Source organism: Arthrobacter sp. MMS18-M83, from assembly GCF_026683955.1.
Lineage (GTDB): Bacteria > Actinomycetota > Actinomycetes > Actinomycetales > Micrococcaceae > Arthrobacter.
Genome location: NZ_CP113343.1, coordinates 3,214,970 through 3,327,953 on the forward strand (window position 1 = coordinate 3,214,970; position 112,984 = coordinate 3,327,953).

At 63.1% G+C, this 112,984-nt stretch carries 113 protein-coding genes and 2 pseudogenes (2 of these 115 cut by a window edge); 73 read left to right on the top strand and 42 right to left on the bottom strand.

Annotated features, from left to right (window positions below; translation table 11 throughout):
* The 3 genes from OW521_RS15225 to OW521_RS24190 form a co-directional block, all read left to right on the top strand.
* Positions 1–221, top strand: the 3' portion of a protein-coding gene (locus OW521_RS15225) for a DUF4244 domain-containing protein (protein ID WP_268020460.1). The gene continues 124 nt to the left of window position 1, outside the view; only the last 221 of its 345 coding nucleotides appear in the window; the start codon falls outside the window, past its left edge; its stop codon occupies positions 219–221.
* 209 nt (positions 222–430) lie between these two features.
* A complete protein-coding gene (locus tag OW521_RS15230) occupies positions 431–862 on the top strand; it encodes a TadE family type IV pilus minor pilin (protein ID WP_268020461.1) in 432 nt (143 codons plus the stop codon).
* On the top strand, positions 859–1,344 hold the full coding sequence (locus OW521_RS24190) for an Rv3654c family TadE-like protein (RefSeq protein ID WP_326493963.1): 486 nt from the start codon (positions 859–861) through the stop codon (positions 1,342–1,344). Before OW521_RS15230 ends, OW521_RS24190 begins: the two co-directional genes overlap by 4 nt.
* A gap of 86 nt (positions 1,345–1,430) precedes the next feature.
* On the opposite strand, the gene OW521_RS15240 is transcribed toward OW521_RS24190, so the two are convergent.
* Together OW521_RS15240 and OW521_RS15245 are read right to left on the bottom strand one after the other, a co-directional pair.
* A complete protein-coding gene (locus OW521_RS15240) occupies positions 1,431–3,773 on the bottom strand; it encodes a DEAD/DEAH box helicase (protein ID WP_268020462.1) in 2,343 nt (780 codons plus the stop codon).
* Positions 3,774–3,851: 78 nt separating this feature from the next.
* On the bottom strand, positions 3,852–4,547 hold the full coding sequence (locus tag OW521_RS15245) for a GNAT family N-acetyltransferase (protein ID WP_268020463.1): 696 nt from the start codon (positions 4,545–4,547) through the stop codon (positions 3,852–3,854).
* A 125-nt stretch (positions 4,548–4,672) separates the two neighbouring features.
* Between OW521_RS15245 and trhO the strand changes: the two genes are divergently transcribed.
* Positions 4,673–5,566: an oxygen-dependent tRNA uridine(34) hydroxylase TrhO gene (gene trhO, locus OW521_RS15250; protein WP_268020464.1), complete on the top strand. Its 894-nt coding sequence runs from the start codon at positions 4,673–4,675 to the stop codon at positions 5,564–5,566.
* A gap of 51 nt (positions 5,567–5,617) precedes the next feature.
* On the opposite strand, the gene OW521_RS15255 is transcribed toward trhO, so the two are convergent.
* Positions 5,618–6,154, bottom strand: a complete 537-nt coding sequence (locus OW521_RS15255; protein WP_268020465.1) for a hypothetical protein — start codon at positions 6,152–6,154, stop codon at positions 5,618–5,620.
* A gap of 58 nt (positions 6,155–6,212) precedes the next feature.
* On the bottom strand, positions 6,213–6,650 hold the full coding sequence (locus OW521_RS15260; protein WP_268020466.1) for a hypothetical protein: 438 nt from the start codon (positions 6,648–6,650) through the stop codon (positions 6,213–6,215).
* A 107-nt stretch (positions 6,651–6,757) separates the two neighbouring features.
* Between OW521_RS15260 and OW521_RS15265 the strand changes: the two are divergent.
* From OW521_RS15265 to proC, 8 genes and pseudogenes are all read left to right on the top strand, one after another.
* Positions 6,758–8,454, top strand: a pseudogene (locus OW521_RS15265) (DUF7059 domain-containing protein).
* Between the two features lie 9 nt (positions 8,455–8,463).
* Positions 8,464–9,105 (top strand): ArsR/SmtB family transcription factor, encoded by a 642-nt coding sequence (locus OW521_RS15270; RefSeq protein ID WP_268020467.1) that lies wholly within the window; start codon positions 8,464–8,466, stop codon positions 9,103–9,105.
* Between the two features lie 119 nt (positions 9,106–9,224).
* The gene (gene topA / locus OW521_RS15275; RefSeq protein WP_268020468.1) at positions 9,225–11,951 is read left to right on the top strand and encodes a type I DNA topoisomerase; all 2,727 of its coding nucleotides are present in this window, start codon (positions 9,225–9,227) and stop codon (positions 11,949–11,951) included.
* 323 nt (positions 11,952–12,274) lie between these two features.
* A complete protein-coding gene (locus tag OW521_RS15280) occupies positions 12,275–13,162 on the top strand; it encodes a hypothetical protein (RefSeq protein ID WP_268020469.1) in 888 nt (295 codons plus the stop codon).
* A 153-nt stretch (positions 13,163–13,315) separates the two neighbouring features.
* Positions 13,316–13,813 (top strand): SseB family protein, encoded by a 498-nt coding sequence (locus tag OW521_RS15285; protein ID WP_268020470.1) that lies wholly within the window; start codon positions 13,316–13,318, stop codon positions 13,811–13,813.
* Positions 13,814–13,884: 71 nt separating this feature from the next.
* Positions 13,885–14,949, top strand: coding sequence for a Ppx/GppA phosphatase family protein (locus OW521_RS15290; protein WP_268020471.1), 1,065 nt, complete (start codon positions 13,885–13,887; stop codon positions 14,947–14,949).
* A gap of 1 nt (position 14,950) precedes the next feature.
* Positions 14,951–15,787: a sugar phosphate isomerase/epimerase family protein gene (locus OW521_RS15295; RefSeq protein ID WP_265977989.1), complete on the top strand. Its 837-nt coding sequence runs from the start codon at positions 14,951–14,953 to the stop codon at positions 15,785–15,787.
* A 276-nt stretch (positions 15,788–16,063) separates the two neighbouring features.
* Complete coding sequence (gene proC, locus OW521_RS15300) at positions 16,064–16,894, top strand: pyrroline-5-carboxylate reductase (RefSeq protein ID WP_268020472.1); 831 nt, start codon at positions 16,064–16,066, stop codon at positions 16,892–16,894.
* A gap of 44 nt (positions 16,895–16,938) precedes the next feature.
* Here the strand turns inward: proC and OW521_RS15305 are convergent, their stop codons facing one another.
* From OW521_RS15305 to OW521_RS15315, 3 genes are read right to left on the bottom strand one after another with little or no spacing between them, the layout of a single operon-like run.
* Positions 16,939–17,910, bottom strand: coding sequence for a magnesium transporter CorA family protein (locus OW521_RS15305; RefSeq protein ID WP_268020473.1), 972 nt, complete (start codon positions 17,908–17,910; stop codon positions 16,939–16,941).
* Positions 17,911–17,955: 45 nt separating this feature from the next.
* On the bottom strand, positions 17,956–18,594 hold the full coding sequence (locus OW521_RS15310) for a potassium channel family protein (protein ID WP_442781277.1): 639 nt from the start codon (positions 18,592–18,594) through the stop codon (positions 17,956–17,958).
* 40 nt (positions 18,595–18,634) lie between these two features.
* Complete coding sequence (locus OW521_RS15315; RefSeq protein WP_268020475.1) at positions 18,635–20,068, bottom strand: TrkH family potassium uptake protein; 1,434 nt, start codon at positions 20,066–20,068, stop codon at positions 18,635–18,637.
* Positions 20,069–20,180: 112 nt separating this feature from the next.
* On the opposite strand from OW521_RS15315, the gene OW521_RS15320 reads away from it, so the two are divergent.
* The gene (locus tag OW521_RS15320; RefSeq protein ID WP_268020476.1) at positions 20,181–21,392 is read left to right on the top strand and encodes an acetoin utilization protein AcuC; all 1,212 of its coding nucleotides are present in this window, start codon (positions 20,181–20,183) and stop codon (positions 21,390–21,392) included.
* A 95-nt stretch (positions 21,393–21,487) separates the two neighbouring features.
* Positions 21,488–22,042 carry an ArsR/SmtB family transcription factor gene (locus tag OW521_RS15325; protein ID WP_268020477.1) on the top strand — a complete coding sequence of 185 codons (555 nt, stop codon included), beginning with the start codon at positions 21,488–21,490 and terminating at the stop codon, positions 22,040–22,042.
* Between the two features lie 17 nt (positions 22,043–22,059).
* Here the strand turns inward: OW521_RS15325 and OW521_RS15330 are convergent, their stop codons facing one another.
* Positions 22,060–23,364, bottom strand: a complete 1,305-nt coding sequence (locus tag OW521_RS15330) for an alpha-hydroxy acid oxidase (RefSeq protein ID WP_442781161.1) — start codon at positions 23,362–23,364, stop codon at positions 22,060–22,062.
* Between the two features lie 79 nt (positions 23,365–23,443).
* Here OW521_RS15330 and OW521_RS15335 point away from each other — a divergent pair, with 79 nt between their 5' ends.
* Positions 23,444–24,148 (top strand): FadR/GntR family transcriptional regulator, encoded by a 705-nt coding sequence (locus OW521_RS15335; protein WP_268020478.1) that lies wholly within the window; start codon positions 23,444–23,446, stop codon positions 24,146–24,148.
* Here OW521_RS15335 and OW521_RS15340 read toward each other — a convergent pair.
* Positions 24,138–25,151, bottom strand: a complete 1,014-nt coding sequence (locus OW521_RS15340; RefSeq protein ID WP_268020479.1) for a LacI family DNA-binding transcriptional regulator — start codon at positions 25,149–25,151, stop codon at positions 24,138–24,140. The two genes, OW521_RS15335 and OW521_RS15340, sit on opposite strands and share 11 nt — an antisense overlap.
* A gap of 315 nt (positions 25,152–25,466) precedes the next feature.
* Here OW521_RS15340 and OW521_RS15345 point away from each other — a divergent pair, with 315 nt between their 5' ends.
* The 3 genes from OW521_RS15345 (at position 25,467) to OW521_RS15355 (ending at position 27,252) form a co-directional block, all read left to right on the top strand.
* Positions 25,467–26,609 carry a 3-deoxy-7-phosphoheptulonate synthase gene (locus OW521_RS15345; RefSeq protein WP_268020480.1) on the top strand — a complete coding sequence of 381 codons (1,143 nt, stop codon included), beginning with the start codon at positions 25,467–25,469 and terminating at the stop codon, positions 26,607–26,609.
* Between the two features lie 158 nt (positions 26,610–26,767).
* On the top strand, positions 26,768–26,980 hold the full coding sequence (locus OW521_RS15350) for a helix-turn-helix domain-containing protein (RefSeq protein ID WP_265977972.1): 213 nt from the start codon (positions 26,768–26,770) through the stop codon (positions 26,978–26,980).
* A gap of 173 nt (positions 26,981–27,153) precedes the next feature.
* Positions 27,154–27,252, top strand: coding sequence for a 30S ribosomal protein bS22 (locus OW521_RS15355; protein WP_003792170.1), 99 nt, complete (start codon positions 27,154–27,156; stop codon positions 27,250–27,252).
* 288 nt (positions 27,253–27,540) lie between these two features.
* Here OW521_RS15355 and OW521_RS15360 read toward each other — a convergent pair whose 3' ends face one another.
* A complete protein-coding gene (locus tag OW521_RS15360) occupies positions 27,541–28,359 on the bottom strand; it encodes an HAD family hydrolase (RefSeq protein WP_268020481.1) in 819 nt (272 codons plus the stop codon).
* Between the two features lie 142 nt (positions 28,360–28,501).
* Here OW521_RS15360 and OW521_RS15365 point away from each other — a divergent pair, with 142 nt between their 5' ends.
* Positions 28,502–28,756, top strand: a complete 255-nt coding sequence (locus tag OW521_RS15365; RefSeq protein ID WP_268020482.1) for a glutaredoxin family protein — start codon at positions 28,502–28,504, stop codon at positions 28,754–28,756.
* A 51-nt stretch (positions 28,757–28,807) separates the two neighbouring features.
* Positions 28,808–29,530 carry a redox-sensing transcriptional repressor Rex gene (locus OW521_RS15370; protein WP_442781162.1) on the top strand — a complete coding sequence of 241 codons (723 nt, stop codon included), beginning with the start codon at positions 28,808–28,810 and terminating at the stop codon, positions 29,528–29,530.
* Positions 29,531–29,596: 66 nt separating this feature from the next.
* Here the strand turns inward: OW521_RS15370 and OW521_RS15375 are convergent, their stop codons facing one another.
* The 3 genes from OW521_RS15375 to OW521_RS15385 form a co-directional block, all read right to left on the bottom strand.
* Positions 29,597–30,451, bottom strand: coding sequence for a hypothetical protein (locus OW521_RS15375; RefSeq protein WP_268020484.1), 855 nt, complete (start codon positions 30,449–30,451; stop codon positions 29,597–29,599).
* A 245-nt stretch (positions 30,452–30,696) separates the two neighbouring features.
* Positions 30,697–31,167: a hypothetical protein gene (locus OW521_RS15380; protein ID WP_268020485.1), complete on the bottom strand. Its 471-nt coding sequence runs from the start codon at positions 31,165–31,167 to the stop codon at positions 30,697–30,699.
* Between the two features lie 430 nt (positions 31,168–31,597).
* Positions 31,598–32,146, bottom strand: coding sequence for a YceI family protein (locus tag OW521_RS15385; RefSeq protein WP_268020486.1), 549 nt, complete (start codon positions 32,144–32,146; stop codon positions 31,598–31,600).
* Positions 32,147–32,349: 203 nt separating this feature from the next.
* Between OW521_RS15385 and OW521_RS15390 the strand changes: the two genes are divergently transcribed.
* The 5 genes from OW521_RS15390 to ccsB are packed head-to-tail and all read left to right on the top strand — an operon-like array spanning position 32,350 to position 37,202.
* Complete coding sequence (locus tag OW521_RS15390; RefSeq protein ID WP_268020487.1) at positions 32,350–33,015, top strand: histidine phosphatase family protein; 666 nt, start codon at positions 32,350–32,352, stop codon at positions 33,013–33,015.
* 2 nt (positions 33,016–33,017) lie between these two features.
* On the top strand, positions 33,018–33,668 hold the full coding sequence (locus tag OW521_RS15395; protein WP_268020488.1) for a TlpA family protein disulfide reductase: 651 nt from the start codon (positions 33,018–33,020) through the stop codon (positions 33,666–33,668).
* A 14-nt stretch (positions 33,669–33,682) separates the two neighbouring features.
* Positions 33,683–34,438, top strand: coding sequence for a cytochrome c biogenesis CcdA family protein (locus OW521_RS15400; protein ID WP_268020489.1), 756 nt, complete (start codon positions 33,683–33,685; stop codon positions 34,436–34,438).
* On the top strand, positions 34,438–36,138 hold the full coding sequence (resB, locus tag OW521_RS15405; RefSeq protein ID WP_268020490.1) for a cytochrome c biogenesis protein ResB: 1,701 nt from the start codon (positions 34,438–34,440) through the stop codon (positions 36,136–36,138). The genes OW521_RS15400 and resB overlap by 1 nt, the downstream gene beginning before the upstream one ends.
* On the top strand, positions 36,138–37,202 hold the full coding sequence (gene ccsB / locus OW521_RS15410; RefSeq protein ID WP_268020491.1) for a c-type cytochrome biogenesis protein CcsB: 1,065 nt from the start codon (positions 36,138–36,140) through the stop codon (positions 37,200–37,202). The genes resB and ccsB overlap by 1 nt, the downstream gene beginning before the upstream one ends.
* A 123-nt stretch (positions 37,203–37,325) precedes the next feature.
* Here ccsB and OW521_RS15415 read toward each other — a convergent pair whose 3' ends face one another.
* The gene (locus tag OW521_RS15415) at positions 37,326–37,703 is read right to left on the bottom strand and encodes a PLD nuclease N-terminal domain-containing protein (protein ID WP_268020492.1); all 378 of its coding nucleotides are present in this window, start codon (positions 37,701–37,703) and stop codon (positions 37,326–37,328) included.
* An 81-nt stretch (positions 37,704–37,784) separates the two neighbouring features.
* Here OW521_RS15415 and OW521_RS15420 point away from each other — a divergent pair, with 81 nt between their 5' ends.
* Entirely contained in the window at positions 37,785–38,093 is a 309-nt protein-coding gene (locus OW521_RS15420; protein ID WP_268020493.1) for a DUF4229 domain-containing protein, read from the top strand.
* Between the two features lie 123 nt (positions 38,094–38,216).
* Here OW521_RS15420 and OW521_RS15425 read toward each other — a convergent pair whose 3' ends face one another.
* The 5 genes from OW521_RS15425 to OW521_RS15445 all read right to left on the bottom strand — a co-directional run bounded on the left by OW521_RS15425 (position 38,217) and on the right by OW521_RS15445 (position 42,578).
* Positions 38,217–39,098 carry a 1,4-dihydroxy-2-naphthoate polyprenyltransferase gene (locus OW521_RS15425; protein WP_268020494.1) on the bottom strand — a complete coding sequence of 294 codons (882 nt, stop codon included), beginning with the start codon at positions 39,096–39,098 and terminating at the stop codon, positions 38,217–38,219.
* A gap of 60 nt (positions 39,099–39,158) precedes the next feature.
* Entirely contained in the window at positions 39,159–40,292 is a 1,134-nt protein-coding gene (locus tag OW521_RS15430; RefSeq protein ID WP_268020495.1) for an AMP-binding protein, read from the bottom strand.
* 9 nt (positions 40,293–40,301) lie between these two features.
* Positions 40,302–41,255, bottom strand: a complete 954-nt coding sequence (locus OW521_RS15435; protein ID WP_268020496.1) for a 1,4-dihydroxy-2-naphthoyl-CoA synthase — start codon at positions 41,253–41,255, stop codon at positions 40,302–40,304.
* 21 nt (positions 41,256–41,276) lie between these two features.
* Positions 41,277–41,714 (bottom strand): VOC family protein, encoded by a 438-nt coding sequence (locus tag OW521_RS15440; RefSeq protein WP_268020497.1) that lies wholly within the window; start codon positions 41,712–41,714, stop codon positions 41,277–41,279.
* A 135-nt stretch (positions 41,715–41,849) separates the two neighbouring features.
* Positions 41,850–42,578 (bottom strand): CPBP family intramembrane glutamic endopeptidase, encoded by a 729-nt coding sequence (locus tag OW521_RS15445; protein WP_268020498.1) that lies wholly within the window; start codon positions 42,576–42,578, stop codon positions 41,850–41,852.
* A gap of 202 nt (positions 42,579–42,780) precedes the next feature.
* Between OW521_RS15445 and OW521_RS15450 the strand changes: the two genes are divergently transcribed.
* Entirely contained in the window at positions 42,781–44,256 is a 1,476-nt protein-coding gene (locus tag OW521_RS15450; RefSeq protein ID WP_268020499.1) for an amino acid permease, read from the top strand.
* A 69-nt stretch (positions 44,257–44,325) separates the two neighbouring features.
* Here OW521_RS15450 and OW521_RS15455 read toward each other — a convergent pair whose 3' ends face one another.
* Positions 44,326–45,051 (bottom strand): dienelactone hydrolase family protein, encoded by a 726-nt coding sequence (locus OW521_RS15455; RefSeq protein ID WP_268020500.1) that lies wholly within the window; start codon positions 45,049–45,051, stop codon positions 44,326–44,328.
* Positions 45,052–45,123: 72 nt separating this feature from the next.
* Between OW521_RS15455 and OW521_RS15460 the strand changes: the two genes are divergently transcribed.
* The 5 genes from OW521_RS15460 (at position 45,124) to OW521_RS15480 (ending at position 49,249) form a co-directional block, all read left to right on the top strand.
* Positions 45,124–45,582 carry an SRPBCC family protein gene (locus OW521_RS15460; RefSeq protein ID WP_268020501.1) on the top strand — a complete coding sequence of 153 codons (459 nt, stop codon included), beginning with the start codon at positions 45,124–45,126 and terminating at the stop codon, positions 45,580–45,582.
* Positions 45,582–46,241 carry a pentapeptide repeat-containing protein gene (locus tag OW521_RS15465; RefSeq protein WP_268020502.1) on the top strand — a complete coding sequence of 220 codons (660 nt, stop codon included), beginning with the start codon at positions 45,582–45,584 and terminating at the stop codon, positions 46,239–46,241. The genes OW521_RS15460 and OW521_RS15465 overlap by 1 nt, the downstream gene beginning before the upstream one ends.
* Positions 46,242–46,359: 118 nt before the next feature.
* Positions 46,360–47,583, top strand: a complete 1,224-nt coding sequence (locus OW521_RS15470; RefSeq protein ID WP_268020503.1) for a thiolase family protein — start codon at positions 46,360–46,362, stop codon at positions 47,581–47,583.
* Positions 47,583–48,389 (top strand): enoyl-CoA hydratase/isomerase family protein, encoded by an 807-nt coding sequence (locus tag OW521_RS15475; protein WP_268020504.1) that lies wholly within the window; start codon positions 47,583–47,585, stop codon positions 48,387–48,389. The genes OW521_RS15470 and OW521_RS15475 overlap by 1 nt, the downstream gene beginning before the upstream one ends.
* Positions 48,386–49,249: a 3-hydroxyacyl-CoA dehydrogenase family protein gene (locus tag OW521_RS15480; RefSeq protein ID WP_268020505.1), complete on the top strand. Its 864-nt coding sequence runs from the start codon at positions 48,386–48,388 to the stop codon at positions 49,247–49,249. The genes OW521_RS15475 and OW521_RS15480 overlap by 4 nt, the downstream gene beginning before the upstream one ends.
* Positions 49,250–49,316: 67 nt before the next feature.
* Here OW521_RS15480 and OW521_RS15485 read toward each other — a convergent pair whose 3' ends face one another.
* Positions 49,317–50,093, bottom strand: a complete 777-nt coding sequence (locus OW521_RS15485; RefSeq protein ID WP_268020506.1) for an endonuclease domain-containing protein — start codon at positions 50,091–50,093, stop codon at positions 49,317–49,319.
* Between the two features lie 323 nt (positions 50,094–50,416).
* Between OW521_RS15485 and OW521_RS15490 the strand changes: the two genes are divergently transcribed.
* Positions 50,417–51,016: a GNAT family N-acetyltransferase gene (locus OW521_RS15490; protein WP_268020507.1), complete on the top strand. Its 600-nt coding sequence runs from the start codon at positions 50,417–50,419 to the stop codon at positions 51,014–51,016.
* Positions 51,017–51,073: 57 nt separating this feature from the next.
* On the opposite strand, the gene OW521_RS15495 is transcribed toward OW521_RS15490, so the two are convergent.
* From OW521_RS15495 to OW521_RS15520, 6 genes are all read right to left on the bottom strand, one after another.
* Positions 51,074–52,201 carry a Gfo/Idh/MocA family protein gene (locus OW521_RS15495; protein WP_268020508.1) on the bottom strand — a complete coding sequence of 376 codons (1,128 nt, stop codon included), beginning with the start codon at positions 52,199–52,201 and terminating at the stop codon, positions 51,074–51,076.
* Positions 52,198–52,965: a ThuA domain-containing protein gene (locus OW521_RS15500; RefSeq protein ID WP_268020509.1), complete on the bottom strand. Its 768-nt coding sequence runs from the start codon at positions 52,963–52,965 to the stop codon at positions 52,198–52,200. Before OW521_RS15500 ends, OW521_RS15495 begins: the two co-directional genes overlap by 4 nt.
* Positions 52,966–53,099: 134 nt before the next feature.
* On the bottom strand, positions 53,100–53,984 hold the full coding sequence (locus tag OW521_RS15505) for a carbohydrate ABC transporter permease (RefSeq protein WP_442781163.1): 885 nt from the start codon (positions 53,982–53,984) through the stop codon (positions 53,100–53,102).
* A 7-nt stretch (positions 53,985–53,991) separates the two neighbouring features.
* Positions 53,992–55,002, bottom strand: coding sequence for a carbohydrate ABC transporter permease (locus OW521_RS15510; protein ID WP_268020510.1), 1,011 nt, complete (start codon positions 55,000–55,002; stop codon positions 53,992–53,994).
* 10 nt (positions 55,003–55,012) lie between these two features.
* Complete coding sequence (locus tag OW521_RS15515; RefSeq protein ID WP_268020511.1) at positions 55,013–56,248, bottom strand: sugar ABC transporter substrate-binding protein; 1,236 nt, start codon at positions 56,246–56,248, stop codon at positions 55,013–55,015.
* Between the two features lie 159 nt (positions 56,249–56,407).
* Positions 56,408–57,430, bottom strand: coding sequence for a LacI family DNA-binding transcriptional regulator (locus OW521_RS15520; RefSeq protein ID WP_268020512.1), 1,023 nt, complete (start codon positions 57,428–57,430; stop codon positions 56,408–56,410).
* Positions 57,431–57,767: 337 nt separating this feature from the next.
* Here OW521_RS15520 and OW521_RS15525 point away from each other — a divergent pair, with 337 nt between their 5' ends.
* From OW521_RS15525 to paaZ, 5 genes and pseudogenes are all read left to right on the top strand, one after another.
* Complete coding sequence (locus OW521_RS15525; protein ID WP_268020513.1) at positions 57,768–58,214, top strand: hypothetical protein; 447 nt, start codon at positions 57,768–57,770, stop codon at positions 58,212–58,214.
* Between the two features lie 410 nt (positions 58,215–58,624).
* Positions 58,625–58,819, top strand: a pseudogene (locus tag OW521_RS24415) (DDE-type integrase/transposase/recombinase); the annotation flags it as partial.
* A gap of 109 nt (positions 58,820–58,928) precedes the next feature.
* Complete coding sequence (locus OW521_RS15530) at positions 58,929–59,222, top strand: integrase core domain-containing protein (RefSeq protein WP_268020514.1); 294 nt, start codon at positions 58,929–58,931, stop codon at positions 59,220–59,222.
* Positions 59,223–59,311: 89 nt separating this feature from the next.
* Positions 59,312–60,073 (top strand): tyrosine-protein phosphatase, encoded by a 762-nt coding sequence (locus OW521_RS15535; protein WP_268020515.1) that lies wholly within the window; start codon positions 59,312–59,314, stop codon positions 60,071–60,073.
* A gap of 206 nt (positions 60,074–60,279) precedes the next feature.
* The gene (gene paaZ / locus OW521_RS15540; protein WP_268020516.1) at positions 60,280–62,382 is read left to right on the top strand and encodes a phenylacetic acid degradation bifunctional protein PaaZ; all 2,103 of its coding nucleotides are present in this window, start codon (positions 60,280–60,282) and stop codon (positions 62,380–62,382) included.
* Between the two features lie 182 nt (positions 62,383–62,564).
* Here paaZ and OW521_RS15545 read toward each other — a convergent pair whose 3' ends face one another.
* Complete coding sequence (locus tag OW521_RS15545; RefSeq protein WP_268020517.1) at positions 62,565–62,885, bottom strand: GYD domain-containing protein; 321 nt, start codon at positions 62,883–62,885, stop codon at positions 62,565–62,567.
* A 210-nt stretch (positions 62,886–63,095) separates the two neighbouring features.
* On the opposite strand from OW521_RS15545, the gene OW521_RS15550 reads away from it, so the two are divergent.
* Complete coding sequence (locus tag OW521_RS15550; RefSeq protein WP_268020519.1) at positions 63,096–63,503, top strand: VOC family protein; 408 nt, start codon at positions 63,096–63,098, stop codon at positions 63,501–63,503.
* Between the two features lie 175 nt (positions 63,504–63,678).
* Here the strand turns inward: OW521_RS15550 and OW521_RS15555 are convergent, their stop codons facing one another.
* The 3 genes from OW521_RS15555 to OW521_RS15565 are packed head-to-tail and all read right to left on the bottom strand — an operon-like array spanning position 63,679 to position 66,165.
* Positions 63,679–64,281 (bottom strand): TetR/AcrR family transcriptional regulator, encoded by a 603-nt coding sequence (locus OW521_RS15555; RefSeq protein WP_268020520.1) that lies wholly within the window; start codon positions 64,279–64,281, stop codon positions 63,679–63,681.
* Between the two features lie 53 nt (positions 64,282–64,334).
* Positions 64,335–65,675, bottom strand: a complete 1,341-nt coding sequence (paaK, locus tag OW521_RS15560; RefSeq protein ID WP_268020521.1) for a phenylacetate--CoA ligase PaaK — start codon at positions 65,673–65,675, stop codon at positions 64,335–64,337.
* Positions 65,676–65,682: 7 nt separating this feature from the next.
* On the bottom strand, positions 65,683–66,165 hold the full coding sequence (locus tag OW521_RS15565; RefSeq protein ID WP_268020522.1) for a hotdog fold thioesterase: 483 nt from the start codon (positions 66,163–66,165) through the stop codon (positions 65,683–65,685).
* A 128-nt stretch (positions 66,166–66,293) separates the two neighbouring features.
* Here OW521_RS15565 and OW521_RS15570 point away from each other — a divergent pair, with 128 nt between their 5' ends.
* On the top strand, positions 66,294–66,848 hold the full coding sequence (locus OW521_RS15570; protein ID WP_268020523.1) for a GNAT family N-acetyltransferase: 555 nt from the start codon (positions 66,294–66,296) through the stop codon (positions 66,846–66,848).
* A gap of 29 nt (positions 66,849–66,877) precedes the next feature.
* Here the strand turns inward: OW521_RS15570 and OW521_RS15575 are convergent, their stop codons facing one another.
* Both OW521_RS15575 and OW521_RS15580 read right to left on the bottom strand, forming a co-directional pair.
* Complete coding sequence (locus tag OW521_RS15575; protein WP_268020524.1) at positions 66,878–67,357, bottom strand: hypothetical protein; 480 nt, start codon at positions 67,355–67,357, stop codon at positions 66,878–66,880.
* Positions 67,354–68,214 carry a DMT family transporter gene (locus OW521_RS15580; protein WP_268020525.1) on the bottom strand — a complete coding sequence of 287 codons (861 nt, stop codon included), beginning with the start codon at positions 68,212–68,214 and terminating at the stop codon, positions 67,354–67,356. The genes OW521_RS15575 and OW521_RS15580 overlap by 4 nt, the downstream gene beginning before the upstream one ends.
* A 173-nt stretch (positions 68,215–68,387) precedes the next feature.
* On the opposite strand from OW521_RS15580, the gene OW521_RS15585 reads away from it, so the two are divergent.
* From OW521_RS15585 to OW521_RS15620, 8 genes are all read left to right on the top strand, one after another.
* Positions 68,388–69,965 carry an ABC transporter substrate-binding protein gene (locus tag OW521_RS15585; protein ID WP_268020526.1) on the top strand — a complete coding sequence of 526 codons (1,578 nt, stop codon included), beginning with the start codon at positions 68,388–68,390 and terminating at the stop codon, positions 69,963–69,965.
* Entirely contained in the window at positions 69,965–70,921 is a 957-nt protein-coding gene (locus OW521_RS15590; protein WP_268020527.1) for an ABC transporter permease, read from the top strand. Before OW521_RS15585 ends, OW521_RS15590 begins: the two co-directional genes overlap by 1 nt.
* A gap of 13 nt (positions 70,922–70,934) precedes the next feature.
* Positions 70,935–71,825 carry an ABC transporter permease gene (locus OW521_RS15595; protein ID WP_268020528.1) on the top strand — a complete coding sequence of 297 codons (891 nt, stop codon included), beginning with the start codon at positions 70,935–70,937 and terminating at the stop codon, positions 71,823–71,825.
* Positions 71,825–73,753, top strand: a complete 1,929-nt coding sequence (locus OW521_RS15600; RefSeq protein WP_268020529.1) for a dipeptide ABC transporter ATP-binding protein — start codon at positions 71,825–71,827, stop codon at positions 73,751–73,753. Before OW521_RS15595 ends, OW521_RS15600 begins: the two co-directional genes overlap by 1 nt.
* Before the next feature lie 49 nt (positions 73,754–73,802).
* A complete protein-coding gene (locus OW521_RS15605; RefSeq protein ID WP_268020530.1) occupies positions 73,803–75,836 on the top strand; it encodes a CocE/NonD family hydrolase in 2,034 nt (677 codons plus the stop codon).
* Between the two features lie 24 nt (positions 75,837–75,860).
* On the top strand, positions 75,861–76,511 hold the full coding sequence (locus OW521_RS15610) for a TetR/AcrR family transcriptional regulator (RefSeq protein ID WP_268020531.1): 651 nt from the start codon (positions 75,861–75,863) through the stop codon (positions 76,509–76,511).
* A 232-nt stretch (positions 76,512–76,743) separates the two neighbouring features.
* A complete protein-coding gene (locus OW521_RS15615; RefSeq protein ID WP_268020532.1) occupies positions 76,744–77,598 on the top strand; it encodes a response regulator transcription factor in 855 nt (284 codons plus the stop codon).
* Positions 77,599–77,680: 82 nt separating this feature from the next.
* Complete coding sequence (locus tag OW521_RS15620; protein WP_268020533.1) at positions 77,681–77,857, top strand: hypothetical protein; 177 nt, start codon at positions 77,681–77,683, stop codon at positions 77,855–77,857.
* A 69-nt stretch (positions 77,858–77,926) separates the two neighbouring features.
* On the opposite strand, the gene OW521_RS15625 is transcribed toward OW521_RS15620, so the two are convergent.
* The 3 genes from OW521_RS15625 to OW521_RS15635 all read right to left on the bottom strand — a co-directional run bounded on the left by OW521_RS15625 (position 77,927) and on the right by OW521_RS15635 (position 82,630).
* On the bottom strand, positions 77,927–79,585 hold the full coding sequence (locus OW521_RS15625; protein WP_268020534.1) for a GAF domain-containing sensor histidine kinase: 1,659 nt from the start codon (positions 79,583–79,585) through the stop codon (positions 77,927–77,929).
* A 54-nt stretch (positions 79,586–79,639) separates the two neighbouring features.
* A complete protein-coding gene (locus OW521_RS15630; protein ID WP_268020535.1) occupies positions 79,640–81,859 on the bottom strand; it encodes a S9 family peptidase in 2,220 nt (739 codons plus the stop codon).
* 63 nt (positions 81,860–81,922) lie between these two features.
* On the bottom strand, positions 81,923–82,630 hold the full coding sequence (locus OW521_RS15635; protein ID WP_268020536.1) for an LCP family protein: 708 nt from the start codon (positions 82,628–82,630) through the stop codon (positions 81,923–81,925).
* Positions 82,631–82,733: 103 nt separating this feature from the next.
* Here OW521_RS15635 and OW521_RS15640 point away from each other — a divergent pair, with 103 nt between their 5' ends.
* The 16 genes from OW521_RS15640 to OW521_RS15715 all read left to right on the top strand — a co-directional run bounded on the left by OW521_RS15640 (position 82,734) and on the right by OW521_RS15715 (position 96,141).
* Entirely contained in the window at positions 82,734–83,042 is a 309-nt protein-coding gene (locus tag OW521_RS15640; protein ID WP_268020537.1) for a hypothetical protein, read from the top strand.
* A gap of 375 nt (positions 83,043–83,417) precedes the next feature.
* Positions 83,418–84,380: a plastocyanin/azurin family copper-binding protein gene (locus tag OW521_RS15645; RefSeq protein ID WP_268020538.1), complete on the top strand. Its 963-nt coding sequence runs from the start codon at positions 83,418–83,420 to the stop codon at positions 84,378–84,380.
* A 219-nt stretch (positions 84,381–84,599) separates the two neighbouring features.
* Positions 84,600–85,931 (top strand): signal peptidase I, encoded by a 1,332-nt coding sequence (locus OW521_RS15650; protein WP_268020539.1) that lies wholly within the window; start codon positions 84,600–84,602, stop codon positions 85,929–85,931.
* Between the two features lie 6 nt (positions 85,932–85,937).
* Positions 85,938–86,537, top strand: a complete 600-nt coding sequence (locus tag OW521_RS15655; RefSeq protein WP_268020540.1) for a hypothetical protein — start codon at positions 85,938–85,940, stop codon at positions 86,535–86,537.
* Positions 86,538–86,608: 71 nt separating this feature from the next.
* Entirely contained in the window at positions 86,609–87,025 is a 417-nt protein-coding gene (locus tag OW521_RS15660; protein WP_268020541.1) for an Hpt domain-containing protein, read from the top strand.
* A gap of 31 nt (positions 87,026–87,056) precedes the next feature.
* Complete coding sequence (locus OW521_RS15665) at positions 87,057–87,698, top strand: PAS and ANTAR domain-containing protein (protein WP_268020542.1); 642 nt, start codon at positions 87,057–87,059, stop codon at positions 87,696–87,698.
* A 461-nt stretch (positions 87,699–88,159) separates the two neighbouring features.
* A complete protein-coding gene (locus tag OW521_RS15670; RefSeq protein ID WP_268020544.1) occupies positions 88,160–88,384 on the top strand; it encodes a Flp family type IVb pilin in 225 nt (74 codons plus the stop codon).
* Positions 88,385–88,464: 80 nt separating this feature from the next.
* Positions 88,465–88,689: a Flp family type IVb pilin gene (locus OW521_RS15675; RefSeq protein WP_268020545.1), complete on the top strand. Its 225-nt coding sequence runs from the start codon at positions 88,465–88,467 to the stop codon at positions 88,687–88,689.
* A 126-nt stretch (positions 88,690–88,815) separates the two neighbouring features.
* Positions 88,816–89,190 carry a TadE/TadG family type IV pilus assembly protein gene (locus OW521_RS15680; protein WP_268020546.1) on the top strand — a complete coding sequence of 125 codons (375 nt, stop codon included), beginning with the start codon at positions 88,816–88,818 and terminating at the stop codon, positions 89,188–89,190.
* Positions 89,178–90,212 (top strand): Tad domain-containing protein, encoded by a 1,035-nt coding sequence (locus tag OW521_RS15685; protein WP_268020547.1) that lies wholly within the window; start codon positions 89,178–89,180, stop codon positions 90,210–90,212. Before OW521_RS15680 ends, OW521_RS15685 begins: the two co-directional genes overlap by 13 nt.
* A 34-nt stretch (positions 90,213–90,246) precedes the next feature.
* Complete coding sequence (cpaB, locus tag OW521_RS15690) at positions 90,247–91,017, top strand: Flp pilus assembly protein CpaB (protein ID WP_268020548.1); 771 nt, start codon at positions 90,247–90,249, stop codon at positions 91,015–91,017.
* Complete coding sequence (locus OW521_RS15695) at positions 91,014–92,207, top strand: AAA family ATPase (protein WP_268020549.1); 1,194 nt, start codon at positions 91,014–91,016, stop codon at positions 92,205–92,207. The genes cpaB and OW521_RS15695 overlap by 4 nt, the downstream gene beginning before the upstream one ends.
* Positions 92,208–93,728: a CpaF family protein gene (locus OW521_RS15700; RefSeq protein WP_268020550.1), complete on the top strand. Its 1,521-nt coding sequence runs from the start codon at positions 92,208–92,210 to the stop codon at positions 93,726–93,728.
* A 7-nt stretch (positions 93,729–93,735) separates the two neighbouring features.
* Positions 93,736–94,668, top strand: coding sequence for a type II secretion system F family protein (locus tag OW521_RS15705; protein WP_268020551.1), 933 nt, complete (start codon positions 93,736–93,738; stop codon positions 94,666–94,668).
* A gap of 8 nt (positions 94,669–94,676) precedes the next feature.
* A complete protein-coding gene (locus OW521_RS15710) occupies positions 94,677–95,561 on the top strand; it encodes a type II secretion system F family protein (RefSeq protein WP_268020552.1) in 885 nt (294 codons plus the stop codon).
* Between the two features lie 124 nt (positions 95,562–95,685).
* Positions 95,686–96,141, top strand: a complete 456-nt coding sequence (locus OW521_RS15715; protein ID WP_268020553.1) for an Hpt domain-containing protein — start codon at positions 95,686–95,688, stop codon at positions 96,139–96,141.
* Positions 96,142–96,169: 28 nt separating this feature from the next.
* Here the strand turns inward: OW521_RS15715 and OW521_RS15720 are convergent, their stop codons facing one another.
* Complete coding sequence (locus tag OW521_RS15720; RefSeq protein ID WP_268020554.1) at positions 96,170–96,943, bottom strand: response regulator transcription factor; 774 nt, start codon at positions 96,941–96,943, stop codon at positions 96,170–96,172.
* 252 nt (positions 96,944–97,195) lie between these two features.
* Between OW521_RS15720 and OW521_RS15725 the strand changes: the two genes are divergently transcribed.
* The 9 genes from OW521_RS15725 (at position 97,196) to OW521_RS15765 (ending at position 105,546) form a co-directional block, all read left to right on the top strand.
* Positions 97,196–98,896: a sensor histidine kinase gene (locus OW521_RS15725; RefSeq protein WP_326493964.1), complete on the top strand. Its 1,701-nt coding sequence runs from the start codon at positions 97,196–97,198 to the stop codon at positions 98,894–98,896.
* Positions 98,897–99,134: 238 nt separating this feature from the next.
* Positions 99,135–99,521 carry a hypothetical protein gene (locus OW521_RS15730; protein ID WP_268025914.1) on the top strand — a complete coding sequence of 129 codons (387 nt, stop codon included), beginning with the start codon at positions 99,135–99,137 and terminating at the stop codon, positions 99,519–99,521.
* 514 nt (positions 99,522–100,035) lie between these two features.
* Complete coding sequence (gene paaA, locus OW521_RS15735) at positions 100,036–101,031, top strand: 1,2-phenylacetyl-CoA epoxidase subunit PaaA (protein WP_268020555.1); 996 nt, start codon at positions 100,036–100,038, stop codon at positions 101,029–101,031.
* Complete coding sequence (gene paaB, locus OW521_RS15740) at positions 101,028–101,351, top strand: 1,2-phenylacetyl-CoA epoxidase subunit PaaB (protein WP_268020556.1); 324 nt, start codon at positions 101,028–101,030, stop codon at positions 101,349–101,351. The genes paaA and paaB overlap by 4 nt, the downstream gene beginning before the upstream one ends.
* Positions 101,348–102,286: a 1,2-phenylacetyl-CoA epoxidase subunit PaaC gene (gene paaC / locus OW521_RS15745; RefSeq protein WP_268020557.1), complete on the top strand. Its 939-nt coding sequence runs from the start codon at positions 101,348–101,350 to the stop codon at positions 102,284–102,286. The genes paaB and paaC overlap by 4 nt, the downstream gene beginning before the upstream one ends.
* 5 nt (positions 102,287–102,291) lie before the next feature.
* Positions 102,292–102,840, top strand: coding sequence for a 1,2-phenylacetyl-CoA epoxidase subunit PaaD (gene paaD / locus OW521_RS15750; RefSeq protein ID WP_442781164.1), 549 nt, complete (start codon positions 102,292–102,294; stop codon positions 102,838–102,840).
* Positions 102,841–102,850: 10 nt separating this feature from the next.
* Positions 102,851–104,086, top strand: coding sequence for a 1,2-phenylacetyl-CoA epoxidase subunit PaaE (gene paaE / locus OW521_RS15755; RefSeq protein ID WP_268020558.1), 1,236 nt, complete (start codon positions 102,851–102,853; stop codon positions 104,084–104,086).
* Positions 104,087–104,097: 11 nt separating this feature from the next.
* On the top strand, positions 104,098–104,877 hold the full coding sequence (locus OW521_RS15760; RefSeq protein WP_268020559.1) for an enoyl-CoA hydratase/isomerase family protein: 780 nt from the start codon (positions 104,098–104,100) through the stop codon (positions 104,875–104,877).
* Between the two features lie 27 nt (positions 104,878–104,904).
* The gene (locus OW521_RS15765) at positions 104,905–105,546 is read left to right on the top strand and encodes a cation diffusion facilitator family transporter (protein ID WP_268020560.1); all 642 of its coding nucleotides are present in this window, start codon (positions 104,905–104,907) and stop codon (positions 105,544–105,546) included.
* Between the two features lie 51 nt (positions 105,547–105,597).
* On the opposite strand, the gene OW521_RS15770 is transcribed toward OW521_RS15765, so the two are convergent.
* The 5 genes from OW521_RS15770 to OW521_RS15790 all read right to left on the bottom strand — a co-directional run.
* Entirely contained in the window at positions 105,598–107,682 is a 2,085-nt protein-coding gene (locus OW521_RS15770) for a glycosyltransferase family 2 protein (RefSeq protein ID WP_268020561.1), read from the bottom strand.
* 182 nt (positions 107,683–107,864) lie between these two features.
* The gene (locus tag OW521_RS15775; protein ID WP_268020562.1) at positions 107,865–109,601 is read right to left on the bottom strand and encodes a putative bifunctional diguanylate cyclase/phosphodiesterase; all 1,737 of its coding nucleotides are present in this window, start codon (positions 109,599–109,601) and stop codon (positions 107,865–107,867) included.
* A 225-nt stretch (positions 109,602–109,826) separates the two neighbouring features.
* Positions 109,827–110,093 (bottom strand): three-helix bundle dimerization domain-containing protein, encoded by a 267-nt coding sequence (locus OW521_RS15780; RefSeq protein WP_268020563.1) that lies wholly within the window; start codon positions 110,091–110,093, stop codon positions 109,827–109,829.
* A gap of 280 nt (positions 110,094–110,373) precedes the next feature.
* The gene (locus OW521_RS15785) at positions 110,374–111,720 is read right to left on the bottom strand and encodes an LCP family protein (RefSeq protein WP_268020564.1); all 1,347 of its coding nucleotides are present in this window, start codon (positions 111,718–111,720) and stop codon (positions 110,374–110,376) included.
* Between the two features lie 94 nt (positions 111,721–111,814).
* On the bottom strand, positions 111,815–112,984 hold the 3' portion of the coding sequence (locus OW521_RS15790) for a magnesium transporter MgtE N-terminal domain-containing protein (protein ID WP_268020566.1). It continues 132 nt past the right edge of the window; 1,170 of the gene's 1,302 nt are visible here — the last part of the coding sequence; its start codon lies beyond the right edge, outside the window — the gene reads right to left on this strand; it ends in the stop codon at positions 111,815–111,817.

The window sequence follows — 112,984 nt, forward strand, 5'->3', positions numbered from 1 at the left end:
CCGGCGAAACAAGCCCCGCGCGGTCCGACGCGGAGCTTCCTGCAATCAGACAGTCCAAGAGGCGGCTTATGGGGTCCGAGCTTGGGATGGCCACAGCCGAGTATGCGATCGCCACGCTTGCCGCGGTGGGTTTCGCCGGACTCTTGGTGGTCATCCTTCGCAGCGAGGAAGTGCGCGGTTTCCTCCTCAACCTCATTCGCAGCGCACTCGCACTGCCATGACGAAGAGGCAGGGATCCAAGCGTTGTGCTGAGAATTCTGTACGACGGTGGGCACGGGCTGCCAGGCGCTCGGGCCACAACATCATCGCGCGGCGGCGTTCTTCTGCCAGACGGTCTTCTTCGGAGGAAAAGCTTCATGGCTCGGGGAAGGGCCGTCGGAGCCTCGCTCTCTCCGAGAGAGATCAAGGTGCCGTCACTGCGGAGTTCGCCGTGACACTGCCAGCTGTCTTGCTTCTTTTGGCCCTACTTCTCGCCGGAACTGCGGCCGGAATTACCCAGCTGCGTTTGGAAGAAGCAGCGAGGGCCTGTGCCCGGGCTCTGGCCCGCGGTGATGGAAATTCGGCCGTGGACGGGATCGTCCGGAGATTGGCAGGGGATGCCGCCGTGGCCGTTGTTTCGGAAGACGGCGAATGGATCAAGGTCACGGTCTCCGCCCCGGTGGCTGGCCCGCTCGGATCCCTCATCCCATGGACGCTTTCAGCCGCGGCTTCGGCCAAGGGAGAGACGCCCCGGACGTCAGCGGCCACTTCGCCCTTCCCCGATGTCGGGGACAGGGTTGTTGATTTCAAGGGTGCCGCGCCAGTCGCGGCGCCGGTGGCCAGGCTGGGACTCCAACGCCTTGTGGAAGGGGTAGCGGCGTGAGGGCAGACATCGCCCACGCCAATGCCGGCCGCGGTCAGAGGGAGTGCGGCGTGAGTGCTGGGGTTGCCTGGGCCAATGTGGGTCCTAGCAACGCGGAACGTGGCGTGAGGGCAGATACCGCCCGCGCCAATGCGATCTGTAGCAAAGGGGAACGCGGCTCCGGCACCGTCCTGGCTCTTGCCTTGGGACTTGTCGTCATGATCTGCATGTCAGGAGCACTCATGTTGGCCCAGGCCGCGGCGATGGCGCAACGCGCCGCCACGGCCGCCGACCTTGCCGCACTCGCGGGAGCGGACGCTGCCCGTGGACTGACAGCAGGAGATCCTTGCGTCGTCGCCGGCGAGGCCGCTGCGAGGCACGGAGCGTCGTTGTCGGCCTGCATTCTCAGGCATGGTGAGATCGTGGACGTCCGCACGGAGTTGGTTCGTGGCGCGGTTTTCGGGACGGCCACCGGCCGTTCAAGGGCTGGTCCGCCGCCCTAGGCGGCTGCTGCCCTGGCCACATGCCCTGGCCACATGCCCTTGGACAGCGTCCCGCAGGAGCAGGTCGATCAGGGTGGCGGCCGCCCCTAGACAGCGTCCCGCAGGAGTACGTCGATCAGGGTGACCGCGGCATCCTTGTCCAGGGGGTTGTTCTTGTTGCCGCACTTGGGGGACTGGACACAAGAAGGGCAGCCGTTCTCACACTCACATGCCTTGATGGCGTCCCTTGTGGCCGTCAACCACACTTTGGCTTTCTCGAAGCCACGCTCGGCAAATCCGGCACCGCCTGGATGACCGTCGTAGACAAAGATCGTGGGAACCCCTGTATCGGCGTGAAGCGCTGTTGAGACACCGCCGATGTCCCAGCGGTCACTTGAAGCCACCAAAGGGAGAAGCCCAATGGCGGCATGCTCAGCAGCGTGAAGCGCACCCGGGAACTGTGCCTCGATAAGGCCCGCGCCTGTCAGCGAGCGGTTGTGGACCACAAACCAAACTGCCTTGGTGAAGAGGTCCCTGGCCCCGAGTTCCAGCGGCTCTTCCCCTAAGACTTCATTGGAAATCAATGCCTTACGTTGGAAGGAAACTACCTGTGTTGTCACTTTCACTTCCCCGAAGTGAACTGCGATGTCGCCCCATTCCATGGTTCGGAGAGTCTGCAGGACTTCGATCTGTGTCACGTCCCGGGCTGTCGTGTAGTAGTCCGGGTTGGCCCGCCGAACCATCACGCAGTGGTCTTCTTCGTTCAGTTCCTCAACTAGGTAACTGTCGCCCTGATGCACATAGATGGCACCGGCGTGGGCCTGGTAGTGCGTCTGCGGCGAATCCATGGTGCCCAACAGAGAGCCAGTCTCGGAATCCACGATGCTCACGGGGCCGCCGCCGTCCGCGCGCAGGTTCACCATGGCCGCGGCGCTCTCCGGGTGGGTCCAGAACCAGCCGGCGGGCCGTTTCCTCAGGTACCCCTGCTCCACCAGCTGATTCAGCAGAGGTTCGCACGTTGGTCCAAACAGGCCAAGTTCAGCCACCCCGATTGGGAGCTCGGCGGCCGCCGCGCACAAGTGGGGGCCGAGTACGTAGGGGTTCCCGGGGTCGAAGACGGTGGCTTCGACCGACACATCAAAGATTGCCTCCGGATGGTTGACGAGGTAGGTGTCCAGTGGATCGTCGCTGGCCACGAATGCGGCGATGGCGTCTTGGCCCGCGCGGCCTGCTCGTCCGATTTGTTGGAACAGGGAGGCCCTTGTCCCGGGCCAACCGGCTACCAGTACCGCGTCCAGTCCGGAAATGTCGATTCCCAACTCCAACGCTGACGTGCTGGAGACCCCTAGCAGTTCGCCCGAGCGCAGGGCCTTCTCCAAGGCGCGTCTCTCCTCAGGGAGATAGCCAGAGCGGTACGCAGCAACCCGCTGGGGCAAGCTGGGGTCTACCTCGTCGAGGAGGCGCTTGGCGATGGATGAAATTGTCTCCGCCCCACGCCTGGATTTGATGAAGGCGATGGTCCGGACGCGGGAGGACACCAGGTTGGCCAGCATGTCCGCGGTCTCGGCCACAGCAGTCCTGCGGGCCTTTGCTCCGTTTTCGCCCTTCAGCTCGGTCAGGGCAGGTTCCCAAAAAGCCACTGTGGTGGAGCCGTGTGGCGAACAGTCCTCGGAAACTTCGCGCACGGGAGTCCCGATGAGCCGGGCAAAGGAAGTCCCGGGGTCCGAGGCCGTCGCGGACGCGGCAATGAACACAGGCTCAGGAAAGGAGTTGCCGGCACCGTAGTACGCGCAGATCCGCCGGAGCCTTCGCATGAGGTTGGCGACGTGTGACCCGAACACTCCGCGGTAGCTGTGGGCCTCATCCACGATGACGTACCGCAGCCGGCGGAAGAAGCGGGCCCACCAGGTGTGGTTGGGCAGGATCCCAAAGTGCAACATGTCGGGGTTGGCGAGGATGAAGTTGGCGTGGTCGCGGATCCAGCGGCGCTGCGACTGGTCGGTATCGCCGTCGTACGTTTCGGCACGGACCGTGGGGAGCTTGAGGGGGCGGATCGCTGCCAGTTGGTCGGCGGCGAGGGCCTTGGTTGGGGAAAGATAAAGGGTGACTGCACCGTCGTCGTGGATCTTGCCCGGTTCGGATAGCACCCGTAACTCGGAACGATGGATCGCGTCGAGGGCAGGCAACTGATAGGCAAGGGACTTCCCGGACGCGGTGCCCGTGGCAATGACCACGTGTTGGCCCGAGTGTGCGAGTTCGGCTGCTTCGATTTGGTGCCGGTACGGTTCGTGGATGCCCAAGGTTCCGTAGGCGGCAACGATATCTGGATGGGCCCAGCCCGGCCATGCCTCATGGATTGCTTGGCGGGCAGGAATGGTTCGGACATGTCGCAACTGCTCCGGGTCCGGGCTCCTGCCCAGCAGGGAGATCACAGATTCAGTTGCGCTCACTCAGCCATTCTGCCATCGCGCCGGAAACCGGGATCATTGTTGAGGCCGCCGCGGACCGCTCCGGCCGCCGAAGGGCCGCTACGCCACAGACAGATCAGTCTCGTCGACCCGCTTGGTAGACATCATGAGTACTTGGCTCACGTTCTTCCAACCCAAGTGCGAATAGAGGTGCTGTCCGTCCAGGGAAGCCAGGAGGAGTCCGCTTTCGACGTCGTGCTCAAATGCCTGTGCGGCGAGGGCTTTCATGATGAAGCTGCCTAGTCCTCGGCGTTGGTAGTTGGGTTCGGTGACGATCTTGTCGAACACGGCCGTCTGCTTGACCACGAATACCTGGCCGCTGGCTGCCACCTTCTCGCCGGCGTGGACCACGGCGTAGTGCACGCCCTTGCTTTCGGAGGTCGTGAGCTTGAGATTGTCATCGGAGAGCCACGGGTCTTCGGAATCCTGCGTTTCCATGTCCACGATCATCATGGTCTGGGAATCGGAAGTGACGTTCAGCCCGTGCTCCCGCGCCAGCTGGTCATAGCGGGCGACGTCGTTCGTGAGGATTGTCAGGATGCGGGTGTCCGCTTGGGCGGTCTTGGCAGCAAGTTCGGCAAACTCGGAATCCGAGGGGTCGTGCGCAAAGTACTCCCAGTCGCCGGTCTTGTCAGCACGCAGCGCCGCGGGGAACCGTCCTTCCTTGCGGGTCTCGTAACCCCGGGAACCTGACCATCCGGCAACCCAGACTTCCAGCAGATCCGCGATGTCTTCAACCAAGGCGTCGTGACTCATGTAGAGAGACTATGCCAGCAGTCTGGGAATCAACAGGGGCGGCCAGTAACAGCTCAGTTAACACTTTGGGAAGTCGGACAGCTGCTCGGCTCAGGAGTTTGGGGCCACCAAGTACCCTTAAATACGTGGCTTTAAACAGAATCGTGCTCTTCTATGGCTTTACCCCGATTGCAGACCCGGACGCGGTGCGGCTGTGGCAGCGTGCCCTGTGCGAGAAGCTCGGCCTCACCGGCCGCATCCTTATTTCCCGGGACGGCATCAACGCCACAGTCGGCGGGGAGCTGAACAGCGTCAAGCAGTATGTGAAGACCACCAAGGAGTACAAGGGCTTCCACGGTATCGACTTCAAGTGGTCCGAAGGCGGCGCTGCGGACTTTCCCCGGCTCAGCGTCAAGGTGCGCGATGAGATCGTGTCCTTCGGTGCCCCCGGAGAACTGAAAGTGGACGAGAACGGCGTCGTTGGCGGCGGCACTCACCTCCAGCCGGAAGAGCTCCACGCATTGCTGGAGCAAAAGAAGGCTGCCGGGCAGGAAGTGAAGTTCTTCGATGGACGCAATGCCTTTGAAGCCCAGATCGGCAAGTTCAAGGACGCAATCGTTCCTGATGTCGCCACCACCCACGACTTCATCAAGGAACTCGACTCCGGGAAGTACGATGAGCTCAAGGACCAACCAGTGGTCACTTACTGCACCGGCGGGATCCGCTGCGAAGTCCTTTCCAGCCTTATGGTGAACCGCGGGTTCAAAGAGGTCTACCAACTCGACGGCGGCATTGTCCGCTACGGCGAAACCTACAAGGACCAAGGCCTGTGGGAAGGCTCCCTTTACGTCTTCGACAAGCGCATGCACGTGGAATTCAGTGAGGAAGCCAAGACCATCGGCCAATGCGTCCGCTGCCAAGCGCCCACCAACAAGTTTGAGAATTGCTCCAACCTGAGCTGCCGAAACCTTACTCTGTATTGCGCTGAATGTGCCTCAAGCCCGGAAACGTTGCGCTGCCCGGAAGGCTGCGCGGCCTAGCTCCCGGTCGCCTAGCTCCTGGTCGCCCAGTTCCGGGTCGCCTGCGGTCGCCTAGATGCGGCTCACCCGGTATGCGAAGTTCGCCGGGGCATTGGCTGTCACCGTAATACCCAAGACGGCATCTTTCTCCAGTTGCAGGACGTTGACCCGCGTGGTGCCGCACTGCAGCATCAGCTCGATGAGGACGTCGCTCCCGTTTCGCACAGTGAATTCGGTGCTGCGGGCGCCGCGGCACGCGAGTGTCACGGCATAGGAACCGCCGGGAAGTTGCGTAGTTTCTTCAGCGCGGGATTCTCCACGTGACAATAGTCCGTAGCTGCTATAGAAGGACTGCCCGTTCACGTCCGGGAGTACGTCCCCCGCCCAGGCTTTCAGTGCATCGCCCGTGACGGTCTGGCCCAATGCCGGATCGCGGGGCAGCACGGGATCGGTGAAGACTGCCGACGGCGGACTGCTCACCGGCGCACGACCGTCGTCGTAGGTGTATTCACACGAGGCCAGAGGGCCGCACGCGAGCACACCACAAAGCACGACGGCGGGAATCGCCACCCGTGTCTCCGGTACCTTCAGGGCGTGGACCCACCCCATAGTCCGACTCTACGCCGGGCCGCCGCCGTTGGAACGCCGCTGCAGGAACAAGGTGGCGTCAGGAACCCGCGACCAGTTGGTACGCGTAGATCAAGGGCGCATCGACGCTGCTTGTGCTGATGCTCAATGGACCGGACGAGGGAACCTTGATGCGGGATGTTTCGCGGCTGCCATTGCACGCCGCTCCTGCCTCAGTGAGCTGCTTGCCGGACGCGGAAACGGCGAAGAATGCCTTGCCACCGCCGTCGCAGGCCACCGTCAAGGTGTACGTGCCTGCAGCCAGGTTGGCTACGCTCTTGACCAAGGGGTCGCGGTTCAGGATTCTTCCTGAATCCTCCAGGACGATCCCGGCCGCGGAGGGAATGGTCGTTGCCTTCCACGAAGGGATGTTGGCGTCAGTGATGGACCCTGCGGGGACGCACGCCGTCATTGCCAAAGTGCCGGCGCCGATAGCAAGGAGTGCTGCGTGTCGCCGGCTGGAGGGGTGAAATGCCATGATTCAACGCTACCCGCTCGGGCGCGTAGCCCGGGACGCGAACACCCGCTCCGAGACGGCCGTGCCCACTCCCCAGCCCCAGTAGACCAGCCCAATAGACTTGGACGGTGACTGATCCCGCAACGCCCACCATCCTGGGGACCGCCCCGAACACCCCCGATGCTCCCCGCAGCGACCTCGAGGAACTGCTCGCAGCGCTCGCCGGCGACCTGCGGAGCGTGGGCTACACAGTGGACGAAGTGGCAGAACTCCTCGGGGCGTCTGCCCACTCTGCCCTCGCCCGGGATCAGCTCATCCCCGCCCTGATCGTCACCGAACCGACCGACCGCACTGGAGACCAGGGGACTGGCGGCACAAAAGCCGCGCTCGCCGTCGTCGTGCGCTTGTGGCTCCTGGCTGTCCCGCAAACCGAAAGCGACGTCGACGCCGCCCTGCCGCGCATCCGTACCTCGGGCCTGATAGAGCTTGGCCTGGTGGAGAAGAACGACGCCGGTGCTGTCGCCGCCAAAGTGGATTTGCGGCCGTATGGTTGGGATTCCAATGAAGATGGCAGCGGTGGTGCCGAACTGTGGGTTGCCAGCGACCTCGCGGCCCATCAGCAACCCGGCGTGCTCAGGCATGACCACGTGCTCGGCATCGGTCAGGCATCCACAACCCTTGTGCAGACCACCATCCGTCGCCACTCGAAGCGCGCCCTGGACCTAGGGACCGGCTGCGGAATCCAGACCTTCCACCTCCTGCACCACAGCGAGCACGTCACGGCCACAGACATCTCCGAGCGGGCCCTCGCCTTCACGCGTTTCAACCTGATGCTCAACTCCGAGGCCCTGCACGTTGATCCGGCTGATCTTGAGCGGCGCGTGAGCTTGCGGCTGGGATCCCTTTTGGAGCCCGTGGCAGGTGAGACGTTCGATCTTGTGGTGTCCAACCCGCCTTTCGTCATTACGCCACGCAGTGCCGGCGAGCACGCCTCGGATCAGTTCACATACCGCGACGGCGGGCTGCCCGGCGACGACATCGTCGCCAACCTCGTCCGCACGTTGCCGGACGTCCTCGCACCCGGTGGCACGGCGCAGATGCTCGGCAACTGGGAGATCCCCGCTGGCACCGGATGGAGCGATCGCCCCGCCTCGTGGCTGGCCGGTTCCGGCACGGAAGCGTGGTTCATCCAGCGGGAACAGGTGAGCCCGGAGCTCTACGCGGAGACTTGGCTGCAGGACGCTTCCGAGGGCCGCGACCGCGAGCTCTACCGTGACGCCTACGCCGCCTACCTCGATGATTTCGACTCGCGGAATGTGGAGGCCATCGGTTTCGGGATGATCTGGCTGCGGCGGCCCGTGCGGACGGGTACCGCGGGTCCCGGAGCGGTGCCCGCCCGTTTCGAGGAGATCACGTATCCCATCGAGCAGCCGATCGGTCCGCATCTTGCCGCCACGATCGAACGCGCCGACTGGCTGGACTCCCACGAGCTCGCCGACGTCCACCTGATGGTGGCTGACGACGTGACCGAGGAACGCCACCAGCGGCCGGGCGCCGAACACCCCGGCGTTATCTTGTTGCGTCAGGGCGCGGGGCTGCGCCGGACGAACCTGCTGAGCACCGAGCTGGCCGGCTTTGTGTCGGCGTGCGACGGCGAATTGTCCGTCCGCCAGCTGATCGGCGCCTTGTCGGCGCTGCTGGGGGAGGGGACGACTTCGACGACGATGCTTTCCGCACCGGATTGCTCTCTGACGTCGCAAACCTGGTCCGCGACGGTTTTTTGCTGCCCGTGGCTTCGGACAATCAGGGCGACGCTGCCGGATAAACTGTTCCGGTGAATGAAGACAACGGGGTATCCAACGGGCTGGCATCCCCGAAACGCCGGAAGCGGCCCGGGAAAACGGTGGTGATCACCGACCCTAAAGCCATCCGGGCGCTCGCCCATGCCGCCCGGCTTGAGGTCATCTCTGAGCTCTACTCAACCCAGCTGAGCCGCACGGCAACGGAACTCGCGGCACAGACAGGGCTTACGCCCAGCGCCATGAGCTACCACCTGCGGGCCCTCCAAAAATGGGGCATCGTGACTCCTGCGGACAACGAAGGCGATGCACGCGAGCGCCGATGGAAGGCCGCCGGTTCGGACTTCACCATCAAATCGGGCGGCAACGCTCCGAGCCCGGAGATCGCCGTCGTCGAGCTCGAACTGGACGCGTTCCGGCGTCGGGCCACCGCCTTCACCCGGGCCCGCGGTGAGCGGCGCAAGCGCGGAGAGACCGCGAACGAAGCGGCCGCCATGCTCTTGTCCAGCGATCTGCTGTACCTGACTTCGGATCAGCGGACGGATCTCAAGGCGAAATTCCAGGACCTCATTAGGTCATATGAGCTCGAAGATCCCACGCAGATTCCCGAAGGCGCGGTACGAATCGCTACGATGTGGTCAATGATTCCGGACGACCGGACGCCGCCCGCAAACTAGTTCACTGCACTGTTTCTCCGCAGCAGTTATCCACGTGGAAACGCACGATTCTGCAAAATATGGTGAACTAGGCCAATATGGGCACCAGCCCAAGCAATTCATTTTTCTGTAGGAGAACCGTGCCCAGCAAGGCAAAAACCGGCAAGAAACTCGTGATCGTGGAGTCTCCGGCCAAGAGCAAGACCATCGCCAAGTACCTGGGCGAAGGCTTCATTGTCGAGGCTTCGATCGGCCACATCCGCGACCTCCCGCAGCCGTCGGACCTCCCTGCAGAACTGAAGAAGACTTCGGTGGGCAAGTTCGCCGTCGACATCGAAAACGACTTCAAGCCGTACTACGTGGTGTCTCCGGATAAGAAGAAAAAAGTCGCCGAACTCAAGGCCCAGCTGAAAGACGCTGACGCGCTCTACCTCGCAACCGATGGGGACCGCGAGGGCGAGGCCATCGCGTGGCACCTCCTGGAGGTCCTGAAACCCAAGGTTCCCGTCTACCGCATGACCTTCGGTGAAATCACCAAGGAAGCCATCCATCGCGCCATGGACAACTTGCGCGACGTCGACAGCGCTTTGGTGGACGCCCAGGAAACGCGCCGCATCCTGGACCGCTTATACGGCTACGAGATCTCCCCGGTGCTCTGGCGAAAAGTGGCCCGGGGCTTGTCGGCCGGCCGGGTGCAGTCCGTCGTGACCCGCATGGTGGTTGACCGCGAGCGCGAACGCATGGCCTTCAAATCCGCGTCCTACTGGGACTTGACCGGCCAGTTCGGGACCGGTTCCGCGTCCTTCAAGGCGAAGCTTGCTGCCGTGGACGGCGCGAAGGTGGCCAGCGGCCGCGACTTCAACGACGACGGCGCCCTCACCTCTTCGAACGCCGTGCACCTCAACGAGGAACTCGCGACGTCGTTGGCGGCCGGACTGGAGACCGCGGACTTCCGCGTCCGCTCGGTGGACACCAAGCCGTACACGCGCCGTCCCGCCGCACCGTTCACGACGTCGACCCTTCAGCAGGAAGCCGGCCGTAAGCTGCGCTTCACCTCCAAGAGCACCATGCAGATCGCCCAGCGCCTGTATGAAAACGGCTACATCACTTATATGCGTACGGACTCCTCCGCATTGAGCGACGAAGCGCTCACAGCCGCCCGCCGCCAGGCCGCTGAGCTGTACGGTCCCGAGTATGTGCCGCAGTCTCCGCGCGTCTACGCCAACAAGGCCGCCAACGCGCAGGAAGCCCACGAAGCCATCCGCCCCGCGGGTGACTCCTTCCGCACCCCTGCGCAGGTGGCAAGCCATTTGACCGGCGACGCCTTCCGCCTCTACGAACTCATCTGGAAGCGCACCATCGCCTCCCAGATGGGCGACGCCAAGGGCTCCACGGCCACCATCCGCCTCGGCGCGGTGGCTGCCGATGGGCGCGACGCCGAATTCTCGGCCTCCGGTACGGTCATCACCTTCCCGGGCTTCCTCGCAGCCTACGAAGAAGGCAAGGACGAGAGCCGCGGCGACGACGACTCCGATGAAGCCCGCCGCCTGCCCAACGTTGCCAAGGACGATTCCCTCACGGCTTCAGACATCGTCGCCGTGGGCCACGAGACCTCCCCGCCGCCGCGGTACACGGAAGCGTCCCTGACGGCGGAGCTGGAAAAGCGTGGCATCGGCCGTCCGTCCACCTACGCGTCCACCATCTCCACCATCCAGGACCGCGGCTACGTCCGGAAGCAGGGCTCCGCGCTGGTTCCCAGCTGGATCGCCTTCTCCGTAATCCGTTTGTTGGAGCAGCATTTCACCGACTACGTGGACTACGAGTTCACGGCGGACATGGAAGGCGACCTGGACAAGATCGCCAACGGCCAGGCCGTTGGTGCCGCTTGGCTCAAGCACTTCTACTACGGTGAAGACGCCGATCCTGGACTGCTGAGCATCGTCAACAACCTCGGCGAAATCGATGCCCGCGAGATCAACTCCGTGCCGATTGCCGAAGGCATCACCCTGCGCGTCGGCAAGTTCGGCCCGTACCTGGAGAGCTCGATCCCCACTATCGACCCCAAGACCGGTGAGGTCGTGGAGTCGGCGCGTGCCAACGTCCCCGAGGACCTCGCACCGGACGAGCTCACTGCGGCCAAGGCCGTGGAGCTCATGGAAACGGCAGCCCCTGAGGAACGCGTCCTCGGCGCGGACCCGCACACCGGGCACAGCGTGGTTGCCAAGAACGGCCGTTACGGCGCCTATGTCACCGAGATCATCCCGGAAATGACGGAAGAGCAGCTGGCAAACCAGCCGGTGGAGTATTACAAGAACGGCAAACCCAAGCCGCCGAAGAAGCCGGTCAAGGCCAAGCCGCGCACAGGTTCGCTGTTCAAGTCCATGTCCGTTGACTCGATCACGCTCGACGAAGCAATGCAGCTCATGAGCCTGCCCCGCGTCCTCGGCGCGGACGCCGAAGGCAACCCCATCACGGTGCAGAACGGCCGCTTTGGGCCGTATTTGAAGAAGGGCACGGACTCGCGGTCCATCGGCTCCGAGGAAGAGATCTTCACCATCACCCTGGAACAGGCACTGGAGATCTACTCCCAGCCGAAACAGCGTGGTGCACGTTCAGCCGTGCCACCGCTGGCCGAGTTCGGTCCGGACCCGGTCTCGGAGAAGAACATCGTGGTGAAGGAAGGTCGTTTCGGTCCGTACATCACCGACGGCGTCACCAACATCACGGTTCCCCGCGCCACGTCCTTGGAAGAGCTGACCCGGGAGCAGGCCATCGAGCTGCTCGCCGAGAAGCGCGCCAAGGGCCCGGTCAAGCGGACCACCACGGCCCGTAAAGCGCCAGCGAAGAAGGCTGCGGCGAAGAAGTAGTTCTGGGGTTGCCGAAATCGTGGATGTGGGCCGGGGGCTGCGTTCTGGAACGTAGTCCCCGGCCCACACCCACGTACGGGGTTTCCTGGGTTTCCACATAGCTCGATTGGCCGCTTCCGGGCACTCCGCTGTTCGCCGAAGCTGGTGCAGTGAACAGTTATGGAAACATTGACTCCGTTGTCCCGGTGGACCCGCTGGCGGAACTTTGGGATTACATGGAACCGGCGGAATCCTCGGCACCTTGCGCACCTCCGGGCCCTCAAGCCGCCGTGGTTCCAGCGCCCATACGCCTTGGCGCCCCCTCGTTTCCTGTGGATGGGGACATGTGGCGGACAGAGGAGCTTCTCTCCCAAGGACTCAGCAAACGGCAGATCAATGAGCACCTCCGCTCCGGCTCGCTGGTGAGGGTCCGGACGGGCGTCATGGTCCGTGGCACCTTCTGGCATGGGCTTTCGGACGATGGCCGGGAGCGCGCTCAGTTGGCGGCGTATTGCCGTCGGACCCTCCGCGTTACGGCGGACGGGCTGACGTTCAGCCATACCTCCGCAGCACGTCTGCACCGTTTGTATTTGTGGAGGGCGGATCACTTGATCCACGTCATCATTCCGTACCACGCAGCTAGCGGATCCCATGCGGCCGACGTCCGGGCTCATTCAGGCCTCCTCCTGCCCGGGCAACGGATAGAGATTGACGGACTTTCGGTGACATCACTTGACCGCACAGTTCTGGACTGCGCGCAGATACTGAATTATCGGCAAGGCCTGATTCTCTTGGACCACGGTTTGAGGCGCGGATGCAATCGTGAGTGGTTGGAGTCAGCCTGTGCCAACCTGGTCGGTGCCCGGGGAGTCGCCGCGTTCCGAAAAGCCCTGGCCTTTGCGAACCCATTGTCCGAATCCCCAGGGGAGACATTGACCCGGGACGCGATCGCCAAACTCGGCTTCCCGGAGCCCGTGCTCCAGTTGCGGGTCCAAACACCTCGCGGCGCTTACCGGTTCGACTTCGCGTGGCCGCACCTTCGGGCCGCGCTCGAGTTCGACGGCAAGGCAAAGTACTTCGACTACAAGCCAACTGCGGAAGTGATCTTCGAAGAACGGCAAAGGGAGAAGCTGCTGACTGAGCAGGGTTGGCGGATCCTGCGCATTGATTGGAAAGGCCTCTTCGACGAACGCGGCCTGAAAGTACGCCTGCTCAGGCTACTTCGGGCCTGAGATCGTGGGTCCGGGCCGAGGACTACGTTCCGGGACGCAGCGTACGGCCCACACCCACGATCTCGGCGGCGGACGATTGGGCGGTGGGCGGCGGGCGGGCCGGGAGCAGGCCGGGAATTGCGTCCTGCACGTCAACCGTGATCGAGTGGAACCATGACAGATCAGCCAGCTGCCCCGGAATCCCTGCCCTTGAACGATCTCGAGTCCAAGCTCGCGAAGGCAGGACAAGCCGACGCGAACCCCGTGGACGTCATCCTGTCCTTCTTGAACAACGAGGTCTACATCCTCAGCGCAGACTCCCTGGATAGGCCCGATGCCGCGGTGGAACCACTCGTGCTCTCGAACGCCGAGGGCCAACCAGTCCTTGCTGTCTTCAGCCACCCCAGCCGGGTGGAATCGCACTTCCTCGAGGCCGCACCCAACGTCCTTGGTACCCATGGCGCCGCGATCCTGGATAGCATCGGTGACGAGCTTGGCCTCGTGATCAACCCCGGCAGCGAGCACGGCTTCGAGATGGGCCCGGAGGGCATCGCCAACGTCCGCCGGGACTTCACCCGCGCCGACGAAGGTGACGACGCGGCGACACACGCGGCTCCGCACGCAGCCACTAGTCCCACCGACGGCGCCGCAAACGCCAGACCCCAGGAATAATTGACTAGCCGCCAGCACGAATCGGCGGTCGCACTTGCTTCACTCGCTTCGAATCGGGGAATAATGGCAGAATGCGTCTTGGCGTCCTAGACATCGGTTCCAACACCGTCCATTTGCTTTTGGTGGACGCGCACCCGGGCGCACGCCCGGTCGCGTTTGCCTCCCATAAGCGACCCCTTTCGCTGGTCCAGTTCCTGGACGCCGAAGGTAACATCAACGACGCCGGACAACACGAGTTGATCGAGTTCGTCCTTGAAGCGTGGGAGTTCGCAGCCCGCCACAAGGCCGAGGATCTACTGGCCTTTTGTACGTCGGCTATCCGGGAAGCCACCAACGGTCCCGAAGTCCTGGCCAGGGTGAAGCACGAGACTACCGTGACGCTGCAGGAACTGACCGGTAGCGAAGAGGCCTCCATGACCTTTTTCGCGGTTCGACGCTGGTATGGCTGGGGCGCCGGTCCCATCCTGGACCTGGACATCGGCGGCGGCTCTTTCGAAATGGCATTCGGCCAGGACGAGCTGCCCGAGCTCGCGGTGTCCGTCCCCCTGGGCGCCAGCCGCTTGACCCGGGACTGGCTCCACAATGACCCGCCGTCGGCCAAGAGCGTCAAGGAGCTGCGCAAGTACATCCGCCAAACACTCAAACCCGTGGTGCGTGAGTTCAAGCAACTCGGCCGGGCCAACCTGGTGGCCGGAACCTCCAAGACCTTCCGTTCACTTGCGCGCATCGCGGGTGCGGCCCCCAGCGGTGCCGGTCCGTACGTCAAACGCGAGCTCCATGCCACGGACTTGGGACTCTGGGCGCAGCGCATCTCGGCCATGACGGTCGAGGACCGGCTCTATCTCCCGGGGGTCTCGGATGCGCGGGCCGGGCAGATCCTTGCTGGAGCCCTCGTGGCCGAGGCGGCCTTGGAAATGTTCGAGTTTCCAAGCATGGAGATCTGCCCTTGGGCATTGCGCGAAGGATTGATCTTGCGCCGACTCGACCAGCTGATCTTCGACGGCCCGCTGGCCCCGGCCCCGCATGTCGGGCTCGGCGGCGCCGTACCGGTGCCCCGCATGGGCGCCAACACCCGAACGGCCGCGCCCGCGGCAGCGTCCATCCCCATCCCAACCGCCGGCAGGCAGGCCAACTGACATGAGCACCGACGTCGAGCACTCCGAAGAAGACACGCCGAGGATCCCGGTGGCGCTTTCCAGCGCTTCTGTCTATCCACTCAGCGTCCATGACGCGTTTGCGGTAGCCCAGGACCTGGGGTACGACGGCGTCGAGGTGATGGTGACCAACAACGCCACCAGCCAGAACCCGGATGCCTTGATCCAGCTCAGCCATCGTTACGACCAGCAGATCGTCTCCATCCACGCGCCCACCTTGCTGCTGACCCAACAGGTCTGGGGTCCGGCGTGGAACAAGATCGAGATGTCCTGCCAGATGGCGCGGGAGGTGGGCTGCAACACGGTGGTGGTCCACCCGCCGTTCCGCTGGCAGTCGAACTATGCCGAGAACTTCGCCGCCGGTGTGCGCGAGATCGCGGCGATGTACCAAGTGCACATTGCGGTAGAGAACATGTACCCGTGGCGCGTGCGCGGCCGGGAAGCGCTTGCTTACCTTCCGCACTGGGACCCGATGGGCCAAGATTACGACGACGTCACGTGGGACTTCTCGCACGCCGCCACTGCCGGGGCCAACAGTCTTGAGGCCGTGCGGGCGCTCGGGAGCAAGTTGCGCCACGTCCACCTCACCGACGGTTCCGGTTCGGGCAAGGACGAGCACCTGATCCCCGGGTACGGGACCCAACAGTGCGCCGAGGTGCTGCAGCATCTGGCATCCAACGGATTCGAGGGCACAGTGGTTGCCGAGATCTCCACCCGCAAGGCAAAAGCTGCCGGAGAGCGCGAGGAGTGGCTCGCTGAAACCCTGCGCTTTGCGCGCCAGCATTTGGGAGCGCCACTCGTGGGAGCCTTCGAGATCTAAGGGCTGTTGAGATTTAGCCCCACGCTCCTTAAAGCGAGAAAGCACCGGCGGTCGATACGGGAAAATGGGGGGAAACCCGTTCGACCACCGGTGCTTGTGGCGGACATCCCCATGCCCGCCTCATCACTCGCACCCTCAATGAGGTAACTACTAAGTTACGGAGCGATATTGGGTGCAGCCTGCAATAACCTTGGGAACTAGCTGGGAATCCTTGGCGCCTCTGGACAACCCTGCAATTGGTTCTGCTGTGCGCGGCTGAACTGGCATCATGGAGCCATGAGCAACCGAATCGCATTCCTTGGCTGTGGATCCATGAACGAGGCCATTCTGGGTGGCTTGCTGGCCGCCGGAACGGATCCGTCGGACGTCGTCGCCACCGTACGTCGCGCGGAACGCGCCGCCGAACTGGCCGAGCGCCACCATGTCATGACCATCGCCGGAGTAGAGGAACCAGACAACAACAAGCTGGCCACCAAAGGCGCGTCGGTTGTCATCTTGGGTGTCAAGCCCGTGGGCATTGCTGATCTTGCCCGCGAGATCTCGCCCGCGCTGGCCAAGAACACCATTGTGATCAGTGTTGCCGCTGCCGTGTCCATTGCCCAGCTGGAAGCAGCGTTGCCGGCGGGCCAGCCGGTCATCCGCACCATGCCTAACACGCCCGCCAAGCTCGGCCGCGGGGTGGTCTCCGTTTCTCCCGGAACCAACTGCACTCCCGAGCAGCTCCAGCAGGCCAAGGACATCCTCGCCGCGGCAGGAACCGTGGTGGAAATCCCCGAGGAACAGGTGGATGCCCTGTCTGCCATCAGCGGCTCCGGCCCCGCGTACGCGTTCTACCTTGCCGAAGCCATGGCCGCCGCCGGGGTCGAACTTGGCTTGGATCCCGAGCTTTCCCTCATGATTTCCCGGGAGACCGTGGCAGGTGCCGGCTTCATGCTTGCCGAGCCCGGCGCGGATCCGACCGCACTGCGCATCGCCGTGACCAGCCCCAACGGCACCACGGAGCGCGCCATCGCGGCCTTCAATGAAGGCGGCATACCCGCGATCATCGCCGCCGGAGCCCGTGCAGCGGCTGCCCGCGCCGCAGAAATCACGCAGCAACTCGCCTAGCCTTCTCCCTCAAAGAGGCCCGCTGCCTGAGCCGCGGGAGTCGGCTAGATCCAGTCCCGTTTCTTGAACGCCAGGTACAGGAATATTGATCCTCCGGCCATGAGTGCGCTGGAGAGCCAGAGACCGTAATCGTTCTGGAAGCCGAAGAAGGGCACGTTCTGCCCGAAGAAGCCGGTGACGGCGGTGGGGACGGCGATGATAGCGGCCCAGCTGGTGACTTTTTTCATGACCAGGTTCATCTGGTTCCCCTGGATGCTGATATGCGTTTCCAGGATGGTGGTGACCAGGTCACGGAGCGATTCCGTCCATTCAGTGGCACGCAGAACATGGTCGTAGACGTCCTGCAGGAAGGGCTGCATCGCGGGGCTGCAACCGACGAGGTCATCGCGGCGCAGGAGGGTGTTGAGGACTTCGCGCATGGGCAGGATCACGCGGCGGAGCCGGACCAGGTTCTTGCGCAGCTCGAAGGTCTTCCGCTGCAGGTCGTGGTCGGGGGAGTGATCGTCGAAAAGGGATTCTTCGAGAGTGTCGATGTAACCGTCGAGTTCCTGGACGGCGTCGAAATGCCCGTCGACGATCAAGTCCAGCAGGCCCCAGAAGAGGAAGGGCACCCCATGGGCGGTCAGGTCAGTTTCCGCATCCCAGTGCGCCATCAACTTGTCTGTGTCGAAATCAGGGCCGTGCACAGTCACGAGGGCGTTCCGGCTCACGAATGCCGAAATCTCGGCGATGGCGAGTTCGCCGGTGCCGGACTCCAGCCCCGCCTGATAGGCCGACAGGAACAAATGGTTCGGGTACCGGTCCAGCTTGGGCCGCTGGAAGTCATGGACGGCGTCCTCAACGGCCAGGCGGTGGAGCCCATACACCGTCTCGACGCCCAGGAGGTCATCCGCTGTCGGATTGGTGAAGTCGATCCACAGCACCACGTCATCCTGGTGGGCAAGGGCCTCGATCTCATGGGCGCCGACATCGTCGCGTTCGAGTTTTCCTTCGCGGTACAGCCGTATGAATACCATCCGCCCCATGCTACGGCAGCCGGCTCCAAACAAACTCGAGGGTAGTTACGGCCGGGCCGCGAAGCGCTCCAGCAGGTCCACGTGCCCGGACACAATCAGCATGTCCCGGCCCGAAACCTTCGTGTCCGGCCGGGCATAGGTGAAGTCCTCGCCCGGGGATTTCACGCCGACAATCGTCACGCCGTACTTGGAGCGGACCTTGGACTCATCCAGCGTGAAGCCCACGGTTTCCTTCGGCGGGTACATTTTCACGATCGCGAAGTCGTCGTCGAACTCGATGAAGTCCAGCATGCGCCCCGATACGAGGTGGGCCGCACGGACCCCGGCGTCGGCCTCGGGATAGATGACGTGGTTGGCGCCGATTCGCGTGAGGATCTTGCCGTGTGAGGCAGTGATCGCTTTAACCCAGAGGTGTTCGATGCCCAGATCCACGAGGTTCACCGTGATGAGCACCGAGGACTCGATCGACGTACCCACTCCGACCACTGCGGAACTGAATTCCTGCGCGCCGAGCTGGCGGAGGGCGTCGATGTTCGTGGCGTCGGCCTCCACCACATGGGTCAGGACGGACGCCCAGGTCTGGACGAGCGTGCGGTCCCGCTCGATGGCCAGGACTTCGCGTCCCTGCTTGACGAGCTGCTCGGCAGTGGCTGCACCGAAGCGGCCCAGGCCGATCACCAGCACGGGGGCGTTGTGCGCCGGCCGGTTGGGGGCGCCTGTTGAATTAGCCAATGATTGGCCTCTCTTCCGGGTAATGGAATAGCTGCCTGCGCTGGCGGAGGGCCAGGGCGGAGGCAAGGGTGATGGTGCCGATGCGGCCGGCGAACATGAGGGCGGCGAGAATGTAGACTCCCGACGGCGGCAACTCGGCACTGAGGTTCGTGCTCAGGCCCACCGTTGCGAAGGCTGAAATGGTTTCGAACAGTACCCGGTCCAGGCTGGCCCCGCTGATGGCCAGCAACAAGAATGCGGCTGCGCATACCAAGGTGGCACCAGCGACGATCACTGAGATGGCCACCCGCATGGTGCCCTCGGGGATCGTGCGGCCGTAGACCTTGACGTCGTCGTCGCCACGTGCCTCAGCGACGATGGCAAGGAACATGACCGCGATAGTGGTCACTTTGATGCCGCCCGCCGTCGACGCCGAACCGCCGCCGGCGAACATGAGCGCGTCCGACAGCAGCCTGGTGGTGGAATCCATATGGCTCTGGTCAACCAGGTTGAAGCCTCCGGAGCGCGTCATGACCGAGGCGAAAATGGAATGCGTGATCTTGTCCCCAAGGCTCATGTTGGCGATGGTGTTGGTGTTGTCCCACTCCATCAGGGCCCAGAGGGCTGCGCCGGCAACGAGGAGTATCAGGGAAACCTGGATGGTCAGCTTGGTGTGGAGGCTCCACTTCTTCCAACGGAGACCGTGCCTCCGGAGCACCAGCATCACGGGGAAGCCGAGGCTGCCGAGGAACACGCCAAGCATAAGCGGCACCAGAATCCACAGGTCCGCCTCGTACGGCACGATTCCGTCGGAATGGGGTGTGAAACCGGCATTGTTGAAAGAAGAGATCGAGTAGAAGGCCCCGTGCCAGACGGCCTGCCAGAAGTCCTCTCCGAGTGTGACGAACCGGGGAATCATCGCGACGGCCAGTACGGCCTCGATGGTCACAGACGTCGAGATGACGATCCGCAACAAGGTACCCACTTCGCCCAAGCGTCCTGCGTGGTTCAAGGCCTCCTGGGCGATGAGCTTGCCCCTCACTCCCAGCCGTTTGCTGACCATGAGCGCCAGGAGGGAAGCGAGCGTCAGGGTTCCCAATCCCCCTACGAAGATGCCCACGAGAATCACGAGCTGGCCGAAGAAGGTCCAGTGCGTCGCCGTCGACACAACGGTCAAACCGGTCACACAGACGCTGGAGACAGCGGTGAACAAGGCCTGGTGGATGGGGGTGGCCGCGCCGTCAGCCGATGCCGCCGGCAGGGAAAGCAGACCGGTGAACAAGAGAATCGCGAGGCCATAGGCCGTCAGGGCCAATCGGGCCGGTGAGGTGTTGGCGATGTTGTCGATGAAGTCGCGGATACCCGTGAAAATCCACAGGCCTCCCCGCTCCGGCTGGACGGTTTGCCAGCTGGCCGGGTCTCGGGACCTCGACTGGCTCTGAGTCATGGCGGTGCTGTTCGCTTCTGGTCGATTGATTCTGCTTTCTTGAGTAGTAAACCACTAATCGCCCGCTGTAACGGGGCAGGTGCGCTCCCGCGGCTCGGGTAGCCTGTCATTGATGACTTCCTGGGCCGGCCTCCGTCCGTCCGCGCTGCCAACGACGGTGGCGTGGGATCCCGCCATGACCGCATACAATTTCGGTCCCTCGCATCCGATGGCCCCCGCGCGGCTGGAACTGACGGCCAGGCTCGCCGCGGCGCTCGGACTCTTCGACCTGGAGCATGTGTCCGTCCAAGCGCCCGGGGTCGCGACCGACGTCGAACTCCTCGCCGTTCACAGCGCCGAATACGTCGCCGCCGTGCGGCGCGCCAGTGAGGACCCGACGACGCCGGACCCGGAACGCGGGCTCGGCACCGAAGATGATCCCGCGTTTGCGGGAATGCACGAAGCAAGCGCCCGTCTTGCGGGCGGATCGTTGCTCGCGGCCGAGGCCATCCTGTCCGGTACCGCGGTCCGGGCCGTCAACTTCGGCGGCGGCATGCATCATGCTTCCCGTGAGCGGGCCAGTGGGTTTTGTATCTATAACGACGCCGCCCTCGCCGTGCAGAGGCTACTCGACGGCGGAGTCCGGAGGGTTGCGTACATCGACATCGACGCCCACCACGGTGATGGCACCCAGAGCATCTTCTGGAACGATCCCAGGGTCCTGACGATCTCCCTGCACGAGAGCGGCCTTTCGTTGTTCCCAGGAACGGGATTCGCCGACGAGATCGGCGGCCCGGATGCGCTCGGCTCAGCCGTCAACGTGGCCTTGCCTGCGTGGACGGGCGACGCCGGGTGGCTGCGCGCGTTCCATGCAGTTGTGCCGCAACTCGTCCGGGCCTTTGAGCCGGAAGTCATCGTGAGCCAGCACGGCTGTGACTCCCACAAACTCGATCCCCTCACGCACCTCAACCTCAGCGTGGACGGCCAACGCGAGGCGGCCACCGCCGTCGCGGGCCTCGCCGCCAGGGTCTGCGAGAACCGCTGGATTGCCACCGGGGGAGGGGGCTACGACATCACGGGAGTGGTGCCGCGGACCTGGAGCCACTTGATAGGAATCGTGGCCCAGCACCCCGTGCAGTTGACGGCTCCGGTCCCCGAAATCTTCCGGAACTATGTCAAGGAGAAGTACGGGGAATCGGTTCCGGAACTCATGGGCGACGGCGTCGACACATGGTGGCGCTCGTGGGAGGTGGGGTACGACCCTGCCGACGCCGTGGACCGCACCGTCATTGCCACCCGCAAGGAGATCTTTCCCCTCTACGGCTTGGATCCCTGGTTCGACTGATGGTTGTTCGGCCAGCTGGCGCAAAGCTGGGTCAACACCGCGCAGAAGCGAAATAGTTGATGCCTTTTGGCGTATATGTCGCTAGGGTGGGAGGCATGGTGACTGACGACGTATTTGCCGTCATTGCTGAGGCAACCCGGCGTGACATTCTGGTTTCCCTCCGCTCTGGGGATAAAGCTGTGGGGGAACTGGTGGAGGAGCTCGCAGCGAGCCAGCCCACCATTTCAAAGCATTTGAAGGTACTCCGCGAGGCGGATCTCGTCAGCATGCGCGCACAGGGGCAGAAACGCTACTACGCGTTGAACCCCAAGCCGCTCGCCGGGGTTGCCGACTGGCTTGAGACGTTCGACGTCGGACCCGCCCGGCCCGCAGCCGAAGCCTCCACCGTGGCTGGTAGCCCGCGCGCCGCGAGGAAGCAGCTTCCGCAGCCCGACGAGGAACCCCTTGGCACACCGTCGGCGAGCACCGACGTCGTGCGCTCGCCTGAGCCCACGCCGGATTCCGGCGCCGCTGCCGCCGCGGCGGGGATGGACGACACCATGCCGCAGCAGATCGGCCGCACGGTTGGCCGTGCCGCCACGAAGGCAGCGGACCTCTTGGCCAACCTGCCGAATCTACCCAATCTGCCGAAGTTCGGCCGGAAGAAGTAGGGAAGGCCAGCGGCAGGTTACCTGCTCAGCAACCGCACGTGGTCCGGGGTCAGTTCCGAGACCTTCGTTACTCCAAGCAGGGCCATGGTGCGGGCCATGTCCTTCTCCAGGATCTGGATGGTGCGGTCCACGCCGGCGCGGCCGCCGGCCATGAGTCCGTAGAGGTAGGCCCGGCCGATCAGCGTGAAATCGGCGCCGAGGGCAAGGGCCGCCACGATGTCCGCGCCGCTCATAATGCCCGTGTCGAGAATGATGGCCGCGTCACTGCCGTCCGCTTTCAGGGCGGCGGCGACCTCCGGAACGAGGTGCAGCGGAATCGGCGCGCGGTCCAGTTGGCGTCCGCCGTGGTTTGAAATCACGATGCCGTCCGCGCCGTGGTCCACCACCTTGCGGGCATCGTCCACTGTCTGAATGCCCTTGACTACCAGCTTTCCCTTCCACGTTTCGCGCAGCCAGTCGAGGTCGTCAAAGGTCAGGGTGGGATCGAACATGGAATTGATGAGATCGGCCACTGTGCCCGTGTAGCGCGAGAGTGAAGCGAAGGTCAGTGGCTCGTGCGTGAGGAAGTTGAACCACCAGGCGGGCCGATAGGAAGCATCCAGCACGGTCTTCACGGTGAGCGCGGGCGGAATGGTCATGCCGTTGCGGACATCGCGCAACCGGGCGCCCGCGACGGCGGTGTCAACCGTGACCATGAGGGTGTCGTTTCCGGCCTTGGCGGCGCGCTCGATCAGTTCGAGTGACTTGTCCCGATCCGTCCAGAGGTACAGCTGGAACCAATTGCGGCCGTTCGGTGCGGCCGCGGCAACGTCCTCAATGGAAGCCGTGCCCATGGTGGACAGGGTGTACGGAATACCAGCCGCTTCGGCCGCCTGCGAGCCCGCGTACTCACCCTCCGACTGCATCATGCGCGTGAATCCCGTGGGTGCTATACCGAACGGAAGCCGGGACATTTTGCCCAGGATCTCGGTGCTGAGGTCGATGCTGGAGACGTCGCGCAGGATTCCCGGCCGGAACTCGATGTCCTGGAACGCCTGGCGGGCCCGGCGGAGGGTGATCTCAGCCTCGGCCGCGCCGTCCGTGTAGTCGAATGGTGCTTGGGGAGTTCGCCGCTTGGCCATGTCCCTTAGTTCCCAAATGGTGGATGCGCGGCGCAGCTTCGCCGCGTTGCTGAACTCGGGCTTCTTGAATTTCATCAGGGGAGCCAGGTCGGAGTACTTGGGAACCCGGCGCTTCAGTGCAGCGGGGCGCCCGACGGCGGTGGGGACGTTCGCGGGCACCTCGAGGGAAGGGGCGCTGCTCGGCTGGACTGTCTGCGTCATGATGCTGTCTCCAGTGTGTTTGTGTGGTTGGACCACACTCTATGCCATGTGGTCCAACCACATCAACTAGTATTTATCCATGCGAACGCACGAACTCGTCCTCAGTTGGATCGAAAAGCAACTGTCGGACGGACATTTGGTGCTGGGCGGGCGGCTCCCCGCCGAACGGGCGCTCGCAGAGCAACTGGAAGTCTCAAGGACATCAGTCCGTGAAGCCATCCGGATCCTGGAAGCCATGGGTGTGGTCCGGGCCGGCGTGGGGTCCGGCAAGGACGCCGGGACAGTGGTCATCGCCGAACCGGCCACGGCCCTCGGCTCCGCGCTCCGCCTCCATGTGGCCACGCAACATTTGCCCGTCGCGGACATCGTGCAAACCCGGGTCCTGCTCGAATCGTGGGCGGTATCCCGCGCCAAAGCCGACGCCCCCGAACTCGCGGAAGCAGCGAGGCTGCTGGACGAAATGGACGCAAGCTCCGCCGTCGACGGCTTCCTCGCGCTGGACGTCGCCTTCCACCTGGCGCTGGCGGAAGCCGCGGGAAATGCGGTGGTGAGCACCATCATGGGCTCGCTGCGCGAAGCGATCGAAGGCTACGCCGCGGCCCTGACTGCCAACCTGCCGGATTGGGACAGCACCGCGAACCGCCTGCGGTGCGAGCACCGCGCCATCTTGGAGGCGCTGAACAACGGCGACGGCGGCCGGGCAGCGATGCTCGTCACCGCGCACATCGAGGGGTACTACCGGGAAGCTGGGCTGGGCCGGCCTCCCGCGGAGACTAGGCCTTGACGGGTCCGGTGCTGCCCCTGAGCTCAATCCGCGGGGGGAAGTAATTCGTGGGGGACGCGGCGTCGTTGGCCTGAATCTGCTCCCGCATGCGGCGCCACGCAAGATCGCCGAGATCGGTGATCGGCACGGCCGCGGTGGTCAGTGGAGGCATGGTGTACCGGGCGAAGGGCATGTCATCGAAACCCGTGAGCGACAAGTCTTCCGGCACGCGGATCCCTCGCTGGCTCAGGCCACTCAACAAGCCCATCGCTGCGACGTCGTTGAAGACGAGGATGCCGGTGGCGCCGCATGAGGCGACGGCATCGCTCGACTCAAACCCGGCGTCGAACGTGTTGCCTCCCGGAATGAACTGCAATTCGACGTCCGGGTACTCGGCCGTGAACTTCTCGAGCCCCCGGAGCCGCTGCACGTTGGACGCGCTCCGGTCCGGACCCGTCAGATAGGCCAATTTTCGATGGCCCAGCTCAACGAGATGGGCGGCGAGTTCCTGGATGCCTTGGCCGTAGTCCACTACGAGGCTGGGTGTCGGTACCGACTCGGTGGTCCGGTTGATGAGCACGAGCGGATAGAGGGTGGGGGCGAGTTCTTCGAGTTCGGCGTCGCTCATGCGGGGGGCGCAGAGAACGACGCCGTCGCAACGCCGCCGGGCTTCCCCGGCGAGAATTGCTTCTTCACTGGAGACCTCGGATGAGTCCGCGATCAAAACGCGGTAGCCGTCGCGGGCGGCGGCAATGCTGAGCCCACGAAGGATGGCCTGGAACGTCGGGTTGGACAGGTCCGGAACCACGATTCCGATAGTGTCCGTTTTTCCCAGGGCCAGGCTCCGGCCTACTGGGTTTGGTTTGTATTTCAGCTCGGAGGCGGCTGCGCGAACGCGCGCGGCAATGTCCACGTCCACGGTGGTATTGCCGTTCATGACACGGGAAACGGTGGCATGCGAAACGCCGGCCATGGATGCCACATCTGCGATGCCCACCCGCCGGGTGTTTCTTCTGCCTGGCATGGGTTCCTTCCTGGAGTTGCTGCCGCCTCGCGAGCGGCGATTTGTTCTGAGGTGAAGTTTATATTGCGTGGGGAAGCGGTTTCTCTTGATGTCGTTGCATTTCGATTTGCGAGCGGCTGGAAGCCGAGGCTATGGTTTGGCTATGACTAACCGTTGGTATGCGTATTTTTCGTTGGCTCTGGAGGGGCCCGCGTCTAACTGACACGCATCCAACTTTCCTTCAGAGCCAACAGGGCAGAGATCATTCTCTGCCCTTCGCCATTTCCAGGCGGGCTCTAAGTAGGGTCCGCTCCTCTCCGGAACAGGACCCACTTCATGACCAGCATCGCCGCAGAGCCCAGCACACATAACGCGGACATCGGGGCTGCCGCCGCGCAGTCGACGTCGAACCTGCGCGTAAGCCGCTTCGAACCGCTCCCCACGCCGCAGGAAATCAGCGCGGAACTGCCGTTGGACGCCAGGGCCTCGGCCGTCGTCGAGCGCGGACGCGACGGAGTCCGCGCAATCATGGACGGAGTTGACGACCGCCTGCTCGTGATCGTTGGCCCGTGCTCCATCCACGACCCGAAGGCCGGCTTGGAATACGCCCGCCGCCTCGTCAGCCAGGCCGAGAAGCACAAGGAGGACCTGCTGATCGTCATGCGGGCCTACTTCGAGAAGCCGCGCACCACGGTGGGCTGGAAGGGCCTCATCAATGATCCCCACCTGGACGGCAGCCACGACATCGCGGCCGGGCTCCGTACGGCGCGCGGATTCCTGCAGCAAGTCACGGCCCTCGGCCTGCCGACGGCCACAGAGTTCCTGGAACCCATCAGCCCGCAATACATGGCCGACCTCGTGGCGTGGGGTGCCATTGGAGCCCGTACCACCGAGAGCCAGATCCACCGCCAACTCGCCTCCGGACTCTCCATGCCGATCGGCTTCAAGAACGGGACCGACGGCGACCTCCAGGTAGCGATCGACGCTTGCGGTGCGTCTGCCGCACCGCAGGCATTCTTGGGAATCGACGGCGATGGCCGCGCCGCCCTCGTGGCGACCGCGGGCAACCCGGACACCCATGTGATCCTGCGCGGTGGCCGAAAGGGCCCGAACTACTCCGCCGCCGACGTCGCCGAGGCCTCGGAGAAGCTCTCGGCCAAGGGATTGAATCCCCGGCTGATCGTGGACGCGAGCCACGCCAACAGCGGCAAGAGCCACCACCGCCAAGCCGAGGTTGCACTGGAGATCGGCGCCCAGCTGGAGGACAACGTGGCTTCGCCGATCGCCGGAGTGATGCTGGAAAGCTTCCTGGTAGGCGGGGCACAGAACCTGGATGTGGAACGGCAGCTGGCTGGGGAACAGGACTTGGTGTACGGCCAGAGCGTTACTGACGCCTGCATGGAATGGGAGGTCACAGTGTCCGTCCTGGACCAGTTGGCGGCCTCGGCACGCAAGCGTCGTGTGGCAGCTGCCGACTAGCGAAAACCATGCCCACAGTTGGCTGAAACACTTTCACTTTGGTACCAGCAGCCTCTAGAGTATCTAGCACATGGTTGTTTGATGGCTCAGCATCGGCACACCAGGTAATGAATGCTGGGGTTCGCCGCTAACCGCTGAGAGCAAAGGAATATGGAGAAATGTCCGCAGAGACTAACTTCTCGAACGCGCGTTTCATGACCGTGGCCGAGGTTGCCGAAGTCCTCCGGGTTTCCAAAATGACCGTGTACCGCCTGGTCCACTCGGGAGAAATGCCAGCCGTCCGTTTTGGGCGTTCATTCCGTGTCCCCGAGGAAGCAGTGAACCAGTACCTCAAGGGTGCGGTCGTCGATGGACGCTCGGAGACCGCTTGAGACTTGCTTGGTTTACATAGGGCCAGCGGTCATTGGGTGCCCCCGATAGGCGGTACCCTGTTAAGGAACGTTTTACGTCATTGTAAGAATCTGTCAGTTGTAAAAGTCTGTTGCTCAGTTCAAGGACCTCACCCAGCAGACAGAATCTCAATCTAGTTTGGTAAGGAACTTACGTGGGTTCAGTTATTAAGAAGCGCCGCAAGCGTATGGCCAAGAAGAAGCACCGCAAGCTGCTTCGCAAGACCCGCCACCAGCGCCGCAACAAGAAGTAGAGATACTTCCTACAGCGTGAATGCCCGTTGCCTTTCGAGGCTGCGGGCATTTTTGCGTTCATCCCCCGATGACGCTCGCTCACGTTTGTAGCTTGTTTCGATGACGCTCGCTCCCTTATGCGCCCAAAAAGCCGAACCCTCCTTCACATCGAGTCGCCCAGTTCATATCGAGTGCAGGAGGGTTAATCATTTCGCCGAAAGATCTGCAGGAGGATCGGCCAAAACCGGCGCAGAAGTGAGCGAGGATCACCGGCTAGGTGGTCGGACGTGAGCGAGCGTCGTCATGAGCTAGACCCTCGGGCTGCGGAACTTCGAGAAGCCCCGCCAGAGGCCGTACACGGCGCCTCCGACGGTCGCAGCTTTGAGGCCGAGCGTGGCCGCTCGTCGGCCGGAACGGAAGTCATAGACGGGCCAATTGTTCTCCCGCGCATGGCGCCGCAGTCTGGCGTCGGGATTGATGCACACGGGGTGGCCCACCAAAGTGAGCAGCGGGATGTCGTTATGTGAATCGCTGTACGCCCAGCAGCGGTTCAAATCCAGGTCTTCTTCGTCAGCCACGCGCTGCACCGCCACGGCTTTGGCCGGTCCATGGAGGATTTCGCCTACCAGGCGCCCGGTGTAGGCGCCATCTTCAACCTCGCCCACGGTGCCCAAAGCGCCTGTCAGCCCCAACCGGGTGGAAATCACGGTGGCGACTTCGATGGGGGTGGCGGTCACCAGCCAGACCTTCCGGCCAACGCGCAGATGCTGTTCGGCCAAAGCCTTGGTACCAGGCCAGATCCGGGACTCGATCATCTCGTCGTAGACTTCTTCGCCCAGCTCCTGGATATCGGAAACCTTGATGCCTGCCGCGAGGATCAGTGCGGAATCCCGGACTGAATGGACGTCCTCCATGTTTTCGCCCCGCAGGACAAACTTGAACTGTTTCCAGGCGAAGCCCGCGGCTTGGGAGAGGGTGAACGCCTTACGTTCGTACATCTTCCGCGCGACGTGGAAGAGGCTGGCGCCCTTCATAAGGGTGTTGTCGACGTCGAAGAATGCAGCTTCGCCGTGTTGGTGCGTTGCGGCCGGCGTGATGGCCACAACAGCGTTCTTCTCGACGGGCATGCCATGAGTCTAGTCAATCGCCCGGCTCCGTGCCGTTCGTGAGGGTGCCCTGCGGTTCCGCGTCGAGCGTTCTTTGGGCTGTGCGTCGTTGGGTTGGGGGCTGTTTCAGGCTGGGTCAACGCTAACGCGATACCGTTGACCCATGCCGAATCCCGACGTCGTACTCCTCACCAAAGCTGACTGCCACCTGTGCGCCGCGGCGCGCGACGCCGTCGAACGCGTGACCTCAAGCCTCGGGCTCGCGTGGAGTGAGCGGTCGATCGATACGGACCCGGCACTCCGCGAACGCTATGCCGAGGAGATCCCGGTGGTATTGGTGGACGGAATCCAGCGGGATTTCTGGAAAATCGACGAGGCGAGGCTGGTGCGGGTCCTGAAGAAGGCCTTGGCTGCCTGAACATGCGTCCAACGCTTTGTTGGCAATAGAGTGGGAAAACAAAGCGACGCAATGGAGAAGAACGTGACTGCGCTGGAACCGTCCGCCGAAGCTCTACCCGGGGACGCTGTACCTGGGGACAAGGACTCTGCCGCGAAGCAGATACCACCCGCGGCTGTGGCCCGGATGACGCTCTACTTGCGCGCGCTGAACTCCCTACTGGGCGAAGGCGTGGAACGGGTTTCCTCCGAGGCGCTGGCCGAGGCGTCGGGAGTCAGTTCCTCAACCCTGCGCAAGGACCTCTCTTATGTTGGCTCCTACGGAACGCGGGGCGTGGGATACGAGGTGCAGTATCTGAGCCGCCACATTGCTGCGGCATTGGGCCTGACCCACGACTGGAAAGTGGCGATTGTGGGTGCCGGCAACCTTGGCAAGGCCTTGGCCCGGTACGGCGGATTCGAATCTCGTGGTTTCGACGTGGTGGCGATCCTCGACGCCGATCCCATGGTCATTGGGAACGAAGTCGGCTGGCTGCGGGTCAGCGATGCCGCGAATCTTGAAACGGTCCTTCAGCGGACCGGCACCAACATGGTTGTCCTGGCTCTCCCGGCCGCGGTGGCACAAGGCGTCTGCGACCGCGTGATCAGCGCAGGGATCCGCAGCATCCTCAGCTTTGCTCCCGTGCTGCTGCAGGTTCCGCCGTATGTGAATCTGCGCAAGGTGGACATGGCCACCGAGCTGCAAATCCTTGCGTATCACGCACAACGGGCACAGACCCCAGGCCAGGCCCTTTAGGCCAAAGCCGGTTCTGCGCCCGTTGTGTTCGTCGAGACGTGCCGTAGAGGCCGAATGGCCTCAAGGTTAGCGGCCGTACGGCGCCTGGTTGTAGGGGTTCGGGAAAGGCTGTGCTTTCCGGAAATACGGTGCCGAGCCAGGCAAATACAACAGCACCATCGCGGCGATGCCCAAGAGGATGGTGACGGTCTGGATCAATCCGTACAGCAGGCCGAACGTGAATGATCCACCAAGAAGGCTAAAGAGCGAAATCGCCGCGAAGACGGTTCCCAGGATCCGAGCCCAGTTCTTCCCCTTACGGACTGGGAATGCGACAAGCGCGTAAAGACCCAGCGATATCAGGCCACCGATGATGGCTCCAATGATGATGGCGCCCTGCATGCTTTGCAGAGCCCCGGCGGGAAGCCGCTGGCCCTGCTGGGCTGCGGACTGCTGCATTATGGCCGTAAAGGTGTCGCCGCCCGTGAATGCGAGAACCATTGCGCTCACGAAAGAGAGGACGCCAGCGGAGACGATCATCAAGAACGCAGTGTTCACCAGTTCCGGGACGCCGGACGTCCCAGCGGGCTGCTGGCTCGGCCACGTGACGGGTCCGCTCTGCCCGTACTGCGGGACGGAGAACTGGCCGTACTGGGGAGCCTGTTGACCGTACTGGGGTGCGGAGGGCTGGCCGTACTGCGGCTGTTGGCCCGGTTGCGGAGCCTGCTGGCCGTACTGGGGAGCCTGTTGACCGTACTGGGGAGCCTGTTGACCGTACTGGGGCGCGGGGGGCTGGCCGTACTGCGGCTGTTGGCCCGTCTGCGGAGTTTGCTGGCCGTACTGGGGCTGTTGGCCCGGCTGCGGAGTTTGCTGGCCGTACTGGGGCTGTTCAGGTGTGGGGTTTTCGCCCGGAGTGGATGGCGGATACGGAGGGGTGCTCATGGCATTCCTTTGCGTGTCGACTGCAGATACGGCTGCCGGGTGCAACGTGCGCCTGCCCCCAGCTTGGCTTAATTCCACCGTACCCCGGCAGAACAGTGCTCGGGATGATTCACGGCAAGAATTCTGCCGGACTGGGTTCCGCGGATCTCCGGGTGTGAATGGTGCCGGGGCAAAGGGAAGGCCGCGGGGTCCCCCGGGAACCTGCCGCGGCCTTCGTCTCGAAAAACCGGCTCAGAGCTGTGTGGCTAAATGGTGCTCTTCACTGATTTGAACCATGCCTGCGAATTGGGCAGCCACATCAGGATGGTTGCCACAAGGCTGATGACAAAGCTGAACCAGTTGTTGCTCTGTCCATTGGCCATCGCTCCTCCCACGATCGAGAGAATCAGGGAAATACCCGCGATGACGGTCAGCGCGAGGCGGGCCCACTCCTTGCCTTCCTTCATCTTCATCGCGAAGACGATCTGGGCGGCCGCGACAACCAGCGCGAACAGTACCAAAAGGAGGACGACGACGGCGAGTCCCGGCGCGAGCGCGAAAAGCACCACGGAGCCAAAGAGGCCCAGCAGGCCACCCAGGAGGCCCAGGAGCCCGCCAATAAGCCAGATCCAGTACGAGACCTTCAGCTCGATGGGCATTCCGGTGACATTGAACATGCCGGAAAAACCGCCCTTGGGCAGGACATCGTTGAAGTTTTTTGGACCGTCAGTAGGCATCTCGAAGTGGAAACCTTCGCTGTGCCCGGGTTGGCCCGTCGGAGGGGTGCCGGGGGCAGGCTGCTGGTAACCGGGGGCTGGTTGCTGATAGGAAGGGGGCGCTTGGTAGGAAGGGGCTGCTGGGTATCCCTGCGGAGGCTGGTAACCCGCAGGAGGGACGGTGCCGGGCTGCTGAGGCTGAGCTCCGGGCTGCGGTGGCTGGCCACCGGGCTGCTGAGGCTGAGGAGCTTCGTTTGGGTTACTCATGGCATCACTTTAGACCTGAGGTTTAAGGATTCATAGGAAATTCTTAGCCAATTCGCCGCTAAGTATCGGGTTTTTCCCGAACAATAGGCGGGTGACTCCGCAAGCAACGAAATGGCGCCTCCGGGGCCGCACGATGGATCGCGTGCAGCACCGAAGGCGCCATTCAGGCCGGGAGCCGGGTGGATTAGGCGGCAGGTGCGATGAAAGCCAGTTCGAGGTTGATGACAACCTTATCGCTGACGAGCACGCCGCCAGCCTCGAGCACGGCGTTCCAGGTCAGACCGAAGTCTTTGCGGCTGATGGTGGTCTCACCGGAAACGCCTGCGCGGGTGTTGCCGAAGGGGTCAACGGCCACGCCGTTGAACTCGGTCTCGATGGTCACCTCTTTGGTGACGCCCTTGATGCTCAGGTTGCCCACGAGGTCGAAGCTGTCGCCGTTGGCCTTGACGTGGCGGGAGACAAAAGTGATTTCCGGGAACTTCTCCACGTCGAAGAAGTCCTCGCCCTTGACGTGGCCGTCGCGGTTGGCGTCGCCGGAGTCGAAGCTGGCGGTCTGGATAGTGGCGTTGACCTTGGAGTCAGCCAGGCTGTTGCCGAGCTCCAGGGTGGCCCCGGCCTCGGTGAACTGGCCGCGGACCTTGCTGATGCCTGCGTGCCGGACGGTGAAGCCGATCTCGCTGTGGGAGTTGTCGAGGGTCCAGATACCGGTGGTGACGTTGGCGGGAAGTGTCATGGCGTTCTCCTTGGGATGGTGTGGTCGTAGCTTCATCGGACGTTCGGCCGCACTTAGTTGAAGTGTCAACCGAACCTTGTGTCAAGTATAAACATGCAAATGCATCTTTTATTCCACCTTCAGGGAACATTCTGGAGAAACTTTCAGTTCTACGAAACGTAGAAGATTTCAGATCGCCCGCCTTCTTTGAGAAACTGGTAAACATGCCCCAAGCAACTGTCCATCTGCTCCGCCATGGCGAGGTCTACAATCCCGACCGTATTCTGTACGGCAGGTTGCCCGAATTCCACCTCTCCGAACGCGGCCGCGAGATGGCCCAGATGCTCGCGGACCACTTTGCTGCCCGCGCCGCGCAGGGGGCGAACATCGTCCACCTTGTCGCCTCGCCGTTGACCCGTGCCCAGGAAACTGCCCTTCCCACGTCCCACGCGTTGGACCTTGAGATCCACACGGAACCACGGATCATCGAGGCCGAGAACCACTTCGAAGGGCTTAAAGCGAGCGCCTCCGAGTTCATCAAGCCCAAGCACTGGTTCGAGTACCGAAACCCGCTGCGTCCGTCCTGGGGCGAGTCCTACAAGGACCAGGTCACCCGGATGCGTGCCGCCGTCGAGGACGCCCGACTGAAGGCGATCGAACTGGGCGGCGACGGCGCGGAGGCCATCCTGGTCAGCCACCAGCTTCCCATCTACGCAACGCGCCTCAGCGCGGAGGGCCGACGGTTGTGGCACGATCCGCGCAAACGCGAGTGCACGCTGACGTCGCTGACGTCCCTGGTGTTCGACGACGACGGCAAGGTTGCGCGGGTGGAGTACAGCGAACCCGCCGCCGTGCTGCTGCCCGGTGCCGCGAGCACTCCCGGAGCATGACAATGAACCGCACCGCCAACGGCATAAGCAACAGCATCAAGACCACCAGCGCAGCCCTGACGTCCCGCCGCAGCATCCTTGCCGCCGGGGGACTGGCGCTCACTGCGCTGACCATGGGCCTGTCCGCCTGTGCGCAGGAAGACGCCCTGGCCAAGCAGGCGAAGGCCGGCGACAACAAGAACTACGTCGCCGGAGACGGCTCCGTGACGGAATTCGTCAAAGCTGACCGAAAGGCCGCCGTCGGGATCAAGGGCACTTTGTTTGACGGCACTGCCGTGACACCGCAGGACCTGCTCGGCAAGGTGACCGTCCTCAACTTCTGGTTCGCCGCGTGCGCGCCGTGCCGAGTCGAGGCGCCGATCCTCGAAGAGCTGCACCAGGAGTTCAAGAGCAAGGGCGTCCAGTTCTACGGCGTGAACCTCCGGGACGAGAAGGCCACGGCCGATGCGTTCGACAAGACCTTCAACCTCACGTACCCCAGCTTCAATGACAAAGACGGTGCCGTGCTCCTGTCTGTCTCCGGCATTGTGCCTCCCGGTGCCGTACCCACCACCTTGGTCCTGGACAAGGAAGGCAAGATCGCCTCCCGAGTCCTGGGTGAGATCGAGAAGAGCACCCTCAAGGCACTCATTACTTCCGCGGTTGCCGAGTAGGTGGCCAGGATAGCGTGAACAGCCCCTTCGCCGAGACCATCTTGAGCGGTTCCTTGCTGCTGGCCATCCCCGTGGCCCTGCTTGCCGGACTCGTGTCCTTCCTGTCGCCATGCGTCCTGCCCCTGGTTCCTGGCTACCTCGGCTACGTGACCGGGCTGACCGGCGTCGACCTCCAAAAGCAGAAACGCGGGCGCATGCTCGCGGGAATCGGCTTGTTCGTCCTCGGCTTCTCCCTGATTTTTGTCCTGCTGGGTGGTGCCTTCGGTCAGTTGGGGACCCTCATTACCGGCCCGCAGAACGCCTGGATCACGCAATTGCTGGGCTTGCTGGTGATCATCATGGGCGTCGTTTTCCTCGGCGGCTTTGGTTGGTTGCAGCGCGACGCCAAAATCCATGCCAAGCCTCCTGCCGGGTTGTGGGGTGCGCCGTTGTTGGGCATCACCTTCGGGCTGGGCTGGGCGCCGTGCATCGGCCCCACCTATTCCGCCGTCCAGCTGCTGAGTCTCTCCGGGGGATCGTCCGCGGCGAAGGGGGCACTCCTGGCGTTTGTCTATAGTCTTGGCCTGGGCATCCCCTTCCTGCTGATCGCCCTCGCAGTTCGCCGGGGGATGGGTGTGATGTCTTTCTTCCGCAAGCACCGCTTGGCCATCCAGCGCATGGGCGGGGGCATTCTGATCCTCCTCGGAATCCTGATGGCCACTGGGGTGTGGGGCGCCTGGGTTACCGGGCTGCAGTACTGGTTCCAAACCGATGTGAAGTTGCCGATCTGATGAGCGAGCCCGTGCAAGGTAAAAAGAATTCCAACAAGTCCGCCAGCAAGCCCACGGCTGACAAGGCAGTTGACAGGGCTAAAGCTGAGGCAGCACTGCCGGTGCTAGGGATCGTGGGCATGCTGCGCTGGGCCTGGACCCAGCTGACCAGCATGCGCACCGCACTGTTCCTGCTGCTGCTCCTTGCCGTTGCGGCGGTGCCCGGCTCGCTGTTCCCGCAGCGCCCGGTGAACCCTTCGATCGTGACCCAGTACATCAAGGACCACCCGGACTACGGCAAGATCCTTGACTCCGTGCAGCTCTACGACGTGTACTCCTCGGCCTGGTTCTCGGCCATCTACATTCTGCTGTTCATCTCGCTTATTGGTTGTGTCACGCCGCGGGCCATTGCCCACTACAAGGCGATGCGCTCGCAACCGCCGCGGACGCCCAAGCGTCTCTCCCGCCTTCCGGAGTACGGCACACTCGTGCTGCCCGCCGACGCCGGGATCCCGGCGTCGAAGGCTATTTCGGATGCCGCTGAGGTGCTGAAGAAGCGCGGCTACCGCGTGGAGGTGCGCGACGTCGACGGCGCCATGCCTTCCTTGGGTGCCGAGCGCGGCTTCCTCAAGGAAGTGGGCAACCTGGTGTTCCACGCTTCGCTGATCGGTGTGCTGGTTTCAGTTGCCGTCGGCGGGCTGTTTGGCTACAGCGGGCAGCGCATCCTGGTGGAAGGCGACACCTTCGTGAACACCTTGGTGGGCTATGACCAATTCAGCCCTGGCACCAACTTCCAGAGCAGTTGGCTGCAGCCGTACTCCATCCAGCTGGACAAGTTCGACGTCAAGTTCGATCGTGAATCGTCTGCGCATTTCGGCCAGCCCATCGACTTCACGGCGGCCGTCACCACTAAGGACACGCCCGATTCGCCCGCCAAGAAGCAGACCCTCAAGGTCAACGATCCCGTGACGCTTGGCGATACCAGCATCTACCTGACGGGCAATGGCTACGCCCCCGTGGTCACCGTCCGGGACGGCGCCGGCAACGTTGCCATGCAGGGGCCTGTGGTGGCCAAGCTGCAGGGTGACAACTACTATTCCTCGGTGGTCATCAAGGTTCCCGATGCCAAGCCCGATCAGCTCGGCTTCGCAGGGTTCTTCCTGCCCACGGCGATGGTCACGGACAAGGGTGTCGCCTTCAGCGGCGATCCCGAACTCATCAACCCGCAGTTGAACCTCAACTCGTACTACGGCGATCTCGGCCTGAACAAGGGCACCCCGCAGAACGTCTTCGAGCTCGACGTGGCCAAGCTGACCCCGCTCAATGGCCGCGGCATGGCGGAGAAGGCCATCGCGCTCGCCCCGGGTGGCACCTACACGCTTCCGAACGGCAAGGGCAGCATCACGTTCGACGGCGTCAAGAAGTACGTTGGCGTGGACATCCACCACAACCCGGGCCAGGCGACCGCGCTCGTGTTCGCCTTGTTGGCGGTCGCCGGGCTGATCCTCTCCCTCTACCTGAACCGCCGCCGCGTCTGGGTCCGGACGGGAACCCACGACGACGGGCGCACAATGGTGGAGTATGGTCTCCTTGCCCGCGGCGAGGACCACAGGCTGGCCGGCGAAGCCGCCGCGATCCGCGAACTGCTGCAACGAGAATGGCTGCCCTCCGCGGAGCAACCCACCGACACCGTTTCTTCCTCAACCTCGAAGGACCAGTAATGTTCCCCATCAACGAAACCATGGGCCAATACAGCGAGCTTTTCATGCTGCTCGCGGCCGGCACTTACACGGTGGCGTTTATCGCTTTCGCGTGGGACCTCGCCAAGAGCAGCAAGACGTTGCGGGCGGTAGACCTGAAGGCAGCCTCTGCGGAGGCCGTCGAGGTCAAGGTTCCGGTGGCTGCCGGACGTGCAGGTGGGAACGACGTCGGGGGACCGGCTGGCCGCGTTGAGCGCCCGACGTCGGCGGTCACCTCTGTCGGCCAGACCGCCGGCGGCGACATGAAGTATGCCGCCGAGCGCCGCATTCCCGCTCGCGTTGCCGTGGCGGTCGCGATTATCGGCGTTGCTATCCACGGCGCCGGTGTGATCACCCGTGCGCTCGGCGCAGGGCGCGTGCCGTGGGGCAACATGTACGAGTTCCTGACCACTGGCGCGTTCCTGGTTGTTGCTGTCTTCCTGCTGTCGCTGATCCGCCGAGACCTGCGCTTCCTTGGCACGTTCGTTCTCGGCCTGGCAGTGATCATGCTGGTGGCAGCGTCCGTGGCTTACTGGACCCCCGTTGGGCACTTGGTCCCGGCGCTGCAGAGCTACTGGTTGGTCATCCACGTCTCCATCGCCGTGATGTCCGCCTCACTCTTCACATTGACGTTCGCCATGTCCGCGCTGCAGTTGGTGCAATCGCACCGGCAGAAGACCCTGGCGTCCGGCGGAGCAGACAAACTGGGCTTCATGCGCCTGGTTCCCAACGCCTTGAGCCTGGAAAACCTGTCCTACCGCATCAACACGGTGGCGTTCGTGGGCTGGACCTTCACCCTCATGTTCGGCGCCATCTGGGCCGAGAAGGCGTGGGGCCGTTTCTGGGGCTGGGACACCAAGGAAGTCTGGACGTTCGTCATCTGGGTGGTGTACGCCGGCTACTTGCACGCCCGCGCCACCCGCGGCTGGACCGGTACGCGCGCAGCGTGGCTGTCGATCGTGGGTTACCTGTGCGTGATCTTCAACTTCACCATCGTGAACCAGTTCTTCAACGGGTTGCACTCTTACTCGGGGCTCGCGCAGTAGGGCTGGGTCCGCGTCCTTCCTGACCCTCATTGAATTAATGACGACGGCGACACTCCGCACTAGCGGGCGTGTCGCCGTCGTTCGCGTTTCAAAAGAGGTCAGGAAGGGCGGTACGTCGAGTCCTCAGGTGTTGACGTCGCCGCTGTCTTCGGCGTTGGATCCGCCCTTGAGTTTGCGTTCCTTGGCTTCAAGCTCGGCCTTGAGCTTCTTGAGGCGTTCGGCCTCGGCCTGGTTACGACGGCGGATCTCGAGGTTCCGCAGGAAGTCGGGGTCGTCGTCGGGCGCGGTGGGGTGGCTCGTGGGCTGCGGGGTGGGGCGGCTGTTGTAGGGGCGGCCCAAAATGAACCAGAGAGCGGCTCCGAGGATCGGCAGCAGTATCACCACGATGATCCAGGCGGGTTTGGAAATTCCCCGGGTGGCGCGGCGGTCCGTGCGGATGACGTCCACCAGCCCATAGACGTACACGAGCAAGACGGCGACAACTGCAACTACGCGGAGCATACCGTCAAGTCTAGTCGCCGTCGGGTCCGGTGATAGCTGTACGATCAGGGTGCAATCAGGCTGTGCGGCTAAACTTGATTCGTGGCTTTCCTCAAATACTCCTTGATCCGCATGGCGCTCTTCGTTCCGCTGTTCGCCCTTTTCGTCTTCCTGCAGACGGGTTGGTTGCTGGCGGTGATCTTCGCGGGCCTGATTGCTTTCGCCATCAGCTACCTGTTCTTCCAGAAGCAACGCGACGCCGCCACGGCCGCCATGCGCGAGCGTTTCAGTGGCCGCGCCAAGCCCATCCGCTCCGCACTTGAGATCGAAGATGCCGAGGTCGAGGACCGGCTGGTGGATGAAAACCCCGCGGTGAAGGTCAAGAACGACCGACGCCCCAAGGAAGCCTAGAAACTCAAAGCTGCGCGAGCGTCGGGGGAAACCCGGCTATAGCTGCGCGAGCGTCGGGGGAAAACGCTCGTTCAGGTTTGGGGGGTTTCCTGCGGACGCTCGCTCAGATGATGTGCGCGAGGGTTAGAAACCGTGGCTCAGGATTAGGCCCAGCGAGAACAGCACGCTGTAGCCAAGGTTGATCAGTCCGGTCTGCTTCAGCACGGGGATCAGGCTCTTGCGCTTCCTGCCGTTGACCATTAGCCATGCCGGCATGAGGCAGGCGGGGATCAGCAGCAAGACGATCAGCATCGACGGCTTGGTAGGCGCCAGAACGATCACCAACAGGATAGCGACGGCCAACATCAGGACGTAGCTCTCGCGGGCGTGACGGTCGCCAAGCCGCACGGCCAGTGTGCGCTTGCCCGCGGCCATGTCCGTTGGGATGTCGCGGACGTTGTTGGCCATCAGCAGGGCGCAGGCGATCAATCCTGTGCCAATCGCTCCGATAACGGCCGGCAGGCTCACTTGGCCAGCCTGCGTATACGTGGTGCCCAGTGTTGCCACCAACCCGAAGAAAACAAACACGAAGAGGTCGCCCAAGCCCATGTAGCCGTACGGGTTCTTGCCGCCGGTGTAGCCCCAGGCAGCAAGAACGCAGCCGAGGCCCACCAAGATCAGCCACCAGCTCTGCGTGATGATCACCAGAGCCAGGCCGAACACCATGGCCAGGCCGAAGGCACCGAAGGCAGCCCACTTGACGTGGTCCGGGCGTGCCACACCCGAACCGACCAGCCGGAGCGGGCCTATGCGGTCCTCATCGGTGCCGCGGATGCCGTCCGAGTAGTCGTTGGCATAGTTGACCCCGATCTGCAGCAGCAGCGCCACCAGGGCGGCGAGGATGGCGTTCAAGACCCGGAAAGACTGAAGCTCGTAGGCGGCCGCGCTACCGATCAGCACCGGCGCGATCGCGGCCGGCAGGGTGCGCAGGCGGGCGCCTTGAATCCATTGTGCAGCAGTTGCCACGTTCAGTACCTCGTGTTGTTTCGTGTTGGGGAAGGCAGATGACGGTCTCGGAGAACTTGTCTATTCTCCCTGATGCACCTCGGTGAGCAGCTCGATCATCGCCAGCCGGTCCGGTTTTCCGTTGGGGAGCATGATGAGCCCATCCGTCGTGAGCACCGTTTTCGGAGCGAGGGCCCCCAGCTTTTCCTGGCAAAGCGCCTTGTAGTGCTCAACGCCTTCCGGGGAGCTGTCCTCCACCGCCACATATGCCGCCACTGCCTGGCCCCACTCACGCGAAGGTACTCCGGCCACGAATGCCGCCGTCACGCCGTCGAACATTTCAAGCTCGGCCTGGATGAACGCGGCGGAGGCTTTGACGCCGCCGGTGATGATGACGTCGTCGGCCCGGCCCAGAACGGTGAGTGTGCCGTCCGCGGCGAGCTCGCCGAGATCGTTGGTGCGGTACCAGCGGGTGCCGTCCTCCTCGAAGAACGCCTCGGCACTCGCCTCGGGCGCGTCCAGGTAACCGGAAGCCACGGTGTCGCCGCCCAGGAGGACGCGGCCGTCGTCGTCGAGCATGACCCTGACGCCCTCCAGCGGGCTTCCGTCGTACACGCAACCGCCGCATGTCTCAGCCGAGCCATAGGTGGTCACAACCTTCAGCCCGGCCTCCCTGGCAGCGTCCAGCAGCGTGGCGGAGGCAGGTGCCCCGCCCAGGAGGATGGCGTTGAAGCGGTGAAGGACCGCCAGGGTTTGCGGTGAGGGCGAGTCCAGGAGCCGTTGCAGCTGGGTGGGCACCAAGGAAGTGAAGCGGATGGTGTCCGTGAGTTCTTCGGCGGCCGCGGTGAAGGCTTTGGGTGTGAAGCCGTTGGAAAGATCCATGGCCCACGGACGCGTGCCCGCGAAAAGCGAGCGGACCAGCACCTGGACCCCGGCGACGTACTGCAGCGGCAAGGCCAGGAGCCACTGTCCCTCGCCCCGGAGTGCGATTGCTGTGGCCATGGAAGAAGCTGCAAGCTCGTCAACTGTGAGCACGGTGGCCTTGGGCGTGCCGGTGGAACCGGACGTGCGGACCACCACTGCCGCATCCTCGAAACCGGGTGTTTCAACGGGGACCGCCACAGGGGCGCCGTCCTCCGAGACGGTGATTTCGACCGCGGGGCCCTCGTCGTGGAGGGCGGCGGCCAGGGCCTTGAGAACGGGATCGATGTTCACGGGCGAGTCCTAGAAGTAGTAAGGGAAGTTGGACCAGTCCGGATCGCGCTTCTCGAGGAAGGCTTCCTTGCCCTCCACGGCTTCGTCCGTCATGTAGGCCAGGCGCGTTGCCTCGCCCGCGAAGACCTGCTGACCGGCAAGGCCGTCGTCGGCCAGGTTGAAGGCGAACTTGAGCATGCGAATGGCCTGCGGGGACTGGCGCGCGATGTCCGCGGCGTACTCCAAGGCAACCTCCTCAAGGCGCATGTGGTCAACGGCTTCGTTGACGGCACCCATCCGCACCATGTCCTCCGCGGAATACTCGCGGGCCAGGAAGAAGATCTCGCGGGCGGCTTTCTGGCCGACCTGGCGGGCCAGCAACGCCGAGCCGTATCCGGCGTCGAAACTTCCCACGGTGGCGTCGGTCTGTTTGAACTTGCCGTGCTCGCGGGAGGCGATAGTGAGGTCAGCAACAACGTGCAGCGAGTGCCCGCCACCCGCGGCCCAGCCGTTGACGACGGCGATGACCACCTTGGGCATGGTCCGCATGAGCCGCTGGACCTCCAGGATGTGAAGGCGGCCGGCCCGGGCGGGATCGATGCTCTCCTGCGTCTCGCCGTCGGCATAGCGGTAGCCGTCGCGGCCGCGGATCCGTTGGTCCCCGCCGGAACAGAAGGAGTGGCCGCCGTCCTTGGGGGAGGGGCCATTGCCGGTGAGGAGTACCGTGGCGACATCCGGGGTCATTCGGGCGTGGTCCATGGCGCGGTAGAGCTCGTCGACGGTGCCGGGACGGAAGGCGTTGCGCACCTCCGGCCGGTTGAAGGCGATCCGGACAGTGGGAAGGTCTTTTGTCACGGAGCCGGCTGCGTCCCGCTCGACTTGCCGGTGGTACGTCATGTCCTGGAAATCGTGGAAACCGGACACGGTGCGCCAGCGCGACGGGTCAAAGACGTCGGATACCTTGGCGGGGAAGTCGTTGCTCACCCTCCGAGTCTAGTAATCCCCTCAGCTGATGCAGAACTCGTTGCCTTCGGGGTCGGCCATGGTGTGCCATTCGTGCGGCCCTTGCTTGGCCGTCCACAGGTATTTCGCCCCCCGGGCTTCCAGGGCGGCGCGGACCTCGTCCTTGTCCTGTCCGTCGAGGCGCACGTCCCAATGGACGCGGTTCTTGACGGTTTTGTCCTCCGGGACGGTCTGGAAGAGGAAGCGCCTGCGGGTGTCCTTGTCCGGGTCTTCCGCGGGGCCAATGGCCGCGCCGTCCTTCCACACGAGCTTGCCATTGTGCGTGGTGGTCTCGGACTCGGTGGCGAATCCCTGATCCACCATGGACCGGATAAACGCCTCGTCCTGGGGCTCCACAATCCAGTCGAGCGTCTCGGCCCACCAGTCGGCCAGGACGTGCGGATTCTTGCAGTCGACTACTACCTGAAAGTTCAGTGCCATGGACTGAACCTACGACGACGGAGCGTGGCCACGGAAGTGCCTAGCGGACAGTTTCGGTCCGGGTTCCCCAACTGACTCGCATTAGGTGTCGTTTTGAGCCCGCAAAACGACAACAACTGCGAGTCAGTTGGGTGGTTACCCGCCCAGAAGCTGCGGCGGGATCGCGTAGATGAGCAGGAGTGCCAACAGGTTCTTGGCGGCGTGGACGAAGTAGGAGAACATCACATTCTTGCCCGTCCATACATACACGGCCACCAGGACGGCCCCCATTCCGAGGTAGGGCGCCAGGGCGGGAAGCACCAACCCTTCACGCCCCACCACATGGATGGCTGCGAAGCAGAGTCCTGACAGGACACAACAGACCCAGATGTTCAGGTGGCGGGACAGCTTGCCGATCAATAAATGCCGGAACAGGTATTCCTCCACGAAGGGACCCATCACCACCAGCAAAGGCACCACGAACCAAGCCGGCAGTTGCTGGACCAGGGACTGGAGGCCCAGTTGGTTCTGCGATTCCTTGGCGGATCCGGTAGCTGACACCAGAACGGCCGTGAGCACCAACATTGCCACGATGGATAGGGGAATCATGGCCAGCGTGAACCACGGGCGCGTGGCCAGAATCAGGAGGTCGCGGGCTAGGACCTGCCACGCGGACGCAACCGCGACCAAGCCGACCGACGCGTAGAAAGCAAGGTTGATCGCATAGACGGCGGTAGCCGGGTCCGGGAGTATCTGCTGCACGAAGGCTGTCACCGGGGCTGCGGCGAGGCTCAGGACAGCCGCCAATGACGCATAGAGTCCGGCGGCCGCAGCATCCAGACCGGTGAAACGGTATAGCCCCCCGGCCGGTGGAATGGTGCCCATGTGTCCAGCGTAGCGCCCCACTTTGTTGCCCGCGTCACGCTCCGCCGGAATCACCGGGTACGATGGTCTTGCCGGATTTACCTTCGACGCTTCCGTGTTTGCGCTACTGATTCGACTCGCCAACAGGCCAAAAGCTCGAATTGCGTGCGCCGATACGAGTGAAGCCAGGGCCGGAATTTTCCCCAACCCACAAGGAACAGCTGTGCCTCAAAACACCACAACCGACCTTCAGCGCGAGCCGGAAACCCTGGCGGCGCCCAGTACTGCTACAACGTCCGAAAACCTCAGTGCCGAGGGCTACAAGAAGACCCTGAGCGGCCGCCACGTCACCATGATCTCCATGGGCGGGGCCATCGGCGTCGGACTCTTCATGGGTGCCGGCGGACGGCTGGCTTCGACGGGCCCGGCGCTGATCTTCTCCTACGCCATCGCCGGCGTCATCGCCTACCTGCTCATGCGCGCCCTCGGCGAGCTCATCATGTACCGCCAGACGTCCGGCTCCTTCGTCAGCTACGCCGGCGAAATGTTCGGTAAGAAGGGCGCCTTCCTCTCCGGCTGGATGTACTTCATCAACTGGGGCATGACCGGGATCGCGGAGCTGATCGCGATCGGCCTGTACTTCCAGTTCTTCTTCCCCAATGTGCCAGTCGAGGCGTCGGCCATCGCGGCGCTGTTGTTGCTCGTGGCCGTGAACCTGCTCAGCGTCAAGGCGTTCGGTGAATTCGAATTCTGGGCCTCGGTCCTGAAGGTCGGCGCCATCGTGATCTTCCTGGCTGTAGGCACCTTCATGGTGGTCACGAACGCCAAGGTGGGTAACGGCCACGCGTCCGCGGCCAACCTTTTCGACGGCGACGGGGGAATGTTCCCCAAGGGCGCCCTCGTCATGGTCCTCGTCCTGAATGCCGTGATCTTCGCTTACAACGGCATCGAACTCGTTGGCATCACGGCCGGTGAGATGCAGGATCCCAAGCGTGAAGTGCCCAAGGCGATCCGCGCCGTCGTGCTCCGTATCGTGGTCTTCTACGTCGGTTCCGTCCTTCTCCTGGCCATGCTGCTGCCGTCAGACCAGTACAAGGCCGGCGTTTCGCCGTTCGTCACCGTGTTCGGCCAGATGGGCCTTGGCTGGGTGGGCGACGTGATGAACATGATCGTCATCACGGCCGCGCTGTCCTCCTGCAACTCCGGCCTGTACTCGATCGGCCGCGTGTTCCGCACCATGGCCAACAATGGACATGCTCCGCAGTGGCTCACCAAGATGTCCTCGCGCCACGTCCCGTACGCCGCGATCCTGGCCATCGCCGCGTTCTACCTCGTGGGCATCCTGATGAACATCTGGCTGGGCGGCTCGCATGCCTTTGACCTCGCGCTCAACACCGCGTCCATCGGTGTCATCTTCACTTGGGGCGCCATCTTCGCCAGCCAGATCGCACTGCGCCAACAGAAGGGCAAAGTCTCCACCCTTCCGATGCCCGGATCGCCATGGACCAGCTGGGTGGGCCTCGTTGCCCTCTTGGCCATTACCGTGCTGATTGGCTTCGACACCATGACCAGCAAGACCGGCGAGGTGTTCCTCCTGGGTCTCTGGACCCTGGCCACCATCCCGTTCTTCGCCGTCGTGCTGTGGCTCGGCTGGCAGAAGGTCAAGAACAACGAGCCGAAGAGCGAGCTGTTTAGCTAGGCCCCACACCTAGCAGCCTGACGACGGCGGGCGCCTCCCGCGGCGGAGGCGCCCGCCGTCGTACTTTGTTCAGCCCTTCAGGTACTTCGCGAAATGGTCCTCGATGCGCTGCCAGGCTTCCGGCGCGGCTGCCGGGTCGGGTTTGATGCCCATCACCCGCATCAACGGCCTCAGTGCCCGGGGCCCGACCGGGGCGTCGTTCAGAAAAGCGTGGCCCGCCGTCGGGAATTCCTTGACGTCGTGCTCGATCCCGAGGTTCGTGAGTGCGGCTTCCAACTTGGCGGACGCTCCCCGCAAGGTCCTGTCCTGGCCTCCATAGTTGGCCACGATCGGGCACGCACCTTCCAACGCCTGCTCCAGATCCCGCGGCAATTGGCCATAGTTGACCGAGGCGGCGTCGAAGTCGTCATGGGCCGCAAGCAGGGCGAAGGCACCTCCCATACAAAACCCGATGACCCCCACCTTTCCGGTGCACCTGGCATCGCCGCGGAGCCAAGACCGTGCCGTGGACACGTCCGTGAACGCCCGGCCAGTGCCGGACATCAGGGAGCGCATGGTCGCCACAAGGCAGCGCCTCGCGCCGCCGTCGCTATAGAGGTCGACGGCGAGCGTCAGGTAGCCTGCCGCCGCGAGCCGATCCGCGTGGCGGCGCATCATGTCGTCGAGCCCAAAGGCTTCATGGATGAGTACGACGCCGGGGAACGGCCCCTCGCCGTCGGGCTCGGCCAGGTACCCCTGCAGCGTGCGGGAGCCTCCGGCCGCCGTGCTCTCCGTGCTCAAATCGATGTGCACCATGGTGCAATCCTGCCAGACCGCGCAAGTGTCTTGTCGGCTGTTTTTGTCTGCGGTCGCAGTTAGGCTCGATGCATGGACCACAGCACCACTCTCAGCCAGCACGTCAACGCCTCCCGGGAGAAAGTCTGGGCCGTCATCTCTGACATTCCGGGCTCCGCCAGGACCCTCTCGGGCGTGAAAGCGATCCAGATGCTCAGCGAGGGACCCTATGGCGAGGGCACGCGCTGGAAGGAAACACGCGTCATGATGGGCCGGGAGGAAACCGTGGAAATGCAGGTTTCCCAGAGCGATCCGCCGGGCAGCACCACGGTCACGGCGCGGCAGGGCGGCGCGGACTACACCAACCGCTTTACCTTGAAAGAGCAGGACGGCGGGACGGAACTGACGTTGTTCTTCGGTGCCGAGGTCCTCAAGCCGACTTTCCTCAGCAAAGTCATGATGGCCGCGTTCGGGAAGCTCGGGATGAGTGTCACGCGTAAGGCGCTCGCGAAGGATCTTGCCGAGATTGCGGCCAAAGCGGAGTCGCTCTAGTGGCGGCGGTTGGCAAGGTGGCGGCACCCCGGATTTCACCGATCAGGCTTGACGAGCTCCGCGACGATCCCGCCCCGGACTTCCAGCGTGGCGAACGGTACGACGGCGTCCGCCTTACCCGTGCGGTGGCCGACGGCGCGGAGTTGAGCGGGGCGGACTTCATCGAGTGCGAATTCAATGGAGTCTCATTCAACGAGGCTCAGCTACGCGGCGCGACCTTCCGGGACTGCATCCTGAACGAGCCCTACGCGCCGGTGTTCACCGCTGCACGTACCTCATGGCGTGAAGTCGAGATCAGCAACCCGCGTTGGGGCTCAGCGGAGATGTACGAGGGCGCCTGGCATTCGGTGAAGATCGACGGGGGCAAGCTGGACTTCCTGAACCTTCGCGGATCCAAACTCACGGATGTGGTGATCACGGGCTGCATCATCAACGAACTCGACCTTAGGGCCTGTACCGCGACGCGCATGGTGGTCAAGGACTGCACCATCGGGACGCTGGATGTCACGGGGGCCAAGCTCAAGGATGTGGACCTGCGTGGCTCGGATTTCCGCATGATCAATGGACTTGGCGGACTGTCCGGCGTGGTCATTGACGACTATCAGCTCAGCCTCATGGCGCCGCTTTTGGCAGGGCATCTGGGGATCCGGGTGATCTGAGTGAAACATCGGCGCCGCCAGGTAGCAGTTGACCACATGGCGGCGCCGTGTAATCTTTATAGAACGAACGGTCGGTAAATTACTCACCGGCCCCGCTCCCTTCGCGAAGGATGTTCTCATGGTCGAGGCTTTTCTTGTTGGCGGTGCCCGCACCCCTGTAGGCCGGTATGGCGGAGCGCTTTCCGCGGTCCGTCCTGATGACCTGGCAGCCCTCGTGATCCGCGAAGCCGTGGCCCGGGCCGGTGTAGACCCCGACGCCATTGACGAAGTCATCCTGGGCAACGCCAACGGTGCCGGCGAGGAAAACCGCAACGTCGCACGCATGGCCACCCTCTTGGCGGGACTTCCCCTCCACATCCCCGGCATCACGGTCAACCGCCTGTGTGCCTCCGGCATGAGCGCCATCATCATGGCCAGCCACATGATCAAGGCCGGCGCAGCGGACATCGTTGTGGCGGGCGGCGTCGAGTCCATGAGCCGGGCCCCTTGGGTGCAGGAGAAGCCCTCAACAGCCTTCGCCAAGCCTGGCCAAATCTTCGACACCTCCATCGGTTGGCGCTTCGCCAACCCGCTTTTCACCAAGGGCGAGCTCTCCCGCGGCGGCAAGATGACCTACTCCATGCCAGAAACGGCTGAGGAAGTTGCCCGGGTGGACGGCATCTCCCGTGAGGACGCCGACGCTTTCGCCGTCCGCTCGCACGAACGCGCGCTTGCAGCCATTGCCGGCGGCCGCTTCAAGGACGAGATCGTGCCAGTCACCGTGAAGACACGCAAGGGAGAAACCGTGGTTGACACTGACGAGGGGCCTCGCGAAGGAACCACGATGGAGGTTCTCGCAGGTCTCCGTCCCGTGGTTGCAGGCGGCTCCGTTGTTACTGCCGGCAACTCCTCCACGCTCAACGACGGCGCGTCCGCCATCATCGTCGCTTCGGAGGCTGCCATCGAAAAGTTCGGCCTCACGCCACGTGCCCGCATCATCGACGGTGGCTCGGCGGGCTGCGAACCGGAAATCATGGGAATCGGCCCGGTCCCCGCTACCCAGAAGATCCTGGGCCGTTCCGGACTCACCGTCGGCGACCTAGGCGCCGTCGAACTCAATGAAGCCTTTGCGACGCAATCGCTCGCGAGCATGCGGCGTCTGGGCCTGGACCCGGACATCGTGAACAACGACGGCGGCGCGATCTCCCTGGGGCACCCGCTGGGTTCCAGCGGCTCGCGTATCGCCATCACCCTGCTGGGCCGCATGGAACGGGAGCTCGGCACCGCCGACCGTAAGATCGGCCTCGCAACGATGTGCATCGGCGTCGGGCAGGGCGCCGCCATCCTCCTGGAAGGCATGTAATGGCTTTGAACCCCGGGGAATTCGGAACCTTGCTCATAGAAGAACGCGAGGACCGCGTCACTGTCCTCCTGAACCGGCCCGAGGTCCGCAACGCGATCGACCAGCAGATGGTGGACGAACTCCACAAGGTGTGCGACTACCTTGAGGGCGAGCCGAAAATACTGATCATCGCCGGCGTAGAAGGCGTGTTTGCGTCGGGCGCGGACATCGGCCAGCTGCGGGAACGCCGCCGTGACGACGCCCTGCGCGGCATCAACTCCACCATCTTTGTCCGGATCGCGAAACTGCCCATGCCCGTCATCGCGGCCTTGGACGGCTACTGCCTGGGCGGCGGGGCCGAGCTCGCCTATGCGGCGGACTTCCGCATCGGTACGCCCAGCCTCCGGATCGGCAACCCGGAAACCGGGCTGGGCATCATGGCCGCAGCCGGGGCCACGTGGCGCCTCAAGGAACTCGTGGGGGAGCCGATCGCCAAGGAAATCCTCCTGGCCGGTGCCGTCCTCCGTGCCGAGGAAGCCCTGCGGATCAACCTCATCACCCAGATCCATGAGGCCCCGGTGCTCATGGAAGCTGCCCACAACCTTGCTGACCGGATCGGCCGGCAGGACCCCCTGGCCGTGCGGATCACCAAGTCGGTCTTCCACGCTCCCGCCGAGGCGCACCCCGTAATCGACACCTTGGCCCAGGGCATGCTCTTTGAATCCCAAGCCAAGTTCGACCGCATGCAGGCGTTCCTCGACAAGAAGAGCGCCAAACAGTCCAGCGACAAGCAGTCCAGCGACAACCCAGACAGGACCCGGAAATGACAGCAGTCCCCGCAATCCCACATGTTGTCGGTGTCCTCGGCGGGGGACGCATGGGTGCCGGCATCGCCCACGCTTTTTTGACCAAGGGCGCCACCGTGATCGTCGTCGAGCGCGATCACGAAGCCGCGGCCGGGGCGCAGGGTCGCGTCGCTGAAGCTGTGGCCAAATCCGCTGCCCGCGGCACCCTGACCGAGACCGCGGACGAAGTATTGTCCCGGTTCAGCACCTCCACCGACTACGACTCCTTTATTCACTGCGGGCTCGTTGTGGAGGCCGTGCCAGAGGATTACGAGCTCAAGGTCGCAGCCCTCAAGGCCGTGGAGGAGCACCTCTCCGCGGACGCCTTCCTGGCCTCGAACACCTCGTCCCTGTCCGTCACCGGCCTTGCTTCGCAGCTCCGGAGGCCCGCCAATTTCGTGGGCCTGCACTTCTTCAACCCGGTCCCGGCGTCCACGCTCATCGAGGTGGTCCTGGCCAAGGAGACCTCGCCGGAACTCGCTGCCACGGCGAAAAGCTGGACCGAAGCACTAGGCAAGACCGCCGTCGTCGTCAATGACGCTCCGGGCTTTGCGTCCTCGCGGCTGGGCGTCGCGATCGCCCTTGAGGCGATGCGCATGGTGGAAGAAGGCGTGGCGTCGGCGGAGGACATCGACGCCGCCATGGTGCTCGGTTACAAACACCCCACCGGGCCGCTGAAGACCACGGATATCGTCGGCCTGGATGTGCGCCTCGGCATCGCCGAATACCTGCATTCGACGCTGGGGGAGCGCTTCGCACCACCCCAGATTCTGCGCGACAAGGTTGCTCGCGGCGAGCTGGGACGCAAGACTGGCAAGGGTTTCTTCGACTGGACTGACTGAGCCTCGGAACCCCAACTGGCTCGCATTTGTGGTCGTTTTGAGGCCTCATAGCGACATCTAATGCGAGTTACTTGGGGGTCCAGCCCCGGCCCAAGAGCACGGCACGGACTTTTGCGACGGCGGACCTCGCATCCTTCTCCATGTGCCGTTTGGAGATCCTGACCAAGTGCCAGCCCGCACGGGCGAAATCCTCTTCGCGGGCGATGTCCCGGACTATCTGGGCCGGCTCGGAATGCGGCTCGCCGTCGTATTCGACCGCCACGCGGTGTTCCGGATAGGCCAGATCCGGTTGACGTACGACGCCGGCAGCTAGCTGAGTGACGACGTTCAGTTGCGGTTCGGGCAGTCCGCCCCGTTCAAGCGCCAGCCGAAGCCGCGTTTCGGGGGCCGAGTCGGAGCCGATCCGTGCCTGTTCAAGGGCCAGGCGTGCCTTGCGGATCCCAGGAGTGCCCTTGTGCCGGTCCAGCGTGTCGGCCAATTGTTCCAATGTTGCGTACGGCTCCGTGCGGTCTTCAAACTCCGGCCGAGGGACCCGCAGCAGATGGTCGGCCACAACGGTCAGCTCATCCACGCTCATTTTCCTCGACACATCGAGCCATGTCCGCGTGCGCGTGGTGACCAGGACTCCGTCAAGATTCGTGATTTCGTCATCGAAGAACTGCCCCACATGTCCCACCACCCCGGTTCGCCGCGGAATCGCCATGGTGTCCGGACGTGAGATATGGATGCGCGGATCATCGCTGCCCGGCAGGAGCCCTGGGAATGACCACAGCGAGAAGGCTGTGGCGTGAGATGCAGCTGAGAACCCGGTCACCACTGTGAAAGGGCGCACGATCAGCGGCAAACTGGCGTCCCTCGTCTGCCCTTGGACTAGCGCCTCGTCCGGAATCCTGATACCGCGGCTTGGCGAGGGCAGCGATCGGTGCCTCAACCGCCGGAGGCTTACACCGGCGTCGGCCGCTTCTTGAAAGGTAAATGGGGCGCTCGCCAGCGGCGCCGGCAAAGGTTGCGGTGTCCTCATCGCCCCATCGTTGCAAATCCTGGAACGCCATTTTGAGTTATCCACAGGCACGCTCCTCGGAACCCCAACTGACTCGCAGTAGGTGTCGTTTTCAGGCCGCAAAACGACAACAAATGCGAGTCAGTTGGGTCGGTTAGGCTAGCCGGGTGACTCTCATTGCACCTGTAACCCTGGATGGCCGCTTCGTAACCTTGGAACCGCTGAGCCCCGAGCACCACGATGGCTTGGTGGACGCAGCCAAGGACGGCGAGTTGTGGAAGCTTTGGTACACCTCCGTGCCGTCGCCTGAACGAATGGCCGCGGAGATCGACCGCCGGCTCGCGCTGCAGGAGCAGGGATCGATGTTGCCATTCGCCACGCGGTTGAAGGCGAGCGGCAAGCTGATCGGCATGACCACCTACATGAACATCGACACCGCCACCCCGCGCGTCGAGATCGGCTCCACGTGGAACGCAGCCTCTGCACACGGCAGCGGCAGCAACCCCGATTCCAAGCTGTTGCTCCTCCACCACGCCTTCGAAACCCTCGGTTGCCCCGCCGTCGAATTCCGGACCCACTGGCTCAACCACCAATCGCGTGAGGCTATCGCGCGGCTGGGCGCCAAGCAGGACGGCGTGCTCCGCAACCACTCGCGCACGCTGGACGGAGTACTGCGCGACACAGTCGTGTTCTCCATTCTCGAACACGAATGGCCCGCCGTCCGTACCGGCCTCGAGTTCAGGCTCGCGAAGCGGCTCCCCATGTAGCCGGCAGTTGTTGTCGTTCTGAGCCTTCAAAACGACAACAACTGCGAGCTAGTTGGGTCAGCGGGGAGCAGGAGCCAAAGCGCCGCGGACCGAGGTCCAGGACTTGAGGACCTCCAGCACGTCCGGGTCGCGTTCCGTCAGGACGGCCTGGGAATACGATTCCTCAAGAAGCGCGTCCACGGAGATCCGGGTGCCGGTCGACGCGCTGAGCATGGCGGCTTCCACCATGGCCAGGCTCATGATGTTCTGGTGAACCTGGCCCATGGGGGTGCTTCCGTTGCGCAGGGCGGCCACGAAGTCACTCAGCGAGCCGGCGATCTCCTGCCCGGGATCATCGCTGTCTGCCCTGAGTGGGACCTCGATGGAATCCACGAGCGGTTCATTGTCGCCGTCCCACAGGACCGTGCCGTGTTCGCCGCTGATCCGCCACGCGGCGTTCCAGGAGGTCTCCTGGCCCGGGCTGCACCAGCTCCCGGTGAACACGAAGCGCTCCCCGCCGGTCATTTCGAAGATGGCGGTGGCCCCTGCATCGCCGCGGTACCAACTCCAAGCCGGGTTGTATTCCTCGCAGAACACCGAGACCGGATCTTCGTCGAGCAGGAAGCGGGCCATGTCGAACTGATGGATGGCCATGTCCAGCAGGAGCGGGTGGTCCATGGCATCCCGGAAACCACCGAAATGCGGAGCCTTGAAGAATTCCGCCGACATGATGCCCACAGTGCCGAGCGCCGAGGCGAGCCGTTTGGCTTCGAACAGGTGGCGGTTGTACCGGCGGGACTGGCTGACCATGAACAACTGGCCAGTGAGCTCCGACGCCGCGGCCAGCGAAAGCCCTTGGACTACGGTGGAGGCTACGGGCTTTTCGCCGAGCACTGGCAGTCCGGCAGCCAGCGCCTCAGTGGTCACCGGATGGTGGGCGACCGGAACGGTGACGTTGATGACCGCTTGGGCGCCGAAGTCGGACGCCAACTGTGCGGTCCCGGTGCCCACCGGCAGATCGGGAAGCCCGATAGCCGCCGCGCCGGCGCGGGCGGCGTCCAGATCCAGGTCAACGATGCCCGCGAGCTCCACGAGCGGCGACTCGTGCACCGTCCGAAGCCATGCGCGGCCCATGCCCCCGGCGCCGACGACGACGACGCGAAGGGGAGTGCCGTCGTCGGGAAGGGTGGCGAAAGGGGTGCTCATGCGTTGGCTCCCTGGTAGCTCTTGCCGTTGAAGAAGTCGTTGGTCTCATAGCGAAGGAGCTCCGGGTAGACGCGCTCCGGCCGGTCGGTGACCGCCCATTCGACGGCGTTGGAGATGACCCGGCGGACGTCCTTGTGGTGGTAGACCGGGTAGTCCTGGTCGCCGGGGCTGAAGAAGAAGATCTTTCCGTGGCCGCGGCGGAACGTGCAGCCGGAGCGGAATACTTCACCGCCGCTGAAGGAGCTGATAAAAACGAGTTCCTCGGGGGTGGGGATGTCGAAGAATTCGCCGTACATTTCCTGCTGCTCGATCACGATGGGGTGCGGCACGCCCTTGGTGATCGGGTGGGTGGGGTCCACAGTCCAGACGAGTTCGCGGTCCTGCTCGCTCCGCCAGCGCAGCGTGCACGACGTGCCCATGAGCTTAGTGAAGATCTTCGACCAGTGCCCGGAATGCAGCACGATCAGGCCCATGCCGGACAGGACGTGGCGGTGGACGCGCTCCACGATCTCGTCGTCGACGTCGCCGTGGGACATGTGCCCCCACCAGGTGAGGACGTCCGTGTTGGCGAGGACTTCTTCTGTGAGGCCGTGCTCGGGCTCGTCGAGGGTGGCGGTGCGGACGCTGGCCCTGGCGCCGAGGTTCTCCTCGATGCCGGCCTTCACTGCCCCGTGCATGCCTTCGGGGTACAGTCGGGCCACCAGTTCGTCGCGCTTTTCGTGCCGGTTTTCGCTCCAGACGGTCACGCGGATTGGTTCAGACATGGTTTCTCCTTGTTGACGAATTTGGTTTAGCGGTTAGCGCCCGACGGCGGTGCGGCGCCGCGGGCGGTGCGCGGCGCACCGGCGGTGGGTCCCGCCGTCGTGAACTGGCTACTTGAGTGCACTACTTGAGTGCACTACTTGACCGCACCGCCGGTTGTGCCCGCCGCGATGTACTTTTGCGCGGCGACCAGCAGGATGATTGCAGGGATGGAGGCTAGGACGGCCGTGGCCATGACCGAGCTCCAGTCGTTCACGTAGGCGCCGATGTACTGGAAGATTCCCAGGGTGACGGGCCGCACTGCCTCGGTGGTGGTCAGCGTCAGCGCGAACAGGAAGTCGCTCCACGTGAACAGGAATGTAAAGAGCCCCGCGGTGATCAGGGAGTTCCTGCTCAAGGGCACCACGATTGACCAAAAGGCCCTCAGGTACCCGGCGCCATCCACGCGCGCTGCCTCGATGACCGACGCTGGCATACCGTTCATGAAGGCCCTGATGATGAGGATCGCGAATGGGATGCCGTGGGAGGAATCTGCGAGGATCAGGCCCGGGATGGAATTGAGCAGGCCAAGATCGTTGTAGGCCGTGTACAACGCGTTGGCCACCACGATTCCGGGGATCATCTGGCTGATCAGGATCGCGAACAGGACCACCCCGGCACCTTCGACCTTGAAATAGGCCAAGGCGTAGGCCGCGGGTGCCGCGATGGCCAAGCTGAGGAGCACGCTGCCCAGCGAGATCACCAGGCTGGTGACCAGGTTCCCGCCCTGTTCGCTGATGGCCGTGGCATAGCCCGTGAAGTCCGGTTTCAGCGGCAGCCACGAGGTTTCAAGGGTGGTGCCGTTGGGCTGCAGCGAGGCGTTGATCATCCAGTACACGGGGAACAGCATGATGGCGAGGAAGAGGATGGCCAGGACCGTGTAGCCCCACTTTTTGGACGTGGGTCCGGGGTCTTTGGGTGCCGGTCCGGTTCTGTTGAGGGCAGGCGCCGAACGGCGGCTGGTGATTTTCGTCGTTGTCATGGTTTCCTCATTCATCGACGGATCGCCGGCTGGCCCGCAGGTACAGGACCGCGAAGACCAAGGAAATGACCACCAGGACATTGCCCAGCGCGGCGCCCTCGCCGAATTTGAACTCGTGGAAGGACAGATCGTAGGACTGGGTGGCGATGGTCTGGGTCGAGTTGGCGGGGCCGCCGTTGGTCAGGCCCAGGATGATGTCCAGCACCTTCAGGGTGTAGACGACGCCGAGCACCAGGACCACGCTCACCACCGGCCGCAGCATCGGCCAAGTGATGTGCCGGAACGCCTTCCAACCGGTGGCGCCGTCCAGGGAACCGGCCTCATAGAGCTCGTTGGGGATTTCCTGGAGGCCGCCGTAGAGGATGGTCAGATTGAACGGGATGCCGATCCAGATGTTCACTCCAACCACCGCGATCAGGGCCAGCGAAGTGCTGGTGAGCCAAGGAACGCCGGTGTCCACGATGTGCAACTGGCCCAGGAACCGGTTCAAGGCTCCGCTGTCCTTGTCCAAGATCCACCGCCACACGGCGCTGGAAACGATGAGCGGCAGCAGCCAGGGGAGCAGGAGCAGCGAACGGAGGATTCCGTTGAGCGGGAACCTGCGCTGGAAGAAGACCGCCAGCGCCAGCCCGATCACGAACTGGCCAGCTATCGAGCCGAGGGTGAACAGCACGGTGTTCACCAGCGACGTTGAAAACAACGACGACGACAGCACCTTTGCGTAGTTCGCAAACCCCACCCAGGGGGCCTCCCCCGTGAAGAACGTGGCGGTGGTGTAGTCCTGGAAGCTCATCACGACGTTCTTGACTACTGGGTAGCCGAAGAACAGGGCCATATAGATCACGGCGGGGACCAGGAACAGCCATTGGTAGATGCGCTCGCGGTGTTTGCGGCTGCGCCTGCGGGGCTTTAGTCCCGTCTCCCCTGGCGGGGTGGTGTCAGTCCCGGATTTTGCCCGCGAGTTGGCGCGTAGCTTGGCGCGCGACTTGGCCTGCGACAAATCAGTTGTGAGGGACATGTCCAACTGCTTACTGGCCTTGGGCTTGCTTCAGGGCGTCGGCAGGGGAGGCCTTGCCTGTCAGCGCAGTCTGGATGGCGGTGTAGATCTTAGTAGCCTGTGCTGGCCAACCCTCGCCTAGCTGGCCGGTGCGGGCGCGCGCGGTCTTGATGAGATCGGTGAAGGTGGCGAGCTTGGGGTTCTCGCTGGCGAACTTCGCGGCCAGCGTGGTCTTGGACGGGATGGTGTTGCGGACCTTGGCCATGCCTAGCTGGTTCTCGTCACTGTTCATGCAAGCGACTACTTCGGCGGCCTTGGCCTGGCGGGCTTTGCTCCCTGTCTGCGGGACCGTCCACACCTCGCCGCCAAGCGGGGCTACGGCCGTCTGGCTGGCGTCGCGGACCGGAATCTTCACGACCCCGTACTGCAGCGTGGTCTTCTTGTCGAGGGCCGGAATCTGCCAAGGGCCGTTGACCATCATGGCTGCCTTGCCGGCCATGAACTGGTCCTTGACGTCTGCCTGCGTCCAGTTCAGGGCGGAGGAGGACACGGATCCGTCCTTGACCAAGTCGGTCCAGAGCTGCAAGGCCTGCGCGGTCTCGGGGGTGTCGATGTTCTTCTCGTTGCCGCCGTTGGACCACATGACCGGAAGGAACTGCCACGTGCCTTCATAAGTGGGGTTGGCGTTGAACGCCAGGCCATACTGCTCACCCGAGGTGAGCTTGGTGGCTGCAGCCTTCAGCTCATCCCAGGTGGTCGGCGGCGTGACGCCGGCCTTGGCCAGGATGTCCTTGTTGTAGAAGAGAGCAATCGTGTTCACGGTGGGGGCGAGCCCGTACACCTTGTCCTTGTAAGTGCCAGCGCTCAGCACTCCGGGCGCGAAGTCGGTGGTGCTGATCTTGAAATCGGTCAAGGGTGCCAGAGCTCCCGTGGCGGCGATCTGCTGCAGGTCCGGGTTGTCGAGCATGAGCACGTCCGGCAACGTCTTGGAAGAGGACTGCTGGAGCACCTTCGAGATCAACGACTTGCCTGGCACGGTTTCGCGTTTGATGGCGACGCCGGCCTTGGTGCCGCACGCCGTCAGCGCGTCGCCGATAAATGACTTGTCCGGCTCGTTGTTGTAGTAATCCATGACGGAGATTTCCTTCACGGCTTCCGTGGAAGAGGCGGAGGCGGTGGTACCGCAACCCGAGATGGCGAGCGGGAGGCCGACCAGTGCTGCCACGGCCAGGGCGAGCGGGCGGCGTGTCGTGATAGCTGACTTCATTGTCTGTTCCTTTGTTCGTGGATAGGGGAGTTGGTGGAAGCTACTTTGTTGGTAGGAATCGAATCATCGATGCGTATCGACGATGGTGAAACTAAAGCGGCTGAAACGAAAGGGTGGGGCAGGCGTTCGGGTGAGAGGTCGGTGGTGAGACGGGGTCGTTCAGGCGCCGCGGGCTGGGCGGAGCGTGCTGGAACGGTGAGTGATGACCGTTGGCACCAACTCCAGGGATTCGTGTGGTCCCTGGGAGTCGGCTTCGAGGAGCTGGCACATGATTTTCACGGCGCGGCGGGATACTTCTCCGGGCCGCAGATCGATGGTGGAAAGCGGAATGGGCTGGAGTTCGGCAAGGGTGGGGGACGCGCTGCCGATCACGGAGACGTCAATGCCGGGGGTCAAGCCGCGGCTACTCAAGATGCGGCGCAGAATGTCCTGGATTGTGCGATCGGGGGCGATGAATGCTGGCTTACCTGTGGTGCTGGCGAGGGCTTTGTCGACCGATTCGGAGATGGTGGCGTGGTCGATCCCGCCGGGAAGATGGAGCACGGTCACGCCAAGGGTTTTGGCCGCAACATCCGTGCCATGCAGGAACCGGTCAACGTAGTTCACATGCCGGTCCATCACTGCAGGCTGCCAATCAAGGACGGAAATCACCGAGTGGCCAGCTGCCGCAAGATCCCGGACGCAATGCTCCCCGGCCATTTCGAAGTCGGCGTCGATGCAGACCAGTCCGGACGGATCGCGGGGGATGCCGATCAGCACCACCGGGACGTTCAGGCTGCGGGCCACGGGGAGGCGCTCGTCCTCGTCCTCAACCTGCATGAGGATCAGGCCGTCGCAGATCTGCTGCCCGACGACTCGGCGCAGTCCGGCGGCGCCTTCATCGTCGGTGACCAAGAGAATGTCGTGGTCGTATTGCCGGGCCGAGTTGGCAATAACCGAGACGAATTCCATGATCGATCCCATTTCGAGCTCTGGGATGAACGGAATGACCAGACCGATGACTCTGGTTTTGCGGCTTGCCAAGGCTCTGGCACCTGCATTGGGCTGGTACGTCAACTGGTCAATGGCGGCCTCGACCTTTTTCCGGGTCTTCTCGGAAATGGGCCGCTTACCGCTGAGCACATACGAAACGGTGCTTTGGGCTACCCCGGCCGCTTGGGCGACATCCTTGCTGGTGGGCACTTCCAGGCCTCCTTGCCGGGTGCGGTGTTTGGTCCGATGCCTGATTCTGCGTCGTCGATACGCATCGTCGATGCGTATCGAGGAAAAGTATGACATAAGTCACGTAGGGCGCGCAAGACCCGACCCTCGCTCACGTATATCGGCTTTTTGCGCGACCCTCGCTCACGTCATCTGCAGGAGCGTTGGCCGGGAGGGGTTGATATCTGCGGGAGGGTTGGCGGGGAGGCCGACGTTCCAAACCCTCGCTCACGTATATCGGCTTTTTGCCCTGTGTGTCAGGCTCTTGTGTGACAGGTTTTCTGTCGGCAGGAGTCCGGCGTATGGGTCGGGGAAGGCCATGATGGACTTTGCTGTCCCTGCCCGCCAGTCGAATCGCCACTTCACAGTTGGCGAGAAAAACGCGATTCTGGATGAACACGAGAAATGCCTTGAAATGGGTTCGAAGGCCGCTCTGGCCCGGGCCATCGGAATCCGGGCAGCTCTGATCCGGCAATGGGCACGCGCCCGGGAATCCGGTGAACTGCCTTCGGTGAGTGACCCAACTAAGGAGGATCAGCGATTGAGCGCCGGAGACAAGCGACAACTCGAACGAGTCCTCAAGGAGAACGAGATTCTCAAAGCCAAGCTGGCCCGCTCCGAGGCCGCGGTGGACATCTTGGGAAAAGCTTCCGCGCTCTTGGACGCCATGGCCAAGAGCGCGGCGGCGACCGAACCGCAACTGGAAGCGCCGGAGCCGGGGCGCCCGGAGTGGTTGATGCCAAAGCCTGGAAAACCATCGCCCTGACCTTCGCTGGGAAACTGGTGACAGCCGGCTGGTCGGCAGTGAGAGCCTGTACGTTGGTAGGCCTGCACCGTACCACCTGGTACCGGCACCTGACCCCGCCAACCCCGGCCGGGATCACCGTCCCGCACGCCGAGCGTGACTACCCGAACCGGATCACGACGGCCGAGGCCGACGAGTTCATGGAACGGCTCAACTCCGAGGAATACGCGGACCTCTCGGTCACCCAGGCCTACTACCGGATGCTGGACGCGGGCTACTGCCCGTTCTCGATCGCGGCAGCGCACCGGATCGTGGCCCGGCACGGGCAGAACGGAGACCGCCGCGAACAACGCCCTGGTACCGGCCCCAAACGGGCTAAGCCCGTCCATACGGCGACGGCTCCAAACCAGCTCTGGAGCTGGGACATCACCATGCTCCACGGCCCTGGCAAACACACCTATAAGCTCTACACGATCATGGATGTGTTCTCCCGAAAGGTCGTTGGCCACCGCATCGAATACACCGAAACGGCCGCTCTCGCCTCGGCCCTGATCCGGGACGCCGTCGCCGGCAACAGGCACACACCCGCAGTGCTCCACGCAGACAACGGGGCCCCGATGCGGGCAGGCACCAGGTTAGAACTTGCCCGCGATTTGGGCATCACTTTGTCCTACTCCCGGCCCCGGGTCTCCGATGACAACCCGTACTCGGAGTCCCTGTTCAGAACCGTGAAATATGACTTGGATTTCCCCAGACGGGTTCCAGGACCTCCAGCACGCGCGGGAGCACTTGGCGGCGTTCTTCACCGGCTACAACACCCACCACCGCCACAGCGGACTGAACTACTACACCCCGGACACCGTCCACGACGGACTGGTACAACAAGCAAGCCGGCAGCGCCAAGAAACACTCGATGCCTGCTACGCCCGCAACCCGCACCGATACCGCAACAAGCCTGCCGCGCCAGGAGTCCCACCCGTAGCCGGCATCAACCACAAAGCAACCAACCCGCTGTCACAAACAGCTTGATAAATACCGTTTGCGCGACCCTCTCTCACGTATGTCGGCTTCCTCGGAGACCCTCGCTCACATCCGGGTCGTGTGGTTAGCTGTCCGGTATGGATGGGATCTCAACCGCCGCCAAGCAACGAGGCGTCCATTGGGACGGTGCCGTGAACGCCTGGCGCATCGCGGGAAGCGTGTACCGGATGGGCAGGCGGGAATGGCTCACCGAAGCTGGTTGGCAGGAGATGTACGACGACGGCATCCGCACCGTGATCGACTTGCGGACCGCGCGTGAGCAGCAGCCCAGGGAGGTCGATCCCGTGGTATCCGAGGAGGCGACGGCGCGCTTCGACATCGTCCATTGCCCCACTGAGGACCCGGCGAACGAAGATTTCACCGCCCTCTTTGGCCCGTACCTGAAAGACCCTGCGCACTACGCCGACTATCTGCGGCTCTTCTCGGACAACATCGCCGCGGTCTTCAAGGCCATCGCCGCGGCGACAGGCGGGGTAGTGGTGCATTGCGCGGCTGGGCGGGACCGCAGCGGAGTCATCGCCGTGATGCTGCAGAACCTGGCAGGGGCAAGCGACGAGGAAATCGTGCGTGGTTACCAGCGGGGGATGCGCGGTATCAACGAGCGCCATCGCTACCATCGCGCCCCTCATGCCCATGATGCCTTTCTCGAGGAAGATGCACTTGAAGCCATGCTGGCATCACGCAGCGTGAGCCTTTTGGAATTCGCGCATTCCCTGGACTCCCAAGCTTTCCTCGCGGCGAACGGCGTCTCGAAAGCCGAAATCTCGGCCATTCGTACCAAGCTCGGGAGCCGGACGGACCAGCGGGAGGTGGCCACGCGCCGTCGTGACCTTCTTTGATGTCGGAAAGCGTTTACGACACGGCGAGTCCCGTCGTTCCGGCGCAAAATCACAGCAAACAGGGTCAGGAAGGGCGTAGTCCGGCAAAGCATCTAGTGTACAGACCGGGGCTCTCATGTATTCTGGGGATATTACCGAACGGCCGGTCAGTAATTTGCGGCCGTTCAGTCCATTTCGTGCCCGTGCCTTGGAAGGACCCGTCGACGATGACCAGTACCGCAGTCGCTCCGGAAGCCACAGTTGTTGAAACCGTGCCCAGTTTCGTCCAGGGCGAATGGTGGACCCCCAGCGCAGACGCCTCCGCCGGCGTACCCGTGCGCGACGCCAGCACCGGCGAGGTCCTCGCAATGGTCAACACCGACGGACTGGACCTTGCCGGCGTCGTGAACTATGGCCGAACGGTGGGCCAGCGCGAGCTCGGCAAGCTCACCTTCCACCAGCGAGCCCTCAAGCTCAAGGAGCTGGCCCAGTACCTCAACGGCCGCCGCGAGGAGTTCTACACCTCCTCCTTCAAGACCGGAGCCACCAAGATCGACTCAATGGTGGACATCGACGGCGGCATCGGCGTGCTCTTCACCTTTGGCTCGAAGGGCCGCCGTGAACTGCCAAACTCGCAGGTTGTCGTGGACGGGCCCATGGAAATCCTGTCCAAAGATGGCTCCTTCGCCGGCGAGCACATCTACACGCGTATCCCGGGGGTCGCCGCGCAGATCAACGCCTTCAACTTCCCAGTGTGGGGAATGCTCGAGAAGTTCGCGCCTGCATTCCTGGCCGGCGTCCCCACCATCGTCAAGCCGGCTACCCCGACCGGTTACGTTGCCGCCGTCGTCGTCAAGGCAATCGTGGAGTCCGGGATCCTGCCGGAAGGCTCGCTGCAGCTCATCTCGGGATCCGTCAGGAACCTGCTGGACCATCTCGATTACCGCGACATTCTGGCCTTCACCGGCTCTGCCTCCACCGCCAACTCGCTGAAGTCCCACGTCAACGTGGTCCAGGGTGGCGTCCGCTTCACTTCAGAAACCGACTCGCTCAACGCCGCCATCCTCGGACCAGACGCCGTGCCCGGCACTCCCGAATTCGACGCTTTCATCAAGTCTGTCGTCACCGAAATGACGGTCAAGGCCGGCCAGAAGTGCACCTCGATCCGCCGCACCATCGTGCCCCAGGACCTGGTGTCCGACGTCGTCTCCGCCATCGGCGCGCGGGTGGACGAGCGCGTCGTGGTCGGTGACCCCCGCGCGGAGGGCGTCACGATGGGCGCCCTCGCGTCCCTTGAGCAGCTCGCCGACGTTCGCGCCGCAGTGCAGTCCATGCTCGACGCCGGTGGCGAGCTTGCGTACGGGACGCTCGATTCGCCGTCGGTCACCTCGCTCGACGGCACCGTTGGTGTCGTCGAGGACGGAGCGTTCATGTCGCCGGTCGTCCTGAGTTGGGCTGACGTGGACTCGGAAGCTGTCCACTCGCTCGAGGCGTTCGGTCCGGTGTCGTCCGTGATCGGGTATGCGGACCTCGACGACGCCGTCCGCCTCGCCGCCCGCGGTGGCGGCTCCCTGGTGGCTTCCGTATGCACCAACGATCCCGCGGTTGCCAGGGAATTGGTAACCGGAATCGCGGCGCACCACGGGCGAGTCCTGATGCTCAACCGCGAGGACGCCCGGTCGTCAACCGGGCACGGTTCGCCCGTGCCGCACCTGGTCCACGGCGGACCGGGCCGCGCCGGTGGTGGCGAAGAGCTCGGCGGTATCCGCTCCGTCATGCACCATATGCAGCGCACCGCCATTCAAGGCTCGCCGAACATGCTCACTGCCGTGACCGGCGTCTGGCACGCAGGCGCGGACCGCAACTTTACGGTGGAGACCGAAGGAACGCACCCGTTCCGGAAGTCCCTGGCGACTTTGCGGATCGGCGACGCCGTGCGATCCGGACTGCGGCAAGTCACGCTCGAAGACATCACCGCCTTCGCCAACTCCACGGGCGACACCTTCTACGCCCACACCAACCAGGAAGCTGCGGAGGCCAACCCGTTCTTCCCGGGAATCGTGGCACACGGATACCTGCTGCTGAGCTGGGCCGCCGGGCTGTTCGTGGAGCCCGCTCCCGGTCCCGTCCTGGCCAACTACGGCCTGGAGAACCTGCGCTTCATCACTCCCGTGGCCGCCGGGGATTCGATCCGCGTCACCCTGACAGCCAAGAAGATCACCCCGCGCGAAACCGACGAATACGGCGAAGTAGCCTGGGACGCCGTCCTTACCAACCAGAACGACGAAATCGTCGCCACTTACGACGTCCTGACCCTCGTGGAGAAGTAACTTTCCCCTTCCCCTCCGGACGCTCGCTCACGTTTGTGGGTGTTTTGGCGGACGCTCGCTCACGTTTGTGGGTGTTTGGCCCGGCGCTCGCTCACTTGTGCTGCATGTGAGGAACGCTCCCCACCGATGGGGAGCGTTCCGTGTCTGAGCCGGAGGGAATCCCTCCGGCCGGCTGGTTGGTTCTATTGCCCTGGAGCGCGGTATGTCGGGGTCTTCTTGGCAGCTTCGTCGAGATCCTCAACCGTCATGAGCGGCTTCAAATGCAGGCGCACAGCACCTGTCGCGTTGATCATGAGTGAGAGGGCGGCAGCGCTAGCCGCGTCCGGGATTTCGAACACCCCGACGACGTCGGTCTCCCCGAAAGCGTAGTAGAAACATTCGAGCGATCCGTCTACGGATTTGAGTGAATTGACCACAGCATCGCGGCGCATGGTGCCGCCCTCGCGCAACAGCCCCTTGATTCCGTCGCCTACGTAGTTTGCTTCGAATAGATATTTGGTCATTGTCTTCCCATCCCGTGATGTCCAGGACTCGGGCCTCCTAAGGTGCTCCCATCACCCGTTGAGGGAAGGTCCCGGAGTTGTTCCCCTGCGAGGGGGCTGTGGACATAGTAGGCCGGGGTCGTCGCCCTGACAACGGTCTAGGCTAACGCTCGCTCACAAGTTCTTTCCGACCTCGTCCGGCGTAAGATTTTCAGCGTAGGAGGTGGCGAAGTGAACCTAGCACTCAGAACAGCCACAACCGTCTTGCCTGTCGATGACGTAGCCCGAGCCCGCAGCTTTTACGCGGAGAAGCTCGGCCTCCCGCACCGCGGCATGACGTGGGATGGAAATGATTTGTTCGGTATCGGCGGCGGCCCCTTGCTGCAGCTGAACCCCATCAAGGACGGCATACACTCATCGCATACTGTCCTTTCCTTTGAAGTCAGTGACATCGAGCGGACGGTCGAGGAAATGGAGGCCAGCGGAGTCGAATTCCAGGACTACGACCTCCCGGACCTCAAGACCGAACACCACATCTGTACAACAAGTGCGGACCGGTGCGCTTGGTTCATGGACACGGAAAACAACATCCTATGCGTCCATGAAAGCCTGGGCGTCCAGGCCGAATACCAGCTCTGATCGGCTGAAAGCACTCACGGCGACCAAGCGGAACCCTGCTTCACTTTTAGTGAAGGAGGGTTCCGTCATTTGGCCTCGGATATGAGCGAGCGTCGGTCGGAAGTGCCGCAGATGTGAGCGAGCGTCGGGAGGGGAGGAGGGTGTCGGTGAGGGGAGGAAGGGGGCAGGACGAGCCCTACGCCGAGGCGTGGAGGCCGTCGAACGCCATGGTGATGACGTCGTCGGCCAGGCGCTGAGGGGAGAGTGATCCGCCCGGTTTGTACCACTCCACGATCGAGTTGATGGTGCCGAACAGGAGCCGGGTCACGGTGCGGGGATCGATGTCCTGGCGCAGCGAGCCTTCTTCGCGGGCGGCCGAGATCAGCGCGGCCACCTTGTGGTCGAAAGCACGACGACGTTCCAGGGCATCGCGCTCGATCTCCGTGTTGCCGCGGAGCCGCAGAAGCAGGGTGACGAACGGCAGCCGCTCCACCAATACGGCGATGGTCTGCCGCAGCACGAATTCCAGGCGTGCGTCGGCCGCCCCAGTAACAGCCTCGGGTTGATCCAGGATGGCCTCAAGCCCTCCCAGCGCGTGTTCCAGGGCGAGCTTCAAGAGGTCGCCCTTGGACGGCACGTGGTGGTAGATGGCCGACTTTGAGATGCCGAGGTTTTCGGCCAGAATGCCCATGGACGTGGCGTCGTAACCGTGGCGGTTGAAGACGTCGACGGCGATGAGCAGCACTGATTGCTGGTCGTATCCGGGGCGTCCCCGCTTGGTTACTGTTTCACTAGGCATGCTGGCCATTTTCTCATGAACGGTCGGTTGATTCGTGCACCCGCCCAGCCAAGTTACCTCTTGGGTCGCATGTCGTAGACGCGGCGCAGCTTGCCGTTGGAGCGCTCAAGCGAACCCGGTTCCACCACATCAACCACGCACGAAGAACCCACGTGGATCTTGATCTGTTCGCGCAAGGCGTGTGCCGCCGTCGTACCCGCCTCGACGGAAACGTTCTCTCGGCGCTCAATCTTGACCGTCAGCGAATCCATGCGCTTGCCCTCGGGGCGGGTGAGCTCGAGCTGGAAGTGCGGGCTGAGCTCGGGGATGCGCAGGGCGATTTCCTCGATCTGCGACGGGAAGAGGTTCACGCCGCGCAGGATGATCATGTCGTCACTGCGGCCGGTGATGCGGCCCATGCGGCGGTGCGCGGGGCGGGCGGTGCCGGGCAGCAGGCGGGTGAGATCCTTGGTGCGGTACCGGATGATCGGCAGCGCTTCCTTGGTGAGCGAGGTGAAGACGAGTTCGCCCGGTTCGCCGTCGGCCAGCACGGCGCTTTCCCCGCGGGAGGGGTCGAACGGATCGATGATCTCGGGGCGGAAGTGGTCCTCCCAGATGTGGCAGCCGTCCTGGGTCTCAACGGCTTCCCCGGCGACGCCCGGACCCATGACCTCGGATAGGCCGTAGATGTCGCAGGCCTTGATGTTCATGATGGTTTCGAGCTCGTGGCGCATTTCCTCGGTCCACGGTTCGGCGCCGAGCACCGCGTACTTGAGCGAGGTCGACGCCGGATCCACACCCATGTGTGCCATGGCGTCGGCGATGGTCAGCAAGTAGGTGGGCGTTGCCAGGATCGCGTCCGGCTTGAAGTCCTGGATCAGCTGGATCTGGCGTTCGGTCTGGCCGCCGGACATCGGAATGACGGTGCAGCCCAACGCTTCGGCCCCCGCATGGGCGCCCAGGCCGCCGGTGAACAGGCCGTAGCCGTAGGCGTTGTGGACCTTCATGCCGGGACGGACTCCCGAGGCGCGGAGCGAGCGCGCCACCAAGGTGGCCCAGTTGGCGAGGTCGTTTTTGGTGTACCCGACGACGGTCGGCCGGCCTGTTGTGCCCGAGCTCGCGTGGACGCGGGCTACTTCGTTTTGCGGCACGGCGAACATGCCGAAGGGGTATTCCTGGCGGAGGTCTTCCTTGGTGGTGTACGGGAACTTGCCGAGATCGGACAGTTCGCGGAGGTCCGTGGGGTGGACGCCGGCGTCGTCGAACTTGCGCTTGTATAGCGGGACGCGATCGTAGGCGTACGCCACAGTGTGCTGGAGGCGGCTGAGCTGTAGGGCCTCGAGCTCGTCGCGGGAGATGGTTTCTTCGCGGTCCAGTACGGGTGCGTCAGGAGCGGCGACGGTGTTCTGTGTCATGGTCTTCCTACTTCTTGGAAATGGTGCGGCTGCGGCCACGGAACTCGGCGATCAGCTCGCCGTAGCTACCCGGATCGTTGGGCGACACGACGGCGGCAGGTTCGCTTGCGTCGGCCGCGAAGATTTGGATGTCGTACAGACCGCTGCGCCCGTTGTTGGCGCGGCGGTTCGCGACGGCGGTGATCACCTGGCCTTGATAGGCCGGCTTGAGGAAGTTGATGTCGACGCCGGCGGCGACAGTGATGGTGTCAGCCTCCGACGGCGATGGGACGGCCGGGTTGCAGGCGAGGGCAAACGCTGAATCCGCGAAGGCGAAGATCATTCCGCCGTGGGCCATTCCGAAGCCGTTGAGCATTTCCTGCCGGAGCTTCATGCGGACGGTGGCGTGGCCGTCGTCGACCTTGAGTACCTCCAGGCCCATCCACTCGGAGGCGTAGTCGTTCTTGAGGATCTGGTGCTGCGCTGCGCCAGAAAGGGTGGTCTCAACCATGCGTCGTTGCCTCCAGCTTTATTTACCGAATGTTCATTAGGTAATCCCAGTTTGCTTGAACTGTCAAGAGGCGACCGCCCGGCGGGACTCCCCGGAACCCATCCGGCCTGACGTAGTAGCCTCGAGGCATGCCGCTCATCGAACTTCCCATTCGGACGCCGAGGCTCGTGCTTCGCCGCTTCGAGGCCACCGATCTGGAGCGATTCCACGCCTATCAGTCCTTGCCGGAGACTGCGCGTTTCCTCCTCAGACAGGAATTGACCCTCACACAGTCCATGGAAGCGCTGGGCCGCTACGCCAACTTCACTTTCGAGCAAGAGGGCGACTGGGTGTGCCTAGCAATAGAGCGCGCCGACTCGCCGGGACTGCTCGGCGAAGTGGTGCTCAAATGGTTGCCTGGCACGGGGCAGGCCGAAATCGGCTGGATCCTGGCACCGGAAAGCCGAGGCCATGGCTACGCAGCCGAGGCAGCCGAGGCCGTGCTCCGCCTGGGCTTCGAGACCCTCATGTTCCACAGGATCGACGCCAAGCTCGACGCCCTCAACACCTCCTCATCAGGTTTGTGCGAGCGGCTCGGCATGCGTCGCGAGGCAGTCCTCGTGGACAACTGGCACTACAAGGGCCAATGGTCCACCGAAGTCATCTACGCCATCCTCGATTCTGAATGGCGCGCACGGAAATAGTCGGCTGCTCCGAAAGTGCCATTTGAACTTCAGAGGGTACATAGAATCTCCGCGAGCTTCGCGGCGTAGACCTCCGCTCGTTGCACCGACGACTCTGAGTACGTCCCCGAGACGTCAAGCAGATTGAGGCAGCCGAGGAATCGGCCGTTGTCGACGATCACTGCGTTGATAGCTGCGCCCAGATTGAGGGCGCCAAGGACATCTTGGTGTTCGAACGCATCCGAGCCGATCGCTGCCTCATCGGCGGCAAGGAACGATTCGTGGCGTACGACGCACTGTTGGAGCCAGTCTTCACCAAGTTCGCGTGAGATACCGCCCACCCGGTAGAGGCCGGGCATGCTGGAAAATACCCGGACCAGGTCCTGGGTCTCAGGACGCCACAATGAGACGGTGGTCAGCAATGCTCCCACGTCGATTTTGACGGATGCGACGATGTCGGCGAGTCTGTCGGCCGAGGCAGCAGAGACTGGAATCTCGGCGTACTCCTCCTCAAATTGGGGGACGGTCATGGTGCGGGTTCCAGTTCTTTGTCGGGTGCGATGGATGCTGTTGCACGTGAAAGCAAGATGACGCCGGCGAGCGCGGCCGTTCCCCCAACGAGGGACGCAATACTGGGGACCTCACCGAGCAGAATCCACCCGAGCAGCAGGGACAGCACTGGCACGACATACAGAAGCGAACCGCCCTCGGCCACGCTGGTCCTTGCCAGCGAAACGTTCCAGAAGCCATAGGCCACCACGGTGCAGATCACTACGAGTACCACCAATGCCAGCCAAGCGGTCCAGGCGAACCCAGCTGGTTCCACGGCGAAACGGGCAGTCGGTAGCGTGGCCACTCCGCCGATGATGGATCCCCAGAAGACCACCTCCAGTGGTGGGACGCGTGCCAGTAGCGGCTGTTGAACAATGAGGAATGCCGACAGCAGCAAGGCGGCTGCCACGATGTAAAAGGCATCGCCGTTGAAGCCAATCGCCGCGGAATCGCCCAGCGTAATGACCACGACGCCCGCCACGGCGAGGAGCATCCCCCAGTAGCCCAGCTTGGACGTTCTCTCCCGAAGCATGAGGTGGCCGAGGACAAACGCGAAGACGGGCGAGATATTAAGCAGGAGGCTTGTTGTTCCGGCCGGAACGGTCGTCTGGCCCAGGTTCAGGAGCAGGCCGAAGCCCGCATAGCCCAGTATTCCCGCGGCCAGCATCCTTGGAATGTCACCGCCGCGCAGCTTGAGTCCTTGCCGGCGGACCAGCAGGACCAGGCCCAGTACGACGGCGGCACCCAAGTAGCGCAGGGGCGTCAGGTCCTGTGGGTCCACGACCTTGAGGGCCTCGCGGGTGGCCACATATGTGGGCGCGGAAGAGAGCACCATCAGTACATCTGGTCTTCGATACCATCCGGTCACAATGGAGCCCTCCCGGTGAAATGGCCCTTTGTTTCAGGGCGGTTAAATTATTTGGAGAACTATTGATCTCTCGGACGATTTATTCGTACAGTACATGAATTAGATCGTTCGTGAAAGAAAAAGGAAAAGGATTCGGCACCATGGATTCAAGGATCGAAGCACCAACAGGGTGGCTGTCCCGGCGCACCCTACTCGCCGGTTCGGCCTTGCTGCTGGCCCCCGCGGTCCTCGCAGCCTGCGGGGTCAGCCCGTCGCCGTCAGCCACGGGCGCAGCTACCGGCGTGGCCCGCCAAGGCGGGACGTTGCGCATCGCCCGCCCGCCGGCGTCGAAGGCTGAAACACTGGACCCTGCCAGTTCGTTGTCCGCCTACGAATACCTGGGCGCCCTCTACAACCGCCTCGTGAAGCTTTCGGCAAAGGGCGAGATCGTTCCTGATCTGGCCGAATCATGGACACTGTCCAAGGACGCCATGACCTGGACTTTTGTGCTGCGCAAGGGCGTAACTTGGCACGACGGGAAGCCGTTCACTGCCCAGGACGTCATCTTCTCGATCCAGCACATCCTGGACCCGGCCACTAAGTCTCCGCAGGCAGGGGTGCTTTCCCCCTTCGTCGACGGCAACTCGATCACCGCTCCGGATGCCAACACGGTGGTATTCGCTCTGAAGTCCCCGAACGCAGAATTCGCTAGCCTTCTGACCGGCTACAACTGCTACATCATCCCCTCGGGTTCCGCGGCTACTATCGGCACCAGCGGCGTCGGTACCGGCCCGTTCAAGCTGAAGAGCTTCACGGCGGCAGGACCTGGCGTGATCCTGCGAAACGACAACTACTTCGGCGACAAACCCAAGTTGGACAGCATCGAATTTTCCTCCATTGCCGACACCCAGGCACGCGTGAACGCATTGTTGGCCGGACAGGTTGACCTCGTGGCCCAGACCAACCTGGATTTCGCCACCGCCAAGACGGTTTCTGCCTCATCCGTTGCGACGGTTTCCAGTGTGAAGAACGCGCAGTGGTACCCGGTGCCTATGCTCAACACGAGTGAGCAGTTCAAGGACGCGGACATCCGCCGCGCTTTCGCCCATGCCTACAACCCGGACGAGGTTTTCAAGCTGGCTGTGCAGGGGAACGGAACGATCGCGCATAACAACCCGGTGCCGCCCACCGAGGCCTACCACCTTGACTATGGCCTGGGCTACGACCCGGACAAGTCGAAGGCGCTGCTGAAGGCCAAGGGCTTCGACCACTTTGATGTGCCCATCTACACTTCGAGCTACGACCCCGTCCTTTCCCCGCTGGCGCTGGCCTTGCAGAGCTCCATGAAGGCGGCCAACATCAATCTGACGGTGACCAATTCACCCGCGGATTCCTACTTCACCGATGTCTGGATGAAGAAGCCGCTGATGACCACCTACTGGTACACGGGACGCCCGATCGACCAGTTGCTGAACCAGATCTTCCGCACCGGATCCTCCTATAATGAGACCGCCTACTCCAACGCCACCTTCGATCAGACGCTTGACGCTGCCCGCGCTACGGTGGACGACGGCAAGCGCAAGACGCTTTACCAGGATGCCCAGAAGATCCTGATCGACGACGGCGGTTCATTGACCCCGTTCTTCTCCGACCGGATCACGGGCCTGAGTAAGAAGGTTGTCAACTACAGCGAGCACGGCTTCGAGTTCGACTACATCAACATTGGGCTGCTGGCCTGATGTTGACGTTTTTCGCCAAACGGATGGGCTGGTCCGTCTTCACGGTGCTGCTGGCTACGGTGCTGGTTTTCAGCGCTATCCAGTCGCTGCCGGGAGACGCGGCCAGCCAGATATTGGGCCAGAACGCCACGCCGTCGGCTGTTGCCACGATGCGGCAGCAACTCGGGCTGGATGAGCCGCCTGTCTCGCGTTTCTTCAATTGGCTCGGCAAGGCTTTGCACGGGGACTTTGGCAACTCCCTCGTTGGCGGCGGCAGCGTCGCGGCAGAGGTGGGCTCCGCCTTGGTGAACACGTCCCTTCTGGCCGGTATCACCATTGTGATCGGTATCCTGCTCTCCCTCGTGCTGGGCCTTGTTGCAGGCCTGACCCGTGACCGGTGGCCGGACATCTCGATTTCCACGCTGGCCCTCGTGGGGATGAGCGTTCCGGAGTTTGTGGTGGCCACCGTGCTGGTGTTGCTTTTCTCCATCTACATCCCGATATTCCCGGCAGTGGTGATCGCCGGGCAGAATGCCTCCCTCGCGGATCTTCTTCCCTCTGTCTGGCTACCTGCTGGGGCGCTGATTTGCGTTCTTGCGGCCTACATCATCCGGATGATGCGCACGTCGGTGATCGATGTGATGGACAGCGAGTTCGTCCGCACAGCCATCCTGAAAGGCAACTCAACGTCCCGGGTGGTCTTCAAGCACCTGCTGCCCAGCGCTATGTTGCCCACCCTGAACGTGATCGCCATGAACATAGCCTGGCTGATCGGCGGTGTGGTGGTCGTGGAAAGCATTTTCAACTATCCAGGAATCGGCACCCTGATGATCAGATCTGTTCAGACACGTGACCTTCCCACCATCTTGCTGATCACGGTGATGAGTGCGTTGACATACGTGGTGTGCAACCTGCTGGCGGACTTTGCAGCGTTCCTGCTGAATCCACGGCTGCGGTACCCAAGGAGCAGCAAATGACCAGGAGCGGCAAATGAGTGCAACGACGATGACGGCCACGGGTCCCAAGGCCTCCGGCAGTCTAGGGCGGGCGGTCCGTTCCATCCTGAACTCGCGGACGGCCACCTTCGGGTTTGTCCTGGTGATTGTAAACATCGTGGTGGCGGTGCTGGCCCCGGTGCTGACTTCCTATGATCCGGTAGCCACGGACGCCATGAGCGCGCTGCAGGAGAGTTCGGGGGCGCACTTGCTGGGCACGGACGCTCTCGGCCGGGATACCCTCACGCGAACCTTGTTCGGTGGCCAGTATGCATTGGCTATCAGTTTCACTGCCACCGGGCTGACGGTGTTGCTGGGATCGGTCATTGCCGGCATTGCGGCCTACAGGGGCGGCATTGTGGATGACATCATCACGAGGGTCTTGGATTCGGTTCTCGCAGTCCCGGCAATTCTGTCAATGTTGGTGGTGGTGACCATCTTCGGAACAGGCCCTTGGGTGATCATCTTGGCCGTTGCCGTGGTCTACACAGGCGGAGTGACCCGTATTGTGCGCGCCGCAGCCATGGACGTGATGCCCAAAGACTTCATCACTGCGGCCAAGGCGCGAGGCGAGGGGATGTTCTCCATCCTCGTCCGCGAAGTCTTCCCGAACGTCCTGGACATTATCCTCGTGGAATTCGCCATGCGGGCCTCTTGGGTGGTGCTGCTCATCAGTTCACTGTCCTTCCTGGGCTTCGGCGCCAGCCCACCAACGCCGGACTGGGGCCTCATGGTGGCCGAGAACCGAAACTTGATGGCTGTGGTGCCCCTGGCCACGTTGTCGCCCATTGCCGCACTGGCCTCCCTGATCGTTGGACTCAACCTTGCAGCCGATGGGCTTGCCAAGAGCTTCGGCATTGACCGAATGAAGGAGGTGCTTGGCTAGTGACAATAGATGCAGCCAACACCATTGATGAAGCAACCATCCTCAACGGAACCGACATTGTCCGGATCGAGAAGCTCAGCGTTTCGTACCTCTCTGGGAACCGCCAAGTGGACGTCCTCAAGGACGTGACCTTGAAGCTGGGGCGCGGCCACGTTCTTGGCCTGGTAGGGGAGTCGGGTTCCGGGAAGTCCACTCTCGCTAGCGCCTTGCTCGGCTCCCTAAGGAGCACGTCGTTCGTGTCCAACGGGTCTGTGCGAGTGGCAGGCCAAGACGTCTTTGCCCTCGCCCCGCGCGAGTTGCGCCGGCTCCGGATGGACGAGGTGGCCATGGTCCCGCAGAACGCGGGCAACGCCCTGACCCCAACCATGAAGATCGGGGAACAGATCGCCGAGGTCCTCCACCACCTCAGGGGAAACAGAGCCGCCCAGCGGGCACGGGCCGAGGAACTGCTCCGGCTGGTGAGGCTTCCTAGCCCAGGGCACGCACTGGACAGGTACCCGCACCAGTTCTCCGGCGGCCAGCAGCAGCGCATCGGGATTGCTATGGCCCTTGCCGCCAACCCGTCCCTTCTTGTCCTTGATGAACCTACTACGGGACTGGATGTGGTCACGCAGGCAGCCATCCTTGACCTCCTCGCGGAACTGCAGCAGACGCTTGGCATGTCCATGGTGATGGTCAGCCATGACTTGGGCGTCATCGACAAGATGTGCACGGACATCGCCCTCCTGCGTAAGGGCGAGGTGGTGGAGTCCGGCAGAACACGCAGCGTCTTGGCGGAACCGAAACATGCTTACACGCGTGGCCTGATCGACAGCGTGCCGCGGATCGACACGCCTGGTATTCCTCCCGGGATGGACCAGGCCGCCATCGACTCGGGGACCGTGCGGGAAGGCGCCGTGGAGTTGTATGTCCGCACTCCGCCCCAGGAGCTCCGGCCAGTGCTGAGTGTTCGGGACCTGACCATTGACTACCGCCGCAAGCCGGTGCCTGGAACGGGACCCACAGTCCAGGGCGTGAGCTTTGACGTGAACGCCGGCGAAATCGTGGCGCTCGTGGGCGAGTCCGGTTCCGGAAAATCCACCATCGCCAACGCCATCGCAGGTCTGCAGAAGAGTGAAGGCGGCCGTATGTCCCTAGCAGGAGTCGGGCCTGAGGCTGGAAACCGAAAGGCCGACGGCGGCAATCTGGCCGGAACCGTGTCTAGCCGGCCAAAGACCATCCGACAGGCGGTACAGCTGATCTTCCAGAACGCCGATACATCCTTGAACCCGAGGCATTCGGTTCGGACCGCCATCGCGCGGCCCTTGAAGCTATTCGGCATTAAGGGTTCCACTGTGGAGAAAGCGCTGGGAGAGGTGGAGCTTCCCGTCAGTTTCGCTCAGCGCCTGCCTGGGCAGCTCTCCGGTGGCCAGCGCCAGCGCGTCGGCATTGCCCGGGCCATCGCGGCAGCGCCGTCGCTGGTGCTCGCGGACGAGGTCGTCTCGGCCCTTGACGTCTCGGTTCAGTCTTCAATTTTGCGCCTGATGGACACTTTGAGCCGGGATAAGGGCATCGGCTTCCTGTTCATTACGACCGATCTGGCCGTGGTCAGGTCGGTCGCGGACCGCGTGGTGGTCCTGTATCTCGGACGCATCGTCGAGGAGGGCACGGTCGAGGAGATCTTCTCCACGACGTCGCATCCGTACACGCGGCTCTTGCTGGACTCGGTCATCGAACTGGGCGATGACCACGAGTCCAAGGCACAGGGGGTCCGCGATGAAATTCCTGCCGCTCCGCCCGAACTCGGATGCCCCTTTGCCAGCAGGTGTCCGATTGTCCGCGACGTTTGCCGTACGGTGGTCCCGCCCACCATACCGGTTACGGACACCCACAACATCAAGTGCCACGCGGACGTGGCGGAACTCCGTTCGAGCACCCCGGCCCTCTAGCGCTGCGCTCGAAGGCCTCGCACCGAAAGCGCCGCATCCTAGAAAGGAAATGATTGTGAAGATCCGCACGGACTTCCCCCACTCCATCACCGTCATGGAGCACGTCCTCATTCCGATGAGCGACGGCGTCCGGCTGGCGGCTACGATCTGGCTGCCTGAGGACGCCGTTTCACGGCCAGTGCCCGCACTGTTGGAGTACCTGCCCTACCGCCGCGGGGACTGGACTGCCCCGCGTGACGCGCAGCGCCACCCTTGGTATGCGGGTCATGGCTACGCTTCGGTCCGTGTGGACATGCGCGGCTGCGGGGATTCCGAAGGCGTCATGCTCGACGAGTACCACCCGCAGGAACAAGCGGACGGCGTTGAGGTCATCGAGTGGCTGGCCGCCCAGCCGTGGTGCACCGGCAAAGTGGGAATGTTCGGGATCTCCTGGGGCGGATTCAATGCCCTGCAGCTCGCCGCGGAGCAGCCGGAAGCCCTCAAGGCAATCGTCACTGTCTGCTCAACAGACGATCGCTATGCCGACGACGTGCATTACTTCGGCGGCGCCATGCTCGGCATCGACATGACGTCTTGGGCTGGAACCATGCTGGCGTTCCAATGCCGTCCGCCCGCGCCCTGGCGGGTTGGCGACGCCTGGGAAACCATGTGGAAGGAACGTTTGGAAGCACTCCAACCTTTCTCCGAAATCTGGATGGACCACCAGGAGCGCGACGACTACTGGCGCCACGGTTCGGTTTGCGAGGACTACTCCAAGATCACCGCGGCCGTGCTGGCGGTCGGAGGCTGGGCTGATCCCTACCGCAACACCGTTTTTCGGTTGCTGGAGCATCTTGACGCCCCTGTGCAGGGGCTGATCGGCCCATGGTCGCACCAGTATCCGGACATCCAGCGCACGCCCGGGCCCACCATCGGCTTCCTGCAGGAGACCCTTCGTTGGTGGGACTACTGGCTCAAAGGCATCGAAACGGAGGTCATGGCTGAACCCGCGCTGCGTGCCTATCACCAGGATTCCGTGCGGCCCGCCACCCACTACCCGGAGCGAGCGGGCACTTGGGTCGGACTGAACGGCTGGCCGTCCGCCGACGTCGGGCAGCGGAGCTTCAGCTTGTCCTCAGACCTGCGCAGCATGGCAACGGACGCAGCCGGGTTTGCCGTCGTCCACACTCCGCAGCACAACGGCGTGGATGCCGCCCGATGGTTCCCCTTCGGGAATCTGTCCGACCTGCCGCCGGACCAGCGCGCCGAGGATGGGCGCTCGGTGGCATTCGAGACGCCGGTCCTCGAGGAGGACATCAACCTGTTCGGTTACGCCCGCCTGAAACTGCGTGTCAACAGCGGCACACCCCGGGCTAATGTGATTGCCCGGCTCTGCGATGTGGGACCGGACGGATCGTCCACCCTGATCACCCGCGGGGCCATCAACCTGGCAAGGCGCAACGGGATGGACAAAGCGGAGGAGCTCGTTCCGGGTCAATTCGTGGACGCCGAGATCGAGTTCACGTCCATGTCGTGGCAGATTCCGGCTGGGCACAGGCTCCGGCTCGCTCTGGCCACCGCGTACTGGCCGTGGATCTGGCCGCACGGCGAACGAGGGTCCGTGACTGTTGACGCCGGGCAGAGCGTACTGACCCTCGATGACCTCGATCCTGCTGCAATCGGCAGGCGCGACGTGACCTTCGAGGAGGCTGAGCAGGCCGCGCCCATGGACATCAGGCCAGGCCCCGCCCAGACACCCCGCCCCGAACGCGAAGTCAGGTACGAGCCGCAATCGGAGTCCTGGACCTTGACAGTGGATCCGAACTACGGCGGCAACCGGATCTACCCGGACGGCCTGAACTTCGGCGAAGAAGCCCTCGAACGGTATTTGATTTCGGGGAACGATCCCTTGACGGCGCGGGCCGAGTCCACGTGGAATGTCTCCCTGCAGCGCGAGGACTGGGGAGTGAGGATAGAGACTCACGCTACGGTCACTGCCAGTAAGGACCACTATTTGCTGCACAACGAAGTCAAGACGTTCAAGGGCGAGCAACTATTCTTTGAAAAGACTTTTGAGAAGCGCATCAGTCGGACATCGGCCTGACCAGGGGAAGCGAGGACGAGCGACATGACAACCACCGCAAAGGACCACGAGGAGCGGCCCCGCGCCAAGACGGTCGGCGAACGGCAGCGGCACCCCACTGAAGTGCGGCGTCAGCTTGTGATTGACGCTGCGCGGGACCTGATCGCGGACAAGGGGCTGTTCAACGTCCTCATCCGCGACATTTCAAAAGCCTGCGGAGTCTCACCCGGGACCATCACCTACCACTTCAAGAGTCTCGATGAAGTCCTGATGGAAGTAGTCAAGGCAGAAACCGCCGACTTCTACGTTCCACTCCAAGAGAGCGCCAGGGGGTCCGGCGACCCCACCCGGGAACTGCTGTATTTCCTGGAGGGGATGTTCGGCGCCGACGCGAACTCCCGCCGGCACTGGTTGATTTGGTTCGACTTCTGGTCAGCCGCAGCCAGGGACGAAGCTTACGGGCGCTGGATGAGCGAGCACTACGACGGCTGGCGTAACGCCTTGCGTGAGATTACCGAGCGCGGCGTCAGCGAGGGTTCCTTCGTCTGCGATGATCCCCGGAGCTTCGCCATTGAGACGGCGGCCATGGTGGATGGCCTCGCCGTCCAGTGCTATGCGCGGGGTTCGTCCTTGCCGGTGGAAACATCCCGGAACCTGCTTATTGCGTTCGTGAGGCGCGAGCTCAAGATTAGCTGAGGGACTGCCCAACGTCGCTCAGAGCATCCGTTGCTCCGCACCGGCTCCCTCGCCTCACAAGTTCGGCCAGGGAACCCTGCCGGCGTGGGCCCAAGTGCCGTTTTCGGTTGGGCCAAAACGGCTGTGAGGAGCAATGGATGCAAGGCTTCATGCTTGACTTGCTTTGAAATGAGTGGGGATACCAGACTTTGCTGATGCTACGGTGGGCTGGGCAGGGAGATCGGGGCGTGAAGTGGGCACAGCTGGCGTAGCTGTAGTAATCGAGGATGACGACGATATCCGGGAAGTGGTCCACGCCGTCCTCGAAGCTTCAGGGCTGGAGGTGTACGCGGCCGGGAACGGTATTGATGGCGTGGCTGCGGTCCGCCGTCACAACCCGGACGTCATCACCCTGGACCTTGGCTTGCCCGATATCGATGGCATAGAGGTTACCCGTCGCGTACGGGAGTTCAGCGACGCTTACATCGTCATGCTTACGGCCCGTGCACGCGAGGTGGACACGCTACAAGGACTGGCGGTCGGCGCGGACGATTTCGTCACCAAACCCTTCCGCCCCCGCGAGCTCCTGGCCCGTGTTGAGACGCTCCTCCGCAGGCCCCGGGGCAGCAAGCTATCGGGCGGCACTTTCGCAGGAATCACGACGGCGGAGCTGACCCCAGCAGAGGGGGCGCCGGCTGCGGCGCCGAACTCGTCGGCAACAGCGGTGCACCGAGGATCGCACGAAACAACCAGCCCACCAGGGGCGGATAGTACCGGTCTGGAACACAATGGCCTCTACTTGGACGTGGCTACGCGGACAACGCGGGTCGATGCCGAAGAAGTGCAATTGACCCGCACTGAGTTCGACCTGCTCCAGGCGCTTATGGAAGCCGGACGCGTGGTCCGAAGTACCTCGGGGCTTGCCCGCTGGCTACATGCCAGGGAGTACGAAACCGGAACCTACGTCAGCGAGTCCGAAGAGCGCGCCATCCAGGTTCACATCGCCAATTTGCGCCGGAAGTTGGGCGATTCGGCACAGTCGCCGCGTTGGGTGGAGACCGTGCGTGGCATTGGATACCGCCTGGCCGCAAAGACTACGGAAAACTGATCCGATCTTAAGGAAACGTTTAACAAGGCTTTTTACGCTGGGAGGGTCACCTTCGGATTTCTACGGCTCAAAGGAGCAGTGCATGAAAAAATTCGCCGCAACACTTCTCATGACGGGCATGCTGGCTATTGGCGGATTTGTTACTCCTGCCAACGCCGCGCCGAAGACCACGCACGACACCACAAGCACCACGGTTACCACCGTCCCTGTTGTGTCTGACCCGGTGCACTACGCGCAGGTCGGTTGGTGGCCCAACTAGGGCTGATCGCCGGACGTCAAGACTGTTCGAACGCCGCCTCGGGGCCACCGCCCGGGGGCGGTGTTCTTTTTAGCCCCCGGTGTCCAGAGGAAGCCGGACCGAGACCGTGGTTCCCACACCGAGTCCGGACTCGATATCGAGCTTGCCGGAATGGCGCTCCACAATGTCGTGGGCTATCGCCAGGCCGAGCCCGCTGCCAGGGATGGCCGCAGTGGAGGCATTGGAGGCACGGAAGAACCGCGTAAACACTTGGTCGATTTCGGTTTCCGGGATCCCGACGCCGGTGTCTTCCACGCGCACCACCACGCTGGGAACCGTCCCTGGATCGGAGGCGATCCCGCTGCTGACGGCGACGTGGCCGCCGTGGGGGGTGAACTTGATTGCGTTGCTGATGATGTTGGCGAAAACCTGCTCCAGCTTGGCTTCGTCGGCCTGGACGGTCACGGTCCCTGGGGCATGCTCCACGGTGAGGGACAGCGAACGGGAGTCCGCGAGGGGCTGCAACGTCGAGACGACGAGCCTGAGTAGGGTGCCCACGTTGACGCGGCTCAATTGGAGATCGCCTGAAGTGTTCTGGTGCGAGACGGTGAGCATGTCCTCGATCAGGCGGCGGAGGCGTTCGGCATTTCGTGAAATGACGTCGATCATCCGCGTTACGCCCGCAGGGATCGGTCCGCCGGCCCCGCTGCGGATCATGTCCAGATAGGCAGTGATGGACGTCAGCGGGGTTCTAAGTTCGTGGTTCACCGTGGTGAGGAAGTCGGTCTTGGCTTGGTCGAGTTCCTGGAGTTTGTACATGACCTGCTGCTGTGCGCCAATCAAGTGGCTCTGCATCAGTCCATACGCCAAGTTCCCCGAAACGTGCTGGATCAGGCCGATTTCAGCTCGGGTCCATTCATGCGCGGTGTCCGGCCGCGCGATCCAGATGACCCCCAGGACAAGATCACCTTCGCCCACAGGAACCACAACAGAGGCCGACGGCGAACCGGCGCCACTGTGCCGACCTGCGCCACCGGGGTGCCCCGGGAGAGCCCGGCCCGGCGGAGTTCCTTGCGGCAGCGGCTGCACGTCCGCTTCGGCCCATAGGCGCTCCGCCAGTTCGAACAAGACGATTTCGCCGGCCAGTTCGGGAGGCAGGACTCCTGGCGCCCGTCCCGGGGCGTTCCATTCTGCGCTGACCTGCGGCACGCGTACATCCGGGAATGTGGTGAACCAGACGTGTTCCGCACCGAGGGCCTCGCCGATACCATCCACCAGGTGCCGGGCAATCTGTCCGGGATCAATGGTTGAGCGGATGGCCGAGGACACCTTCCGCAGGCTCTCACGTAGTGATTCGGCTTCGGAGCGGCGACGCATCCGTTCGGCGGCCCGGGCTACTAGGACCAAGGCCCTGGATGCCCGAAAGTCCGCGGCTTGGCCCTTGTGGACAAAATCCGCAATTCTCCAGGCTTCCAGGGCTGCGACATCCAGCTTTTCCTCGGAATCCAGCATGAGTAGAACAGGGGCGCCGTTCCCGGGAAGGAACTCGCGGAACTCGTTGTCCAAGACCACCACGTCGCTCGGCCCGCTTTCCAACGCGGCCGCAAGCGAGGCGGCGTCGGACGCTGTACGGACCAAGAACCCCGCGGAGATGAGGGCCGCAACCGTCTCTTCGAGACGCACGGAGTCGGGGTCGGCCACCAAGGCACGGTTTGGCGCCGATGCATCGTTCGTTACGGGACTCTCCACTGCGCTCCTGCTGTTTCGGTTCGGGCCCCATAGGAGAGCCTACTATCGAGAACCTTACTTGAGCCCCGCCCCCGGCAGCAGGTCAACTGCCCCCAGGGAATCCGCCACAAAGGCATAGTCCCAAGCGCGCTCACGCCATTGCACGTACCGTCCCGAGGCCCCGCCGTGTCCACCTTCCATCTCGATCTTCATGACGATCGGGGCCGTGCCGGTGGTCTCGGAACGCAGCGCCTGGACCCACTTGGCGGGCTCCACGTAGAACACGCGGGTGTCGTTGAAGGACGTCACTGCTGCAATTTTCGGATAGGAGACGGCATGGATGTTCTCGTACGGAGTGTAGGACTTCATGTACTGGTACACCTCGGGATCGGTGATGGGGTTGCCCCATTCCTCCCACTCAAGCGCGGAGAGCGGTAGTTCGGGGTCCAGGATGGTGTTCAGGGCATCGACGAACGGCACGGCGGCAACGATCGCGGCATACTTCTCAGGGGCAAGGTTGGCCACGGCGCCCATCAGCAGGCCGCCTGCAGAGCCGCCCATGGCCGCGATCCGGTTCGGCGCCACCCAGCCGGAGGATGCCAGCCAGTCAGTTGCTGCGATGAAGTCCGTGAAGGTGTTCTTCTTGTTGAGCTTCTTGCCGTCGTCGTACCAGTGCCGGCCGAGCTCGCCACCGCCGCGGATGTGGGCGATCACCATGACGATTCCGCGGTCCAGGAGGGACAAACGCGCCACCCCGAAGCCCGGATCGATGCTGACCTCGTAGGAACCATAGCCGTAGACCAGGCCCGCGCCGGTTGAATCCTGCGACACGGAGGAGTGCCGGAGAACGGAAAGCGGCACGCGCGTGCCGTCCGCCGCCGTCGCCCATTCCCGCGTGGCCACGTAGTCTGACGCGTCGTACCCGCCCAGCACCGGGCTTTCCTTCCGCAGCAGCAGCTCGCCCTGCGGGAGTTCTGCTGTGGGCAGCACGAAGTCGTACACCCTGGACGGCGTGAAGAAGGAGGTGTAGCCGATGCGGATCACCGGGGCGTCGTAGTCCGAACCCGCTACCCCTGCCGTGTACAGCTCCTCGTCGAAGGCAGGTTCCACGGCGGCGCCCTGCGCCGCCGTTCCCAGTCCAGCGAGGGGCAGCACCTGCACGCGTTCGATCGTGTCCTGCCGCACCGCCACCACCAGATGCGTCGACGTGACGCCGGCACCGTTGACGCGAATGGAGTCGGAATGGTCGACGACGGTGCGCCAGTGCTGCTGGGCCAGCGGCTTGGCGAACTCGGCCGGGTCCGCGATGGAAACCATCGAGTTGATGGCGTCCTTGTTGTGCGTGAGGAGGATGGTTTCAGCGCCATCCAAGAGGAATGGCTCGGCCTCGTAGAGAATATGTTCGTCACGGGAAATCACGGTGGACAGGCCGGCGTCGTAGTCGTCAAAGCGCAGCAGGCGCGTTTCGCTGAATTCCGAGCAGCCGATGCTCAGCACAAGGTAGCGCCGGTCGGAGGAGATTTCGAAGCCGAGCCACATGGCGACGTCGTCCTCTTGGTAGATGACCAGGTCATCGCTGACGGGCGTTCCCAGGACGTGCGACTTCACTTGGTAAGGGCGCCAGGCGTCGTCCACCACGGTGTAGAAGATCCGAGTGCCGTCTGGGGAGAAGGCCACGCCGTAGAAAATGTTCTCGATGACGTCGGGCAGGAGTTCGCCGGTCCGCACGTCCTTGATGCGAAGGGTGAATCGTTCCTCGCCGGAGTTGTCCACGGCGTAGGCATAGAGGTTGCCGTCCACCGTCACGGCTGTGCCGCCAATGGAGAAGAACGGCTTGCCTTCGGCTTCGACGTTGCCGTCCAGCAGGACTTCTTCGCCTTGGAGTTCGACGCCGGGTTCCACCGCCGGCGGCGTCCAGTCGGCCACCGCATCGCCGGAGTGTGCCGCGCGGAAACGGCAGTGGATGCCGTACTCCTTGCCCTCAATAGACCGGGTGTAGTACCACCAGTTGTCCTTGCGGCTCGGGACCGAGAGGTCCGTCTCCTGGGTGCGGCCCTTGATTTCCTGGAAGATGGCCTCGCGTAGCGGTTCCTGATGCGCAGTAACCGCCTCTTGGTAGGCGTTTTCAGCCTTCAAGTGCTCGACGACTTCGGCGGATTCCTTGTCCCGCAGCCATTCGTAGTTGTCCACGAAAACATCGCCGTGGTGCTCGCGGGTGGTGGGCACCTTTTTGGCGACGGGGGCTGTTGGGCCTTCGGTGTGGGACGGCTGGGCGGAACCGGGAGTCTGGGTCATGTTCTCAATATATAGAGCCTGCCCGAGCGCCGGGCCCGCGTTCGCTGCGGGGGTAGCGGTGGCTCAGTAACCGTGCGCGACGGCGTACTCCGGCAGGGTGCCGTCCCGCAACGCGGCGGCCACTTCTGCGATTCCGGCGTAATCGGGCAGCACGATCGATTGCCCGTCCGGGGAAGTGCCAGTCCCAGCCGTGGGCAGGGTGAAGAAGACGGAGGCGCCTGGATCCACAGTTCGGAGTCCATAGGCCAGGATGGCGACGGAAGCGGGGTCGAATCCCTGGTCCACGGTGAGGTCGTTGACTGCGAAGTTGACCAAGCCGAGGACACCTGCGGGAGTCTGGACACCGCCCGAGAGCTTGACCAGAAGAGCCCGGAGGAACGTTTGCTGATTGCGGACCCGCTGGTAGTCTCCGTCCACGAACGAGTAGCGCTCGCGGACGAACTCCAGGGCTGCTTGTCCGTCCAAATGGTTGACTCCGGCGGGGAATACGTGATGGGTCTCAAAGCTTGCGGTGAATGGGAACGTGACATTGACGTCGATACCGCCGAGGCCATCCGTGAGGGTCTTGAAGCCGTTGAAGTCCAGCATGACGGTGTGGTCTATGTGCGTGCCCAACAGTGATTCGACGGTCCGGACCACCAAGGGGGTGCCTCCCACCTCAAGGCTGGCGTTGATCTTGGAGGCACCATAGCCCGGGATGTGCACCCAGTTATCGCGCAGGATCGAAATGCCGTAGATCTTCTGCCGGTCTGCCGGTACGTGGATCAGCATGAGGCAATCCGAGCGTTGGTCCGATGACTGGCCTGTTGTGATGGTCTGATTGTTTTGTTCCCTGGCATTCGCACGGCTGTCGCTGCCAATCACCAGGATGTTCATGGGTGTTGCGGGAAGTTCAGGGATGGTGGGCGGCGCCGGTACCGCGGCAGGCGGCGCCGGTACCGCGGCAGGCGGCGCGGGGGATTGGGTCGCGGATGGCGTCCTGGTTGGCGTTCCGCTCGTGGCCACGCTTGAGGGGGCGCTTGACGGTGACGGCCCGGACGAAGTCCTGCCGGACCCGGCGACGATCGCGGCCAGGACAACGACGACCGCCAGCAGGACTGCCAGCCCCGCTGCAAGCCACAGCCGCCGTCGTCTATCCATGACCGGAACGTATCACTCAGGTGAGCTAAAAACGCGCGCATGAAAGACTCGATTTGGCCACAAATGGGTGCGTTCTCAAGGTTTTGGTGTCTCGACAAAATAACGTTCTGGGGGCACGATGGGACTTAAATCGCTCGCCATCACGGGGCCGGCTTGCCGTGTCCTATCCGTTCCGCAATGGGGGGCTCTTTTGCCCACGGAACTGGACGTTATCCCTCCGTGCAAAGGAGGATCCCGCTTGGCCGATTGTCGCAGCGCCGCCCTGCATGTGGGGGGCGGGCAGTAGCTGCGAGCTGAAGTTCATAGGGAAGTTCAAGGAAACCGAGTCACCGTCAAACGACGCCATGGTCTCCGGCGCCTCAAAATTTCCAGGCTGGAAACAGCCGGTCAGCACAGATTTTCTTAAGGAATGAGTCTTATGACTGCTCATCCAAAACCCCTCCTTTTGCGGCGCCTTCGGGCGCTCTTGGTGTTGCTCCTTGCCCTGGCGTTGCCGGTGGCACTCAGTGGCACGGCCGCCGCGGACGGCAGCAAATCTGCACGGACGTGGACCGTCCAGGTGGGCTCCGAATCGTCGGATCAGGCCATCCAAGGAATGTCCTTCCTCCCGAGGAACATTTTCATCAATGCCGGTGACAAGGTCACATGGGAAGCCAACTCGGCGGAAATCCACACGGTCACGTTCCTGGCCGCAGGGCAAACGATTGAGTCCACGCAACCCTTCGATCCCTTCAACCCCCTCTTCGTGTCTGCACAGGGCGGCACGTCCTACGATGGTCACTCCTATTACAACTCCGGTGTGATGACGAACGTCTCGGACAGTGGGTTCCCGGAAATCGACTCGTACACCTTGAAGTTCCCGGACACGGGCGACTTCACGTATTACTGCCTGGTGCACGGGATCGTTATGAAGGGCACTGTCCACGTGCGGGACAAGGGAACGGACTACCCGTTCACCCAGGAGCAGTACAACAACCGGGTAGCGCGGGCTGAGCGGGCCATCCTCCGCGACGGCTATGAGCAGTGGAGCGAAGCCCGTGACCAGGCCGATGACCACACGGTCTTTACTGGGACCGACAACGGCGTGGCTATGGTCATGCGGTTCATTGAGGAGAAAGTTGTGATCCATGTTGGCGAGAGCGTGAGTTTCGTAAACAACGGCATGGGCGCTCCGCATACGGTGACCTTCGGTGCCGAGCCGGCCAACTTCTTCCCGCCACTTGGTGATCCGACTAACTACACCGGTGGGCAGCTCAATTCCGGCTTCATGGTGCCGGGCACGACGTTTACCGTGACATTCAATAAGGCAGGGGAATATGACTACATCTGCGCGCTGCACGACTTCATGGGAATGAAGGGCACGGTGGTTGTGGAGGACTGATCGATTTGTACCAACCCAGGGTGGGGGCCGTTGGCCCCCACCCTTTGCCTGTCCAGCAGTCCAAGCCTTGGTTTCCGTAAAGATTTGCTCAAGATTCGCTTAAGTCCTGAGGAAAAATCCTAAACAAACCTTATTGAAATATTTGAGCCGTCTTGATGTGGGCCCAGCAAAGTGGATCTTGTTCCGCTAAATGGTCTCAAACGAAACGGAAATGTCCCGATGGGCAGCTCACTCAGCTCCAGCACGGGTCCGCGCCTGGGGGCGAGGATCCGTCAACGTATTTCTCTACGCCGCGTGCGCGGCATGATCGCGACGACGGCCGCGACACTCGCCGCACTGGTGTTCCTTGGCGTCGGGGTCGTGGCCCCGCTGCTGCACATCGGATTCTCCCCGGTCCTGACCGGCAGCATGCGCCCGGCCTACGCCCCCGGGGACCTGCTCATCACGGCACCGGCCGATGTGACCAGCCTTCGCCCAGGTCAGATCGCAGTGTTTACACCTCCAGGTGAGAGCGTCCCGTTCGCCCACCGCATCACCACCATCGCCGGGACTCCGTCGAAACCGGTCCTCACCACCAAAGGTGACGCCAACCCGGCTCCGGACCACTGGACGGCCGTGCTGGACCAGGCCCAGGTGCCCGTCGTCGTCGGCGTCATTCCCTCGGTAGGAAGCGTCCTGCTGTGGATCGAGAGCCCCCTCCAGCGGGCCCTCCTGACCGCCTCGTTCGGCCTCACGGTGACCGGCTCGGCTGTCTGGTGGATCCTGACGAAGCCCTGCTTCATCCCACGGCCGCCGCACACCGGGCACCTCCGGCCGGCGCAGCGCCGTCCCCGCTCACTAAAACCATCCCGCACCAGCTCCCTAAAAGGATTCGTCATGTCTGCAACCCCAGCCCGCCGCGCCGCCCGTTCCGCCGCCCGCCCGGCGCCCGCACTGTTCGCCGCCTGCGCCGTGGCAGCGGCCGGCCTGGCAATCACTGGAGGTGGGGTGTTCGCAGCCTTGAACGCCACCGCGTCCAACGCCACCGCCCAGAACGCCACTTCCGGCACTCTGAGCCTGACTATGGCCAACAACGGGACCGGATTCGGCCAGTCCGTCTCCAGCCTCGCCCCCGGGGACACCGTGATCCGCTACGTCAACCTCACACAGGGCAACACCATGGACGGCAAGGCACTGACCCTCGCTGTCGCGGATGCTACTTCTAGCAAGCTCACCACCGACGCCACCAAGGGACTCCACGTCACTGTCACCCAGTGCTCCGGCACCTGGACCACCACCGGTGCCGGCACCTGCACGGGCACCGGTGCCACCACCACCGTCCTGGCGACAAGCGTTCCCCTGAGCTCCCTCGTCGCGGCGCCTTCGACCCTGATCGCCGGTACCGTCACGGCGGGGTCCACTGTGAACCTCCAGCTCTCCCTGACCCTGCCGGACCAGAACGAAACCACGGCCAACGGAGTCCTTCCCGCCAGCCCGATCCAGGGCCTGTCCTCGGCACTGACCTGGACCTTCGGCGAAACCCAGCGCACCTCCACCACCACCGGAAGCTAACAGCGCGTGAACGTGCACCGCTACTCCAGCAGGACCGCAGCCGCCATCGCGGCAGCGGTCCTGCTGGTGTGCACGTCCACCCCGGCTGACGCGGCGACGACGGCGAACGCAACCTCCGCTTCCCAGACCGCTTCCAGCGGCACCTGGGGAGCCGTCGCCTCACTGAGCACCACCGCCCCCTACGGCAGCGGCCCACTGACACTCACGTTCACCAACAACGGCAAGCCCGCGACTCCGTCGTTCGTACCCCAGTACTTCACGGTCGGAAACACGGGAACCCTGCCCATCACGGCGGCAAGCTACGGCGGCTCCACATCGGCCCCGTCCAGCGTGCAATTCTTCATCGAATCCTGCAGCGGCACCTGGGATGAACCCACCGGCGCGTGCTTGGGCGGAACAGCGACAACAATCCTGACAACACCCTTCGGAACCTCGACCATCCCCGACACCCCCGGCCCTGCTCCGGCAACTTCCGGAGCAGGCCTCCGGCTCCGGGCCAGCGTCGCATCCACAGGCAACGTCTCCAAGTCAGCCATCTTGACTCTGACCCTTAGCATCTCGGTCGACCGCACCCAGGTCCGGAGCGCGACCACCACCGGCGGCTGACCCTCACCACATCAGACCCGCCGCATCCGCACTCCGGACATCCGGGCACGAACCTCGAACAGGACCAGAACATGGCAGCCACAGCACGCGAGGCGGTCTTCCACCCCGGCGCCCTGCTGGACCTCGCAGACCAGATGCAATGCATCACCATTCCGAGGAGTTACGCGCTGACCTTCCTGGATATGCTCCAGACGCGGGTGGAGCGTATCCTTTCCACCCTCGGCAACAATGACGCCGAGGCCGCCATGGACGCCGTGCTCAGCCTCAAAGTCAACGCCCACATGGTGGGCGCCCGTGCCATTGAGGGAACCTGCAGCGGCCTCGAGCAAAGCATCCTCCACGGCGACATCCGAGGCGCGGCACGCAATGCCGGCGTCCTTCCCGGCAATATCGGCACCCTCAAAACCGCGATGTCCGAATTCCTATCCCTTGCCCTGGTAGAACCTGCGACCTGTTCGCGCGCTGTATTCTGGAGACTCGGTGATTAATAAGCACGCTTAGGAAATGGGTATTTGCGCCATGGTGGACAGCCCCCGTACGTATTCAAGTGCGCTCGGCGGCGCGGGATTTTTGGCCGGAACCTTCCTTTTTGACCCGCTCTCAGGCAAAGCGGAGTGGTCCGACGGGCTGTTCAACCTCCACGGCTACCAGCGAGGGGAAGTTGTGCCCACGCTCGAGCTGCTGATGTCTCATAAGCACCCCGATGATAGGCCGCGGACTATCGAGATCTTGGATGAAGTATTCCGTGACGGCGGACATTTCTGCATCTACCACCGGATAATTGACGCGCATGGACATACCCGACGCGTGCTGACGGCGGGGCGCGGGCTTCTTGGCGCCTCGGGGATGGTCGTAACCCTCGAGGGCGCCACGATCGACCTGACATCAACCCTCCGCCGGGAAACCGAGCAGGCCGCACGGGACGCCGTCGCCGGTGCCAATGCCACACGTGGTGTCATCCATCAGGCGCGCGGCATCCTGATGGGACGCTTGCTCGTCACCTCCGATGCCGCCTTCAAATTGCTCATCAGCGGCAGTAGCCGGACCAACGTCAAAGTGGCAGTCCTCGCCTCCCAACTCGTTCGCTTGGCTGATAGCGATCAGGGACCGGAATCGGTCGACGAATTCATTCGGGTTCTCCAGGCCTGCGACCAGGCATAGGCGCACGGCTCAAGGCGCGACGACCGTTGCGCTCTCGGCCCCACGACGCTCACTCACCTTTGACCGCCTTTTGGCGAACGCTCCTGCAGATAAGGCGCCCTGGCCGAAAGCTCCTGCACAAACATGTGCTTGAGCGTTCGCCACTTTGGCCTTAAAGGTGAGCGGGCGTTTTGGTTTTTGGCCCCAAAAGCGAGCGAGCGTTCGCTTGGATTTGCCGCGGACAGTCTGTTAGCTTCCGACGGCGGCAAACCGGTTTCACTGCTTTCTCACGTTTGGTCGCGCTCGGCAGGGCATCCCAAGATCGCAGGAATTCCCTAGTTTTAACACAAGAAATGCGCAGGATCGCGAGTCTTGCCACAGGATCTTCCAAGGACTGCTTCAGGGGGAGTTGGGCGTTGTTAGGTTGCTAGTGGGTTGGTGCTGGACCAGCCTACATCCCCCAACTCGCTCAGGAGTTTCACATGTTTTCTCTGGTCTCAAACAACGCGTCTCGCATCCGCCGCGACGAAACCGGCGCAACCGCTGTCGAATACGGCATCATGGTTTCTCTTATCGCCGTTGTCATTATCGTCGCCGTCACCTTGCTCGGCGGGACGCTCAAGAACACGTTCTCCCAGGTGCAGTGTTCCGTAAGCGGCAAAACCTGGACGGCTGGCGTCAACGGCGCCGCTGGCACCTGCGCCTAGGAAGTTCGTTCGGTGGACTAGATCCGACGCAGCCCGCCTCCCGTCAGATCGTTAGCACTTTTCCTCAGCCAGGAGCCTTTATGCTTTCCAATTTCCCAAAGTCAGCACGTGAGGCGCAGAGTGACGAAACCGGAGCCACCGCCGTCGAGTACGGCATCATGGTTTCCCTCATTGCTGTCGTCATTATCGTCGCCGTCGCGCTGCTGGGCGGGACGCTCAAGGAGACGTTCTCCCAGGTCCAGTGTTCCGTAAGCGGCAAAACCTGGACGGCTGGTGCAAACGGTGCCGCTGGCACCTGCGCCTAGGAGCCGCACAGCACAGTGCCCGGGAAGCAATTCGGGGCACTTAAAGCAATTCCCGAGTGGCGGCGGCATTCAGGCGGCCGCCACTCCGCTTTGTTCGAACAATCCGCTCTCTGGAAGGTCAACAATATGCCCAGGGCATCAGAGCGCGGTGCCGTGGCGGTTGAATTCGCGTTGCTGGCACCTGTCTTGATCATGCTGCTCCTGGGCATCATGGAATTCGGCAGAGCATACAACGTGCAGGTGTCGCTCTCGAATGCAGCCCGCGAAGGTGTCCGCGTCATGGCGATTTCGAATGATCAGACGGCCGCCAAGACAGCGGCGAAGAACGCCGCCGTTTCCCTGAACCCACTGTTGGCCGATACGAACTTCACCTTCAGTCCGGCCAGTTGCACCTCCGGAGCCCAGATGTCCGTGACCATCAAATACACCCTCAGCACCCTCACGGGAATCGCGGGGCCTTTCCCGATGCAAGGAGTAGGAGTCATGGTATGCAGCGGCTGATGTTCCGTGACGACGACGACGGCGAACGCGGTGCGGTCGCGGTTCTCATCGCTCTCGTGCTGGTGGTGTTGCTCGGGTTTGCCGCCCTCGCAGTGGATGCGGGAATGCTGTACTCGGAAAGGGCGCAGGTACAGAACGGGTCCGACGCTGCGGCCCTCGCCGTTGCGCAGAAGTGCGCCGCGAATACGGGCGATCCGAGTTGCTCCACCACGTCCCCGGTAGCTATTGACATGGCAAACAAGAACGCAGTGGACGGTTTGAGCAACATCAAATCAGTCAGCCTGGACCTTCTCAATCGGAAAGTAACGGTGACTGCCGGAGCCCAGCAGGCGGGCGGCGCGCCGAACGCGGTCTCGCTCTTCTTCGCCCGCGTCCTGGGCGTCAACACCACCGACGTTGTGACAAAGTCCAGCGTTCAATGGGGAAGTGCCGTCGCAGGCAGAACCCCGTTTCCCCTCACGTATTCCATCTGCCAGGTGCAGGGGTACATCGGCGGAGCACTCCAGCTTCTCCAGGACCACGGCTCGGGTGCCAACCCCAGTTGCAATTACGGCCCCGCGGGCGCCACCGTGGCCGGAGGGTTCGGCTGGATCACGCAAGATCCCGGTGCGTGCGGCGGCACGATCAACCTCGCGGTCAGTGAAGGCGGCAGCGCCCCGGGGAACAGTGCGCCGGGTAACTGTGCAACCACCCTTCAAAAGTGGGCCGATACCCTGACCGCCGGCCGGGACGTTATCGTCCTGCTTCCGGTCTTCGACGCCGTAATAGGTACGGGAGCCGGGGCTATCTACCATCTCGTGTCCTTCGCCGCATTCAAAGTGGCGGGGTGGAAGTTCAGCGGCAACAGCAGTCTCCCGGACACGTTCCGCAACACAAGTCCCGACGTCCCTTCAGCGCTTTCCTGCACCGGAAACTGCCGGGGCATCATCGGGAGCTTCGTCAAATATGTATCGCTGGCCGACGGCTACTCGCTAGGGCCTGTAGACGCCTACGGGGCCACCATCGTCCGGCTCACCAACTAGTTTTCATCCCATTCTTTGAACACAGGAGCAGTAAGTGAAGTCACGCTTGTTGGCCGGATCGGCAGCAGCCCTGCTGGCCGTCGTCGGGGTGATTCTCGTATTCTCCTACGCGCAAGGAGCGGATCAACGGGCAGTCCAGAATCTGGCCCCCGTTGACGTGTTGGTGGTCAAGGCGGCCATTCCTGCCGGGACGCCTGTGGACGCCATTAAGGATTCCCTGGTTACCCAGCAACTGCCGGGATCGGCGGTCCCTACCTCAGCGCTACATACCCTGGGGGACTCAGCGGGCAAGGTTGCTGCCGTTGACCTCGTCCCCGGCGAGACGTTGGTGGCCGAACGCTTGGTGGCGCCGGACGCACTCAAGAACCCTGGCACCGTCAAGGTGCCGGCAGGGCTCCAAGAAGTCTCCTTTCAACTGGAACCCCAGCGGGTAGTCGGGGGACTGCTGGTTCCTGGTGACCACATCGGAATATTCATTTCCATGTCCAACGGCGGAATTGAGGCGAAGCCAGACAAGGAAAGCACCGACCTGGCCATTCACAAGGTTCTTGTGACCATGGTCCAGCGCGCCCCCCAAGCAGCAGCGAGTGCACAGCCGACGCCGAATCCCAGTTCAGGTGCGGCCGCCTCCAAGGACAGCACACTTCCCACCGGTTCCCTCCTGCTGACCGTGGCCGTGAGTGATGTGGACGCATCCAAGATTGTTTTCGCGTCGGAGTACGCCAAGATCTGGCTGAGCAAAGAGCCGCTCGACGCCAAGGACAACGGACCTAGGATTATCCAGAGGAGCGAGGTGTATAAGTGAGCCGCTTCGTCCTGATAACTCCAAATACTGACTTTGACCAACGGTTGCGCCAAGCTGTCGCGGGCGGCCTACTCGGAAGCGTGCAGACCTTTTTCACCAGTGTTTTGCCGGCCGATCCAGCCGAATTGTTCGGCGCGCTCAACCAGGAACAACTCGAAGTGTTGATTCTGGGACCCGACGTGCCGGTGGAGGACGCCCTTCGCCTGGCCACGGTTCTCGATGTGCAGTTGCCGGAGCTGAGTGTGATTCTTGTCAGTGAACTGGATCCCGGGTTCGTCCTCCAAGCCATGCGGTCCGGCATTCGCGACATCATGAGCCCAGCTGCAGACGTTGCCCAGATCCGGGTGATGCTTGAGCGCGCGTGTCAGTCTTTCGCGAGCCGTCAGCGCACCATGGAACCCAAGCAATCGGGCTCCCCGAAGGGCTTGGTGATCGGCGTCTTTTCCCCCAAGGGTGGCGTGGGCAAAACGACAATCGCCACGAACATCGCGGTGGGGCTGGGCAAGATAGCGCCGATGAGCGTAGTGATCGTGGATCTGGACCTGCAATTCGGTGACGTCGCGTCCGGGCTCTACCTCAATCCCGAGCACACTGTTACAGACGCTGTCACTCCGTCAGCAAGCCAGGATTCCCTGGTACTCAAGGCCTTTCTCACCGTCCACCCGGCAAGCATCTATGCCTTGTGCGCGCCGAAGGATCCTGTCGAAGCAGACGAGATCTCGCCGGAACAGGTTGGCCGGCTCCTCGAACAGCTGGCCCAAGAATTCCAGTATGTGGTTGTGGACACCGCACCCGGACTACCCGAAATCGGGCTCGCTGCCCTCGAGCAATGCTCGGACGCTGTGTGGGTGACTGGCATGGACGTTCCAAGCGTCCGGGGCCTTCGCTCTGGCCTGGACGTTCTCCGCAAGTTGAACCTGTTACCGGAAACCCGGCACGTGGTGCTCAACATGGCTGATTCCAAGTCCGGTTTGTCGGTCCAGGACGTCGAATCGACCGTCGGTGCCCCGGTTGACATCAGCATCCCTCGGTCGAAGGCCGTCGCGTTCTCCACCAACCGCGGAATTCCCGTGCTCCAGGAAGCGGTGAAGGATCCGGCCGTCAAAGGACTCAAGCAACTTGTGGAGCGCTTCAATCCCACGTGGCGTGCCACAGCACAACGCAAATTGCACAGAAGGGTTGTGGTCTAGATGAAGCTGTCTGAACGCATGCATGCAGCCGAGGACAAGGTCGAATCGTCCCTCGGTGCAGAGGCAGAACTTGGCCCGAGCACGCTCTCTGCGCCCAAACCAACATTCGCCGAGGCCACTCAGCAAATCAGGCCAAATCCCACGGGGAAGCCCGGCGGTGTTGCAAAACCCCACACTTCAGTCAAGCTGTCCGACCTCCCGGACTCGCCAAAGCCCAAGGCCCAGCAACCGGTTGACGCCTTCGCTGCGCTCAAGCGGCGCGCCGCCACGGCATTGTTCGAGCGACTCGGGGCGCGGTTCAACGACTCGAGCGTGAGCGAACATGAGTTGCGGACCACTGCCAGGGAAGAGCTCATCCGGATCATCGACGCCGAGCAGGTCCCGCTGTCCGCGGACGAGCGCAGCCGGCTCGTGGCGGACGTGGCGGACGACGTCCTTGGCTACGGGCCGCTCCAACGCTTGCTTGACGATCCGGAAGTCACGGAAATCATGGTCAACAGGATGGACCAGATCTACGTCGAACGAAAAGGCAAGCTGACCCTCACAGATTCCGGATTCAGCTCCGAAGACCATCTCAGGAGGGTCATCGAACGCATCGTTTCGAAGGTAGGGCGAAGGATCGATGAGTCATCCCCGCTGGTTGACGCGCGACTTGAAGACGGCTCGCGAGTCAATGCCGTGATCCCTCCGCTAGCGGTTGGCGGCTCGTCGCTGACGATCCGAAAATTCAGCAAAATACCGTTGACCATCAGGAACTTGATCGATTTCGGCACGCTGACGCCAGAGATGGCCGAGCTCCTCAATGCTTGCGTCAAGGCGAAACTGAACATCATTGTTTCCGGAGGTACCGGGACCGGCAAAACCACGTTGTTGAATGTCCTGTCATCTTTCATCCCGGAGGACAACCGCATTGTCACCATTGAAGACGCCGTGGAACTGCAGATCCAGCAGCAACATGTCGTCAGGCTTGAGAGCAGGCCACCGAATACCGAGGGCAAGGGTGAAGTGACCATCAGGGAGCTGCTCCGGAACTCCCTCCGTATGCGCCCGGACAGGATCGTCGTCGGCGAGGTCCGCGGCGGAGAGTCCCTCGACATGCTGCAGGCCATGAACACCGGTCACGACGGTTCCCTCTCAACGGTGCACTCAAATTCCCCTCGTGACGCCGTTGCGCGCCTCGAAACCCTGGTGCTCATGGCAGGCATGGACCTGCCGCTCCGAGCAATCCGGGAGCAAATAGCGTCTGCCGTGAATCTCATCATCCAAATTTCCCGTTTGCGGGATGGAACGCGTCGCATCACGCATGTGACCGAGGTGCAAGGCATGGAGGGCGATATTGTCACCCTCCAGGACGCCTTTGTTTTCGACTACTCGGCAGGGGTCGACGCCCACGGGATGTTTCTTGGAAGGCCCGTGCCAACGGGCATCCGTCCGCGGTTCATCGACCGCTTCGACGACCTGGGTATTCGCGTTTCTCCCGGAGTATTCGCCGCTCCCTTGGTAACAGGAGCAAGGACGTGAACGAAACATGACACTCTTGACTGGAATGGCCTTGATGCTTGTAGCCATCCTGCTTTTCGGGGTGGCTGTGATCTTGCCAAAAGCCCCCGAGGTTCCGTTTGATCGGAGGCGGCCCTACCAAGCCGGCTCGGGCTCCCAGCTGACGCGCTTTGCAGGTTCTGCCGCCGAAGTACTTCATGGATTCCTGACTAGGCGCAATATCAGGCTCTTCAACCGTGAAGAACTGGAGAACGCGGGGCTGAGAATGAGCCAAGCGGATTTCTTCATCCTCGTGATTTCGGGAACCTTAGTCGGTGCGTTGATCGGGCTCGTCATTGGCGGCCCGTTGGTGGCCTTTTTGTTCTTTATCCCGGCACCTCTTGTGGCACGACTCGTCCTCAGCTCCCTGGCCGGCAAAAGGCGGGCGAATTTCGATGCTCAGCTCGGCGACACCCTCCAACTACTGTCTGGTGGCTTGCGGGCCGGGCACAGCATACTTCGTGCGATCGATGCCGCGGCCACTGAATCGGCCAGCCCGACGGCCGAGGAAATGCGCCGGATCATCACGGAGACAAGCCTGGGCCGCGATCTCCAAGCCTCGCTTAACGATGCAGCGGAGCGAATGCGGTGCGAGGACTTTGTGTGGATAGCGCAAGCCATTCAAATCAACCGCGAGGTGGGCGGAAACCTCGCAGAGGTCCTGGACCAGGTCAATGAGACCATACGCGAACGCAGCGAGATCAAGGGGCACATCAAATCCTTGGCAGCGGAGGGAAAGTTCTCGGGATACATCCTGATGGCGCTTCCCTTCGGCATCGTGACCATGCTGATGGTTGTCAATCCCGGCTACATGGACGTGATGTTCAGCCATCCGCTCGGTTGGGGAATGATAGCGGGGTCAGCCATCCTCATGACCATTGGCGGTCTCTGGATGCGCAAGATCATCGACTTGAAGTTTTGAGGTGACACGTGAACCCCTCTCTGCTTCTGTCCTTGCTGCTAGTTCCCCTGCCTATCGCCTACCTCGCTTGGTCATTCCTGTCGGTTGACCGCAAAGCCCAACGTGCCGTCCGGGTGCTTTTGGCGAGGGGCGAAGACATTGCCGAGGTCGGTCCAGAGAGACGGGGCGGTGCACTCGAACTCATTGGCTACCGACTGACCCCCGGAAGCTACGTGCAGAAGCTGGACAGGCTGCTTTCGTTGGCCGGCCGTCCGCCTTCGCTCCCTTTGGGACGCGTCCTGGCGGCCAAACCTCTGCTCGGATTGTGCGGGGCACTTTTTGGTTTGTTCATTAGTGCCAATAGTTCGAGCGGGATCATTAAGCTCGTGGGGATATTTGTTGTGTTGCTTGGTTACTTTATTCCGGATCTGATGCTGTATAGCAAAGGGCAAGAGCGTCAAAAAGCCATGCAATTGGAACTCGCAAATACCATGGACCAAATGCTGATTTCCGTCGAAGCGGGCCTCGGTTTTGAAGGAGCAATGGCCCGCGCCGGAGAAAATGGGAAGGGACCTTTGGCGGAGGAGTTGGTGCGGACGCTGCAGGACATGCAGGTTGGACGGAGCCGCCGCGAGTCCTATCTGGCTTTGGCCGAACGTACTAACGTTCCTGAACTCCGAAGCTTCGTGCAGGCCGTGATCCAGGCGGACACATACGGCATTGCCATCAGCCGGGTCTTGAGGGTGCAAGCGAAGGTCATGCGCGTGAAGCGCCGCCAACGTGCCGAGGAGAAGGCGATGAAGCTTCCGGTGATGATCCTCTTCCCTCTTTTGTTCTTCATCTTTCCAGTGCTGTTCATCGCTATCCTGGGTCCGGCAGTCATCAACACGATAGCCACCTTCAGTGGCGGCTGAGCAATAACGCATTCTCAGAATTAGATGCGCTGGATGAAAAGGAGGCTAATCAAGAAAAGCCTAAGATTTCCTTAAGATAAGCATAAGTTCGGTTTTTCCGGAATTCAGAAAGTAGCATTGGGCTATGTTCAGTTCAGGTTCCAGCGAGGTTAACGAGGATACAGATCCGAGCCATACGAGCTCGGACGAGGACTCCAACGGGCTGCCCGCAGTCCCGCTTATCGAACATCCCATACTGGATCTGGCAGAATTCCAACTCCTGGAAGATCAAGTTGACAATCCGCTGATCGCGCGCACGTTTGCCGGCGACTTCGCAAAACTCTGGGGAAAGCGATACGAAATCCTCGCAACCGCCGTCGAGCGCGGCGACGCGGCCGCGGCCCTGAACGCGGTCCTAAGCCTCAGGACCTCTTCCGTCATGGTTGGCGGTGTTCGCCTTGCGGTACTTGCAGCGCAACTGGAGGAACGGATTCGAAAAAGTGAATTGCGCGAGGCCCGGCCCCTCCTCAAGGACGTTGCAGAATGCGGGCACCAAACGGTCCTGGAACTAAAGGACAGCTACGTACTCCGGAACGACTGACGTTCCACCGCTTAGTCCGGTGAGCCGCTTAGTCCGGTCTTTTCGGCGTGAGCCGATATCCGACTCCTCGGACGGTCTGGAAAAAGCGCGGCGATTGTGGATCTTCACGAAGCTTTCGGCGGAGGTTCCCGATGTGGGTCTCAACAGCGCGTTCGTCGGATTCGCTGATATACGCATCGTCGTCGTAGTAATCACCGCGCGATGCCTTGACGAGGTCGGCGCGCGTCCGCACCTCCCCTTTGGCCCGAAGCAAGTCGAGGAGCAGATCGAATTCGCTTCTCGTCAACGTCAAGGCTGAACCTTGAAGGGTAGCCGTGCGTGATTTGTAATTCAGGGCCAAGCCATTGTGCTTTATCACCGCTTGGTTGGCGCCATCTGAACTGGCGTAATGGCCGCCGCGATCTTCCTCCCGCAAGGCAAGCCCGGCTTCCGCGCGTGGCCTGCGCATCATGGCGGTGACCCGGGCCCTCAATTCACGCGGCAAGAAGGGCTTCTTGACGTAGTCGTCTGCGCCGGTCAGGAAAGCTGTCAACGTGTCCGGCTCGTCGCGCCTCGCCGTCAGCATCACCACATATGCGTCGCTGAATTGCCGAATTCGCCGCAGGACCTCATGGCCATCCATATCCGGAAGCCCGACGTCGAGGGTTACCACGGAGGCATGGTGATCCCGTACCACTTCCACGCCTTCGCGTCCGGTGGCGGCAGAGTGCACCACAAATCCCGCTTCTTTGAGGATGGCGTCAACCAAATTTCGCACGTCTTCGTCATCCTCAATGACTACAGCTACCCCAGGCTCGCTCATTGGACATCCTCAAGGGTGCGCATCGCCGCAAAGCCCAGCGCAACGCGGTAAATGTCACCCAAATATCCACGATACAAGCATTGTGGGCATCTGGCATCTAATATGTGGATTAGGCGCTGTTCCGAACCTCTGTGTTGATCGTTCGGGACCGTCGTTTGTAGTTCCTTGGGGGAATAGTGGACTCCGGGCACTTCCTTCGGGAATCGCGTGGAGCAGTAATTGGTTCGCGAATCTCCAAGGAAGGGTCCTGTCTTGATTGAGCAGCCTTTTTTTCGCAAGGCCGCCCGTTTCTTCAGAAAACTTCAGCCCAGGGCCCGGCTGGCAATCTGTGAGTTGCCGGTGACGCTCATCGTCGTAGGCCTGGCCATCGCGGCCCCTACTTTTTGGCCAGGGCTAATCCAGAATTTGTGGTTCGTTACCGGGGTTCTCCTTCATGGCATCCTGTTCCTGGGCTGCTTGTTGGTCCCTTGGGAGCGCCTGCCGCCGAGCCTGAGCCTGACGATCCCCATTTTGGATCTAGTCGCCCTGTGCTTCACACGAAACGGCGCCTTCAACGCAATACCTAGCCTCAGCGCATTAGCCCTCTTTCCCGTGATTTGGCTGTCGGCTTCGGGCATGCTTTCTAGGACGAGCATGATCCTCAGCTTTGTGGGCCCTTTCTTCATTGCCCTCCCGCCAGTTATTGCGCACTTGCCCAATCCCACGGCATCTGACATTTCCTCGGTGGTCCTTTTGCCGCTCATGATGTTCGCGGTGGCGGCTTCCATCCGTTTAGCAGGCTCCAATGCCCGAGTGCAGGAGCGGCGGGTGAACCGTCGGGATCACGCTTTGCGGCAATTGCTTGCCGCTAGCAGGAAGCGCGAGACGTTGCTCAAGACAATTCTGGACACGATCGACGTCGGAATTGTCGCCGTAGATTCAAACGGCGAAACCCTTCTGGTCAACGGTCAGCAGAAAGCATTCCTGCAGTTGGCGGCGCCGGCGGAAGGCGCCCCGGAACTCGCCAAACATGACCAGCTCGTTTTCGGCCAGGACCGGCAAACTCCGCTTCGCCCGGAACAGAGCCCCGTTCAAAGGGCAGCTCGTGGGGAAACCTACTCCGATTACCTCGTATGGTTCGGCGCCGGCGCCGAACAGCGGGCCATCTCTACCACCGCACGTGGCATGAAAAATGACATTGATGACGGGTTCGACGGAGCGGTCATCGTTTTCAGGGACGTGACTGATGTTGTAGATGCCCTTGCAGCCAAGGACGAACTGGTTGCCAACGTTTCGCACGAGTTCGGATCTCCTTTGACCTCGATCTTGGGCAACCTCGACCTCGTGCTCCGCGGATCCCAGGAGCTCCGGCCAGTAACAAGGCTCGGCTTGGAGGTCGCGGAGCGGAACGCCGAGCGGCTCAGGGCCTTGGTGGAGGATCTGCTCTTGTCAGCCGCGGCGGTGGAGAGCGTTCATCTGCGGCGCACGGATTTAGCAGGGCTGGTGGAAAACAGCTTGGTTTCTGCCCAGGCGCAGGCCAGCGCCGCCAATGTTGGCCTTGTCGCCGACGTACCGGCGCCCCTATGGGCGGACGCTGATCCCTTGAGGCTGGGGCAGGCACTGGACAACCTGGTTTCCAACGCCATCAAGTATTCGCCCGGCGGCGGGCAAGTGAGCATTCGGGCGACTCTTAAAGACGGCTGGGTCCAGCTTCACGTGCAGGACACCGGCATGGGGATGACCACGGAAGAGGCGGCCCGGATCTTCACGCGGTTTTTCCGCACAAGTGCTGCCCGTCAGGCCGCGATTCCAGGCATTGGCCTGGGCCTGTCCATTACCAAGTCCATTGTGGAACGCCATGGAGGCAGCATCTCCTGCATCAGCAAGCCCGGCGGCGGAAGCACGTTCACCGTGGCGATCCCCGCAGGGACGCCCTCGGAGCCTTTACAGGAAGACGCGCCAGCACTGTATTAACCCGGGTCATTAACCCAAGTGCCGAACCGGGTAGCTGCTCGCTCTGCAAGTATCCAGCCGAGTAAATTAGAGTACCCACTACTCGTGACCGGCCCTAGAGGCAACGGATTGAATGGAACCCAGTTGGTCTCAATCGCAGTTCCTGGTCTCTGGGGGTTATCCGTATGTGTGTTTCCTGCAATCCTGTTGTCTTCCTTCCGCGTCCCACAGTGAAGGAGGCAGTCCGTTGAGCGCGGGAATGGAATCCGCTGCCAACTTCGCGGGATCGTTGCCCGGGCTGATCCTGATGGACCTGGGCCAGGCAATGGTGGTGGTATGCCTATGCTTCGACATGGTTCGTGCCCTGTCCGTGCCCCGATCGCATCGTCGCTACGTGGCCAGCACCATCTTCAGGACCCTGGCAGTGCCGTCGATTCTCGTCATGGGCGTCAGCGTGTTGGCCAAGGCGGTCCTCTGGTCCTGGATTGACGTGGCCATGGGCGTCCTTGTGATGGTGATGATTATCTTCCGCTGGCACCACGACAAGGATGAGGACAATTGGTGGAAGGGCAAAGGCAAGAAGCTGGCCCGCTGGGCGCGGAGGCAACTGGCACCGCGACCTGCTTTGGCCCCGGCCATGGGTTGACCCACCAGACGCTCGCTCACCTTTGGGGTGTTTCCTGCGGACGCTCGCTCACTTGAGGTGAGCGAGCGTTCCCGCTTTTGCCCATATAGGTGAGCAAGCGTCCCGTCGATTTGCACCGCCCGGTTCGTTAGCGCCCGGTTCTGTTAGCGCCCGACGGCGGCAATCCCGTTGCGCCGTCTTCCCTCCTTTGGGGTTCCCCCAGACGCTCGCTCACCTTTGGGGTGTTTCCTGCGGACGCTCGCTCACCTTTGGGGTGTTTCCCGCGGACGCTCGCTCACCTGAGGTGAGCGAGCGTTCCCGCTTTTGGCCATATATGTGAGCGAGCGTCCCGTCGATTTGCGGCGCCCGGTTCGTTAGCGCCCGACGCCGGCCCCCCGCGCCGGCGGTGGCCCACCCGCGCCCCGACGGCGGCTCACCCCGCGCCCCGCGTCGGCCCACCGGGCCCGAACGCTTGACGCATCTCGCGCCTTCCGCATATTCTGAACGAACGGTCGGTAAATATTTAGGAGCAACCATGGCATCGCAGAATCTGCAGTCTGTGCCCGCTGAGCTGTCCCCGGAAGAGCAAGAGCGGGAGGCGGCCGGTCAGGCGTACTTTGACCGCATCATCTCCGAGGACTCGCGCATCGAACCCCGCGACTGGATGCCGGAGGCCTACCGCAAGACCCTGCTCCGCCAGATCTCGCAGCACGCGCACTCGGAGATCATCGGCATGCAGCCGGAAGCCAACTGGATCACCAGGGCTCCGAGCCTCAAGCGCAAGGCCATCCTGATGGCGAAGGTGCAGGACGAGGCAGGCCATGGCTTGTACCTCTACTCGGCCGCGGAAACCCTTGGCCAAAGCAGGGACAAGATGACCAGCGACTTGATCGCCGGCAAGGCCCGGTATTCGTCCATCTTCAACTACCCCGCGATTTCCTGGGCAGACATGGGTGCGATCGGCTGGCTGGTTGACGGTGCCGCAATTTGCAACCAGGTGCCCCTGTGCCGCGCTTCTTACGGCCCTTACGGACGCGCGATGGTGCGCATCTGCAAGGAGGAGTCGTTCCACCAACGGCAGGGTTTCGAGATCCTCCTTGAATTGTCCAACGGCACGCCTGCCCAGAAGCAGATGGCCCAGGACGCCGTCAACCGCTGGTATGCGCCCGCGTTGATGATGTTCGGTCCGCCGGACGACGATTCCCCCAACTCGAAGCAGTCCATGGCGTGGAACATCAAGCGGTTCAGCAACGATGAGCTCCGCAGCCGCTTCGTCGGCATGATGGTTGAGCAAGTCAAGGTTCTGGGGCTCACGCTCCCGGACAAGGACATCCGTTTCAACGAGGAAACCAAGAAGTGGGAGCACGGACCGCTGGACTGGAACGAGTTCAAAAACGTTCTCGCCGGCAAGGGTCCCTGCAACGCGCAGCGGCTTGAGCGCCGCCGTGAGGCGCACGACGACGGCGCTTGGGTCCGCGAAGCCGCCGCCGAATACGCGCGCAAGCAAGCAGAAAAGGAACACGCAGCATGACCACCCCCGCCAACGCAACCCCCGCCAGCCAGCCCCACGAAACCCCCTGGGCCCTCTGGGAAGTTTTCGTCCGCTCCAGCCGCGGCCTGTCCCACGTCCACGCAGGCTCCTTGCACGCTCCTGACGCGGCGATGGCACTGCGCAACGCCCGCGACCTGTACACCCGTCGCAACGAAGGCGTGTCCATCTGGGTGGTTCCTGCCGAGGCCATTTCCTCGAGCGACCCGGATTCCAAGGGTTCATTCTTCGAATCTCCCCAGGGCAAGGACTACCGCCACGCGACGTATTACACGAAGAGCGAAGGCGTGAAGCACCTGTGACCACGCCTGAACAGAAGAACACAGACTTCGCCATCGAAGGCCACGGCGACATCTCCGTCGGCGTCAGGGGAGCGGGTGCTTCCGGAGACGGTTCGGCAAGCGCCACGCGCATCACCCCCGGGAACGCCCTGCGCCCGGAAGATATCGCCCTCGAAATCCGCAAGGGACAAGTCAAGCCCACAGAAGACGTCGCGGAATACGCTTTGCGCATTGGCGACGACGGTTTGATCCTGGCCCAGCGCCTGGGTCACTGGATCTCCCGCGCGCCAGAGCTCGAAGAAGACGTAGCCCTGGGCAACATCGCGCTCGACCAGTTGGGCCACGCCCGTTCCTTTCTGACCTACGCCGGTGCGGCGTGGGACAAGTCCGAGGACGATCTCGCCTACTTCCGCCGGGAGCACGAGTTCCGCTCCGCGCACTTGTTCGAGCAGCCGAACGGGGACTTCGCAGTCACCATCGCCCGGCAGTTCATTGTGAGCTACTACCAGTTCGAGCTCTACAAGCGGCTCACCGGCTCCACGGATTCCACCATCGCGGCCATCGCTGCGAAGGCCCTCAAAGAGGTGGACTACCACCGTGACCACACCGCGCAGTGGGTGCTGCGGCTCGCCGGCGGAACGGAAGAGTCCCGCCGTCGTATTGTCCAGGCCTTCAAGCTCGTCTGGCCGTACGTCGATGAACTCTTCGAAGACGACGAGCTCACGGCCCGCGTCGCGGCAACCAAAGCAGGCGTGCAGCCGTCCAGCCTCCGGGCAGACTTCGATCAGCTCACAGGCGAAATTTTGAGCGAGGCCGGACTGGAAGAGGACCTCAAGCTCGGAGCCATCCCGCAGGCCCTGGGCGGTGGCCGCCAGGGCAAGCATTCCGAACACATGGGCTACCTGCTTGCCGAGATGCAGGTGCTTGCCCGCGAACATCCCGGTGCAAGCTGGTGACCGTGATGGACATGTTCGTTCAAGAGACGCCAACCCAGACCAAGGCAAGAACCGCCGAGCAGAAGGCGTGGGGCATCGCAGCCACGGTCTGCGATCCGGAGATTCCCGTCCTGACCATTGAGGACCTGGGGATCCTCCGTAACGTTCAATTGTTCGACGACGGCGGGCTGGTCCCCGCTGTCCAGATCACCATCACGCCGACGTACTCGGGCTGCCCCGCGATGGACGCCATCCGCGACGACCTCAAGACCGCCTTCCACAAAGAGGGCTATCCGAGCGTCTACGTCGAGCTGGTCCTGGCCCCGGCCTGGACCACGGACTGGATGACAGAGCACGGCAAGGCCAAGCTGCAGGAGTACGGAATCGCACCTCCAAGTGGCAAAGCAGCAGCCGGCGGTCACTCCGGCCCCGTGCGGCTCAACCTCGCCGTGAAATGCCCCCAGTGTTCTTCGCTGAATACCAAGGAACTCACCCGCTTTGGTTCCACATCCTGCAAGGCGCTTTTCGTCTGCCAGGACTGCAAGGAACCGTTCGACTACTTCAAAGTCCTGTAAGGAATCTGACATGCCCGTTGTCCGCCAGACCGCAGCCGAACAGGCACAGGCCACCGGCCGCCGTCGTGCGTCCTTTCATTCCCTCAGCGTTTCGGAAGTCCGCCGCCTGACTGAAGACGCCATTGAGGTCACGTTCGGTGTTCCGGCCGAGCTCGCCGGCCAGTATGACTACCTTCCCGGCCAGTATGTGGCGCTTCGCACCACGTTTCCGGATGAGAGCGGGGAGCCGCACGAGGTCCGCCGCAGCTACTCCATCTGCGCCGAGCCGCGCAGCTTCGCGGACGGCAGCAGCGAGATCCGCGTGGCCATCAAGAAGGACCTGGGCGGCATCTTCTCTACGTGGGCGAATGCGGAACTCAAGGCCGGCGACACCCTGGACGTCATGAGCCCCATGGGCGCTTTCATTTCCAAGCATGGCAAGGACGGCAAGACCGTCCAGCAGAATGTCATGAACTCCATGAACAATCCGCAGGAGATGGCGGGCGAGCTCCCGGACGCGGGTTCCTTCGTGGCCATTGCCGCCGGTTCCGGTATCACCCCGGTGATCGCGATCGCCCGCACGCTGCTGGCCGCAAACCCGGACACACGCTTCGACCTGATCTACGCCAACAAGGCCGCCATGGACGTCATGTTCCTCGAGGAATTGGCGGACCTGAAGGACAAGTACCCGTCGCGCCTGGCGCTGCACCACGTGTTGTCGCGCGAGCAGCGCATCGCGCCGCTCATGACGGGACGTATCGACGCCGCGAAGCTGCAGCAACTGCTGGGCACCGCCATCCACGCGGAGGATGTGGACGAATGGTTCCTGTGCGGGCCGTTCGAGCTGGTCCAGCTGTGCCGGGATACCCTCGCTGCCCGTGGCGTTGAGCCGGAGCACGTGCGCTTTGAGCTGTTCACCACTGGTCGCCCGGACCGCCCCGAGGGCAACGCCGGCCGGCCCGTTGTGGAGGACGAGTCGAAGGACACGTTCAAGATCACCTTCAAGCTGGACGGGTTGACCGGCGACGTCGCCAGCCCCACCCACGCCCGGGAATCCATCCTCAACGCGGCTTTGCGCGTCCGCCCGGACGTTCCGTTCGCGTGCGCCGGTGGCGTGTGCGGCACGTGCCGCGCAAAACTGGTCACTGGGACGGTCAGCATGGACGAGAACTACGCCTTGGAGCAGGATGAGTTGGACAAGGGCTACGTGCTCACGTGCCAGGCCCACCCCACCAGTGAATCCGTCACGGTCGATTTCGACGTCTAAGGAATAAACGAATGATCGAGCTCTCCATCGCCAACGGCATCGCCGAAATTGTCCTCAACGCCCCGGAAAAGCTGAATTCCCTTGACGAGGCAGCGCTCGCGGAGCTGGATAGAGCGTACGACGACGCCGCTGCCGCCGCCTCGCGCGGCGTGGTGCGGGCGCTGCTCCTCCGCGGAGAGGGCCGCGCCTTTTGCGCCGGACGCGACATTGCGGGCGTGACGCCGGAGAGCGACGACGCCCAGGCGTACCTCAGTGGGCTCGTCGAGCCGTTGCTCAAGAAGATGGCAGCCTTCCCTGCCCCGACCTTCGCGGCTGCCCACGGCGCGTGCCTCGGCGTTGGGCTTGGCCTGTTGCTGGCCACGGATGTGGTTTATGTGGCGGAGCATGCCAAGTTCGGTTCGCCGTTCGCCAAGTTGGGCGCCACGTTGGACTCGGGCGGGCATTGGTACTTCACGGAACGCTTGGGCATGCACCGGACCCTGGACCTGATTTACACCGCGGATCTCATCAGCGGCGCCGAGGCCGTGGCGCAGGGCATGTTCAGCCGGGTCATGCCTGATGACGCCTTGCTGGAGGCCACGCGAATCATCGTGGAGCGGGTGGCGGCGGGTGCCACCGGAGCGTTCACGGCCAGCAAGGAGCTCGTGGCGCACATCCGCGATCAGCGCCTTGGGCTGTGGGCAGCCATGTCCGAAGAGAACGACGAGCAGGCGCGCCTGTGCAAGACCGAGGACTACGCCGAGGGTTTCCGGGCGTTCCAGGAGAAGCGGGCGCCGGCCTTCAAGGGATAGTGCCTCCGGGCTGGTTACCCTGAAGGGGTGACTCGTGTTCGTCGGCTGAGCGTCGTCCTGATTTTGAACCTGGTGCTCGTGGCTGGGTTGGTTGTTGTCGGAATCTCGGCGAACTCGCTGGGCGTGCTCGCCGAGGGCGCGGACTACCTGGCCGATGCTGCCGCCATTGGGGTGTCGTTGCTGGCTGTCCGGGTATCCAAGCTGCCGCCGACCCCTAAGCGTCCCCAGGGATATCCGATGGCCACCACTTGGGCGGCAGGGGTGAACGCCGGCTGGTTGCTTGTCCTGAGCGTGGCGATTCTAGTGGGCGCAGCCGGACGCCTCCTCACCGGTACCAGTGAGGTCCACGGCCTACCGGTGCTCATTGTCAGCGGGATCGCCGCAGCAGTGATGTTCGTCGGTGCCCTCATCCTCGGCGGTGACGGCGACAACAAGGCCGGCGGTGATCTGAACATGCGCGCGGTCCTTCTTGATACCGCCGGCGACGCCGCGGCAGCGGCCGGGGTTGCCGTGGCCGGTGCCGTCATCTACGTGACGAACGGCCTTTACCGGCTTGATCCTGTTGTCGCGGCGATCATTGCCGTGGTGGTGGGATATCACGCGGTCCGGTTGCTGCTCGAAATCTTCCAGGCACTGCGCGCGCATCGGCGCAGTGCCTCGCGGCCGTGAGAGTGGTGCCACTGCCGCTATTCCCAAAGGTCCAAGGCTTGCCCATATCCCTCAACGAAACCAGCTCCGCGGGGCCGTTTTCAGGGTTCGGCGGCGCGGGTTTCGGGAAGTTGTAGACGATTTGACGGCTGGCACTAGCCTGGTTCCCCGGCGGCGAGCGAGCTGCGGAGCACCCCGTATCCGGTCCCGGCGTGGGGTTTCTCGATGGATCCGGCGGCTTTGATGCCGCGAAGATGCACCGAACGGCTGCTCGATTTCGGGTTGGCGATTGCTGCGCGTGTTGCTTTGCAGCGGGTTTGCCTTGGTCGCGGCGGCTGCGGGCGCCCCGGCCGGGAGGCCTGGCAGGACGCCGAGGGGCGTGTGAAACAGCCAGAGCGACAGTATTCGGTAAGCGTGCCAATCACCTTCGGGGACCCGCAGTGAGGCAGCTTGGTGATCGGCGCCGGTGCTCTGGAGCCGAACGATCTCGAGTTTTACCGGTGGAGAGCCAGGCAGGTGCAGTATTGCAGTCTTTGTGCCGTCAAGGTGCCCGTGGGCGGTACGGACGGACGCGCCGCCGACTGAGATATCCAGGAGTGTTCCGTGTGCGCCGTTGATTTCGATCGTGGCGCTGGCGGGGAAGCGATGGGCGTTGCGTCGTGATGTCGCGAACGCATCGGCCCGGATCCTTCTCATTCCCAAGATGAGGAAGACGGCTGCAAGGAGCAGCCAACCTCCTGCGGCAAGGGTGGAAGCCGTTCCGGCATGGGAGGGCGTGAAGCCCATGGCCCCGGCCGCCGCGTAGCTGATCGCTGCTGCGTTGACCGCGGTCAACACTGTCAAGATCCGGGGAGCAGATCCTTTGGCTCGGGAGCCGGCGCCGCCTTTGGGTGTGACTTCGAACTTCAGACTCCTGCGCGTCATGAGCCACCACAGGCACGCCAGACCGACGGGAATGCGGAAGATGCGCAGGGCGAAGGCTGTTGGCCAGTGGACCTGTTTGCGCATCAGGTGCTTCGCTCCCCACAGACGTGTCAGGAAGGTCAGTGTGAAGACGGTGGAGAAAGTCACGGGGTCGGCTGTCGTGGTGGTTGCGCCGGAGAACAGCAGAATCATCGGTACCAAGAACGCGATGACGGTGCCGACGCCTTCGAGCCACCACACCGTGCCGTTGAGGTACTCGTGGTAGTTGCGCCAGGACATCCACCGCTTGGCCGCCCAGAGCCGTTCGAGGGTGAGGATTTGCATGCAGCCCAGGCCCCATCGGCGGCGTTGGAGCAGGTACTGTTCCGGGGTGGCCGGTGCCAGACCCAGGGCCAGTGTCTGGTGGTGGTAGACGGTCTTCCATCCGCGTCGGATGAGTTTAAGGGTGGTATGCATGTCCTCAGTGATGGTTTCCGTGGCGATGCCTCCGATTTCGCGAAGCGCCCGCCGACGGAGCAGCGACGTGGATCCGCACCAGAACGGCCCGGCGTCGGGGGTGTTGCGGGATCGGAGCTGAACGTTGAAGAAGAGGCCCTGCTCGCCCGTGATCCCGTCGTCGTCGAATGCTCCTGCATTGTAGAAGGCCTGCAGACCCTGTACCAAAGCGATGTTCTCGTCAGCGAACCATCCCAAAGTCGCGGTCAGGAACGCCGGGAGGGGAACGTGGTCACAATCCAGGACGGCAATGATATCGATGCTGGGCGAGCCTTCAGCTTCTTCGTCGGTCATCAGTTCCAGCGCATGGTTCAGGTTTCCCGCCTTGGCGTGATCATGGACTTCGCGCCGGACATACCGCGCTCCGTATGCCATGCACAGTTCCCTGACCCAGTCCCGGTCCCCGTCATCAAGGACCCATGTCTGGTGCGCCGGTTCAAGCGCGCAGGCCGCGGCTATAGTGGGCGTCAGCACCTCGGCGGGTTCGTTGTAGGTAGGAATCAGGACAGCCACGACCATGCTGGGCAGGGCCTTGGGCAATGGTTCCGGGGCCCGGCTGTCGATATTCCACAGAGTCACCACATTGACCACAGCTGCACCCAGCGGAAGGGCCTCGAATACAACCAGTGCCCATGCTGCGAACAAATCGGGGCCTGTCGAGGGCATCGTGTAGACGATCCGCCACAAAATGTACACCAGAAGGGCGCCGGCTGAAGTTACACCGCCGACGTGAGCCATTCGGCGCCGATGTGGCTGTTCTGCTTCGGGCGGTCCAAGGTGGGCGGCCCAACCGGCAACGCCTTCCCGTGCCAGGCTCCTCGCATCCAGGCGCCGGCGGCGCCCAGGCCTGCGGTTGGTCCACCCCCGCCGGGCAAGTTCCGCGGCGTCGGAGTGCCTGCGTCGACCGTTGCTACTCAAGTTCATCGGCGGCAGCGGGCCGCGGGGACGTCGGCCGGAGCTACGGGGCGCGAGATCAGGTAGCCCTGGGCGGTGTCGCAGGCCATGCCGCGCAGTGCAGTGAGTTGCGTGGTCCGCTCGACTCCCTCTGCTGTGGTCTTGACACCCGCGGCTTGCAGGACGTGGATGAGTCCGTTGACGATGGCGGCTGCACGTGCGTCCGTGTCGATATCGTCGATGAAGGACTTGGCGATTTTGACGGTTGTCAGGGGAAGGACCCGAAGTAGCGCGAGGGTGGAGTAGGCGGTCCCGTAATCGTCCAGGGCGACCCCGACACCGGCGTCTATCAGTCGCTGCAGTTGCACCGCCGCGCCGGGCAAGTCGGCTATTGCCGTCCCTTCCGTGATTTCGATTTCCAGCAGCCCGGCCGGAATGCCGTGCTTGTCCAGTGCGCCCCGGACATCGTCGACCAGCGTGCCCGACGCCAGTTGCAGGGGTGAAACGTTCACGGCGATCCTCAGCGGGGTTCCGGCATCGGACCACAGCTTTGCCTGCGCGCAGGCGCGGTCGATGACCCAGGCGCCGATCCTGAGAATCTCCCCGGTGTGTTCCGCAATAGAAATGAACTCCGCCGGAGGGACCTGGCCCAGTTCGGGATCCGTCCAGCGCAGGAGTGCCTCGACACCGTGGTCCTCACCGGTGGCCAGATCCCGAAGGGGCTGGTATTGCAGGCTCAACGTGCCGTCCCGAAGCGCGTCGGGAAGCCGGCGGCGGATGAGCGTTTCGCGGGCGATCCCGGCCGCGTTCCCCGCAGGGCAGATCCGCCCGACGCGGCGTTTGCCGGCGTGTTTGGCGTTGAGCATCGCATCGTCGGCGTGCCGGAGGAGTGCCTCGAGCCCGCTCAAGGCACCCTCGTCGGTGACATCACTCGCCATGGCCAGGCCGAGTGTGGCGGTGACATCCAGGTGGTGGCCGTCAACGACGAAGTGCTCATCCATGCATTCCAGCACCCGGTCGGCCACAGCTCCGGCTTCGGCTTCGTCCACACCGACCAGGAGCACGGCGAATTCATCCCCGCCGAGACGGACCACGGTGTCCCCTTCCCGAACGCATCCGCAGAGGCGTGAGGCAAATTCGGCGAGTACGATGTCCCCGGCCTGGTGGCCGTAAGTGTCGTTGACGCCTTTGAAATCGTCCAGATCGATGAAGAGGATTCCTATCCGGGACCGGTGGGTGTCCCGGGTCAGGGCCGGCGCTTCCAGCTCGAGCATGCGCCTGTTCGGTAGGCCTGTGAGCGGATCATGCAGGGAGGCATGACGGAAAACGGCCGAAAGGCCTTCGAAGACTTCCGAGACCGGCACGATCCGCGGTGCGCCCGCGCCGATGACAAGCAGATCCTGGTAACGGATCGCTTCGGGCCTGTCCAGGATGACAGCGACCGCTTCGGGCATCCGGAGCGCGTCCGAAACGGTGAAGGGTGATGCGCCCAGCATGTCCGCAGCCGTCGCACGGGCATGCAGCGCACGGCCGAACCCCAGACGGCCCGACATCTTGAATTCCAGCTGATCCCGGCTCAACAACGCAGGGCCTGCCGGGGAATCGACTACCACCCCGCGCAGCGTCCTGTCACCCCTGAAGAGTTCGTCAACCTCGGGGGCGCGGGTGGAACCTGGCAGAACAATCGCCTCGAACCCGAGCTTGCCCAGCACCAGGGCATTCTGCTGGCTGTACGGCGCCGCATTGCTTTCAGTGACCCTCACCGACTGTTAATATCACGCCAAGACCGCGAACCGACGCCGATTCGCTGCTGAGGCATGAATAACGCGTTGCATTCTGGCAACGCGAAACCCCCGGAAACAACTCCACAGGAGCTGGTTCCTGTGCCAGGAACGGACCGACCATTGATCAAATCAAGGAAGCCCTCAGGAGCCGCGGGCTCTGAGCGGCAAGCACGAACGCTCGTGCACCCCGCGCACACGCGTCTCCTATTGGTTGCCGGCGGGTGGCTGCCTTCCGACCAGTTCGGAGGTGAAACCGCCGGAGAGCCGGATGTCGGCGGCCACCTTCGTGAGGCGATTCTTGACGGCGTGTTCAACCAGGACTGGAACATAATCCCGGATCCGGCCACTGCTCAAGCTCGAGTGTTCTTCGGCAACCGCATTTTGGATAACCGAGCGTGGTATGTCGGGGAACCGCTCGGCCAGATGGTTGATAACAGCCACAAGGGCCCGTGCTTCGTCGTCCCTCGTCATAGGCTCAGTGTCCAATGCTGCTGTACGGACGTCAACATGACCACAGGTCAGTACGGGCCTGCCCGGTGAGTTGCAAAGGGTGTGCTTGTGATTGCGAGCGTTTTGTTGCATGCACCATTCCTGCCGCTTGCCGTCATGGTCGCCGGAGGATGGCTCGGCCGCTATCCTGATCCCGCGCAAACGGAAGGCCACTGGTCGGGCTAGGCAGCGTCCGATCCTGGCAGGCGTTCGCGTGGACAGCTCGTCAGATCCGCTTTTGAATCCCGCCCCAGGATTGCTTTCATTTGACGCAGGGGATGGTACCGCCTTGAAGGGCTCCCGTTGAGTCGGCATACGTGCTCGTCGTCGCGGCCGGTGCCGGGTTGGCCGGTGCCGGGTTGGCGGGCGCCGGGTTGGCGGGCGCTGGGGATTCGGGTGCGGCATTCGCCGGAGCTGAGGCCGGTTCCGGGGCGGTGGAGCTCGTACCCGGGGCTGGCTGTGTTGCCGGCGGGGCTGGGGTGAGGAGTTCCTTCACGGTGGCTTGCACTTCGTTGATGTCCACGGTGTTGATGGAGGCGCCGTCCGGGGACCAGCCGAAACCGGTGATCGGCAGGGTGGTGAAGGCTATGTTGCCTCCGGTCAGGGAGGTTGCCTGCTGGGCCAGTTCGATCAGGTTCAGCTCGGAATCGACCACGATGTTCTTGCTCACGGCGTTCAGGACGCCCTGCATTTTGCCGATGTCGGTGAAAGTTCCGGCCTGCTTGAGCTGGCGGGACACGGAGGTGATGAAGGCCTGCTGGCGGCGTTCGCGGTCCAGGTCCGAGAACTGGTAGTTCGGGTCAGTTGTGTCCCGGCGCTGCCGGACGAAGGCCATGGCCTGTTTGGCATCGATCTGCTGCATGCCGGCTTTGAAGTCTGCCCCGGAGAAGGTGTCCTGGGTGGCCCGGTTGACGCACACGGTGATGGGTGCGATTGCCTGGGCCGTCTGGTAGAACGCGGCCATGGTGACTTCGATGAAGTGGTCCACGTGCACGCCGCCCAGGAACTGGGTGACGGTCGCGATCTCGGCCTTGCGTCCGGCGTCGCGCGCTGCCTGGTAAGTGGCGTCGTCATCGGCTTTACCGGCGTTGATCAGCGAGCTTTTTGCGGCGTCGAATCCGTAACCGTAGGCTTCCTTGATCTTGGCGTTGAAGGGCCCGCTTCCGGGGATGCCGCTGACCTGGACGTAGTCATCCCGGGGAATCGAGATACCCGTCGCCTTGGAACCGTCCGCAGGGATGTGGATAAGCATCAGAACGTTGGAGTTGTAACCGCCGATGCTCTGGTCCCCGGCATGGAGTGCGTCGTACATTTCCGGCGGAAGAGGCTGGCCCTTCTCGTCAACCCGGGTATCCAATCCCATGACCAGGATGTTGGTGTCCTTGCTTAACTTCGGGACATCCTGACCGTTCAGGGCGTCTGAACGGTGGAGGTTCGCGTTGAAACCGAGCACGGTCCCGCCCACATAGACGATGACGCCCACCACCAGTGCGGCAGCGGTCAGCGCGGCGACGAAGACAATCCTGCGACGTCGGAACTTGCGGTCCCGGTCACGTTTCAGGAGTTGCTCATACAGCGACAGCCGTTGCGCGTTGTTGGGTTCAATCATCGGGTTCTTTCACTTTCTGGAGGGGCCGGGCCAACGGACAGCACCCGTGGGTGCCCGGCAGAAAGCCGGGCACCCACGTGGGGGAGGGCGTGTCTTAGTGGCTGGTGCGCGTCTCGGACTGGGCGTGGTTGCTGCCCGGAGCCGCGCGGTTGTGTTCGCGGCGGGCCCAGTCGCTCGGGATCGCCGCTTCAAGGGCGTCATCAACCGTGATGACGCCGAGAATCCGGCGCTCGGGGTCCAGCACAGGGAGGGTGAGGAGGTTGAAGTCAGCCATGGTGGTTGTTACTTCGATGATGTCATCGCCGGGCTGTGCGCTGACGGGCTCGGGGTCGGCCACGTCGCCGAGGGTTTTGCTCGGGTCCGATTGCAGGGCCTGGACCAGACCAATGACGCCTGCGAGCGTTCCGTCCGGGTGGAGGGAATAGATGGTGGTCAGTGCTTCCGGCTGTTGGGCCGTGGCAGTCCGGACGCTGTCGATGGCCTCCGCCACGGTGGTGGTCGAGGGAAGTGCCGTGTAGTCGGTTCCCATCAGCCCGCCGGCCGTCGCGTCGTGGTAGCCAAGGAGCGCCATGACTTTGGCGTTCTGGGTTGCGGGTAGGAGAGCCAGGATCGCTTTGCGGCGTTCCTGGGGCAGGTCCATGACGGCATCGGCGGCATCGTCGGCGCGCATGTGGGCCAGGACGTCCGCGACGTCCCGGTCACTGCGGTCCTTCAGGATGCGGGACTGGCGGTCGTCGTCGAGCTCTTCAAAGACATCCGCTTCAAGTTCCGGGTCGTTGTGCACCTGCGCGAGGAGTTCGTGCTGTTCCTTGCCGGAGGAGTCCTCGATGAGGTCGGCGATCTGGGCCGGCTTCATCTTCCGGAAGCGTGCCGGATCCGAGCGCACCTTGCTGGAGTCCTCGTGCCCTATGAGGGGCATGAACTGGTTCCAGTCGCGGGTCGCGTGGGGCTTGTGGCTGCGCTCGGTCTTGAACCAGCGTGGCTTGTGGACGTCGAGTCCGGTGGCCTCCCAGGATTCTCCGGTCTGGCGGAGTTCTATGTCGTAGGCCTTGACCATGATGGTGCGTTCGGTGTCGATGAGTCGGTGCCCTAGGACGTCTTCCTTGAGCAGGACTTCGCCTTCGCGCCGGCTGAAGGGGCGCAGGTCCAGCTTGGTGGTGCGCAGCCGGACACGGTGGGCCTCGATGCCGGCCAGGTCTTCGACGCTGGTGAAGATCTGGGTGTTGCCCACATCGATGACCAGGCCGCTGAGCGTGGGGTAGGA

Excerpts from the sequence above, each read along its gene's own strand:
- OW521_RS15350 (WP_265977972.1), top strand. The coding sequence starts at position 26,768 with ATGTCCGCAGAGACTAACTTCTCGAACGCGCGTTTCATGACCGTGGCC.
- paaE (WP_268020558.1), top strand. The coding sequence starts at position 102,851 with ATGCCCGTTGTCCGCCAGACCGCAGCCGAACAGGCACAGGCCACCGGC.
- OW521_RS15590 (WP_268020527.1), top strand. The coding sequence starts at position 69,965 with ATGTTGACGTTTTTCGCCAAACGGATGGGCTGGTCCGTCTTCACGGTG.
- OW521_RS15645 (WP_268020538.1), top strand. The coding sequence starts at position 83,418 with ATGACTGCTCATCCAAAACCCCTCCTTTTGCGGCGCCTTCGGGCGCTC.
- OW521_RS15325 (WP_268020477.1), top strand. The coding sequence starts at position 21,488 with ATGGTGACTGACGACGTATTTGCCGTCATTGCTGAGGCAACCCGGCGT.
- OW521_RS15780 (WP_268020563.1), bottom strand. The coding sequence starts at position 110,093 with ATGACGAGGGACGACGAAGCACGGGCCCTTGTGGCTGTTATCAACCAT.
- OW521_RS15495 (WP_268020508.1), bottom strand. The coding sequence starts at position 52,201 with ATGAGCACCCCTTTCGCCACCCTTCCCGACGACGGCACTCCCCTTCGC.
- paaB (WP_268020556.1), top strand. The coding sequence starts at position 101,028 with ATGACCACCCCCGCCAACGCAACCCCCGCCAGCCAGCCCCACGAAACC.
- OW521_RS15545 (WP_268020517.1), bottom strand. The coding sequence starts at position 62,885 with ATGACCAAATATCTATTCGAAGCAAACTACGTAGGCGACGGAATCAAG.
- OW521_RS15700 (WP_268020550.1), top strand. The coding sequence starts at position 92,208 with ATGAAGCTGTCTGAACGCATGCATGCAGCCGAGGACAAGGTCGAATCG.
- OW521_RS15445 (WP_268020498.1), bottom strand. The coding sequence starts at position 42,578 with ATGGGCACCATTCCACCGGCCGGGGGGCTATACCGTTTCACCGGTCTG.
- OW521_RS15330 (WP_442781161.1), bottom strand. The coding sequence starts at position 23,364 with ATGACGCAGACAGTCCAGCCGAGCAGCGCCCCTTCCCTCGAGGTGCCC.
- OW521_RS15575 (WP_268020524.1), bottom strand. The coding sequence starts at position 67,357 with ATGACCGTCCCCCAATTTGAGGAGGAGTACGCCGAGATTCCAGTCTCT.
- OW521_RS15660 (WP_268020541.1), top strand. The coding sequence starts at position 86,609 with ATGGCAGCCACAGCACGCGAGGCGGTCTTCCACCCCGGCGCCCTGCTG.
- OW521_RS15415 (WP_268020492.1), bottom strand. The coding sequence starts at position 37,703 with ATGCTCCGCGTAGTTGCAGTTGTCGCCGTCTTGCTCGTGTACGTCTAT.
- OW521_RS15365 (WP_268020482.1), top strand. The coding sequence starts at position 28,502 with ATGCCGAATCCCGACGTCGTACTCCTCACCAAAGCTGACTGCCACCTG.
- OW521_RS15245 (WP_268020463.1), bottom strand. The coding sequence starts at position 4,547 with ATGAGTCACGACGCCTTGGTTGAAGACATCGCGGATCTGCTGGAAGTC.
- OW521_RS15375 (WP_268020484.1), bottom strand. The coding sequence starts at position 30,451 with ATGAGCACCCCTCCGTATCCGCCATCCACTCCGGGCGAAAACCCCACA.
- OW521_RS15340 (WP_268020479.1), bottom strand. The coding sequence starts at position 25,151 with ATGCCAGGCAGAAGAAACACCCGGCGGGTGGGCATCGCAGATGTGGCA.
- OW521_RS15255 (WP_268020465.1), bottom strand. The coding sequence starts at position 6,154 with ATGGGGTGGGTCCACGCCCTGAAGGTACCGGAGACACGGGTGGCGATT.
- OW521_RS15335 (WP_268020478.1), top strand. The coding sequence starts at position 23,444 with ATGCGAACGCACGAACTCGTCCTCAGTTGGATCGAAAAGCAACTGTCG.
- OW521_RS15705 (WP_268020551.1), top strand. The coding sequence starts at position 93,736 with ATGACACTCTTGACTGGAATGGCCTTGATGCTTGTAGCCATCCTGCTT.
- OW521_RS15395 (WP_268020488.1), top strand. The coding sequence starts at position 33,018 with ATGAACCGCACCGCCAACGGCATAAGCAACAGCATCAAGACCACCAGC.
- OW521_RS15525 (WP_268020513.1), top strand. The coding sequence starts at position 57,768 with ATGATGGACTTTGCTGTCCCTGCCCGCCAGTCGAATCGCCACTTCACA.
- OW521_RS15570 (WP_268020523.1), top strand. The coding sequence starts at position 66,294 with ATGCCGCTCATCGAACTTCCCATTCGGACGCCGAGGCTCGTGCTTCGC.
- OW521_RS15620 (WP_268020533.1), top strand. The coding sequence starts at position 77,681 with ATGAAAAAATTCGCCGCAACACTTCTCATGACGGGCATGCTGGCTATT.
- OW521_RS15370 (WP_442781162.1), top strand. The coding sequence starts at position 28,808 with ATGGAGAAGAACGTGACTGCGCTGGAACCGTCCGCCGAAGCTCTACCC.
- OW521_RS15260 (WP_268020466.1), bottom strand. The coding sequence starts at position 6,650 with ATGGCATTTCACCCCTCCAGCCGGCGACACGCAGCACTCCTTGCTATC.
- OW521_RS15285 (WP_268020470.1), top strand. The coding sequence starts at position 13,316 with ATGACAGATCAGCCAGCTGCCCCGGAATCCCTGCCCTTGAACGATCTC.
- ccsB (WP_268020491.1), top strand. The coding sequence starts at position 36,138 with ATGTTCCCCATCAACGAAACCATGGGCCAATACAGCGAGCTTTTCATG.
- OW521_RS15720 (WP_268020554.1), bottom strand. The coding sequence starts at position 96,943 with ATGAGCGAGCCTGGGGTAGCTGTAGTCATTGAGGATGACGAAGACGTG.
- paaA (WP_268020555.1), top strand. The coding sequence starts at position 100,036 with ATGGCATCGCAGAATCTGCAGTCTGTGCCCGCTGAGCTGTCCCCGGAA.
- OW521_RS15500 (WP_268020509.1), bottom strand. The coding sequence starts at position 52,965 with ATGTCTGAACCAATCCGCGTGACCGTCTGGAGCGAAAACCGGCACGAA.
- OW521_RS15730 (WP_268025914.1), top strand. The coding sequence starts at position 99,135 with ATGGAATCCGCTGCCAACTTCGCGGGATCGTTGCCCGGGCTGATCCTG.
- OW521_RS15530 (WP_268020514.1), top strand. The coding sequence starts at position 58,929 with ATGACTTGGATTTCCCCAGACGGGTTCCAGGACCTCCAGCACGCGCGG.
- OW521_RS15715 (WP_268020553.1), top strand. The coding sequence starts at position 95,686 with ATGTTCAGTTCAGGTTCCAGCGAGGTTAACGAGGATACAGATCCGAGC.
- OW521_RS15280 (WP_268020469.1), top strand. The coding sequence starts at position 12,275 with ATGTGGCGGACAGAGGAGCTTCTCTCCCAAGGACTCAGCAAACGGCAG.
- OW521_RS15665 (WP_268020542.1), top strand. The coding sequence starts at position 87,057 with ATGGTGGACAGCCCCCGTACGTATTCAAGTGCGCTCGGCGGCGCGGGA.
- OW521_RS15605 (WP_268020530.1), top strand. The coding sequence starts at position 73,803 with ATGATTGTGAAGATCCGCACGGACTTCCCCCACTCCATCACCGTCATG.
- OW521_RS15480 (WP_268020505.1), top strand. The coding sequence starts at position 48,386 with ATGACAGCAGTCCCCGCAATCCCACATGTTGTCGGTGTCCTCGGCGGG.
- OW521_RS15555 (WP_268020520.1), bottom strand. The coding sequence starts at position 64,281 with ATGCCTAGTGAAACAGTAACCAAGCGGGGACGCCCCGGATACGACCAG.
- OW521_RS15650 (WP_268020539.1), top strand. The coding sequence starts at position 84,600 with ATGGGCAGCTCACTCAGCTCCAGCACGGGTCCGCGCCTGGGGGCGAGG.
- OW521_RS15305 (WP_268020473.1), bottom strand. The coding sequence starts at position 17,910 with ATGGTATTCATACGGCTGTACCGCGAAGGAAAACTCGAACGCGACGAT.
- OW521_RS15440 (WP_268020497.1), bottom strand. The coding sequence starts at position 41,714 with ATGGCACTGAACTTTCAGGTAGTAGTCGACTGCAAGAATCCGCACGTC.
- paaZ (WP_268020516.1), top strand. The coding sequence starts at position 60,280 with ATGACCAGTACCGCAGTCGCTCCGGAAGCCACAGTTGTTGAAACCGTG.
- OW521_RS15630 (WP_268020535.1), bottom strand. The coding sequence starts at position 81,859 with ATGACCCAGACTCCCGGTTCCGCCCAGCCGTCCCACACCGAAGGCCCA.
- OW521_RS15290 (WP_268020471.1), top strand. The coding sequence starts at position 13,885 with ATGCGTCTTGGCGTCCTAGACATCGGTTCCAACACCGTCCATTTGCTT.
- OW521_RS15505 (WP_442781163.1), bottom strand. The coding sequence starts at position 53,984 with ATGACAACGACGAAAATCACCAGCCGCCGTTCGGCGCCTGCCCTCAAC.
- OW521_RS15345 (WP_268020480.1), top strand. The coding sequence starts at position 25,467 with ATGACCAGCATCGCCGCAGAGCCCAGCACACATAACGCGGACATCGGG.
- OW521_RS15640 (WP_268020537.1), top strand. The coding sequence starts at position 82,734 with ATGGGTGTTGCGGGAAGTTCAGGGATGGTGGGCGGCGCCGGTACCGCG.
- OW521_RS15680 (WP_268020546.1), top strand. The coding sequence starts at position 88,816 with ATGCCCAGGGCATCAGAGCGCGGTGCCGTGGCGGTTGAATTCGCGTTG.
- OW521_RS15455 (WP_268020500.1), bottom strand. The coding sequence starts at position 45,051 with ATGGTGCACATCGATTTGAGCACGGAGAGCACGGCGGCCGGAGGCTCC.
- OW521_RS15635 (WP_268020536.1), bottom strand. The coding sequence starts at position 82,630 with ATGCTGATCCACGTACCGGCAGACCGGCAGAAGATCTACGGCATTTCG.
- proC (WP_268020472.1), top strand. The coding sequence starts at position 16,064 with ATGAGCAACCGAATCGCATTCCTTGGCTGTGGATCCATGAACGAGGCC.
- OW521_RS15535 (WP_268020515.1), top strand. The coding sequence starts at position 59,312 with ATGGATGGGATCTCAACCGCCGCCAAGCAACGAGGCGTCCATTGGGAC.
- OW521_RS15770 (WP_268020561.1), bottom strand. The coding sequence starts at position 107,682 with ATGGCTCACGTCGGCGGTGTAACTTCAGCCGGCGCCCTTCTGGTGTAC.
- OW521_RS15685 (WP_268020547.1), top strand. The coding sequence starts at position 89,178 with ATGCAGCGGCTGATGTTCCGTGACGACGACGACGGCGAACGCGGTGCG.
- OW521_RS15595 (WP_268020528.1), top strand. The coding sequence starts at position 70,935 with ATGAGTGCAACGACGATGACGGCCACGGGTCCCAAGGCCTCCGGCAGT.
- paaK (WP_268020521.1), bottom strand. The coding sequence starts at position 65,675 with ATGACACAGAACACCGTCGCCGCTCCTGACGCACCCGTACTGGACCGC.
- OW521_RS15610 (WP_268020531.1), top strand. The coding sequence starts at position 75,861 with ATGACAACCACCGCAAAGGACCACGAGGAGCGGCCCCGCGCCAAGACG.
- OW521_RS15390 (WP_268020487.1), top strand. The coding sequence starts at position 32,350 with ATGCCCCAAGCAACTGTCCATCTGCTCCGCCATGGCGAGGTCTACAAT.
- OW521_RS15585 (WP_268020526.1), top strand. The coding sequence starts at position 68,388 with ATGGATTCAAGGATCGAAGCACCAACAGGGTGGCTGTCCCGGCGCACC.
- OW521_RS15580 (WP_268020525.1), bottom strand. The coding sequence starts at position 68,214 with ATGGTGCTCTCTTCCGCGCCCACATATGTGGCCACCCGCGAGGCCCTC.
- OW521_RS15385 (WP_268020486.1), bottom strand. The coding sequence starts at position 32,146 with ATGACACTTCCCGCCAACGTCACCACCGGTATCTGGACCCTCGACAAC.
- OW521_RS15565 (WP_268020522.1), bottom strand. The coding sequence starts at position 66,165 with ATGGTTGAGACCACCCTTTCTGGCGCAGCGCAGCACCAGATCCTCAAG.
- OW521_RS15315 (WP_268020475.1), bottom strand. The coding sequence starts at position 20,068 with ATGACTCAGAGCCAGTCGAGGTCCCGAGACCCGGCCAGCTGGCAAACC.
- resB (WP_268020490.1), top strand. The coding sequence starts at position 34,438 with ATGAGCGAGCCCGTGCAAGGTAAAAAGAATTCCAACAAGTCCGCCAGC.
- paaD (WP_442781164.1), top strand. The coding sequence starts at position 102,292 with ATGGACATGTTCGTTCAAGAGACGCCAACCCAGACCAAGGCAAGAACC.
- OW521_RS15475 (WP_268020504.1), top strand. The coding sequence starts at position 47,583 with ATGGCTTTGAACCCCGGGGAATTCGGAACCTTGCTCATAGAAGAACGC.
- OW521_RS15360 (WP_268020481.1), bottom strand. The coding sequence starts at position 28,359 with ATGCCCGTCGAGAAGAACGCTGTTGTGGCCATCACGCCGGCCGCAACG.
- OW521_RS15380 (WP_268020485.1), bottom strand. The coding sequence starts at position 31,167 with ATGCCTACTGACGGTCCAAAAAACTTCAACGATGTCCTGCCCAAGGGC.
- OW521_RS15460 (WP_268020501.1), top strand. The coding sequence starts at position 45,124 with ATGGACCACAGCACCACTCTCAGCCAGCACGTCAACGCCTCCCGGGAG.
- OW521_RS15670 (WP_268020544.1), top strand. The coding sequence starts at position 88,160 with ATGTTTTCTCTGGTCTCAAACAACGCGTCTCGCATCCGCCGCGACGAA.
- OW521_RS15510 (WP_268020510.1), bottom strand. The coding sequence starts at position 55,002 with ATGTCCCTCACAACTGATTTGTCGCAGGCCAAGTCGCGCGCCAAGCTA.
- OW521_RS15295 (WP_265977989.1), top strand. The coding sequence starts at position 14,951 with ATGAGCACCGACGTCGAGCACTCCGAAGAAGACACGCCGAGGATCCCG.
- OW521_RS15785 (WP_268020564.1), bottom strand. The coding sequence starts at position 111,720 with ATGATTGAACCCAACAACGCGCAACGGCTGTCGCTGTATGAGCAACTC.
- OW521_RS15470 (WP_268020503.1), top strand. The coding sequence starts at position 46,360 with ATGGTCGAGGCTTTTCTTGTTGGCGGTGCCCGCACCCCTGTAGGCCGG.
- OW521_RS15760 (WP_268020559.1), top strand. The coding sequence starts at position 104,098 with ATGATCGAGCTCTCCATCGCCAACGGCATCGCCGAAATTGTCCTCAAC.
- OW521_RS15675 (WP_268020545.1), top strand. The coding sequence starts at position 88,465 with ATGCTTTCCAATTTCCCAAAGTCAGCACGTGAGGCGCAGAGTGACGAA.
- OW521_RS15515 (WP_268020511.1), bottom strand. The coding sequence starts at position 56,248 with ATGAAGTCAGCTATCACGACACGCCGCCCGCTCGCCCTGGCCGTGGCA.
- OW521_RS15320 (WP_268020476.1), top strand. The coding sequence starts at position 20,181 with ATGACTTCCTGGGCCGGCCTCCGTCCGTCCGCGCTGCCAACGACGGTG.